86 protein-coding genes, 6 tRNA genes, 6 rRNA genes, 1 pseudogene and 2 riboswitches (2 of these 101 only partly in view) are annotated in these 115,343 nt (G+C 54.6%); of the genes and pseudogenes, 71 read left to right on the top strand and 28 right to left on the bottom strand.

Features of this window, described 5'->3' with window-relative positions:
* Positions 1-612, top strand: the 3' portion of a protein-coding gene (gene pldB, locus AC6I8A_RS01025; protein WP_497817892.1) for a lysophospholipase L2. 381 nt of this gene lie to the left of the window's left edge; only the last 612 of its 993 coding nucleotides appear in the window; its start codon lies beyond the left edge, outside the window; the stop codon is at positions 610-612.
* A 37-nt stretch (positions 613-649) separates the two neighbouring features.
* Positions 650-1,450 carry a sugar/pyridoxal phosphate phosphatase YigL gene (gene yigL / locus AC6I8A_RS01030; RefSeq protein WP_256698054.1) on the top strand — a complete coding sequence of 267 codons (801 nt, stop codon included), beginning with the start codon at positions 650-652 and terminating at the stop codon, positions 1,448-1,450.
* 33 nt (positions 1,451-1,483) lie between these two features.
* Here yigL and glpT read toward each other — a convergent pair whose 3' ends face one another.
* Positions 1,484-2,824, bottom strand: coding sequence for a glycerol-3-phosphate transporter (gene glpT, locus AC6I8A_RS01035; RefSeq protein ID WP_293795744.1), 1,341 nt, complete (start codon positions 2,822-2,824; stop codon positions 1,484-1,486).
* A gap of 339 nt (positions 2,825-3,163) precedes the next feature.
* Between glpT and AC6I8A_RS01040 the strand changes: the two genes are divergently transcribed.
* Positions 3,164-4,033: a carboxylate/amino acid/amine transporter gene (locus AC6I8A_RS01040; RefSeq protein WP_256698057.1), complete on the top strand. Its 870-nt coding sequence runs from the start codon at positions 3,164-3,166 to the stop codon at positions 4,031-4,033.
* 133 nt (positions 4,034-4,166) lie between these two features.
* On the opposite strand, the gene AC6I8A_RS01045 is transcribed toward AC6I8A_RS01040, so the two are convergent.
* The gene (locus AC6I8A_RS01045) at positions 4,167-4,646 is read right to left on the bottom strand and encodes a YehS family protein (protein WP_154194529.1); all 480 of its coding nucleotides are present in this window, start codon (positions 4,644-4,646) and stop codon (positions 4,167-4,169) included.
* Positions 4,647-4,739: 93 nt separating this feature from the next.
* Positions 4,740-5,672, bottom strand: coding sequence for an HTH-type transcriptional regulator MetR (gene metR, locus AC6I8A_RS01050; RefSeq protein ID WP_008105792.1), 933 nt, complete (start codon positions 5,670-5,672; stop codon positions 4,740-4,742).
* 135 nt (positions 5,673-5,807) lie between these two features.
* Here metR and metE point away from each other — a divergent pair, with 135 nt between their 5' ends.
* Positions 5,808-8,078 (top strand): 5-methyltetrahydropteroyltriglutamate--homocysteine S-methyltransferase, encoded by a 2,271-nt coding sequence (gene metE / locus AC6I8A_RS01055; protein WP_479486462.1) that lies wholly within the window; start codon positions 5,808-5,810, stop codon positions 8,076-8,078.
* Positions 8,079-8,119: 41 nt separating this feature from the next.
* On the opposite strand, the gene AC6I8A_RS01060 is transcribed toward metE, so the two are convergent.
* Positions 8,120-8,956, bottom strand: a complete 837-nt coding sequence (locus AC6I8A_RS01060) for a dienelactone hydrolase family protein (RefSeq protein WP_479490290.1) — start codon at positions 8,954-8,956, stop codon at positions 8,120-8,122.
* Positions 8,957-9,258: 302 nt separating this feature from the next.
* On the opposite strand from AC6I8A_RS01060, the gene udp reads away from it, so the two are divergent.
* The 10 genes from udp (at position 9,259) to tatD (ending at position 18,550) form a co-directional block, all read left to right on the top strand.
* Positions 9,259-10,020: a uridine phosphorylase gene (gene udp, locus AC6I8A_RS01065; protein WP_008105797.1), complete on the top strand. Its 762-nt coding sequence runs from the start codon at positions 9,259-9,261 to the stop codon at positions 10,018-10,020.
* Positions 10,021-10,119: 99 nt separating this feature from the next.
* A complete protein-coding gene (locus tag AC6I8A_RS01070) occupies positions 10,120-11,391 on the top strand; it encodes a tetratricopeptide repeat protein (protein ID WP_265301708.1) in 1,272 nt (423 codons plus the stop codon).
* 68 nt (positions 11,392-11,459) lie between these two features.
* A complete protein-coding gene (gene rmuC / locus AC6I8A_RS01075; RefSeq protein WP_497817893.1) occupies positions 11,460-12,971 on the top strand; it encodes a DNA recombination protein RmuC in 1,512 nt (503 codons plus the stop codon).
* A gap of 75 nt (positions 12,972-13,046) precedes the next feature.
* On the top strand, positions 13,047-13,805 hold the full coding sequence (gene ubiE / locus AC6I8A_RS01080) for a bifunctional demethylmenaquinone methyltransferase/2-methoxy-6-polyprenyl-1,4-benzoquinol methylase UbiE (protein ID WP_008105805.1): 759 nt from the start codon (positions 13,047-13,049) through the stop codon (positions 13,803-13,805).
* Between the two features lie 6 nt (positions 13,806-13,811).
* Positions 13,812-14,417, top strand: coding sequence for a ubiquinone biosynthesis protein UbiJ (ubiJ, locus tag AC6I8A_RS01085; protein ID WP_497817894.1), 606 nt, complete (start codon positions 13,812-13,814; stop codon positions 14,415-14,417).
* Entirely contained in the window at positions 14,414-16,051 is a 1,638-nt protein-coding gene (gene ubiB / locus AC6I8A_RS01090) for a ubiquinone biosynthesis regulatory protein kinase UbiB (RefSeq protein WP_265301714.1), read from the top strand. The genes ubiJ and ubiB overlap by 4 nt, the downstream gene beginning before the upstream one ends.
* A gap of 110 nt (positions 16,052-16,161) precedes the next feature.
* On the top strand, positions 16,162-16,416 hold the full coding sequence (gene tatA, locus AC6I8A_RS01095) for a Sec-independent protein translocase subunit TatA (protein ID WP_008105810.1): 255 nt from the start codon (positions 16,162-16,164) through the stop codon (positions 16,414-16,416).
* 2 nt (positions 16,417-16,418) lie between these two features.
* Positions 16,419-16,946, top strand: a complete 528-nt coding sequence (gene tatB / locus AC6I8A_RS01100; protein ID WP_256698070.1) for a Sec-independent protein translocase protein TatB — start codon at positions 16,419-16,421, stop codon at positions 16,944-16,946.
* Between the two features lie 2 nt (positions 16,947-16,948).
* A complete protein-coding gene (gene tatC, locus AC6I8A_RS01105) occupies positions 16,949-17,707 on the top strand; it encodes a Sec-independent protein translocase subunit TatC (protein WP_008105814.1) in 759 nt (252 codons plus the stop codon).
* A 60-nt stretch (positions 17,708-17,767) separates the two neighbouring features.
* Positions 17,768-18,550 carry a 3'-5' ssDNA/RNA exonuclease TatD gene (gene tatD / locus AC6I8A_RS01110; RefSeq protein WP_256698072.1) on the top strand — a complete coding sequence of 261 codons (783 nt, stop codon included), beginning with the start codon at positions 17,768-17,770 and terminating at the stop codon, positions 18,548-18,550.
* Here tatD and rfaH read toward each other — a convergent pair.
* Positions 18,547-19,035, bottom strand: a complete 489-nt coding sequence (rfaH, locus tag AC6I8A_RS01115) for a transcription/translation regulatory transformer protein RfaH (RefSeq protein ID WP_008105818.1) — start codon at positions 19,033-19,035, stop codon at positions 18,547-18,549. The genes tatD and rfaH overlap by 4 nt on opposite strands.
* Positions 19,036-19,244: 209 nt before the next feature.
* Between rfaH and pepE the strand changes: the two genes are divergently transcribed.
* The 3 genes from pepE to fre all read left to right on the top strand — a co-directional run bounded on the left by pepE (position 19,245) and on the right by fre (position 22,275).
* Positions 19,245-19,976, top strand: coding sequence for a dipeptidase PepE (pepE, locus tag AC6I8A_RS01120; RefSeq protein ID WP_497817895.1), 732 nt, complete (start codon positions 19,245-19,247; stop codon positions 19,974-19,976).
* 73 nt (positions 19,977-20,049) lie between these two features.
* Complete coding sequence (ubiD, locus tag AC6I8A_RS01125; protein WP_265301722.1) at positions 20,050-21,534, top strand: 4-hydroxy-3-polyprenylbenzoate decarboxylase; 1,485 nt, start codon at positions 20,050-20,052, stop codon at positions 21,532-21,534.
* Positions 21,535-21,573: 39 nt separating this feature from the next.
* On the top strand, positions 21,574-22,275 hold the full coding sequence (gene fre, locus AC6I8A_RS01130) for an NAD(P)H-flavin reductase (RefSeq protein ID WP_256698075.1): 702 nt from the start codon (positions 21,574-21,576) through the stop codon (positions 22,273-22,275).
* A gap of 55 nt (positions 22,276-22,330) precedes the next feature.
* Here the strand turns inward: fre and fadA are convergent, their stop codons facing one another.
* A complete protein-coding gene (gene fadA / locus AC6I8A_RS01135; protein ID WP_256698076.1) occupies positions 22,331-23,494 on the bottom strand; it encodes an acetyl-CoA C-acyltransferase FadA in 1,164 nt (387 codons plus the stop codon).
* Positions 23,495-23,504: 10 nt separating this feature from the next.
* Positions 23,505-25,688: a fatty acid oxidation complex subunit alpha FadB gene (gene fadB / locus AC6I8A_RS01140; protein ID WP_256698077.1), complete on the bottom strand. Its 2,184-nt coding sequence runs from the start codon at positions 25,686-25,688 to the stop codon at positions 23,505-23,507.
* 186 nt (positions 25,689-25,874) lie between these two features.
* Here fadB and pepQ point away from each other — a divergent pair, with 186 nt between their 5' ends.
* From pepQ to birA, 10 genes are all read left to right on the top strand, one after another.
* Entirely contained in the window at positions 25,875-27,206 is a 1,332-nt protein-coding gene (gene pepQ / locus AC6I8A_RS01145; protein ID WP_436332538.1) for a Xaa-Pro dipeptidase, read from the top strand.
* A complete protein-coding gene (locus AC6I8A_RS01150) occupies positions 27,206-27,823 on the top strand; it encodes an IMPACT family protein (RefSeq protein WP_154194511.1) in 618 nt (205 codons plus the stop codon). Before pepQ ends, AC6I8A_RS01150 begins: the two co-directional genes overlap by 1 nt.
* A 27-nt stretch (positions 27,824-27,850) precedes the next feature.
* On the top strand, positions 27,851-29,302 hold the full coding sequence (trkH, locus tag AC6I8A_RS01155; RefSeq protein WP_256698079.1) for a Trk system potassium transporter TrkH: 1,452 nt from the start codon (positions 27,851-27,853) through the stop codon (positions 29,300-29,302).
* Positions 29,303-29,319: 17 nt separating this feature from the next.
* Entirely contained in the window at positions 29,320-29,856 is a 537-nt protein-coding gene (gene hemG, locus AC6I8A_RS01160) for a menaquinone-dependent protoporphyrinogen IX dehydrogenase (RefSeq protein WP_293795768.1), read from the top strand.
* Between the two features lie 409 nt (positions 29,857-30,265).
* Positions 30,266-31,805 (top strand): 16S ribosomal RNA (locus tag AC6I8A_RS01165).
* An 88-nt stretch (positions 31,806-31,893) separates the two neighbouring features.
* Positions 31,894-31,968: transfer RNA gene (locus AC6I8A_RS01170), tRNA-Glu, on the top strand.
* Between the two features lie 213 nt (positions 31,969-32,181).
* A 23S ribosomal RNA gene (locus tag AC6I8A_RS01175) occupies positions 32,182-35,087 on the top strand.
* A 107-nt stretch (positions 35,088-35,194) separates the two neighbouring features.
* Positions 35,195-35,310 (top strand): 5S ribosomal RNA (gene rrf / locus AC6I8A_RS01180).
* Together the 16S, 23S and 5S rRNA genes with 1 tRNA gene alongside form the textbook arrangement of a ribosomal RNA operon.
* 149 nt (positions 35,311-35,459) lie before the next feature.
* Positions 35,460-36,497 carry a UDP-N-acetylmuramate dehydrogenase gene (murB, locus tag AC6I8A_RS01185; protein ID WP_436333545.1) on the top strand — a complete coding sequence of 346 codons (1,038 nt, stop codon included), beginning with the start codon at positions 35,460-35,462 and terminating at the stop codon, positions 36,495-36,497.
* A complete protein-coding gene (gene birA, locus AC6I8A_RS01190) occupies positions 36,494-37,456 on the top strand; it encodes a bifunctional biotin--[acetyl-CoA-carboxylase] ligase/biotin operon repressor BirA (RefSeq protein WP_436333544.1) in 963 nt (320 codons plus the stop codon). The genes murB and birA overlap by 4 nt, the downstream gene beginning before the upstream one ends.
* A gap of 59 nt (positions 37,457-37,515) precedes the next feature.
* Here the strand turns inward: birA and coaA are convergent, their stop codons facing one another.
* A complete protein-coding gene (gene coaA, locus AC6I8A_RS01195) occupies positions 37,516-38,466 on the bottom strand; it encodes a type I pantothenate kinase (protein ID WP_436333546.1) in 951 nt (316 codons plus the stop codon).
* Between the two features lie 202 nt (positions 38,467-38,668).
* On the bottom strand, positions 38,669-39,262 hold the full coding sequence (locus AC6I8A_RS01200; RefSeq protein WP_497817896.1) for a GNAT family N-acetyltransferase: 594 nt from the start codon (positions 39,260-39,262) through the stop codon (positions 38,669-38,671).
* A 328-nt stretch (positions 39,263-39,590) separates the two neighbouring features.
* Between AC6I8A_RS01200 and AC6I8A_RS01205 the strand changes: the two genes are divergently transcribed.
* The 13 genes from AC6I8A_RS01205 (at position 39,591) to rpoC (ending at position 53,780) form a co-directional block, all read left to right on the top strand.
* A tRNA-Thr gene (locus tag AC6I8A_RS01205) sits at positions 39,591-39,666 on the top strand.
* Between the two features lie 7 nt (positions 39,667-39,673).
* Positions 39,674-39,758 (top strand) — tRNA-Tyr (locus AC6I8A_RS01210).
* A 192-nt stretch (positions 39,759-39,950) separates the two neighbouring features.
* Positions 39,951-40,025, top strand: a tRNA-Gly gene (locus AC6I8A_RS01215).
* Between the two features lie 5 nt (positions 40,026-40,030).
* Positions 40,031-40,106: transfer RNA gene (locus AC6I8A_RS01220), tRNA-Thr, on the top strand.
* A gap of 107 nt (positions 40,107-40,213) precedes the next feature.
* Positions 40,214-41,398 carry an elongation factor Tu gene (tuf, locus tag AC6I8A_RS01225; RefSeq protein WP_256697630.1) on the top strand — a complete coding sequence of 395 codons (1,185 nt, stop codon included), beginning with the start codon at positions 40,214-40,216 and terminating at the stop codon, positions 41,396-41,398.
* A gap of 227 nt (positions 41,399-41,625) precedes the next feature.
* Entirely contained in the window at positions 41,626-42,009 is a 384-nt protein-coding gene (gene secE / locus AC6I8A_RS01230) for a preprotein translocase subunit SecE (protein WP_008108388.1), read from the top strand.
* 1 nt (position 42,010) lies between these two features.
* Complete coding sequence (nusG, locus tag AC6I8A_RS01235) at positions 42,011-42,556, top strand: transcription termination/antitermination protein NusG (RefSeq protein ID WP_008108391.1); 546 nt, start codon at positions 42,011-42,013, stop codon at positions 42,554-42,556.
* Between the two features lie 149 nt (positions 42,557-42,705).
* Entirely contained in the window at positions 42,706-43,134 is a 429-nt protein-coding gene (rplK, locus tag AC6I8A_RS01240; protein ID WP_008108393.1) for a 50S ribosomal protein L11, read from the top strand.
* Positions 43,135-43,137: 3 nt separating this feature from the next.
* On the top strand, positions 43,138-43,842 hold the full coding sequence (rplA, locus tag AC6I8A_RS01245) for a 50S ribosomal protein L1 (RefSeq protein WP_008108395.1): 705 nt from the start codon (positions 43,138-43,140) through the stop codon (positions 43,840-43,842).
* 348 nt (positions 43,843-44,190) lie between these two features.
* Entirely contained in the window at positions 44,191-44,688 is a 498-nt protein-coding gene (gene rplJ / locus AC6I8A_RS01250; RefSeq protein ID WP_007886294.1) for a 50S ribosomal protein L10, read from the top strand.
* Between the two features lie 66 nt (positions 44,689-44,754).
* Positions 44,755-45,117: a 50S ribosomal protein L7/L12 gene (gene rplL, locus AC6I8A_RS01255; protein WP_256698085.1), complete on the top strand. Its 363-nt coding sequence runs from the start codon at positions 44,755-44,757 to the stop codon at positions 45,115-45,117.
* Positions 45,118-45,449: 332 nt separating this feature from the next.
* A complete protein-coding gene (gene rpoB, locus AC6I8A_RS01260) occupies positions 45,450-49,478 on the top strand; it encodes a DNA-directed RNA polymerase subunit beta (protein WP_256698086.1) in 4,029 nt (1,342 codons plus the stop codon).
* Positions 49,479-49,556: 78 nt separating this feature from the next.
* On the top strand, positions 49,557-53,780 hold the full coding sequence (gene rpoC, locus AC6I8A_RS01265; protein ID WP_008108402.1) for a DNA-directed RNA polymerase subunit beta': 4,224 nt from the start codon (positions 49,557-49,559) through the stop codon (positions 53,778-53,780).
* Between the two features lie 66 nt (positions 53,781-53,846).
* On the opposite strand, the gene AC6I8A_RS01270 is transcribed toward rpoC, so the two are convergent.
* The gene (locus AC6I8A_RS01270) at positions 53,847-54,035 is read right to left on the bottom strand and encodes a DUF1127 domain-containing protein (RefSeq protein WP_008108404.1); all 189 of its coding nucleotides are present in this window, start codon (positions 54,033-54,035) and stop codon (positions 53,847-53,849) included.
* Between the two features lie 175 nt (positions 54,036-54,210).
* Here AC6I8A_RS01270 and AC6I8A_RS01275 point away from each other — a divergent pair, with 175 nt between their 5' ends.
* A complete protein-coding gene (locus AC6I8A_RS01275; RefSeq protein WP_256698087.1) occupies positions 54,211-55,665 on the top strand; it encodes an aminotransferase-like domain-containing protein in 1,455 nt (484 codons plus the stop codon).
* 153 nt (positions 55,666-55,818) lie between these two features.
* Here the strand turns inward: AC6I8A_RS01275 and thiE are convergent, their stop codons facing one another.
* The 3 genes from thiE to rsd all read right to left on the bottom strand — a co-directional run bounded on the left by thiE (position 55,819) and on the right by rsd (position 59,211).
* A complete protein-coding gene (gene thiE, locus AC6I8A_RS01280; protein ID WP_436333453.1) occupies positions 55,819-56,466 on the bottom strand; it encodes a thiamine phosphate synthase in 648 nt (215 codons plus the stop codon).
* A complete protein-coding gene (gene thiC / locus AC6I8A_RS01285) occupies positions 56,463-58,385 on the bottom strand; it encodes a phosphomethylpyrimidine synthase ThiC (RefSeq protein WP_497817897.1) in 1,923 nt (640 codons plus the stop codon). Before thiC ends, thiE begins: the two co-directional genes overlap by 4 nt.
* A gap of 90 nt (positions 58,386-58,475) precedes the next feature.
* Positions 58,476-58,576: riboswitch (TPP riboswitch) on the bottom strand.
* Positions 58,577-58,704: 128 nt separating this feature from the next.
* Positions 58,705-59,211 (bottom strand): sigma D regulator, encoded by a 507-nt coding sequence (rsd, locus tag AC6I8A_RS01290; protein WP_497817898.1) that lies wholly within the window; start codon positions 59,209-59,211, stop codon positions 58,705-58,707.
* A gap of 88 nt (positions 59,212-59,299) precedes the next feature.
* Here rsd and nudC point away from each other — a divergent pair, with 88 nt between their 5' ends.
* The 6 genes from nudC (at position 59,300) to AC6I8A_RS01320 (ending at position 63,699) form a co-directional block, all read left to right on the top strand.
* Positions 59,300-60,073: an NAD(+) diphosphatase gene (gene nudC / locus AC6I8A_RS01295; protein ID WP_265303463.1), complete on the top strand. Its 774-nt coding sequence runs from the start codon at positions 59,300-59,302 to the stop codon at positions 60,071-60,073.
* A 39-nt stretch (positions 60,074-60,112) separates the two neighbouring features.
* A complete protein-coding gene (gene hemE, locus AC6I8A_RS01300) occupies positions 60,113-61,180 on the top strand; it encodes a uroporphyrinogen decarboxylase (protein ID WP_265303464.1) in 1,068 nt (355 codons plus the stop codon).
* 2 nt (positions 61,181-61,182) lie between these two features.
* Positions 61,183-61,851, top strand: a complete 669-nt coding sequence (nfi, locus tag AC6I8A_RS01305; protein WP_008108420.1) for a deoxyribonuclease V — start codon at positions 61,183-61,185, stop codon at positions 61,849-61,851.
* Positions 61,852-61,913: 62 nt separating this feature from the next.
* Complete coding sequence (locus tag AC6I8A_RS01310; RefSeq protein WP_256698092.1) at positions 61,914-62,504, top strand: YjaG family protein; 591 nt, start codon at positions 61,914-61,916, stop codon at positions 62,502-62,504.
* 188 nt (positions 62,505-62,692) lie between these two features.
* Entirely contained in the window at positions 62,693-62,965 is a 273-nt protein-coding gene (hupA, locus tag AC6I8A_RS01315; protein ID WP_007886275.1) for a nucleoid-associated protein HU-alpha, read from the top strand.
* 68 nt (positions 62,966-63,033) lie between these two features.
* The gene (locus AC6I8A_RS01320) at positions 63,034-63,699 is read left to right on the top strand and encodes a DUF1481 domain-containing protein (protein WP_497817899.1); all 666 of its coding nucleotides are present in this window, start codon (positions 63,034-63,036) and stop codon (positions 63,697-63,699) included.
* 44 nt (positions 63,700-63,743) lie between these two features.
* Here AC6I8A_RS01320 and purD read toward each other — a convergent pair whose 3' ends face one another.
* Positions 63,744-65,024 (bottom strand): phosphoribosylamine--glycine ligase, encoded by a 1,281-nt coding sequence (gene purD, locus AC6I8A_RS01325; RefSeq protein WP_497817900.1) that lies wholly within the window; start codon positions 65,022-65,024, stop codon positions 63,744-63,746.
* Positions 65,025-65,042: 18 nt separating this feature from the next.
* Positions 65,043-66,632 (bottom strand): bifunctional phosphoribosylaminoimidazolecarboxamide formyltransferase/IMP cyclohydrolase, encoded by a 1,590-nt coding sequence (purH, locus tag AC6I8A_RS01330; protein WP_061720555.1) that lies wholly within the window; start codon positions 66,630-66,632, stop codon positions 65,043-65,045.
* Positions 66,633-67,262: 630 nt separating this feature from the next.
* On the opposite strand from purH, the gene AC6I8A_RS01335 reads away from it, so the two are divergent.
* The 8 genes from AC6I8A_RS01335 (at position 67,263) to aceK (ending at position 78,468) form a co-directional block, all read left to right on the top strand.
* Positions 67,263-68,802: ribosomal RNA gene (locus AC6I8A_RS01335) — 16S ribosomal RNA — on the top strand.
* Between the two features lie 88 nt (positions 68,803-68,890).
* Positions 68,891-68,965 (top strand) — tRNA-Glu (locus AC6I8A_RS01340).
* A gap of 213 nt (positions 68,966-69,178) precedes the next feature.
* A 23S ribosomal RNA gene (locus tag AC6I8A_RS01345) occupies positions 69,179-72,083 on the top strand.
* A gap of 106 nt (positions 72,084-72,189) precedes the next feature.
* Positions 72,190-72,305, top strand: a 5S ribosomal RNA gene (gene rrf, locus AC6I8A_RS01350).
* Positions 72,306-72,571: 266 nt separating this feature from the next.
* A complete protein-coding gene (metA, locus tag AC6I8A_RS01355) occupies positions 72,572-73,501 on the top strand; it encodes a homoserine O-acetyltransferase MetA (RefSeq protein ID WP_101763126.1) in 930 nt (309 codons plus the stop codon).
* A gap of 265 nt (positions 73,502-73,766) precedes the next feature.
* Positions 73,767-75,365 carry a malate synthase A gene (gene aceB / locus AC6I8A_RS01360; RefSeq protein WP_497817901.1) on the top strand — a complete coding sequence of 533 codons (1,599 nt, stop codon included), beginning with the start codon at positions 73,767-73,769 and terminating at the stop codon, positions 75,363-75,365.
* A 16-nt stretch (positions 75,366-75,381) separates the two neighbouring features.
* Positions 75,382-76,683, top strand: a complete 1,302-nt coding sequence (aceA, locus tag AC6I8A_RS01365; RefSeq protein ID WP_265300563.1) for an isocitrate lyase — start codon at positions 75,382-75,384, stop codon at positions 76,681-76,683.
* A gap of 51 nt (positions 76,684-76,734) precedes the next feature.
* The gene (gene aceK, locus AC6I8A_RS01370) at positions 76,735-78,468 is read left to right on the top strand and encodes a bifunctional isocitrate dehydrogenase kinase/phosphatase (RefSeq protein ID WP_479490275.1); all 1,734 of its coding nucleotides are present in this window, start codon (positions 76,735-76,737) and stop codon (positions 78,466-78,468) included.
* Here the strand turns inward: aceK and iclR are convergent.
* Positions 78,465-79,298: a glyoxylate bypass operon transcriptional repressor IclR gene (gene iclR / locus AC6I8A_RS01375; RefSeq protein ID WP_008109838.1), complete on the bottom strand. Its 834-nt coding sequence runs from the start codon at positions 79,296-79,298 to the stop codon at positions 78,465-78,467. The two genes, aceK and iclR, sit on opposite strands and share 4 nt — an antisense overlap.
* 197 nt (positions 79,299-79,495) lie before the next feature.
* On the opposite strand from iclR, the gene metH reads away from it, so the two are divergent.
* Complete coding sequence (gene metH, locus AC6I8A_RS01380; protein WP_497817902.1) at positions 79,496-83,179, top strand: methionine synthase; 3,684 nt, start codon at positions 79,496-79,498, stop codon at positions 83,177-83,179.
* A gap of 691 nt (positions 83,180-83,870) precedes the next feature.
* Here metH and AC6I8A_RS01385 read toward each other — a convergent pair.
* The 5 genes from AC6I8A_RS01385 to pgi form a co-directional block, all read right to left on the bottom strand.
* Positions 83,871-85,961, bottom strand: a complete 2,091-nt coding sequence (locus AC6I8A_RS01385; protein WP_154154801.1) for a YjbH domain-containing protein — start codon at positions 85,959-85,961, stop codon at positions 83,871-83,873.
* Positions 85,961-86,698, bottom strand: coding sequence for a capsule biosynthesis GfcC family protein (locus AC6I8A_RS01390; protein ID WP_497817903.1), 738 nt, complete (start codon positions 86,696-86,698; stop codon positions 85,961-85,963). Before AC6I8A_RS01390 ends, AC6I8A_RS01385 begins: the two co-directional genes overlap by 1 nt.
* A complete protein-coding gene (locus AC6I8A_RS01395) occupies positions 86,695-87,342 on the bottom strand; it encodes a YjbF family lipoprotein (protein WP_497817904.1) in 648 nt (215 codons plus the stop codon). The genes AC6I8A_RS01390 and AC6I8A_RS01395 overlap by 4 nt, the downstream gene beginning before the upstream one ends.
* Positions 87,343-87,415: 73 nt before the next feature.
* Positions 87,416-87,664 (bottom strand): exopolysaccharide production protein YjbE, encoded by a 249-nt coding sequence (gene yjbE / locus AC6I8A_RS01400; RefSeq protein WP_008109848.1) that lies wholly within the window; start codon positions 87,662-87,664, stop codon positions 87,416-87,418.
* 523 nt (positions 87,665-88,187) lie between these two features.
* Complete coding sequence (pgi, locus tag AC6I8A_RS01405; RefSeq protein ID WP_008109851.1) at positions 88,188-89,834, bottom strand: glucose-6-phosphate isomerase; 1,647 nt, start codon at positions 89,832-89,834, stop codon at positions 88,188-88,190.
* A gap of 89 nt (positions 89,835-89,923) precedes the next feature.
* Here pgi and AC6I8A_RS01410 point away from each other — a divergent pair, with 89 nt between their 5' ends.
* The 4 genes and pseudogenes from AC6I8A_RS01410 (at position 89,924) to panS (ending at position 93,553) form a co-directional block, all read left to right on the top strand.
* A complete protein-coding gene (locus AC6I8A_RS01410; RefSeq protein ID WP_265300584.1) occupies positions 89,924-90,058 on the top strand; it encodes a hypothetical protein in 135 nt (44 codons plus the stop codon).
* Between the two features lie 149 nt (positions 90,059-90,207).
* Positions 90,208-90,402: riboswitch (Lysine riboswitch) on the top strand.
* Between the two features lie 112 nt (positions 90,403-90,514).
* Positions 90,515-91,870 (top strand): lysine-sensitive aspartokinase 3, encoded by a 1,356-nt coding sequence (lysC, locus tag AC6I8A_RS01415; protein WP_176973482.1) that lies wholly within the window; start codon positions 90,515-90,517, stop codon positions 91,868-91,870.
* 302 nt (positions 91,871-92,172) lie between these two features.
* Positions 92,173-92,352, top strand: a pseudogene (locus AC6I8A_RS01420) (aquaporin); the annotation flags it as partial.
* Positions 92,353-92,629: 277 nt separating this feature from the next.
* Entirely contained in the window at positions 92,630-93,553 is a 924-nt protein-coding gene (gene panS / locus AC6I8A_RS01425) for a ketopantoate/pantoate/pantothenate transporter PanS (protein ID WP_497817905.1), read from the top strand.
* Between the two features lie 63 nt (positions 93,554-93,616).
* Here the strand turns inward: panS and AC6I8A_RS01430 are convergent, their stop codons facing one another.
* Positions 93,617-94,210: a YhgN family NAAT transporter gene (locus AC6I8A_RS01430; protein ID WP_008109858.1), complete on the bottom strand. Its 594-nt coding sequence runs from the start codon at positions 94,208-94,210 to the stop codon at positions 93,617-93,619.
* A 196-nt stretch (positions 94,211-94,406) separates the two neighbouring features.
* Here AC6I8A_RS01430 and asd point away from each other — a divergent pair, with 196 nt between their 5' ends.
* The 7 genes from asd to AC6I8A_RS01465 all read left to right on the top strand — a co-directional run bounded on the left by asd (position 94,407) and on the right by AC6I8A_RS01465 (position 106,803).
* Positions 94,407-95,516, top strand: a complete 1,110-nt coding sequence (asd, locus tag AC6I8A_RS01435; RefSeq protein WP_008109860.1) for an aspartate-semialdehyde dehydrogenase — start codon at positions 94,407-94,409, stop codon at positions 95,514-95,516.
* 357 nt (positions 95,517-95,873) lie between these two features.
* Entirely contained in the window at positions 95,874-98,060 is a 2,187-nt protein-coding gene (glgB, locus tag AC6I8A_RS01440; protein ID WP_497817906.1) for a 1,4-alpha-glucan branching enzyme, read from the top strand.
* Positions 98,060-100,039, top strand: coding sequence for a glycogen debranching protein GlgX (gene glgX / locus AC6I8A_RS01445; protein WP_479486481.1), 1,980 nt, complete (start codon positions 98,060-98,062; stop codon positions 100,037-100,039). The genes glgB and glgX overlap by 1 nt, the downstream gene beginning before the upstream one ends.
* Positions 100,040-100,049: 10 nt before the next feature.
* Positions 100,050-101,342: a glucose-1-phosphate adenylyltransferase gene (gene glgC, locus AC6I8A_RS01450; RefSeq protein WP_256698117.1), complete on the top strand. Its 1,293-nt coding sequence runs from the start codon at positions 100,050-100,052 to the stop codon at positions 101,340-101,342.
* A 63-nt stretch (positions 101,343-101,405) separates the two neighbouring features.
* On the top strand, positions 101,406-102,839 hold the full coding sequence (gene glgA, locus AC6I8A_RS01455) for a glycogen synthase GlgA (protein WP_256698118.1): 1,434 nt from the start codon (positions 101,406-101,408) through the stop codon (positions 102,837-102,839).
* A 21-nt stretch (positions 102,840-102,860) separates the two neighbouring features.
* Positions 102,861-105,308 carry a glycogen phosphorylase gene (gene glgP / locus AC6I8A_RS01460; protein ID WP_265300592.1) on the top strand — a complete coding sequence of 816 codons (2,448 nt, stop codon included), beginning with the start codon at positions 102,861-102,863 and terminating at the stop codon, positions 105,306-105,308.
* A 131-nt stretch (positions 105,309-105,439) separates the two neighbouring features.
* Positions 105,440-106,803, top strand: a protein-coding gene (locus tag AC6I8A_RS01465; protein WP_497817907.1) for an IS3 family transposase whose coding sequence is annotated in 2 segments (ribosomal slippage) — positions 105,440-105,935 and positions 105,935-106,803 — 1,365 coding nt in all. Because the reading frame shifts where the segments join, the coding sequence is not laid out codon by codon here.
* Positions 106,804-106,856: 53 nt separating this feature from the next.
* Here AC6I8A_RS01465 and AC6I8A_RS01470 read toward each other — a convergent pair.
* The gene (locus AC6I8A_RS01470) at positions 106,857-107,414 is read right to left on the bottom strand and encodes a DcrB family lipoprotein (protein ID WP_497817908.1); all 558 of its coding nucleotides are present in this window, start codon (positions 107,412-107,414) and stop codon (positions 106,857-106,859) included.
* A 239-nt stretch (positions 107,415-107,653) separates the two neighbouring features.
* Positions 107,654-108,319, bottom strand: coding sequence for a 7-cyano-7-deazaguanine/7-aminomethyl-7-deazaguanine transporter (locus tag AC6I8A_RS01475; protein WP_008109874.1), 666 nt, complete (start codon positions 108,317-108,319; stop codon positions 107,654-107,656).
* 193 nt (positions 108,320-108,512) lie between these two features.
* Here AC6I8A_RS01475 and tusA point away from each other — a divergent pair, with 193 nt between their 5' ends.
* Positions 108,513-108,758: a sulfurtransferase TusA gene (gene tusA, locus AC6I8A_RS01480; RefSeq protein ID WP_036649974.1), complete on the top strand. Its 246-nt coding sequence runs from the start codon at positions 108,513-108,515 to the stop codon at positions 108,756-108,758.
* Here tusA and AC6I8A_RS01485 read toward each other — a convergent pair.
* Together AC6I8A_RS01485 and AC6I8A_RS01490 are read right to left on the bottom strand one after the other, a co-directional pair.
* Positions 108,755-111,031, bottom strand: a complete 2,277-nt coding sequence (locus AC6I8A_RS01485; protein WP_497817909.1) for a zinc/cadmium/mercury/lead-transporting ATPase — start codon at positions 111,029-111,031, stop codon at positions 108,755-108,757. The two genes, tusA and AC6I8A_RS01485, sit on opposite strands and share 4 nt — an antisense overlap.
* A gap of 92 nt (positions 111,032-111,123) precedes the next feature.
* Positions 111,124-111,753 (bottom strand): lysoplasmalogenase, encoded by a 630-nt coding sequence (locus tag AC6I8A_RS01490; RefSeq protein ID WP_256698123.1) that lies wholly within the window; start codon positions 111,751-111,753, stop codon positions 111,124-111,126.
* Between the two features lie 164 nt (positions 111,754-111,917).
* Between AC6I8A_RS01490 and AC6I8A_RS01495 the strand changes: the two genes are divergently transcribed.
* Complete coding sequence (locus tag AC6I8A_RS01495) at positions 111,918-112,274, top strand: DUF2500 domain-containing protein (RefSeq protein WP_293791933.1); 357 nt, start codon at positions 111,918-111,920, stop codon at positions 112,272-112,274.
* Positions 112,275-112,343: 69 nt separating this feature from the next.
* Here the strand turns inward: AC6I8A_RS01495 and AC6I8A_RS01500 are convergent, their stop codons facing one another.
* Both AC6I8A_RS01500 and rsmD read right to left on the bottom strand, forming a co-directional pair.
* Complete coding sequence (locus AC6I8A_RS01500; protein WP_256698125.1) at positions 112,344-112,613, bottom strand: DUF1145 family protein; 270 nt, start codon at positions 112,611-112,613, stop codon at positions 112,344-112,346.
* On the bottom strand, positions 112,603-113,199 hold the full coding sequence (gene rsmD, locus AC6I8A_RS01505) for a 16S rRNA (guanine(966)-N(2))-methyltransferase (protein ID WP_256698126.1): 597 nt from the start codon (positions 113,197-113,199) through the stop codon (positions 112,603-112,605). Before rsmD ends, AC6I8A_RS01500 begins: the two co-directional genes overlap by 11 nt.
* A 232-nt stretch (positions 113,200-113,431) precedes the next feature.
* Between rsmD and ftsY the strand changes: the two genes are divergently transcribed.
* Positions 113,432-114,877, top strand: coding sequence for a signal recognition particle-docking protein FtsY (gene ftsY, locus AC6I8A_RS01510; RefSeq protein ID WP_256698127.1), 1,446 nt, complete (start codon positions 113,432-113,434; stop codon positions 114,875-114,877).
* A 5-nt stretch (positions 114,878-114,882) separates the two neighbouring features.
* A protein-coding gene (gene ftsE, locus AC6I8A_RS01515; RefSeq protein ID WP_008109888.1) for a cell division ATP-binding protein FtsE crosses the window boundary here: on the top strand, positions 114,883-115,343 show its 5' portion. Its footprint extends 208 nt past the window's final position; the window shows 461 of its 669 coding nt (coding positions 1-461); its start codon is at positions 114,883-114,885; the stop codon falls past the right edge of the window.

Below are 115,343 nucleotides of genomic sequence, written 5' to 3' on the forward strand. Positions count from 1 at the left end.
AACCATTATCAACAGCGCTACGTGCTGGCTCACTCGATGGGCGGCGCGATTTTAGCGCTGTTTCTGGCGCGTCAACCGCAGGCGTTTCATGCTGCGGTATTCTCCGCGCCGATGTTTGGCATTGTGCTGCCGCTACCGGACTGGATGGCGCACCGCATTCTGGACTGGACCGAAAAACTGCCCGCGCTGCGTGAGGGCTACGCATTGGGCACCGGGCGCTGGCGCGCCAATCCGTTTGGCATCAACCGCCTGACGCACAGCCGTGAACGCTATCGCCGCAACCTGCGTTTTTACGCCGACGATCCGGCGCTTCGCGTTGGTGGTCCCACTTATCACTGGGTGCGCGAAGGCGTGCAGGCCGGGCGCGACATCTTCAATCAGGTGGCGAACATCACCACGCCGACCTTGCTGCTGCAAGCCAGTGAAGATGATGTGGTGGATAACCGCTCACAAAATCTCTTTTGTACGGCGATGGCCGAAGCAGGACATCCCTGCGCGGGCAACGCGCCGTATGTGATCAAAGGAGCGCGTCATGAGATCCTGTTTGAAACAGACGCGATGCGTGCCGAAGCGTTAAACGCGGTGGTCGATTTCTTTGAACGCCACGCTTAATCAATTTTACTTTCCGATATCAACACCCGAGGTTTACATGTATCACATCGTCGCATCCGACCTGGATGGCACGCTGCTCTCTCCGGATCACCGCCTGACGCCGTTCGCTCGCACTACGCTGCAGGAACTGGTGGCGCGAGACATCCACTTTGTTTTTGCCACCGGCCGTCACTATATCGACGTCGGACAGATGCGCGATAAGCTCGGTATTCCGGCTTACATGATCACGTCTAATGGTGCGCGCGTGCACAACGCCGAGGGTGAGCTGGTGTTCAGCCACAACCTCGACGCCGACATCGCCAGCGATTTGTATGGCCTGCAATATCATGACGAGCACATCCTGACGCACGTTTATCGCGACGATGAGTGGTTCATGAGCCGTCATCGCCCAGATGAGCAGGACTATTTCCGCGAATCGGTATTTAACTATCAGGTTTACCAGCCGGGCATGCTGCCGACCGACGGCATCAGCAAAGTGTTCTTCACCTGCGAAGATCCGGAGCGCCTGGTTCCAATGGAGCAGGCGATTGAAGCGCGCTGGGGCGATCGCGTGAATGTCAGCTTCTCGTTGCCAACGTGCCTGGAAGTGATGGCGGGCGGCGTTTCCAAAGGTCACGCGCTGGAAGCGGTAGCGAAGCAGCTCGGCCACTCGCTGAAAGCGTGCATAGCCTTCGGCGACGGCATGAATGATGTGGAGATGCTCAGCATGTCAGGCAAAGGCTGCATCATGCGTAATGCACAGCAGCGCCTGAAAGATACCTTGCCGACGCTGGACGTGATTGGCAGCAACGCGGATGACGCCGTACCGCACACGCTGCGTAAATTGTTCCTCGCCTAAAAAAATGGGCCGGTTATCACCGGCCCGTTCTGGTTATTCCAGCTGTTTCTTGTGCTTATGTTCACTGACCATGGTGAGCAGCAGCAGAATTACCGCCAGCACCGATCCGCCAATCATCACAATAAATCCGCCGTCCCAGCCGAAGTAATCCACGGTATAACCGACAATGGCACTGGCCGCTACCGATCCGCCGAGATAGCCAAACAGCCCGGTAAAGCCCGCTGCCGTTCCGGCCGCTTTTTTCGGCGCCAGCTCCAGCGCGTGCAAGCCAATCAACATCACCGGACCGTAAATCAGGAAGCCGATCACAATCATGCACAGCATGTCGATGCCTGGATTGCCTGGCGGGTTCAGCCAGTACACCACGGTGGCGATGGTCACCAGCGTCATAAAGAACACGCCGGTTGCGCCACGGTTGCCGCGGAACACTTTGTCCGACATCCAGCCGCACAGCAGCGTGCCGGGAATACCGGCATATTCATAGAAGAAGTAGGCCCACGAGGATTTATCCAGTGTGAAGTGCTTCACCTCTTTCAGGTAGGTCGGCGACCAGTCGAGAATGCCGTAACGCAGCAGGTACACAAACACGTTCGCCAGTGCGATGTACCACAGCAGCTTATTGGGCAGAATGTACTGCATGAAAATCTGCTTCGCCGTCAGCTCCTGCTCGTGCTCCTCGTTGTAATCCGGCGGATAATCATTCTTCCACGCTTCAATTGGCGGCAAACCGCAGGATTGCGGCGTGTCGCGCATCAAGGCAAAGGCGATAATGGCGATGAGAATGGCGCCAAACGCCGGCATATACAGCGCGGCTTTCCAGTCGTTAAACCACGCCATGCCAAGCAGGAACAGCAGCGGAGGAATACCGCCACCGACGTTATGCGCGCAGTTCCACACCGATACGATTCCGCCGCGCTCTTTCTGCGACCACCAGTGCACCATGGTACGCCCGCACGGCGGCCAGCCCATGCCCTGGAACCAACCGCACAGGAACAGCAGCACAAACATCACCATGATGCTGGAGGTGGCCCACGGCACGAACCCCATCACCAGCATCACCGCCGCAGCGAGAATTAATCCGGCGGGCAAAAATACGCGTGGATTCGAGCGGTCCGATACCGAACCCATAATGAATTTTGAGAATCCGTAAGCGATGGAAATGCCCGAGAGCGCAAAGCCGAGATCGCCGCGCGAAAAACCTTGTTCCACCAGATAAGGCATCGCCAGCGCAAAGTTCTTACGCACCAAATAGTAGGCGGCATAGCCAAAAAATATTCCCAGGAAAATTTGCCAGCGCAGGCGACGATAGAGTGGATCGACACGATCATCGGCCACTTGCGGGCGATGCGGTGCAGGTTTGAAGATACTCAACATGAGTGTGGCCCTCCAGGGCGCAATATAGTTATGGATTCCCAGCAGGTTGGGGCAAAAGCAACAGACGTTAAAAATGGAAAAGCGAAGTTTCCATTTCGCGCAAAGGATAGTGATGGTCACGCGCGGTTACTGTGACATGTGACACATATGTTACAGTTTTATGACATTAGAGAGCGATAAAAACCAGGAAATGTTGTATTTCGCGCATTTTTATCCAGGCGAATAGGCGATCAGTTAAAACTAATTGTCGTCATTTTGTACAATCGTAAACCAGATAGTTCACGCCAATCGCGACAGTTTGTTTACACTAACGCCACTGTTCATTTTGAGATCGTTACCGTGCCGTTACTGATCGTTACCACCATTCTGTGGGCTTTTTCCTTCAGTTTAATCGGGGAATACCTCGCAGGTCAGGTGGATTCCTGGTTCTCTGTGTTAATGCGTCTGGCGCTCGCCGCCATCGTCTTCTTGCCGTTCCTGCGCTGGCGCGGATATCGTGCTTCCACCATCCTGCTGTATATGCTGGTGGGCATGCTGCAGCTCGGCATCATGTACCTGCTGAGCTTTGAAGCCTATCTCTATCTGAGCGTGACCGAATTCCTGCTGTTCACTGTGATGACGCCGCTGTACGTCACGCTGATCTACGATTTGCTCAGCCGACGTCCGCTGCGTATCGGCTATGCTTTCAGCGCATTGCTGGCGGTCATTGGTGCGGCGATTATTCGTTACGACAAAGTCAGCGATCATTTCTGGTTCGGCTTGCTGCTGGTGCAGGCGGCAAATATCTGCTTCGCCATCGGCATGGTGGGCTACAAGCGTCTGCAGGAAACCCGTCCGATGCCGCAGCACACCGCGTTTTCGTGGTTCTATCTGGGCGCAGTGATCATCGCGGTAATCGCGTGGAGCTTGTGGGGCAATCCGAACAAACTGCCCACCACCTCGCTGCAGTGGGGCATTCTGGTGTGGCTGGGCGTGGCGGCTTCAGGATTGGGCTACTTCATGTGGAACTACGGTGCGACGCAGGTGGATGCTGGCACGTTGGGTATTATGAACAACATGCATGTGCCTGCTGGCTTGCTGGTGAATCTGGCGATCTGGCAGGAGAAACCGCATTGGCCAAGTTTTATCGCCGGTGCCGCCGTGATTTTTGCATCCCTGTACGTACATAAACGCTGGGTGCTCGGCAAGACCACCAAAAGCCACGCCTAGGCCGAAAGGGAGGGGATAGCGCGGCAGAGAAGCAAAGCATCCGAGCCATGGATGGCGAGGCTGATCCACAGGGAAGTGGTTACTCTTTGCGATCTGCCGCGCTATCCCTGACCCGGCTCGAACAAAGAAGCGATTACGCTTTCTTAGCCGGACCGGGACGATGAATCATCGTCAAACCTTTCAGGAAATTACGCAGAATCTGGTCACCGCATTCGCGGAAATTCTTATGGTCTGGATTGCGGAAAATCGCGCCAACCTCAGCCTGTGAAATCTTAAAGTTCGCTTTCAGCAGCACATCCGGGATATCGGTGGTCTTCAGCTCAAACGCGATACGCAATTTCTTCATGAAAATGTTGTTATTCATGCGGCGCTCAATCGAAGGCGCGGGCGCATCTTCACTCTTACCGCGACGGTAAAAAATCAGACCGTTGAGGAAATAACCCATCAACACATCCGGCAGCTTACGAAACGCAGCATCGTCATCCTTCTTCATCCACGCCTGCACGTCTTCCAGCGGCACTTCACTCCCCGCTAAGGCAAAAATCTCCACCACTTTGCTATCGCTCAAATCAAGCATATAGCGCACGCTGCGCAGAACATCGTTACTCATCATGGTGAAACTCTCTTGGTCGCGGGTTGAGGCGGCGCATTATAGAGCAGGCGGGACAGGGATAACAGCGCGGGCGACCTTCGCCGCCCAACAACATCAGGATGAGAGGGTTTGCAGTGAGCCGGGACGCGCGGCATCGCGCACGAAGGGCAGATGTTCACAGGCGTGCTGACGGGCAAACCGCACAAAGGCTTCCATCACCGGCTGACGCTGCTCGCCTTCGCGTACGGCGGCATACAGGCGGCTCCACAGGCCATCACCCAAAGTCTTGGTCACCACCAAACCTTGCTGCTCAAAATTCTCGACCACCCAATGTGGCAGCGCGGCGATGCCCATGCGTGCCGACACCATTTGAATCAGTAACAGCGTATTGTCCACGCTCTTCAAAGCCGGGCTTACGCCCGCAGGCTGCAGGAAATGGCGCCACACATCTAAACGCTGACGCTGAACCGGATAGATCATCAATACCTCATCGGCCATATCTTCCGGGGAAATATGCTCAAGCTGCGCCAATGGATGATCCGGTGCCATCACCAAACGCACTTCAAAATCGAACATCGGTGAATAGAACAATCCGCTGCGCGGCAGAATATCGGAGGTCAACACCACATCCAACTCGCCCTGCTGCAATGCGGGTTGCGGATCAAAGGTCACACCGGATTTGAAATCCATCACTACCTGCGGCCAGCTCTGGCGGAAATTATTCAGCGCAGGCGTCAGCCACTGAATACAGCTGTGACACTCAATGGCGATACGCAACGTGGCCTGATGCGGCTCATGACACGCCTGCAAAGCCTGTTGAATCTGCGGCAAAACCTGCTCGGCCAACTGCAGCAAAATCTCTCCCTGCGGCGTAAAACGCAGCGGCTGGCTTTTGCGCACAAACAGACGAAAGCCCAGCCGCTGCTCCAGATCGCTGAACTGGTGAGACAACGCCGATTGCGTCTGATGAAGCTGTGAGGCGGCGGCGGCTAACGAGCCGGTGTTCCGTAACGCCTGCAGCGTCCGCAGGTGTTTGAGTTCGATCATGAGAATCCTTCACATCGAGATTGAACAAATTGCGCTTGAGGAACATACAGTACCCGCAGATTATGGCGGTGTAAACATCTGGACGGCTAAACATCTCTGCACCCTACTCAGTTAAGAATATCTGGAGAACAGAAAATGACCATTCTGAACCACACTCTCGGTTTCCCTCGCGTTGGATTGCGTCGTGAATTGAAAAAAGCACAGGAAAGCTACTGGGCAGGTAAAAGCTCACAGGAAGAGCTGCTGGCGGTGGGGCGCGAACTGCGCGCCCGTCACTGGCAACAGCAGAAAGAGGCGGGAGTCGATCTGTTGCCGGTCGGTGATTTTGCCTGGTACGATCACGTGCTGACAACCAGCCTGCTGCTGGGTAACGTGCCCGCACGCCACCAGAACAAAGATGGATCCGTTGATCTCGACACGCTGTTCCGTCTTGGTCGTGGCCGCGCACCAAGCGGTACACCGGCGGCAGCGGCGGAAATGACTAAATGGTTCAACACCAACTATCACTATATGGTGCCGGAATTCACGCAAGGCCAGCAGTTCAAACTGACCTGGACCCAACTGCTGGATGAAGTCGACGAAGCGCTGGCGCTCGGCCACAAGATTAAACCGGTGCTACTCGGCCCGGTTACCTATCTGTGGCTGGGTAAAGTGAAAGGTGTGCCTTTCGATCGCCTGTCATTGCTCAAAGACATTCTTCCGGTTTACCAACAGGTGCTGGCGGAACTGAAAAAACGCGGCATCGAATGGGTACAAATCGACGAACCTGCACTGGCGCTGGAATTGCCGCAGGCGTGGCGCGATGCATACAAACCGGCTTACGACGCGCTGCAGGGTGAAAGCAAACTGCTGCTCACCACCTATTTCGACAGCATCGGCCAGAACCTCGACGTGATCAAAGCGCTGCCGGTGCAAGGCTTGCACGTTGACCTGGTGCACGGCAAAGACGATATCCAGCAGCTTAATGGGCAGATCCCGGCAGATTGGCTGCTTTCTGTCGGCGTGATCAACGGCCGTAACGTGTGGCGCGCGGATCTCAGCAGCTGGTTTGAACGTCTGCAGCCGCTGGTGGGCCAGCGTCAACAATTGTGGATCGGATCATCTTGTTCGCTGCTGCACAGCCCAATCGATCTCAGCGTGGAAACGCGCCTCGATGAAGAGGTGAAAAGCTGGTTCGCCTTTGCCCTGCAGAAGTGTGCGGAGCTTGCACTGCTGAGTCAGGCGCTGAACAACAACGATGCCACTTCGCTGGTGGAGTGGAGCGCACCGATTCGTGCGCGTGCCAACTCCACGCGCGTGCATAATGCCGCAGTCGGCGAGCGTCTGGCGAAAATCCAGGCCAAAGATGTTGAACGTACCAGTAACTACACAGAACGTGCCAAAGCGCAGCGTAACCGCTTCAACCTGCCAGCATGGCCGACCACCACCATCGGTTCATTCCCGCAAACTACCGAAATTCGCGGCCTACGTCTCGACTTTAAAAAAGGCAACATTGATGGCGGTAACTACCGTACCGGCATCGCCGAACACATCAAACAGGCGATTGTTGAGCAGGAACGTTTGGGCCTCGATGTGCTGGTGCACGGAGAAGCAGAACGTAACGACATGGTGGAATACTTCGGCGAGAACCTCGACGGCTTCGTGTTCACCCAAAACGGCTGGGTTCAGAGCTACGGTTCACGCTGCGTTAAACCCCCGATCATCATCGGCGACGTGAGCCGTCCACAAGCCATCACCGTTGAGTGGGCGAAGTACGCGCAGTCGCTGACCGACAAGCCGGTGAAAGGCATGCTGACCGGTCCGGTAACGATTCTCTGCTGGTCATTCCCGCGTGAAGATGTGAGCCGTGAAACCATCGCCAAACAGATTGCGCTGGCGCTGCGTGATGAAGTGGAAGATCTGGAAAAAGCCGGGATCGGCATTATTCAGATCGATGAACCGGCACTGCGCGAAGGTCTGCCGCTGCATCAGTCCGATTGGGCCGCGTATTTGACCTGGGCGGTGGATGCATTCCGTCTCAATGCCGCCGTGGCGCAGGATGACACCCAGATTCACACCCACATGTGTTATTGCGAGTTCAATGACATTATGGATTCGATTGCCGCGCTGGATGCGGACGTCATCACCATCGAAACCTCACGTTCCGATATGGATCTGCTGGATACCTTCAAGGAGTTCGACTATCCCAACGAAATCGGTCCGGGCGTGTATGACATTCACTCACCGAACGTGCCGAGCGTGGAGTGGATGGAAGAGTTGCTGCGCAAAGCGGCGCAGAGCATTCCGGAAGCGCGTTTGTGGGTGAATCCAGATTGTGGCCTGAAAACCCGGGGCTGGACGGAAACCCGTCAGGCATTGGCGAATATGGTCAAAGCGGCGCAAAACCTGCGGGGTGAAACGGCTTAGTCGCGGTAAATGAGATGGGGGCGCAGAGGCGCCCCTTTTTATTAGGCGTTCGGCGCCACGCCATGCTGCGCGAACCACGCCAGCATGCGTTGCCAGCCATCTTTGGCGGAATCGGCGTGATAGCTGGCACGATAATCCGCGTTGAAAGCATGTCCGGCATCCGGATACACCACGATCTCTGCCTTGGCATTGGCGGCGTGCAGCGCCTGACGCATCTTATCAATGCTTTCCAGTGGGATGCTCTCATCCTGACCACCGTAAAGACCCAGCACCGGCGCATTTAAATCGACCGCAACATCAATCGGATGCTTCTGCTGCTTCAACGTCTTTTCACCGTCTAAGCGGCCATACCACGCCACCGCTGCGCGGACCTGGGGATTGTGCGCGGCAAACAGCCAGCTAATGCGTCCGCCCCAGCAGAAACCGGTAATCGCCAGACGACGGATATCACCATCGTGGCGCGTGGCCCAGTTGGCCACATGATCGAGATCGGACAACACCTGCGAATCTGGAACTTTGCTCACTAGCTCTTTGAACAGCGTGGGAATATCGTTGTAATCGTTGGGATCGCCTTCACGAAAATAGAGTTCGGGCGCGATCGCCAGATAACCTTCCAGCGCCAGACGGCGGCAGACATCGCGGATATGCTCGTGCACGCCGAAAATCTCCTGCACCACCAACACCACCGGCAAGGTGCCTTGATACTCTTTTGGTCGGGCATAATAAGCAGGCAGATTTTCGCCCTGGCTTGGAACCGAGGTCTCGCCAGCATGAATGGCGTCGCTGCTGGTAATAATGGTGCTGCTTGCGGTGGGCTGAACGGCCGGTGCAAAGCCGCCGGGTGCCGTTTTTTGTGCCATATTGTCTTCGGTTTTCATTGTTCTCTCCGTGCTAGCAAATGCGCAATCACGTAACTATAGCCTGGCGAAGTAAAGCAAGGCTGGCGTAAGGTGCAGAGGGATTTTTTTCACGTGTGCTGCTTCTCTATTAACATTGCCACCAACACTTACGCAGCACCGCTTGTAGCAATTCAGAATTGCACAGCGCTAATGCGTGATGTAAGTCACATAATGTTTTTCTTATAATGTAATTTTCATTATCGATGGTGAATTGAGTCACATATTTATGCCTCCTGCTGACGTAGAGTGGCGCGTACATCCCCAATTATCAGGAGTCTGTTATGGCCCAGTCTGACGTTTTCCACCTTGGCATCACCAAAGCTGATTTGAAAGGAGCCACGTTGGCCATCGTGCCTGGCGATCCTGAGCGCGTGAAGAAAATCGCCGCGCTGATGGACAATCCACAGCATCTGGCTTCACACCGTGAATTCACTACCTATCTGGCCGAAGTGGATGGCAAACCGGTTGTGGTGTGCTCCACCGGTATCGGCGGACCTTCAACGTCGATTGCGGTTGAAGAGCTGGCCCAGCTTGGCGTGCGCACTTTCCTGCGCGTTGGCACTACCGGCGCTATCCAGCCGCATATTAATGTGGGCGATGTGCTGGTCACCACCGCATCGGTGCGTCTCGACGGCGCCAGCCTGCACTTTGCGCCGATGGAATTCCCGGCCGTAGCTGATTTCACCTGCACCACCGCGCTGGTGGCAGCCGCAGAGGCGTGCGGTGCGAAAACCCACATCGGTATTACCGCCTCATCTGACACCTTCTATCCTGGTCAGGAACGGTACGATACCTTCTCCGGCCGCGTGGTGAATCGCTTCCAGGGTTCAATGGAAGAGTGGCAGCAAATGGGCGTCCTTAACTATGAGATGGAATCCGCTACACTGTTAACCATGTGCGCCAGTCAGGGACTGCGTGCCGGCATGGTGGCGGGCGTCATCGTGAACCGTACGCAAAAAGAGATCCCGGATGCCGCAACCATGAAACAGACCGAAAGTGATGCGGTGAAAATTGTGGTTGAAGCCGCGCGTCGCTTAATTTAGTGCGCCAGTCAGGGATGAATTCGAGACCAGGCTTATAAGGATTTCAGCTATTTCCTGATTAGAATGCGCGCAATTTCAGCAGCTACTGAGAAATTTCTTATGCGCAAAATGGTTTCTGTCTCACGTCCCAATTTCATGAATAATCCCGCTACTGCACAATCACGCGTTGAAGGTGCAGCAGCGAGATTTCGCCAGGCGATGGCGGCGAATAACTATCCTCTTGCGCGTCAGTGCTGTGAAGAAGTGCTGCGCGTCTTACCCAATCATATGCAGGTGCTGAGCGACTACGCGTTAACCCTGATGCGTGTGGGCGAGCACAAAAAATCCTATAAAATTTACCAGAAGATCTATCAAGCTCCGGCCGCGCAACGCGCGCAGGCGTCGGAAACATGGCTGGATGGATTAACGGAAGTGTGTGGCTGGCTGAATAAAGAGGATGAGGTGGCGCGTTACGGCCTCGAATCACTGCAGAATTCCGATGTGACCTTCAGCAAAGGGGCGAAAGTGGCATTCCCTTCTGACGTGCCGCCACCGATCAACCGCAACAATCTCGCAGAAAATATCATCTCCTTTAGCCTGTATGGCGGCCAGCCACGCTACTGCGAAACCTTGATTAAAAACATCGAAGTAGCGCGCGAGTTCTATCCCGACTGGATTTGCCGCATCTATCTTGACGACAGCGTGCCGCAACACGTCTGGCAGCGCCTGAAGCAGCCAAACACCCAGTTAGTGGATATGTCGCATGAGAAAACCATTTTCCCAACGCTGTGGCGTTTCCTGGTGATGGATGATGCCAGCGTCAAACGCTACATCGTGCGTGACGCGGATTCCTTGCTCTCCGAGCGCGAAGTGGTGGCGGTAGAAGCCTGGCTGGATTCGCCTTACTGGTTCCATCATATGCGTGATTACTTCTCGCATACCGAGTTGCTGCTGGCGGGCATGTGGGGCGGCTGCCACGGCGTGTTCCACAATGTTGAACAGCAGATGCGTGACTTTATCGCGCAATATGAAGGCAGCGAACGCTTCACCGATCAGTACTTCCTCAAAGTGGCGCTGTGGCCAACGGTCCGCGAAAGCATATTGAATCATGACGATATCTTCCGCTTCCACCATGCACAACCGTGGCCGGCGCATCAGCCGATTCGCTGGCAAACCGACAGTTTCCACGTCGGCAGCAACGCCGGTTTTGCCAGCATGGCAGGCCAGGTCGAAAATGCTGATAACGGTTGGCAGCAGGTTGAGATCACCTACGACGGGAAAAGCTGGACTTATCCGGCCAAAATCCACGGCGAAACCGAATGGGTGTTGCCGATGCCCTTCTTCCTGATTGATGCGTGGAAAGCGGGCGATCTGACAGTGAAAGCGCTTTAACATTCTTCTGGACATTCATACAGTACACCTCTACCTTTTCCCTCAGCGAGACGATCCGCGGGGGGATTATGGATCAGCAACTTATCATTAGCGGCGCGCTGGCGCTGGCCGGTTTGGGCATTGGCTGGATCATTGCTCAACTGCGCGCCGGCCATCAGTACGCCAGCTTCACTACCGAGCGACGCCTGCTGGAAGAGGCGCAGCAGCGTCAACAGCTGCAGCTCGAACAGTTACAGCAGCAAATCCAGCAACGCGAACAGGAGATGCGCCAGCTACACGGCGCGCTCAGCGGTGCGCAGGAACGTTTGCAACAGCTTGATTACTGGCGCGGCGAAAGTGAACAGCTCAGTCGTGAGCTGCGCAATCAGCTGGAAGTGAACAGCGCGCAGGAAGCCGAACTGCGTGAAGTGACCATTCGTCTTGAAGAGACACGCTACGGTGCAGAAGAGAAACAGCGCCTGCTGACCAACAGCGAACAGCGCCTTAGCGCGCAGTTTGAAAATCTCGCCAACCGCATCTTTGAAAACAGCGGACGGCGCGTCGATGAACAGAACCGTCAAAGTCTGAATAGCCTGATTGGCCCACTGCGTGAACAGCTGGACGGTTTCCGTCGTCAAGTGACTGATAGCTTTGGCGTGGAAGCGCGTGAGCGTCACACGCTGACCCACGAAATTCGCCAGTTGCAGCAACTCAACGCGCAGATGGCGCAGGAAGCGGTCAATCTTACTAAAGCGCTGAAAGGCGACAACAAAATTCAGGGCAATTGGGGCGAAGTGGTGTTGGCCCGCGTGCTGGAAGCCTCTGGCTTGCGTGAAGGCTATGAATACCAAACGCAGGTCAGCGTGCAGCTGGAACAGCAGGGCAGGATGCAACCGGATGTGATCGTGCGTTTGCCGCAGGGCAAAGATGTGGTGATTGACGCTAAAATGACGCTGGTTGCCTACGAGCGCTACTTCAACGCCGACGATGAAGCCACGCGTGAGCAGGCGATTCAGGAGCACGTTAGCGCCATGCGCGGACACATTCGCCTGCTGAGCCGTAAAGATTACCAACAATTGCCCGGTTTACGCTCTCTGGATTATGTGTTGATGTTTATCCCGGTGGAACCGGCGTTTCTGTTGGCGATCGATCGTCAGCCCGAGCTGATCAGCGAAGCGTTACAGCAGAACATCATGCTGGTCAGTCCCACCACATTGCTGGTGGCGCTGCGTACTATCAACAATCTCTGGCGTTATGAGCATCAAAGCCGCAACGCACAGCGCATCGCCGACCGGGCCACGCGGCTGTACGACAAAATGCGGCTGTTTGTCGATGACATGAGCGGCATCGGCCACAATCTCGACAAAGCGCAGCAAAGCTATCATCAGGCGATGAAAAAGCTGTCTGAAGGGCGCGGCAACCTGATCGCGCAAAGTGAAGCTTTCCGTTCGCTTGGCGTGGAGATCAAACGTCCAATTAATCCGCAACTGGTTGAACAAGCGCAGCCGGAAGAGGCGGATGAAGATTGGGCAGACGATCGCACCGAGGATGAAAACGTTGCAGAACCAACAACAGACTCGCTGCGCCGCATCAACGAATAGCACGGTGGTCGCGTGCTCGTGTAGCGCGACTCTGATACACTTCGGCAAGAATTGTTTGTGGAACAGGTAAAACCGATGGCAGATGAATCACAGCAGGAAACTACCCATTTTGGCTTCCAGACCGTCGCGAAAAGCGAAAAGGCCGATAAAGTCGCGGACGTGTTTCACTCCGTTGCGGCAAAATATGACCTGATGAACGATTTGATGTCGTTTGGCATCCATCGTGTCTGGAAGCGTTTTACCATTGACAGCAGCGGCGTGCGCCGTGGTCAACGCGTGTTGGATCTGGCGGGTGGTACCGGCGATCTAACGGCAAAATTCTCACGTCTGGTGGGCGAGACCGGCCAGGTTGTGCTGGCAGACATCAACAGCTCGATGCTGAAAATGGGCCGCGAAAAGCTGCGTAATCTCGGCGTATCGGGCAACGTTAGCTATGTGCAGGCCAACGCCGAAGCGCTGCCATTCCCGGATAACTATTTCGATTGCATCACCATCTCCTTCGGCTTGCGTAACGTGACCGAAAAAGAGAAAGCGCTGGCGTCGATGTTCCGCGTGCTGAAACCGGGTGGACGTCTGCTGGTGCTGGAGTTTTCGAAGCCGCTGCTGGAGCCGCTCAGCAAAGCTTATGATACCTATTCATTCCACATACTGCCGCGTATTGGCCAGCTAGTGGCGCAAGACGCTGAAAGCTATCGCTATCTGGCGGAGTCGATTCGTATGCATCCCGATCAGGAAACCCTGAAAGCGATGATGAACGACGCGGGCTTTGAAAATACCACCTACTTCAACATGACGGGCGGTATCGTCGCGCTGCATCGCGGATTTAAATTCTAATCCATCATGACTTTAACTCCTCTCATCACCGGCGGTCTTGAGACCGCCCTGAACCGTGCTCTCTATCGCGATCGCAGCCTGAAAGCCGCACGCCAGCGTCTGGCGGGCAAAGTATTGATGCTGCGTCTGCAAGAGCTCGATTTTCCTTTGGTACTGGTGTTTAGCGAATCGCAACTCGATGTGCTGAGTGATTGGCAGGACAACAGCGACTGCACGGTGAGTTTGCGTGTCAGTACCTTGCCGAAACTGCGCGATCGCCAGCAGCTCACCAGCTTGATTCGTAGCGGTGAACTGGAGGTGGACGGCGATTTGCAGGTGGTACAGCAATTCTCCGCGCTGATGGATCTTGCCGAGCTGGATCCGGCGGAATACCTCGCGCCGTGGATGGGCGATATCGCCGCGCAAGGTGTAAGTCAGGCCGCGCAGCAGGCGCTGAAATTCGTGCAGCAGCAGTTTACCCGCCGCCAGGATTATCTTGGCCAGGTGCTGACGGAAGAGTGGCGTGTCGCGCCGGGCGCACTGGAGCTGGCATGGTTTTGCGAGGAAGTGGAAGCGATGGAACGTTCGCTCAATGCGTTTGAAACGCGTTTAGCACAGCTGGAGGCGAAATGACGTTGGGAGAAATTCGGCGCTTATACTTCATCATCAAGATCTTTCTGACTTACGGCCTTGATGAACTGATTCCCCGCATGCGCTTCACACTGCTTTTACGCTTGTGGCGGCGCTGTATTTTCTGGATCCCTAACCAACATAAAGACGCTTCCGCCGGCGTGCGCATCCGTTTAGCGATGGAGCAGTTGGGTCCGGTATGGATCAAATTCGGTCAAATGCTCTCTACGCGTCGCGATTTGTTCCCACCCGCGATTGCCGATGAACTGGCGGTGCTGCAGGACCGCGTTGCGCCATTTGATGGCGTGAAAGCCAAAGAACAGATTGAAAAGTCGATTGGCGGCCCGGTGGAAACCTGGTTTGAAGACTTCGATATCAAACCGTTGGCGTCGGCGTCTATCGCGCAGGTGCATACCGCCACGCTGAAATCCAATGGCCGCGCGGTAGTGATCAAAGTGATTCGTCCCGACATCCTGCCGGTGATCAGAGCCGATATGCGACTGATTTACCGTCTGGCGCGTTGGGTGCCGCGTTTGCTGCCGGATGGACGTCGTCTGCGTCCGGTGGAAGTGGTGCGTGATTACGAAAAGACCTTAATCGATGAGCTGAATCTGCTGCGTGAAGCGGCGAACGCCATCCAGCTGCGTCGTAACTTTGACCAGAGCCGCATGCTGTATGTGCCGGAAGTGTTCTCGGATTATTGCAGCGAGTCGATGATGGTGATGGAGCGCATTTACGGCATTCCGATCTCGGATATCGCCACGCTGGAGCAGCATGGCGTCAATATGAAACTGCTGGCCGAGCGCGGTGTGCAAGTGTTCTTCACCCAGGTATTCCGCGACAGCTTCTTCCATGCCGATATGCATCCCGGCAATATCTTCGTCAGCTACGATCACCCGGAAGATCCGCAATACATCGGCATCGACTGCGGTATCGTCGGTTCGCTGAATAAAGAAGATAAGCGCTATCTGGCCGAGAACTTCATCGCCTTCTTCAACCGCGATTACCGCAAAGTGGCCGAGCTGCATGTGGATTCTGGCTGGGTGCCGCCCGATACCAACGTTGAAGACTTTGAGTTTGCCATTCGCACCGTGTGTGAGCCGATTTTCGAAAAGCCGCTGGCTGAAATTTCGTTTGGTCACGTGCTGCTGAACCTGTTCAACACCGCGCGTCGCTTCAATATGGAGGTGCAGCCGCAATTGGTGCTGCTGCAGAAGACGCTGCTGTATATTGAAGGGATTGGTCGCCAACTCTATCCGCAGCTCGACCTGTGGAAAACCGCCAAGCCGTTCCTCGAAGATTGGATCAAAGATCAGATTGGTATCCCGGCGATTATGCGGGCGGTGAAAGAGAAAGCACCGTACTGGGCGGAAAAACTGCCGGAGTTGCCGGAGCTATTTTACGACAGCATGCGCCAGCACAAATTATTGAAGCACAGTGTCGATAAACTCGTCACCGATTTAAACGTACAGCGAACACGCAATCATCAGGCGCGCTATCTGTTTGGTGTAGGCGCTACACTGTTATTAAGTGGCACCGCCGTGCTGTTAAGTCGACCGGATTGGGATTTCTTCCCGGCGCTATTAATGGCCACTGGCATCGTCACCTGGCTTATTGGCTGGCGCAAGACAAACTGATTGTCTGCCTGGTACAAATCGCGTAATGTCGCAAGCTAAAGCCCGAAATCATACGGGCTTTCTGTGCGTTACAGTCAACAGTTTTTCACAGAATATTAGAGGCATATCTCATGGGCGGTATCAGTATTTGGCAATTGTTAATCATTGCCGTCATTGTTGTTCTTCTGTTCGGTACCAACAAGCTTCGCAACCTGGGTTCGGATTTAGGATCTTCCATTCGCGGCTTCAAAAAAGCCATGGGCGATGAAGACGATAAAAAGGATCAACCGAAAGAGCAGGACGCTGACTTCAACGCCAAAACTCTGGCAGACAAACAGCAAACCACGGCGACTAAAGACGACGCCCGGAACGACAAGCAGGTATAACTGTGTTCGACATTGGTTTTAGTGAACTGGTATTGGTGTTCGTGATCGGGCTGATTGTGCTTGGCCCGCAACGATTACCGGTTGCGGTGAAAACCGTCGTCGGCTGGATCAGAGCCATTCGCTCGCTGGCCGCGAATGTACAAAACGAACTGGCGCAAGAGCTGAAACTGCAGGAATTGCAGGACAGCCTGAAAAAGGTGGAAGAAGCGGGCCGTGGCACGCTATCACCTGAGCTGAAAGAGTCGATGGAAGAACTGCGTAAAACCGCCGACTCGATGAAGCGTTCGGTGCAGCAGAGTATCGATGTCGAAAAAGAGGAAGATGAAGCCAACACCATTCATCAGACTCAGCCAGCAGCAGCGCAGCCCGGCACTTCACCTGCGGTCACGCCTGCCTCAGCGGAACATCAAACCAGTGCACCCGCACAGGCTCCGCAGCCAGACAACATCGCTTCAGAAGCAGAAACCCATCCCGTCGCCAGTGCTCCTGAAAGCACCGCGAAGATTTCTCTCGTAAAAGATGAACGATAAACATGGCCGTTGAAGATACCCAACCGCTCATTAGCCATTTGATTGAGCTGCGCAAGCGTTTGTTGAATTGCATCATCGCTGTTTTAGTCATCTTTTTGTGTCTGGTCTATTTCGCGAATGATATCTACCATCTGGTCGCGGCACCGCTGATTAGCCAGATGCCAGCCGGTGCGAGCATGATCGCCACCGACGTGGCATCGCCGTTCTTCACGCCGATCAAACTCACCATTATTGTTTCGGTGTTTCTGGCCGTGCCGGTGATTTTGTATCAGGTGTGGGCGTTTGTGGCGCCTGCGCTGTATCGCCACGAGCGCAAACTGGTGATGCCGTTGCTGTTCTCCAGTACGCTGCTGTTTTACGTCGGCGTGGCGTTTGCCTATTTCATCGTGTTCCCGCTGGCGTTTGGCTTTTTCGCCAAAACCGCGCCGCAAGGTGTGACCATCGCAACGGATATCACCAACTACCTCGACTTCGTCATGACGATTTTCATGGCGTTTGGCGTGGCGTTTGAGGTGCCGATTGCGATTGTGCTGCTGTGCTGGACCGGCATTACGTCACCCGAAGATTTGAAGAAGAAACGTCCTTATATGTTGGTTGGCGCGTTCGTGGTTGGGATGTTGCTCACACCGCCGGATGTTTTCTCGCAAACTTTGCTCGCTATTCCGATGTACTGCCTGTTTGAAGTCGGCGTATTCTTCTCCCGCTACTATGTGGGTAAAGGACGTCAGTCTTCGGATGAGGAACACAACACCGAATCCTGATGTCTTCGGTAAGATGCATCTAAACCGCCCCGTTGGGCGGTTTTTTATTGGGGAGAAAACATGTTTGATATCGGTGTAAACCTGACCAGCACGCAATTCGCAAAAGATCGCGATCAGGTGGTAAAACGTGCGCGCGAAGCAGGCGTCACCGGCCTGTTAATTACCGGCACCAATGCATTAGAGAGCCAGCAAGCGCGCCAACTGGCTACGCAACATGCAGGATATTGCTGGTCAACCGCTGGCGTCCATCCTCACCATGCCAGTGAATGGTCGGCGGAAACCGCGAATACCTTACGTCGCCTGGCGGAAAGCGAGCAGGTGGTCGCAATTGGCGAATGTGGCCTGGATTTCAATCGCAATCTCTCGGCCCACGATCAGCAGGAATACGCTTTCGATGCGCAGCTGGCGTTGGCCGCTGAGCTGCAATTGCCGGTGTTTCTGCATTGCCGAGAGGCGCACGATCGTTTTGTCGCGGTGCTTGAGCCATGGCTGCCCAAATTGGTAGGCGCTGTCGTTCACTGCTTTACCGGTACGCGTGATGAACTGCAAGCGTGTCTGGCGCTGGGATTGTCGGTGGGCATTACCGGCTGGGTGTGCGATGAGCGTCGCGGTATGGAACTGCGTGAATTGCTGCCGCTGATTCCGGCTGAGCGCCTGTTACTGGAAACCGACGCACCGTATTTACTGCCGCGCGATATGCATCCACGTCCCACTTCACGCCGCAATGAGCCGTGCTTCCTGCCGCATATTGTGCAGCAGGTGGCGAACTGGCGTGGCGAAGAAGCAGAAGCGCTAGGCGCGCAGGTAAATCTCAACGCGCGTCAGCTGTTCAAACTCGCTTAGAGTTTGCGGAACTGCTTGTTATCCACGCTGCGCATCACCTGTTTGTTCAGCATGTTGAGCAGCAGAACGGAGCGCGTTTCACCATCCGGCTCGGCAAAAATGGCGCGCAGCCCTTCGAAAGTGCCATCGGTGATGATCACTTCATCACCGCTCTGCGGGGTTTCCGGATCCAATACGATCTGCGGTGCATCAGTTTGCAGCGCTTCGATCACATCGTGCGATACGGTGGCCGGCATGGTGCCAAAGCGCACGAAGTGGCTGACGCCGCGCGTGCTGCTGATGGTGGTGGTGTGAATCGCTTCGGGATCGAACTCGATAAACAGATAGTTAGGGAACAGCGGCTCACTCACGGTGGTGCGTTTACCGCGCACAATCTTCTCCAGAGCGATCATTGGGCTGAGGCAATTCACCTCTTGCCGCTCAAGATGCTCTTTCGCGCGCAACAGTTGTCCACGTTTGCAATAGAGTAAGTACCAGGATTCCATAATCGCTCCCAAATAATGGACGCTAAGAATATCAAATCAGTTGTCAGAGTTATAGCGCATCGGCGGGTGGAAACCGGGTGCTGAAAACAATTTCACTACGATTTATCCGATTGATGCGGCTTATTTACGCTTTCTTGTAAGAAAATTGACGGCTGACGACCATCTGTATCAGACTCCATCCCCATCTTTCGATTGAAAAGGAGTGGCTGATGGAACTGTTCCTGTTAAGTAACGGCAAAGTGGCTGACGATGCGCCGCTGTTAGGTTACGCCCACCCGCAGCTGCACGCGATGATCGCCCAGCGCGGTATCACCTCGGCGGTGCTGGTGCCGTACGCGATTATTCGTGGCGATCATGCGCAGCGCGCGCAGGATTTATCTGCGTCGTTAGGCATTGAGGTGCGCACCGCGCACGAGTTTGCCTCGCCCGTTGCGGCGATTGAACACGCTGAGCTGATTCTGGTGAGCGGCGGAAATACCTGGTTCCTCAACCAAATGCTGCATGAGCACGGCTTGATCGTCGCCATCCAACGCGCGGTGCGAGAGCGTGGTGTGCCGTACGTTGGCTGGAGCGCCGGTTGCAATGTGGCAACGCCTTCCATTCGCACCACCAATGACATGCCGGTGCGCAGCAGCGTAGTGTTGCCCGCGCTTGGGCTGTTCCCGGTGCAGATCAATCCGCATTACCTTGATGCGCACGTCAGCGGCCACATGGGCGAAACGCGTGACGAACGTCTGGCCGAGTTCTGTGCCGTTAATCCGCATGAATCGGTGATTGCGCTGCGCGAAGCCAGCTTCCTGCACGTGAGCGAGAATCGCCTGCGTTACTACAGCGCTCGCGGCGAAGACTTCAAAGTGTTCCGCCACGGCGAGCCGATTGCTGCGTATCACGATGTATTGGCGATTCAGTCGCTGGTGCCGTTTTCCTGTCAGCCTGCCTGACGCAAAACCTCAACATGTCAGCGTGAAACGCCCCTATAATGGCGCTTCACTCTGGCCGGAAAGCTAAAGCCGCATGAAATATCAGGATTTACGAGACTTCCTCGCATTGCTGGAACAGCGTGGCGAGTTAAAGCGCATCACTCAGGAGATCGATCCTGAGTTAGAGATGACTGAAATTGCCGATCGTACGCTGCGCGCCGGCGGCCCGGCGCTGCTGTTCGAAAACCCGAAAGGCTACGACATGCCGGTGCTGTGTAATCTGTTTGGCACACCAAAGCGCGTGGCGATGGGCATGGGCCAGGAAGAGGTCAGTGCGCTGCGTGAAGTCGGCAAGCTGCTGGCGTTCCTGAAAGAGCCGGAACCGCCAAAAGGCTTCCGCGATCTGTTCGATAAGATGCCGCAATTCAAGCAAGTGCTGAACATGCCGACTAAGCGCCTGCGCAATGCGCCGTGCCAGGAAGAGATTTTCAGCGGCGATGAAGTCGATCTGTCGCGCATTCCGGTGATGAAATGCTGGCCGGGCGATGCTGCGCCGCTGATTACGTGGGGATTAACCGTCACGCGCGGCCCGCATAAAGAGCGACAAAATCTGGGTATCTATCGCCAGCAGGTGATCGGCAAGAACCGCGTGATTATGCGCTGGCTGTCGCATCGCGGCGGCGCGCTGGATTTCCAGGAGTGGTGTAAAGCACATCCGGGCGAACGTTTCCCGGTGTCGGTGGCGTTGGGCGCCGATCCAGCTACCATTCTCGGCGCGGTGACGCCGGTGCCAGATACCTTGTCCGAATATGCCTTTGCCGGTTTACTGCGCGGTAACAAAACCGAAGTGGTGAAGTGTATTTCGAACGAACTCGAAGTGCCGGCCAGCGCGGAAATCGTGCTGGAAGGTTATATCGAGCCGGGCGATGTCGCGCCGGAAGGTCCGTACGGCGACCACACAGGCTACTACAATGAAGTAGACAGCTTCCCGGTGTTTACCGTGACGCACGTAACGCAACGTCGCAACCCGATTTATCATTCAACCTACACCGGACGTCCACCGGATGAACCGGCGGTGCTGGGCGTGGCGCTCAATGAAGTGCTGGTGCCGATTCTGATTAAGCAGTTTCCGGAGATTGTAGATTTCTATCTGCCGCCGGAAGGCTGTTCTTATCGCCTCGCGGTCGTGACGATCAAGAAACAGTACGCGGGTCACGCCAAGCGTGTGATGTTCGGCGTGTGGTCGTTCCTGCGTCAGTTCATGTATACCAAGTTCGTGATTGTGTGTGATGACGACGTCAACGCGCGCGACTGGAATGATGTGATTTGGGCGATTACCACGCGTATGGATCCGGCGCGTGATACCGTGCTGGTTGAGAACACGCCGATCGATTATCTCGACTTCGCCTCGCCAGTTTCCGGCTTAGGCTCGAAGATGGGAATGGATGCGACCAATAAGTGGCCGGGCGAAACCACGCGCGAGTGGGGCACGCCGATTGTGAAAGATCCGGCGGTGACCGCGCGCATTGACGCCATTTGGGATGAGTTAGCTATCTTTGCCGAGCCGCCGCAGCGCTAACGGCGGCAGACCAATTAGATCCGAAGAAAAAGGGAACGCATGACAACGTTAAGCTGCAAAGTGACTTCGGTTGAAGCGATTACGGACACGGTTTACCGCGTTCGTTTAATTCCGGCGGCGGATTTTAACTTCCGCGCAGGACAGTATTTGATGGTGGTGATGGATGAGCGCGATAAGCGCCCGTTTTCCCTGGCTTCTACGCCAATGGAAAAGGACATCATTGAGCTGCACATCGGCGCATCGGATCTCAATCTCTACGCGATGGCGGTGATGGACCGCATCAAGAACGATCGCCAGATAACCGTCGATATGCCGCACGGCGATGCCTGGCTGCGTGAAGATAGCGATCGTCCGATCATTCTGATTGCGGGCGGCACCGGCTTCTCCTATGCGCGCTCTATTCTGCTGACCGCGCTGGCACAGAAACCCGATCGCGAGATTGCGATTTACTGGGGCGGCCGTGAGCTGATGCATCTGTACGATCTGGATGAGCTGAATGCGCTGGCGGTGAAGCATCCGAACCTGAAAGTGATCCCGGTAGTGGAACAACCGGCAGATGACTGGACCGGGCGCAGCGGCACGGTGCTGACGGCGGTGATGCAGGATTTCGCATCGCTCAGCGAGCACGATATCTATATTGCCGGTCGTTTTGAGATGGCGAAGATCGCGCGTGAGCGTTTCTGTGCTGAGCGCGGCGCGCTGGAAGCGCAGATGTTCGGCGATGCGTTTGCGTTTATCTGATGGCCGCCATAAAAAACCCGCCCGAAAGGGCGGGAACACGTGCAACATTAACGTATTAAACCCGTTCGAACACTGTGGCGATGCCCTGGCCTAAGCCAATGCACATGGTCGCCAGACCAAATTGCGCATCGCGACGCTCCATCAGATTCAGCAGCGTGGTACTGATACGCGCGCCGGAACATCCCAGCGGATGACCGAGCGCAATCGCGCCGCCATTCAAATTCACTTTCTCATCCAGCTGTTCCAGCAAGCCCATATCCTTGATGCACGGCAGCGCCTGTGCAGCAAAAGCCTCGTTGAACTCGAACAGGTCGATATCCTGCACGCTCAATCCGGCACGCTTGAGCGCCAGCTTGCTGGCGGGAACCGGACCGTAACCCATAATCGACGGATCGCAGCCGACCACCGCCATGCTGCGAATACGCGCGCGCGGCGTCAGACCGAGTTCGCGTGCGCGGCTTTCGCTCATGATCAACATTGCCGCTGCGCCGTCGGAGAGCGCGGAGGAGCTGCCTGCGGTCACGGTGCCGTTGACTGGATCGAACGCCGGGCGCAGCGCAGCCAATCCTTCGAGGCTGGTCTCTTCACGAATCACTTCGTCGCTCTCGAAACGTTTCAACACGCCGTTGGCGTCGTGGCCGTAGGTCGCCACAATCTCACGCTTGAAGTCGCCGCGCTGGGTTGCCGCCCAGGCGCGCTGGTGTGAACGCAATGCGAAAGCATCCTGCTGCTCACGCGTGATGTGATGCATGCGCGCCAGCATCTCGGCGGTTAACCCCATCATGCCTGCCGCTTTCGCCACCGTGCGACCCAGGCCCGGATGGAAATCCACACCGTGGCTCATTGGCACGTGGCCCATATGTTCGACGCCGCCAATCAGGCAGCTGTGTGCATCGCCAACCATAATGGCGCGCGCCGCGTCGTGCAGCGCCTGCATCGACGAACCGCACAGGCGGTTGACAGTGCTGGCAGGCACGCGATGCGGGATCTCGGCCAGCAGCGCGGCGTTACGTGCAATGTTGAAGCCTTGCTCCAGCGTCTGCTGCACGCAGCCCCAGATAATGTCGTCCAGCGTGGCGGGATCGACCGCCGGATTGCGGCTCAGCAGCTCGCGCATCAAATGCGCCGAGAGATCTTCTGCGCGCACCTGGCGAAACGCACCGCCTTTGGAGCGTCCCATCGGCGTGCGGACCGCATCAACAATGACTACTTTTTCCATTTTCATTACCTCAGGCACTTTGCAGCGCCGCTTCGTCAATCGGTTGCACCGCGGGATACCAGCTCTGGTGCTGATGGGCTTTTTGCAACAGCAGCTCCGGCAGCGCGTAAAGCGGGCCGAGCGCGGTATAACGTTTGGCCTGATCGACCACGTTGCTGTTGCCCAGCGTATCCATGTAGCGGAACGCGCCGCCACGGAACGGCGGGAAGCCTAAACCGTACACCAGCGCCATATCGGCTTCGGCCGGTGAAGCGATGATCTTCTCTTCGAGGCAGCGCACCACTTCGTTGAGCATCGGCAGCATCATGCGGTTGGCGATCTCGTCATCGCTGAACACGCGCGTCGGCTGGCAAATCGGTTCCAGCAATGCATCGACAGCCGCATCGGCCTTCTTCTGCGCCTTGCCTTTTTTATCCAGCTCCCAGCGGTAAAAGCCCTGACCGTTTTTCTGGCCGTAACGTTTGGCTTCGAACAGCACGTCGATCGCGTCGCGATAATCTTTCTGCATGCGAGACGGGAAGCCTTGCGCCATCACTTGCTGAGCGTGGTGCGCGGTATCAATGCCGACCACATCCAGCAGCCACGCTGGGCCCATCGGCCAGCCGAACTGTTTTTCCATTACGTTATCGACCTGACGGAAATCCGCGCCGTCGCGCAGCAGCAGGCTGAAAGCGGCGAAGTAGGGGAACAGCACGCGATTCACAAAGAAGCCGGGACAGTCATTCACCACAATCGGCGTCTTGCCCATTTTGCTCGCCCAGGCCACCACTTTGCTGAGAGTCGCTTCTGAAGTTTTCTCACCGCGAATCACTTCGACCAGCGGCATACGCGGCACCGGATTGAAGAAGTGCATGCCGCAGAAGTTTTCCGGACGTTTTAAGGCTTGCGCCAGTTGGCTAATCGGAATGGTTGAAGTGTTGGAGGCGAGAATGGCGTCCTCACGCAGATGCTGTTCGGTTTCTGCCAGCACTTTGGCTTTGATCTGCGGATTTTCCACTACCGCTTCCACCACTACGTCGGTGCGTTCGAATCCGGCGTAATCCAGCGTCGGCTGAATGGTGGTAAGTACGCTGGCCAGTTTGGCGCCGTCAATTTTGCCGCGCTCCAGCTGTTTGTTCAGCAGCTTGCTGGCTTCGGTCATACCCAGCGTTAACGCCTGCGGATTGATATCTTTCATCATCACCGGCACGCCTTTCCATGCCGATTGATAAGCAATGCCGCCGCCCATAATCCCTGCGCCCAACACTGCAGCTTGCTGCGGCGCACCGGCCGCGCTGCTGTGCTTCTTCGCCAGGCCTTTGACGTACTGATCGTTCAGGAAGATACCGACCAGCGCACGCGCCACATCGCTCTGCGCCAGCGGCACAAACGCGGCGGTTTCCAGCTTCAGCGCATCATCACGTCCGAGGCTGGCGGCGGCTTCAATGGTTTTCACGGCAGTAATCGGTGCCGGATAGTGTTTGCCTGCGGTTTGCAGCACCATGCTTTTGGCGATGGTGAAGCTCATGGCGGCTTCAATCGGGCTGAGTTTCAGCGGTGCCAGCTTCGGCGCGCGACGTGCTTGCCAGTTGCCTTGCACAATGGCGTCCTGCAAAACGGTGAGTGCGGCGGCACGTAGTTTGTCGCTGCTGACCACCGCATCCACCAAACCGAGTTTCAGGGCGCTGTTGCCATCAACATCTTTACCGGCGGCGATGATTTCCATCGCGCTGTCGGCACCGAGCAGGCGCGGCAAACGCACGCTGCCGCCAAAGCCCGGCATGATGCCCAGTTTGGTTTCCGGCAGGCCGATGCGTGCGGTGGGTGTGGCAACGCGGAAGTCGGTCGCCAGTATGCATTCACAGCCGCCGCCCAGCGCATAGCCATCAATGGCGGCCACGGTTGGCACCGGCAAATCCTCTAAGCGATTGAAGATGCTGTTGGCAAACGCCAGCCACTGACTCAGCTTCTCTTCTGGCGCATCAAACAGCGACAGAAATTCTGTGATGTCAGCACCGACGATAAATGCCGGTTTGGCCGACGAGAGCAGCAGACCGCGCAGCGCAGGTTGCTGTTCCAACACGCTTAATGCCTCGCCCAATGAGGCAACGGTTTTGGTATCGAGTTTGTTCACCGAACCGGGCGCATCGAAAACCAGCTCGGCGATGCCGTCGTCAAGCCAGTGAACTGAAAGGGTATCGCCTTGGTAGAGCATGTCCGTCTCCTGAAACCGCGAAAGTTGATCTGGTCATACCAGATGAGTTGGAGTGTGAGTCTGATGTTAATTATTTGCAAACGAGAGTTTGCTTATTTGATACAACGATCACAGCGTGTGCAGCACGGCATCGCTTACACGGCTGTGCTACACTGCGGCCACTTTCGCGACATTGGAGACAAGTCCATGGATTCACTGAAAACCCTGTATCACGCGCACATCAATACGCTGCAGCAGCGAGCGCAGCAGGTGCTGGCTCGCTTTAAGCTTGATGCCATGCTGATTCATTCCGGCGAGCTGCTGACCGTTTTTCTCGACGATCACGACTATCCGTTTAAGGTGAATCCCCAGTTCAAAGCGTGGGTGCCGGTGACGCAGGTGCCAAACTGCTGGTTATGGATTGATGGCGTGAATAAACCCAAGCTGTGGTTCTATTCGCCGGTTGATTACTGGCACAACGTTGAGCCGCTGCCAAACAGCTTCTGGACCAACGATGTGGACGTGATTGGCCTGAAGAGTGCCGATGAGATCGCGCAGTTGCTGCCTGCACAGCGTGAAAACGTGGCCTATATCGGTCCGGTGCCATCACGTGCTTCACAGCTCGGTATTAACAGCGAGCAGGTGAACCCGAAAGGTGTGATCGATTTCCTGCATTATCATCGCAGTATCAAAACTGAGTACGAACTGGCGTGTATGCGTGAAGCGCAGAAGCTGGCGGTGGCGGGTCATCGCGCGGCCAAAGAGGCGTTCTTCTCGGGTATGAGCGAGTTCGATATCAATATCGCCTATCTGACCGCAACCGGCCATCGCGACACCGATGTGCCTTACGGCAACATTATCGCGCTGAATGAACATGCCGCAGTACTGCACTACACCAAACTGGATCATCAACCGCCGGCCAAACGCCACAGCTTCCTGATTGACGCCGGTGCGGAGTATCTCGGTTACGCCGCTGACCTGACGCGCAGCTATGCGGCGCAGAGCAAATCGCGCTATGCCGAAATGGTTGCGGCGATGGACAAGGAAGAGCTGGCGCTGATCGCTACCTTGAAAGCTGGCGTGCGCTATACCGATTATCATCTGCAGATGCATCAGCGCATTGCGCGTCTGCTGCTGAAGTTCGAACTGGTGAAAGGCCTGACCGAAGAGACGCTGGTGGCGGAAGATTTAACCGGTCCGTTTATGCCGCACGGCCTTGGACATCCGCTCGGCCTGCAGGTGCACGACGTGGCTGGCTTTATGCAGGACGACAACGGCACGCATCTGGCGGCACCGTCGCAATATCCGTACCTGCGTTGTACGCGCGTGCTGGAACCTGGCATGGTGCTGACTATCGAACCAGGCTTCTATATTATCGATTCGCTGCTGGCGAAGCTACGCGGCGGCAAGTTCAATCAATACTTTGACTGGGCGGCAATCGATGCTCTCAAACCGTACGGCGGTATTCGTATCGAGGATAACGTGGTGGTTCACACCAATCGCATTGAAAATATGACGCGCGATCTGCACCTTGCCTGATGGATGCTTACGATATTCCCGCTGAGGCCGTGAGTCTCAGCGAGGAAACCATCAAGAAAAGCCGCTTCATTACCTTGCTGGCGCACACGGCGGGCGTGGAAGCGGCGCGCGCGTTTGTGCAGCAGGTGAAGCAGGAACATCCCACTGCGCGGCATCACTGCTGGGCGTGGGTAGCAGGCGCGCCGGATGATTCGCAGCAGTTGGGTTTCTCCGATGATGGCGAACCATCCGGCACCGCCGGCAAACCGATGTTGGCTCAGTTGATGGGCAGCGGCGTCGGAGAGATCACCGCAGTGGTGGTGCGTTACTATGGCGGCATCATGCTGGGCACCGGCGGACTGGTAAAAGCATATGGCGGCGGTGTGCAGCAAGGGCTGAAGCAACTGGCGCGTCAGCGTAAAGTGCCGATGGAATCTTTTACCCTGCAATGTGAGTACGCCCAACTGAGTGACATCGAGCGCCTGCTGCAACGTTTTGACGGCATTATAGAAGAGAGCCATTATCAGGATCGTATTGCGCTGCGTTTAGCGTTGCCGCATGCGCAGATTGATGGCTTTCGCCAAAACCTCTCTGATTACAGCCGGGGCGCGCTGACGCTCATCCCGCTGACAAACTAAAAGCTTCTGTTTAAAGGAAACGGCTGAATGCATTTTCGCGCCATTACCCGCATCGTGGGCCTGCTGGTGATTCTGTTCTCGGTGACCATGATTTTACCGGGCCTCGTCGCCTTGATTTACCGTGATGGTGCCGGGCGCGCGTTCAGTCAGACCTTTATGATGGCAATCGTCATCGGTTCGCTGCTGTGGTGGCCTAACCGCAAGCAGAAAAGCGAACTTAAGCCGCGCGAAGGCTTCCTCATCGTGGTGCTGTTCTGGACCGTGCTGGGCAGCGTCGGTGCGATGCCGTTTATCTTCGCCGAGCAGCCGCATCTTTCAATCACCGATGCGTTCTTTGAATCCTTCTCTGGCCTGACTACCACCGGCGCCACCACGCTGGTGGGGCTGGATACGCTGCCGAAAGCGATTCTGTTCTATCGGCAGATGCTGCAGTGGCTCGGCGGCATGGGGATCATTGTGCTGGCGGTGGCGATTTTGCCCATTCTGGGCGTGGGTGGCATGCAGCTTTATCGCGCTGAAATGCCGGGGCCGCTAAAAGATAATAAGATGCGCCCGCGTATTGCGGAAACAGCGAAAACGCTGTGGCTGATCTACGTGTTGCTCACCGTGGCGTGCGCGGTGGCGCTGTGGCTGGCGGGCATGCCGATGTTTGATGCTATCGGCCATAGCTTCTCGACTATCGCGATTGGCGGGTTCTCAACCCATGATGCCAGCATCGGCTACTTTAATAGCCCAACCATCAATACCATTGTCGCGGTATTTCTGCTGATCTCGGGTTGTAATTACGGTCTGCACTTCTCTTTATTAAGCGGTCGCAACCTGAAAGTGTATTGGCGCGATCCCGAATTTCGCATGTTTATTGGCGTACAACTGACCTTAGTGCTGATCTGTACCATCGTGCTGTGGTTCCACAATGTGTACGCCAGCGGCTGGCAAACGCTGAATCAAGCGTTTTTCCAGGTGGTTTCGATGGCGACCACGGCCGGTTTCACCACCGACAGCATTGCACGCTGGCCGCTGTTCCTACCGGTGCTGCTGCTGTGTTCGGCCTTTATCGGCGGCATGGCGGGTTCTACGGGCGGCGGATTGAAGGTGATCCGCATTCTGCTGCTGTTCAAACAGGGTTCGCGTGAGCTGAAGCGTTTGGTGCACCCGAATGCGGTTTACACCATCAAACTGGGTAACCGCGCGTTGCCAGAACGTATCCTCGAAGCGGTGTGGGGTTTCTTCTCAGCTTATGCGCTGGTGTTCCTGCTCAGTATGCTGGCCATCATCGCCACCGGCGTGGATGACTTCTCTGCTTTTGCTGCCGTGGCCGCGACTCTGAATAACCTCGGGCCCGGTTTGGGTGTCGTGGCAGACAACTTCACTTCAATGAATGATGTCGCGAAGTGGATTTTGATTTTGACCATGCTGTTTGGACGCCTTGAAGTGTTCACGCTGCTGGTGCTGTTCACGCCGACCTTCTGGCGCGAATAATAAAATAGGATTGAGTAATGAAAGCGTTGATTCTGTATTCCAGCCGCGATGGGCAAACCCGTGACATTGCCGCGCGCATTGCGCAGACGTTAGTGCCGCATCAACTGTGTGACGTGATCGATCTACTGGAGGCAAACCAGATTGATTGGTTGCAGTACGATCGCGTGCTGATTGGTGCTTCGATCCGCTACGGTCATTTCAATCCGGCGTTGCTTAAGTTTGTTACGCAGCACAGAGCACAGTTGCAGCAGCGCGTAAGCGGCTTCTTTAGTGTTAACCTCACAGCGCGTAAAGCCGATAAGTGCACGCCAGAGACCAATGCGTATACGCGCAAGTTCCTGGAGCAGTCACCGTGGCAACCCGATTGCTGTGCGGTTTTCGCTGGCGCGTTGCGTTATCCGCGTTATCGCTGGTTTGATCGCGTCATGATTCAATTCATTATGCGTATGACCGGCGGCGAAACAGATGCATCGAAAGAAGTGGAATACACTGATTGGAATAAAGTGGCGCTTTTTGCCCAGGATTTTGCGCAGTTACCAGGCAAATCGTTGTGAAATACAGCGTTGTGGCGAAATTTAGGTCGAACAGTAATTTATTTGCAATAAACCCTTGTCAGCTCCGAATAACTCCCTATAATGCGCCACCACTGAGACGGCAAAGCGGCAACGCAGACGGCTCAGCAGGGAGTGAAGAAATTCATCCCGCCGGATGAAAACGCTGAAAAAAGTGTTTGACTCCGAAGGAGAGTAGCGTAGTATACGCCACCTCGCGACAGACGGTTCAGCCGCTGCTCGCAACGCTCTTTAACAATTTATCAGACAATCTGTGTGGGCACTCGCAGGATTGATATCAGCGTCTCCGGACGCAACAAAATATCAAAGCCTCACGAGTGAACACATAATGAAATTCATTATGACGTTTTACAGATGAGCACCGCTGAACTTGTTTCAGCAAATCAAACTTAAATTGAAGAGTTTGATCATGGCTCAGATTGAACGCTGGCGGCAGGCCTAACACATGCAAGTCGAACGGTAGCACAGAGAGCTTGCTCTCGGGTGACGAGTGGCGGACGGGTGAGTAATGTCTGGGAAACTGCCCGATGGAGGGGGATAACTACTGGAAACGGTAGCTAATACCGCATAACGTCGCAAGACCAAAGTGGGGGACCTTCGGGCCTCACACCATCGGATGTGCCCAGATGGGATTAGCTAGTAGGTGGGGTAATGGCTCACCTAGGCGACGATCCCTAGCTGGTCTGAGAGGATGACCAGCCACACTGGAACTGAGACACGGTCCAGACTCCTACGGGAGGCAGCAGTGGGGAATATTGCACAATGGGCGCAAGCCTGATGCAGCCATGCCGCGTGTATGAAGAAGGCCTTCGGGTTGTAAAGTACTTTCAGCGGGGAGGAAGGCGGTGAAGTTAATAGCTTCACCGATTGACGTTACCCGCAGAAGAAGCACCGGCTAACTCCGTGCCAGCAGCCGCGGTAATACGGAGGGTGCAAGCGTTAATCGGAATTACTGGGCGTAAAGCGCACGCAGGCGGTCTGTCAAGTCGGATGTGAAATCCCCGGGCTTAACCTGGGAACTGCATTCGAAACTGGCAGGCTAGAGTCTTGTAGAGGGGGGTAGAATTCCAGGTGTAGCGGTGAAATGCGTAGAGATCTGGAGGAATACCGGTGGCGAAGGCGGCCCCCTGGACAAAGACTGACGCTCAGGTGCGAAAGCGTGGGGAGCAAACAGGATTAGATACCCTGGTAGTCCACGCCGTAAACGATGTCGACTTGGAGGTTGTTCCCTTGAGGAGTGGCTTCCGGAGCTAACGCGTTAAGTCGACCGCCTGGGGAGTACGGCCGCAAGGTTAAAACTCAAATGAATTGACGGGGGCCCGCACAAGCGGTGGAGCATGTGGTTTAATTCGATGCAACGCGAAGAACCTTACCTACTCTTGACATCCAGAGAACTTAGCAGAGATGCTTTGGTGCCTTCGGGAACTCTGAGACAGGTGCTGCATGGCTGTCGTCAGCTCGTGTTGTGAAATGTTGGGTTAAGTCCCGCAACGAGCGCAACCCTTATCCTTTGTTGCCAGCGGTCCGGCCGGGAACTCAAAGGAGACTGCCAGTGATAAACTGGAGGAAGGTGGGGATGACGTCAAGTCATCATGGCCCTTACGAGTAGGGCTACACACGTGCTACAATGGCGCATACAAAGAGAAGCGACCTCGCGAGAGCAAGCGGACCTCATAAAGTGCGTCGTAGTCCGGATCGGAGTCTGCAACTCGACTCCGTGAAGTCGGAATCGCTAGTAATCGTAGATCAGAATGCTACGGTGAATACGTTCCCGGGCCTTGTACACACCGCCCGTCACACCATGGGAGTGGGTTGCAAAAGAAGTAGGTAGCTTAACCTTCGGGAGGGCGCTTACCACTTTGTGATTCATGACTGGGGTGAAGTCGTAACAAGGTAACCGTAGGGGAACCTGCGGTTGGATCACCTCCTTACCTGAAGATACCTTCCCGCGCAGTGCTCACACAGATTGTCTGATAAAAAGTAATGAGCAAGACGGCTGCGAAGTCGTGACACTATCGTGTCCCCTTCGTCTAGCGGTTAGGACTCCGCCCTTTCACGGCGGCAACAGGGGTTCGAATCCCCTAGGGGACGCCACTTGCTTGGTGACAGGTGAAAGGTGTCTCCACGAAGTATCTCAAAACTGACTTAACCGTCATGTTTGAGATATTGCTCTTTAACAATCCGGAACAAGCTGAAAATTGAAACGACGTGTTGGTTCATTTCTCCGTAATAAGAAATGAATAACAACATGTTCGAGTCTCTCAATGCCTGCAGTCCGCAGCGTTGCAAAACGCCTGTGGGTTGTGAGGTTAAGCGACTAAGCGTACACGGTGGATGCCCTGGCAGTCAGAGGCGATGAAGGACGTGCTAATCTGCGTAAAGCGTCGGTAAGGTGATATGAACCGCTACAGCCGACGATGTCCGAATGGGGAAACCCGGTGCACTCAGTGCATCATCGCAACATGAATACATAGTGTTGCGAGGCGAACCTGGGGAACTGAAACATCTAAGTACCCAGAGGAAAAGAAATCAACCGAGATTCCCCCAGTAGCGGCGAGCGAACGGGGAACAGCCCAGAACCTGAATCAGTTTGTGCGTTAGTGGAAGCGTCTGGAAAGTCGCGCGATACCGGGTGACAGCCCCGTACACGAAAGTGCACATTCTGTGAGTTCGAAGAGTAGGGCGGGACACGTGGTATCCTGTCTGAATATGGGGGGACCATCCTCCAAGGCTAAATACTCCTGACTGACCGATAGTGAACCAGTACCGTGAGGGAAAGGCGAAAAGAACCCCGGCGAGGGGAGTGAAACAGAACCTGAAACCGTGTACGTACAAGCAGTGGGAGCCTCTTTAATGGGGTGACTGCGTACCTTTTGTATAATGGGTCAGCGACTTATATTCTGTAGCAAGGTTAACCGTATAGGGGAGCCGCAGGGAAACCGAGTCTTAACTGGGCGTTAAGTTGCAGGGTATAGACCCGAAACCCGGTGATCTAGCCATGGGCAGGTTGAAGGTTGGGTAACACTAACTGGAGGACCGAACCGACTAATGTTGAAAAATTAGCGGATGACTTGTGGCTGGGGGTGAAAGGCCAATCAAACCGGGAGATAGCTGGTTCTCCCCGAAAGCTATTTAGGTAGCGCCTCGTGAACTCATCTTCGGGGGTAGAGCACTGTTTCGGCTAGGGGGCCATCCCGGCTTACCAACCCGATGCAAACTGCGAATACCGAAGAATGTTATCACGGGAGACACACGGCGGGTGCTAACGTCCGTCGTGAAGAGGGAAACAACCCAGACCGCCAGCTAAGGTCCCAAAGTCATGGTTAAGTGGGAAACGATGTGGGAAGGCACAGACAGCCAGGATGTTGGCTTAGAAGCAGCCATCATTTAAAGAAAGCGTAATAGCTCACTGGTCGAGTCGGCCTGCGCGGAAGATGTAACGGGGCTAAACCATGCACCGAAGCTGCGGCAGCGACACTATGTGTTGTTGGGTAGGGGAGCGTTCTGTAAGCCGTTGAAGGTGGCCTGTGAGGGTTGCTGGAGGTATCAGAAGTGCGAATGCTGACATAAGTAACGATAAAGCGGGTGAAAAGCCCGCTCGCCGGAAGACCAAGGGTTCCTGTTCAACGTTAATCGGAGCAGGGTGAGTCGACCCCTAAGGCGAGGCTGAAAAGCGTAGTCGATGGGAAGCAGGTTAATATTCCTGCACTTGGTGTTACTGCGAAGGGGGGACGGAGAAGGCTAGGTTATCCGGGCGACGGTTGTCCCGGTTTAAGCGTGTAGGCTGATATCTTTGGTAAATCCGGGATATCTTAAGGCTGAGGCGTGACGACGAGCCACTACGGTGGTGAAGTAACTGATGCCCTGCTTCCAGGAAAAGCCTCTAAGCTCCAGGTAACACGAAATCGTACCCCAAACCGACACAGGTGGTCAGGTAGAGAATACCAAGGCGCTTGAGAGAACTCGGGTGAAGGAACTAGGCAAAATGGTGCCGTAACTTCGGGAGAAGGCACGCTGGCGCGTAGGTGAAGGGACTTGCTCCCGGAGCTGAAGCCAGTCGAAGATACCAGCTGGCTGCAACTGTTTATTAAAAACACAGCACTGTGCAAACACGAAAGTGGACGTATACGGTGTGACGCCTGCCCGGTGCCGGAAGGTTAATTGATGGGGTTATCCGCAAGGAGAAGCTCTTGATCGAAGCCCCGGTAAACGGCGGCCGTAACTATAACGGTCCTAAGGTAGCGAAATTCCTTGTCGGGTAAGTTCCGACCTGCACGAATGGCGTAATGATGGCCAGGCTGTCTCCACCCGAGACTCAGTGAAATTGAAATCGCTGTGAAGATGCAGTGTACCCGCGGCAAGACGGAAAGACCCCGTGAACCTTTACTATAGCTTGACACTGAACATTGAGCCTTGATGTGTAGGATAGGTGGGAGGCTTTGAAGCGTGGACGCCAGTCTGCGTGGAGCCAACCTTGAAATACCACCCTTTAATGTTTGATGTTCTAACGTAGGCCCGTGATCCGGGCTGCGGACAGTGTCTGGTGGGTAGTTTGACTGGGGCGGTCTCCTCCCAAAGAGTAACGGAGGAGCACGAAGGTTGGCTAATCCTGGTCGGACATCAGGAGGTTAGTGCAATGGCATAAGCCAGCTTGACTGCGAGAGTGACGGCTCGAGCAGGTGCGAAAGCAGGTCATAGTGATCCGGTGGTTCTGAATGGAAGGGCCATCGCTCAACGGATAAAAGGTACTCCGGGGATAACAGGCTGATACCGCCCAAGAGTTCATATCGACGGCGGTGTTTGGCACCTCGATGTCGGCTCATCACATCCTGGGGCTGAAGTAGGTCCCAAGGGTACGGCTGTTCGCCGTTTAAAGTGGTACGCGAGCTGGGTTTAGAACGTCGTGAGACAGTTCGGTCCCTATCTGCCGTGGGCGCTGGAGAATTGAGGGGGGTTGCTCCTAGTACGAGAGGACCGGAGTGAACGCACCACTGGTGTTCGGGTTGTCATGCCAATGGCACTGCCCGGTAGCTAAGTGCGGAAAAGATAAGTGCTGAAAGCATCTAAGCACGAAACTTGCCCCGAGATGAGTTCTCCCTGACTCCTTGAGAGTCCTGAAGGGACGTTGAAGACTACGACGTTGATAGGCCGGATGTGTAAGCGCAGCGATGCGTTGAGCTAACCGGTACTAATGACCCGTGAGGCTTAACCTTACAACGCCAGAGGCGTTTTGGTCTGAGAGACCGGAGATTTTCAGCTTGTTTTACGGATTAAAGATTCAGCGGAAGCGGATGTTATTCGTTTTTGCGCAAAGAATTTGCCTGGCGGCTTTAGCGCGGTGGTCCCACCTGACCCCATGCCGAACTCAGAAGTGAAACGCCGTAGCGCCGATGGTAGTGTGGGGTCTCCCCATGCGAGAGTAGGGAACTGCCAGGCATCAAATTAAGTGAAGAAGCCCCGAACGAAAGTTCGGGGCCTTTTTACGTCGGCACATCAGTAATATCCCATCAGAAATACGAAAACATCAAACTAGCAACCTGCCGATCAGGTAAACTACGGCCAGATTAATCAGTAAAGGCCGTGAAATGTCCAGCCCCAATACATCCCTAGAAGCTTTCAACACCCTTGGTCTTGCGATCAATGCCCAAACGCTGACCATCGCTGAAACTCCTGACGCTATTACCCTTGCCTGGAAAAACAGTCAGCAATTAAATCTGCCCTTTATTGTATTAGGCGAAGGGAGCAACGTACTCTTTCTGGAAGATTTCAGCGGCTCTGTGGTCGTTAATGCGATTAAAGGCATAACTATCGAAGAGCATGACGAAGCATGGCATTTACATGTTGGTGCTGGCGAAAATTGGCATGCTTTAGTTGAACAGACGCTAAAGAAAGGCATTACAGGACTGGAAAACCTGGCGCTAATTCCCGGCATGGCAGGCTCAGCACCGATTCAAAATATCGGTGCATATGGTGTCGAATTTAAAGATATCTGTCACTACGTTGACGTTTTACATCTTCCAACGCAAAAGATTATTCGTTTGTGCCGGGAAGAGTGCCAGTTTGGCTACCGCGATAGTGTTTTCAAACATGCAATGAAGAATGACTATGTCATTGTTGCAGTGGGATTACGCCTGGCAAAACAGTGGAAACCTGTTCTGACTTATGGTGATCTAACTAAATTAAACCCAGCAACAGTCTGTGCGTGGGATGTATTCATTGCTGTTTGCCATATGCGTCAAAGCAAACTGCCTGACCCAAAAATTACAGGCAATGTGGGGAGTTTCTTCAAGAATCCGCTCATCACCGCTGAGCATGCAACTGCGCTAGTTAAGCAGTGGCCATCCATTCCTCATTATCCTCAGGTCAGCGGTGAAATGAAATTAGCAGCTGGCTGGTTGATCGACCAATGCGGCCTTAAAGGCTTTCGTGTTGGCGGTGCCGCAGTTCACCGACAACAGGCTTTGGTACTGATTAATGAAGATCATGCCACTCCACAGGATATTGTCGATTTGGCGCATCAGGTCAGAAATAGAGTCGGTCAAAAATTTGATGTTTGGCTGGAGCCAGAAGTGCGCTTTATCGGTGCTCGAGGCGAGCGTAACGCCGTTGAGGTAATTTCATGAAAGATAATAGCGTGCCGTTAAAGTTGGTGGCATTGGTGGCTGATGGTGAATTTCACTCTGGTGAACAACTGGGCGAAGCACTTGGCATGAGCCGTGCAGCGATCAATAAACATATACAGACCCTGAAAAGCTGGGGTCTGGATGTCTATACGGTGACGGGTAAAGGCTACAGCTTACCGGAACCTATCCAGTTACTGGATGAAGAAGTCATTCTATCTCACCTGCATCAACCTAATCTGGCGGTGATTCCTGTTATCGATTCTACCAATCAGTATTTGCTGGATCGGATGGATAAATTGCCGTCTGGCTATGCGTGCATTGCCGAATATCAGCAAGCAGGGCGCGGACGTCGCGGCCGTAAGTGGTTTTCTCCATTTGGCTCCAACCTGTATATGTCCATGTATTGGCGCCTGGAGCAGGGGCCAGCCGCGGCGATGGGCCTGAGTCTGGTGATTGGTATCATCATGGCAGAGGTGATTCAATCATTAGGTGCGCCGAATGTCCGGGTTAAGTGGCCAAATGACCTCTATCTTAACGATCGTAAACTTGCCGGTATTTTAGTTGAGTTAACCGGTAAAACAGGAGATGCCGCTCAGATCGTTATAGGTGCGGGCGTCAATTTGCTGATGCGTTCAGAAGGTACGGCAGAAATTAATCAGGGTTGGATTAATCTTCAGGAAGCTGGTGTTGGTATTGATCGCAACGAGTTAGCTGCAAAGTTGATCAATAGCCTGCGTGAAGCGTTACCCATTTTTGAGCGCGATGGTTTGGCTCCTTTTGTCTCCCGCTGGGAACTCCTTGATAACTTCATTAATCGCCCAGTAAAGCTACTTATTGGGGATCGTGAGGTATATGGCATTGCGCGTGGTATTGATAAGCAGGGCGGTTTATTACTGGAGCAGGACGGAGTCATTAAATCCTGGGTCGGGGGCGAGATTTCACTGCGCCCAGACAATTAATTCATACCAACTAAAAAATAAAATGCCCACACTCTTTTATGGGCATTTCATTAAAAAAACTATTTTCTCAAACGTACACTTTGCACAGCATGATCAGCCGACTTAGTCATAATAAGGCTGGCCCGCTCACGTGTAGGCAGGATATTTTCCTTTAAATTAAGCCAGTTAATCTCTTTCCAAAGCCCGCGCGCAATATTGAGTGCATCTTCTTCTGGTAATTGCGAATAGTGATGGAAATAAGAGTCAGGATCGCTAAATGCACCCTCACGGAATTTCAAAAATCGATTTACATACCAATTCTCGAGTAATGACTCTGGTGCATCGACGTAAATTGAAAAATCGACGAAGTCAGACACAAATACGTGATGAGGATCGTGAGGATAGTCCATACCGCTTTGCAGCACATTCAATCCTTCAAGAATAAGAATATCAGGCTGTTGTACAACCTTATCGCCATCCGGAATGACATCGTAAATCAGATGAGAATAAACCGGCGCTGTCACCTGACTGGCACCTGATTTTAAATCAGAGACGAAGTTAACGAGGCGATGCATATCGTAGGATTGTGGGAACCCTTTTTTCTTCATCAGACCGCGCTCTTTGAGCACGGAATTAGGATGCAAAAAACCATCAGTAGTGATCAGTTCTACTTTACGGTGTTCTGGCCAGCGGCTAAGCAGCGCCTGAAGCACACGAGCGGTTGTGCTTTTTCCTACCGCAACGCTGCCGGCAATACTGATGATATAAGGGATTTTCTGCCCATTAGTGCCAAGGAATTGCTCAAGCACTGCCTGACGACGCAGATTAGAACTGATATAGAAATTAAGCAGACGCGAAAGCGGCAGATAAATCTCGGCCACTTCTTCTAATGAAAGGTCTTCATTGATACCACGCAGACGCTCAATTTCACCTTCAGCCAACGTCATTGGTACTGAATCGCGCAGTGCTGCCCATTGCTGGCGATTAAACTGCAAATAGGGCGTAGTAAGAGATGTCGTTTTTTTACTCATAAGCATGCATTTGAGTGCAAATTCTGATTCATCAACACCTTGCTGCATTAGGCATACAACGATGTATCAAACTCAATTGCACGTCACAGGGGTAATTAACGAGAACAATGGGCAGGAGGGTAACACCAGTGTGACTTTAAAAAGAAGTAAAATGATAAACAGGAGCACGCTTTCGCAAGCGTGCCCGCATTTTTCTTGTCGGTCAGTAGCTTGTCACTACATTTTCTGCTGGGCGGGCGCGCAGACGTTTATAGTAAATCGCGCCGGGATGAGGATGCCCATCCGCGCATAATGCATAGTCGGGCAATTCCCCTAAATAGTGATAGCCGTGCGAACGGTAAAAATTCTCTGCTACAGAACCCGCAATGACATCCAAATAAAGCAGACCACGTTGATAGCTTTCTGCCTTGTGCTCAAGCGTTTGTATTAATCTGCGCCCGATCCCTTCTCGTTGAGCGCTGGAATGCACGAGCAGCTGTAAAACCTCCGCGCGATTTTGTCCATCTGGGCGCTGACAAATGTTGAGCTGTACGCTTCCCACCACAACCGAGTCGATGATTGCGATCCATAACAGTAGCTCATGGTGTGCCATTTGGTTGCGCAAGCTATGAAAATAACGCTCGGCATCCTGATACTTTTGCATCTTTTGCATCTTTTGCATCTTTTGCATCTTTTGCATCTTTTGCGAATGTTGGAATGCCGAAGTCATATTGTTTTTTACCGCGTCTATCATCAGGGCAGCCAAAGCCTCGCGATAACGGGGTAATGTTTCTGCAGTAATCTGAACAATATTCATACGACACACTCCATTTAATGACCCGATTTAATAGATAGGCAAAATGCGGGCCAGCCGAAAAAATGGCTGTGGAGGAGGTTTTCACAAAAAAAGTCTAAAATTTGCACAGGAGAAAGGCAGTGCGCTTCAAATATGTGCATTGGCAATGATGTTGATACAGAGAAAATCAATCGACAGAGTGATGTAAAAATGGACATGTTTTGGATGATTTTACTGCATGAGATAGCTAATTTGAGATGATTTGCACAAATAGTAAGCGATAGAGCAATTTTGGCGATTTTTTTGTTGCATCCTTCTTCGGGTCTTCCTAGAATGCGCTCCACTTGATGCCGGCTTAGCTCAGTTGGTAGAGCAACTGACTTGTAATCAGTAGGTCACCAGTTCGATTCCGGTAGCCGGCACCATCAAGTAGGTGGGATTCCCGAGCGGCCAAAGGGAGCAGACTGTAAATCTGCCGTCACAGACTTCGAAGGTTCGAATCCTTCTCCCACCACCATCTCAACCTCCTGGTTGGGCATCAGATAAAGTCTTTATCTGATGGGTGAGTTCTTCATCTCTCACCTTCGAATTTCAGATTGCGCATTAGCGTAATCAAAGTTGGTCAGAAACTCTGACCGGCTCGAATAATAGAAGGTCTTCTTTTATTATTCATAAGCTACAGAAAGAACAGGTAGCCGAGTTCCAGGATGCGGGCATCGTATAATGGCTATTACCTCAGCCTTCCAAGCTGATGATGCGGGTTCGATTCCCGCTGCCCGCTCCAGATGTGCTGATATGGCTCAGTTGGTAGAGCGCACCCTTGGTAAGGGTGAGGTCCCCAGTTCGACTCTGGGTATCAGCACCACTTCCTTTATCTCTCTCCTGATTCTCTCTCTGTAAACCAAACAGTCAGGCCTTGCCTGGTTGATATGACGATATCTTCGATATATCCGTGTCTTAGAGGGACTAGCGATGGCTAAAGAGCAATTTCAGCGTAACAAACTGCACGTAAACGTCGGCACCATCGGTCACGTTGACCATGGTAAAACCACTCTGACTGCAGCAATCACCACCGTTCTGGCTAAAACCTACGGCGGTAAGGCAAGCAAATTCGACGAGATCGATAAAGCGCCAGAAGAGAAAGCACGTGGCATCACCATCAACACCTCTCACGTTGAATATGAAACCCCGACTCGCCACTATGCGCACGTTGACTGCCCAGGCCACGCCGACTATGTGAAAAACATGATCACCGGTGCTGCGCAGATGGACGGCGCGATCCTGGTTGTTGCTGCGACTGATGGCCCTATGCCACAGACTCGTGAGCACATCCTGCTGGGTCGTCAGGTTGGCGTTCCTTACATCATCGTGTTCCTGAACAAGTGCGACATGGTTGATGATGAAGAGCTGCTGGAACTGGTTGAGATGGAAGTACGTGACCTGCTGTCAGCATATGACTTCCCAGGCGACGACACTCCAATCGTTCGTGGTTCTGCTCTGAAAGCGCTGGAAGGCGAAGCTGAGTGGGAAGCTAAAATCATTGAGCTGGCTGAGCATCTGGATACTTATATCCCAGAGCCAGTTCGTGCAATCGACATGCCGTTCCTGCTGCCAATCGAAGACGTATTCTCAATCTCTGGCCGTGGTACTGTTGTTACCGGTCGTGTTGAGCGCGGTATCGTTAAAGTGGGCGACGAAGTTGAAGTTGTTGGCCTTAAAGATACAGTGAAATCAACCTGTACTGGCGTTGAAATGTTCCGCAAACTGCTGGACCAGGGTCAGGCAGGCGAGAACTGTGGTGTTCTGCTGCGTGGTATCAAGCGTGAAGACATCGAGCGTGGCCAGGTTCTGGCTAAGCCGGGTTCAATCAAGCCACACACCCAGTTCACTTCAGAAGTTTACGTTCTGTCTAAAGATGAAGGCGGCCGTCATACTCCGTTCTTCAAAGGCTACCGTCCTCAGTTCTACTTCCGTACTACTGACGTGACCGGTGACGTTCAGCTGCCAGAAGGCGTTGAGATGGTAATGCCAGGCGACAACGTAAAAATGACCGTAACTTTGATCAAGCCAATCGCTATGGATCAGGGTCTGCGTTTCGCAATCCGTGAAGGCGGCCGTACTGTTGGTGCGGGTGTTGTTGCTGAAATTATCGCTTAATTGCGATAACATTTGACGCAATGCACAAGGAAAGGGCATCATTTGATGCCCTTTTTGCACGCTGTTACATAGAACCTGGCTCATCAGTGATTTTCAATCATAATCATTGTTGAGACAGGCTCTGTTTCACGGCGTTGGATACCGAGTTACGCTCAAAAGCTCATTCGGTTTGGATGCCTCGCTCTGCGGGGCAGAATAGTTTCTGAATTATTGTGGCAGGTTGGTTTATGAGTGCGAATACCGAAGCTCAAGGAAGCGGGCGCGGCCTTGAAGCGATGAAATGGGTAGTTGTGATCGCATTGCTCCTGGTAGCAATTGTCGGCAACTATATTTATCGCGATGTAACTCTGCCGCTGCGTGCGCTGGCTGTAGTAGTGCTGATTGCTGCAGCAGGCGGCATCGCACTGCTGACAATCAAAGGCAAAGCGACTGTGGCATTTGCCCGTGAAGCAAGAACCGAAATGCGTAAGGTCATTTGGCCAACTCGCCAGGAAACATTGCACACCACGTTAATCGTTGCCGCGGTAACTGCCGTGATGTCACTGATTTTGTGGGGGCTGGATGGTATTCTGGTCCGTCTGGTATCGTTTATCACTGGCCTGAGGTTCTGAGATGTCTGAAGCTCCAAAAAAACGCTGGTACGTCGTTCAGGCGTTCTCCGGTTTTGAAGCTCGCGTAGCTAAATCGCTGCACGAGCATATCAAACTGCACAACATGGAAGAGCTTTTTGGCGAAGTCATGGTGCCGACTGAAGAAGTCGTCGAGATCCGTGGTGGCCAACGTCGCAAAAGCGAACGTAAATTCTTTCCTGGCTACGTATTGGTCCAGATGGTAATGAATGACGCCAGCTGGCACTTGGTACGCAGTGTACCGCGTGTGATGGGCTTTATCGGCGGAACGTCCGATCGTCCTGCGCCAATCAGTGATAAAGAAGTTGATGCGATTATGAACCGCCTGCAGCAGGTTGGTGATAAGCCGCGTCCAAAAACGCTATTCGAGCCAGGGGAAATGGTGCGCGTCAGCGACGGTCCGTTTGCCGATTTCAACGGTGTGGTCGAAGAAGTGGACTACGAGAAGAGCCGCTTGAAAGTTTCTGTTTCCATCTTTGGCCGTGCAACGCCAGTGGAACTCGACTTCGCTCAGGTGGAAAAAGCTTAACCCTTTTGTTCACTTTTTAGCTCTTGCAGAAGGCGCGAAATTTACCTATAATTTCGCGCCTTTTGTTTTTATGCGCTGCTATTAGCGTGTAAATCGTTATCACGGGGAGCCTGTTTTTTCAGGCGCTAAAACCCAATTGAGGAAATATCATGGCCAAGAAAGTACAAGCCTACGTCAAGCTGCAGGTTGCAGCTGGTATGGCTAACCCAAGCCCACCTGTTGGTCCAGCTCTGGGTCAGCAGGGTGTTAACATCATGGAATTCTGCAAAGCGTTCAACGCTAAGACAGAATCACTGGAGAAAGGCCTGCCTACTCCAGTTGTTATCACTGTATACAGCGACCGTTCCTTCACTTTCGTTACCAAAACGCCTCCGGCTGCCGTTCTGCTGAAAAAAGCAGCGGGCATCAAGTCTGGTTCTGGTAAGCCGAACAAAGATAAAGTCGGTAAAGTGACTCGTGCTCAGGTACGTGAAATCGCAGAAACTAAAGCTGCGGACATGACTGGTTCTGACGTAGAAGCGATGACTCGCTCTATTGAAGGTACTGCTCGTTCCATGGGCCTGGTAGTAGAGGATTAAGAAATGGCTAAGCTGACCAAGCGCATGAGCGTAATTCGCGACAAAGTTGACGCGACCAAGCAGTACGACATCACCGAAGCTGTTGCTCTGTTGAAAGAACTGGCTACCGCTAAGTTTGTTGAAAGCGTTGACGTTGCTGTTAACCTCGGCATCGATGCACGTAAATCTGATCAGAACGTGCGCGGCGCGACCGTTCTGCCACACGGTACTGGTCGTTCAGTACGTGTTGCCGTCTTCACCCAAGGTGCAAACGCTGAAGCTGCTAAAGCAGCTGGCGCAGAGCTGGTTGGTATGGAAGACCTGGCTGAGCAGATCAAAAAAGGCGAAATGAACTTTGACGTTGTTATTGCATCTCCAGATGCAATGCGCGTTGTTGGCCAGTTGGGCCAGGTTCTGGGCCCACGCGGTCTGATGCCAAATCCGAAAGTTGGTACTGTAACCCCTAACGTTGCTGAAGCAGTTAAAAATGCTAAAGCAGGTCAGGTTCGTTATCGTAACGACAAAAACGGCATCATCCACACCACCATCGGTAAAGTGGATTTTGACACTGACAAATTGAAAGAAAACCTGGAATCCCTGTTGGTTGCGCTGAAAAAAGCTAAACCATCTCAGGCGAAAGGCGTGTACATCAAGAAAGTCAGCATCTCTACCACCATGGGCGCCGGCGTTGCCGTTGACCAGGCTGGTCTGAGCGCATCAGCAAACTAATTGCTGCTTGTAACGGGCGAAAAATTCATCTAGAATCTTACGCCCGTTGTTCTGGTTGTTAATGCAATTCAGAACCCAGATTCAAAGTGAGTGAATGACAAAGTCTAAAGGCTTAGTTATTCAATCGCTTAGGTTGGAGCCAGGCCTTATCCTGGCCTCCGTCCGAGACCGCAGGAGCAGAATATTTTCGGATATCTTGCTTAATACCCTGCGTAGACGGTGACAGAACCAAAAAGAATTTTTTCTTCGCTGGATTCTGCTCACCGTGTAATAGCGCTTATCGCCTTCGGGTGAATGAGTGAAGTGAGTTCCGGGAAATTATTCCCGGCCAATCCAGGAGCAAAGCTAATGGCATTAAATCTTCAAGGCAAACAAGCGATTGTTGCTGAAGTTAGCGAAGTAGCCAAAGGCGCGCTTTCAGCGGTTGTTGCGGATTCCCGCGGCGTAACCGTTGATAAAATGACCGAACTGCGTAAAGCAGGTCGTGAAGCTGGCGTTTACATGCGTGTTGTTCGTAACACCCTGCTGCGCCGCGTCGTTGAAGGTACTCCTTTCGAGTGCCTGAAAGACACGTTTGTTGGTCCGACCCTGATTGCATACTCTTTGGAACACCCGGGCGCTGCTGCTCGTCTGTTCAAAGATTTCGCTAAAGCGAATGCAAAATTTGAGGTCAAAGCTGCAGCCTTTGAAGGTGAGCTGATCACGGCGGCCAATATTGACCGTCTGGCAACTCTGCCGACTTACGAAGAAGCACTGGCACGTCTGATGTCGACCATGAAAGAAGCCGCTGCTGGCAAACTGGTCCGCACTCTGGCTGCTGTGCGCGATGCAAAAGAAGCGGCTTAAGGCCAAATTCTTTTCCTTCGTGCTTGCTAACGTATAAACTTTTTCTGATTTTTAGGAACAATCGATATGTCTATCACTAAAGACCAAATTCTGGAAGCTGTTGCCGCTATGTCCGTAATGGAAGTAGTTGAGCTGGTTTCTGCTATGGAAGAAAAATTCGGCGTTTCTGCTGCTGCTGCTGTAGCTGTTGCTGCTGGCCCAGCTGAAGCTGTTGAAGAGAAAACTGAATTCGACGTAATTCTGAAAGCTGCTGGCGCTAACAAAGTCGCAGTAATCAAAGCGGTTCGTACTGCAACCGGCCTGGGCTTGAAAGAAGCTAAAGACCTGGTTGAAGCTACTGGCGCAATCAAAGAAGGCATCAGCAAAGATGACGCAGCTGCTCTGGAAGCACTGCTGAAAGAAGCTGGCGCTGACGTTGAAGTTAAGTAAGACAACCTTCGGGTTGCAGCCTGAGTTACATTAGGCTGATGGCTGGTGACTGTTTAGGTCACCAGCCTTTTTGCGCTACAGGGGAGTGATGGCGTTTCGCACTGTTTGTCCGTCATTCCTCTTCAATATCTTTTTCTATCGACGCCTTAATATATCGCTCTCCTGCAAAGGTTCCCTGCCTAAGCAACGGCGATGAAATGATTTAAGAGTGATAGAAAGATGTATTGCATGGGGTGCTGCGCATCGCATGAAAAACAAAAAATAGTGTTGCATGAACTGTCCTTTTCAGGACGGACAGCGTGGTTCGACATGTCAGCTAGCTGAGGAACCCCATGGTTTACTCCTATACCGAGAAAAAACGTATTCGTAAGGATTTTGGTAAACGTCCACAAGTTTTGGACATACCTTATCTCCTTTCTATCCAGCTTGACTCGTTCCAGAAGTTTATCGAGCAAGATCCAGAAGGCCAGTACGGTCTGGAAGCAGCCTTCCGCTCCGTATTCCCAATCTCAAGCTACAGCGGCAACTCTGAGTTGCAGTATGTAAGCTACCGTTTGGGTGAGCCTGTCTTTGACGTAACTGAATGTCAGATCCGTGGCGTGACCTATTCGGCACCGCTGCGTGTGAAACTGCGTCTGGTGATCTACGAGCGCGAAGCGCCGGAAGGCACCGTAAAAGACATTAAAGAACAAGAAGTCTACATGGGTGAGATTCCACTCATGACGGACAACGGTACCTTTGTTATCAATGGTACTGAGCGTGTTATCGTTTCTCAGCTGCACCGTAGTCCTGGCGTGTTCTTCGACAGCGATAAGGGTAAAACGCACTCTTCCGGTAAAGTGCTGTATAACGCACGTATCATCCCTTACCGCGGTTCATGGCTCGACTTCGAGTTTGACCCGAAAGACAACCTCTTCGTCCGTATTGACCGTCGTCGTAAGCTGCCGGCCAGTATCATTCTGCGCGCGTTAAACTTCACCTCAGAACAAATCCTGGATCTGTTCTTTGACAAAGTCGTTTACGAAATCCGCGATAACAAACTGCAGATGGAACTGGTGCCTGAGCGCCTGCGTGGTGAAACCGCCTCCTTCGATATCGAAGCAAACGGCACGGTCTACGTTGAGAAAGGTCGTCGCATCACTGCGCGCCACATCCGTCAGCTGGAAAAAGACAACATTCAGCACATCGAAGTGCCAGTTGAATACATTGCTGGCAAAGTGGTTGCTAAAGACTACGTCGATCTGAACACCGGCGAGCTGATCGTTCCAGCGAACATGGAATTGTCACTGGATCTGCTGGCGAAGCTGAGCCAGTCAGGCCACAAGCGCATTGAAACGCTGTTCACCAACGACCTGGATCACGGTGCGTACATCTCCGAGACCCTGCGTGTTGACCCAACCAACGATCGCTTAAGCGCGCTGGTTGAGATCTACCGCATGATGCGTCCTGGTGAGCCACCAACGCGTGAAGCCGCTGAAAACCTGTTCGAGAACCTGTTCTTCTCTGAAGATCGTTACGATCTTTCTGCGGTTGGCCGCATGAAGTTCAACCGTTCTCTGCTGCGTGAAGAGATCGAAGGTTCAGGTATCCTGAGCAAAGACGACATCATCGAAGTGATGAAAAAGCTTATCGGTATCCGTAACGGTATCGGTGAAGTGGATGATATCGATCACCTCGGTAACCGTCGTATTCGTTCTGTTGGCGAAATGGCAGAAAACCAGTTCCGTGTTGGCCTGGTTCGTGTTGAGCGTGCAGTTAAAGAGCGTCTGTCTTTGGGCGACCTCGATACGCTGATGCCTCAGGACATGATCAACGCTAAGCCGATTTCGGCGGCGGTGAAAGAGTTCTTCGGTTCAAGCCAGCTGTCCCAGTTTATGGATCAGAACAACCCGTTGTCTGAGATTACGCACAAACGTCGTATCTCTGCTCTGGGCCCAGGCGGTCTGACCCGTGAGCGCGCCGGTTTCGAAGTACGTGACGTACACCCAACCCACTACGGTCGTGTATGTCCTATTGAAACCCCGGAAGGCCCGAACATCGGTCTGATTAACTCACTCTCTGTTTACGCGCAGACTAACGAATACGGTTTCCTAGAAACCCCGTATCGTCGCGTTGTTGACGGAAAAGTGAGTGATGAAATTCATTACCTCTCTGCAATTGAAGAGGGTAACTACGTTATCGCTCAGGCGAACACCAACCTCGCAGAAGATGGCAGCTTTGTTGACGATCTCGTCACCTGCCGTAGCAAGGGTGAGTCAAGCCTGTTCAGCCGCGATCAGGTTGACTACATGGACGTTTCCACCCAACAGGTGGTTTCTGTCGGTGCGTCACTGATTCCGTTCCTGGAACACGATGATGCTAACCGCGCCTTGATGGGTGCGAACATGCAACGTCAGGCGGTTCCAACTCTGCGTGCTGATAAGCCGCTGGTTGGTACCGGTATGGAACGTGCAGTAGCGGTTGACTCCGGTGTAACTGCCGTCGCGAAACGTGGTGGTACCGTTCAGTACGTTGATGCTTCTCGTATCGTTATCAAAGTTAACGAAGAAGAGATGTATCCGGGCGAAGCGGGTATCGACATCTACAACCTGACCAAGTACACCCGTTCTAACCAGAACACCTGCATCAACCAGATGCCGTGTGTCAATCTGGGTGAGCCGATTGAGCGTGGCGACGTGCTGGCAGATGGCCCGTCTACCGATCTCGGTGAACTGGCGCTGGGTCAGAACATGCGCGTGGCGTTCATGCCATGGAACGGTTACAACTTCGAAGACTCCATCCTCGTATCCGAGCGTGTGGTTCAGGAAGACCGTTTCACCACTATTCACATCCAGGAACTGGCATGTGTGTCTCGCGACACCAAGCTGGGGCCAGAAGAGATCACCGCTGATATCCCGAACGTGGGTGAAGCTGCGCTTTCTAAACTGGATGAATCCGGCATCGTGTATATCGGTGCGGAAGTGACCGGTGGCGACATTCTGGTTGGTAAGGTAACGCCGAAAGGTGAAACCCAGCTGACGCCAGAAGAGAAACTGCTGCGTGCGATCTTCGGTGAAAAAGCCTCTGACGTGAAAGATTCGTCACTGCGCGTTCCGAACGGCGTATCCGGTACGGTTATCGACGTGCAGGTCTTTACCCGCGATGGCGTGGAAAAAGACAAGCGCGCGCTGGAAATCGAAGAGATGCAGCTGAAGCAGGTTAAGAAAGACCTGTCTGAAGAACTGCAAATCTTTGAAGCGGGCCTGTTCGGCCGTATCCAGGCAGTACTGATCTCGGGTGGTGTTGAAGCTGAGAAGCTGGACAAACTGCCACGTGAGCGCTGGTTGGAGCTGGGCCTGACTGACGAAGAGAAGCAGAATTCTCTGGAGCAGCTGGCTGAGCAGTACGACGAGCTGAAGCACGAGTTTGAGAAGAAACTTGAAGCGAAGCGTCGCAAGATCACTCAAGGCGATGATCTGGCACCAGGCGTGCTGAAAATCGTTAAGGTGTATCTGGCCGTTAAACGTCAGATCCAGCCTGGTGACAAGATGGCAGGTCGTCACGGTAACAAGGGTGTTATCTCTAAGATCAACCCTATCGAAGACATGCCTTACGATGAGAACGGTACGCCGGTCGATATCGTACTGAACCCGCTGGGCGTACCATCGCGTATGAACATCGGTCAGATCCTGGAAACTCACCTGGGTATGGCGGCGAAAGGCATTGGTGAAAAAATCAATGCGATGCTGAAGAAGCAGGAAGAAGTCTCCAAACTGCGTGAGTTCATCCAGCGTGCTTACGATCTGGGCACTGATGTGCGTCAGAAAGTTGACCTGAACACCTTTACAGACGACGAAGTACTGCGTCTGGCAGAAAACCTGAAGAAGGGTATGCCAATCGCGACTCCGGTGTTTGACGGTGCGAAAGAGAGCGAAATCAAAGAGCTGTTGCAGCTCGGCGGCTTGCCTTCTTCCGGTCAGATCACCCTGTTCGACGGCCGTACCGGTGAGCAGTTTGAGCGTCAGGTAACCGTAGGTTACATGTACATGCTGAAACTGAACCACCTGGTCGACGACAAGATGCACGCACGTTCTACCGGTTCTTACAGCTTGGTTACTCAGCAGCCGCTGGGTGGTAAAGCGCAGTTCGGTGGACAGCGCTTCGGTGAGATGGAAGTGTGGGCACTGGAAGCATACGGTGCCGCGTATACCCTGCAGGAAATGCTTACTGTTAAATCTGATGACGTTAACGGCCGTACGAAGATGTATAAAAACATCGTCGACGGTAACCATCAGATGGAACCGGGCATGCCGGAATCCTTCAACGTACTGTTGAAAGAGATTCGCTCGCTGGGTATCAACATCGAGCTGGAAGACGAGTAAGTACTCGCAAGTACTGGTTACGGGACGTGCACTTCGGGTGCGCGTCCCTGAGAGTTCCACTCCGACGGGAGCTAATCCGTGAAAGACTTACTTAAGTTTCTGAAAGCGCAAACTAAGACCGAAGAGTTTGATGCGATCAAAATTGCTCTGGCCTCGCCAGACATGATCCGTTCATGGTCTTTTGGTGAAGTTAAAAAGCCGGAAACCATTAACTACCGTACCTTCAAGCCTGAGCGTGACGGTCTTTTCTGTGCCCGTATTTTCGGACCGGTAAAAGACTACGAATGCCTGTGCGGTAAGTACAAGCGTTTAAAACATCGCGGCGTGATCTGTGAGAAGTGTGGCGTTGAAGTTACACAGACCAAAGTACGTCGTGAGCGCATGGGCCACATTGAGCTGGCTTCTCCAACTGCGCACATTTGGTTCCTGAAATCACTGCCTTCGCGTATCGGCTTGCTGCTGGATATGCCACTGCGTGATATCGAGCGCGTGCTGTACTTCGAATCTTATGTGGTTATCGAAGGCGGCATGACCAACCTGGAAAAACGTCAGATTCTGACGGAAGAGCAGTACCTTGACGCGCTGGAAGAGTTCGGTGACGAATTCGACGCGAAGATGGGTGCGGAAGCTATCCAGGCGCTGCTGAAAAATATGGATCTGGAGCAAGAGTGCGAGCAGCTGCGTGAAGAGCTGAACGAAACCAACTCCGAGACCAAACGTAAAAAGCTGACCAAGCGTATTAAGCTGCTGGAAGCGTTCGTTCAGTCTGGTAACAAGCCAGAGTGGATGATCCTGACCGTTCTGCCGGTTCTGCCGCCAGATCTGCGTCCGCTGGTACCGCTGGATGGTGGTCGTTTCGCTACGTCGGATCTGAACGATCTGTATCGTCGCGTGATCAACCGTAACAACCGTCTGAAACGCCTGCTGGATCTGGCTGCGCCAGATATCATCGTACGTAACGAAAAACGTATGCTGCAGGAAGCGGTTGATGCACTGCTGGATAACGGCCGTCGCGGTCGCGCCATCACTGGCTCGAACAAGCGTCCGCTGAAATCTCTGGCAGACATGATCAAAGGTAAACAGGGTCGTTTCCGTCAGAACCTGTTGGGTAAACGTGTTGACTACTCTGGTCGTTCAGTTATCACCGTTGGTCCATACCTGCGTCTGCATCAGTGCGGTCTGCCGAAGAAAATGGCTCTTGAGCTGTTCAAACCGTTCATTTACGGCAAGCTAGAACTGCGTGGCCTGGCCACCACCATCAAAGCCGCGAAGAAAATGGTTGAGCGCGAAGAAGCTGTCGTTTGGGATATCCTGGACGAAGTGATCCGCGAACACCCGGTACTGCTGAACCGTGCACCAACTCTGCACCGTTTGGGTATCCAGGCGTTTGAACCGGTTCTGATCGAAGGTAAAGCGATCCAGCTGCACCCGCTGGTTTGTGCGGCATATAACGCCGACTTCGATGGTGACCAGATGGCTGTTCACGTACCGCTGACGCTGGAAGCCCAGCTGGAAGCGCGTGCGCTGATGATGTCGACCAACAACATTCTGTCACCCGCGAACGGCGAGCCAATCATCGTTCCTTCACAGGACGTTGTTCTGGGTCTGTACTACATGACCCGCGACAAAGTGAACGCCAAAGGCGAAGGCATGGTGCTGACTGGCCCGAAAGAAGCTGAGCGTGTTTACCGCGCTGGCCTGGCCGAGCTGCATGCACGCGTTAAAGTGCGTATCACTGAATACACAAAGAACGAGCAGGAAGAGTTCGTTGCGAAAACCAGCATTATCGACACCACCATTGGTCGTGCGATTCTGTGGATGATCGTTCCGAAAGGCCTGCCTTACTCCATCGTCAACCAGGCGCTGGGTAAGAAAGCAATTTCCAAGATGCTGAACACCTGTTACCGCATCCTGGGCCTGAAGCCGACCGTTATCTTTGCTGACCAAACCATGTACACCGGTTTTGCTTACGCAGCCCGTTCAGGTGCCTCTGTAGGTATCGACGACATGGTGATTCCAGCAAAGAAAGCGGAAATCGTAGCCGAAGCGGAAGCGGAAGTTGCTGAGATTCAGGAACAGTTCCAGTCTGGTCTGGTAACTGCTGGCGAACGTTACAACAAAGTTATCGATATTTGGGCCGCCGCTAACGAACGCGTTTCCAAAGCGATGATGGATAACCTGCAAACTGAAACCGTGATCAACCGTCATGGCGAAGAAGAGCAGCAGGTATCGTTCAACAGCATCTACATGATGGCCGACTCCGGTGCGCGTGGTTCTGCTGCACAGATTCGTCAGCTGGCCGGTATGCGTGGTCTGATGGCTAAGCCAGATGGCTCAATCATCGAAACGCCGATCACCGCGAACTTCCGTGAAGGTCTGAACGTACTCCAGTACTTCATCTCCACGCACGGTGCGCGTAAAGGCCTTGCGGATACCGCACTGAAAACTGCTAACTCCGGTTATCTGACGCGTCGTCTGGTAGACGTAGCGCAGGATCTGGTTGTTACCGAAGATGACTGCGGCACGTTCGAAGGCATCATGATGACTCCGGTCATCGAAGGTGGCGACGTTAAAGAGCCGCTGCGTGAGCGTGTACTGGGTCGTGTAACGGCTGAAGACGTTCTGAAGCCGGGCACTGCAGACATCCTGATCCCGCGTAACACCCTGATCGATGAGCACTGGTGTGATGTGATCGAACTGAATTCAGTCGATGCGATCAAAGTGCGCTCGGTTGTTGGCTGTGAAACCGACTTCGGTGTGTGCGCACACTGCTACGGTCGCGATCTGGCACGTGGTCACATCATCAACAAAGGTGAGGCCATCGGTGTTATCGCAGCACAGTCCATCGGTGAGCCGGGTACTCAGCTGACGATGCGTACGTTCCACATCGGTGGTGCGGCATCTCGTGCGGCTGCTGAATCCAGCATCCAGGTGAAGAACAAAGGTACTATTAAGCTTACCAACGCGAAGTCTGTAACCAACTCCTCAGGAAAACTGGTTATCGTTTCACGTAACGTTGAGCTGAAGATGATCGACGAGTTCGGTCGTACCAAAGAGAGCTATAAAGTGCCTTACGGTGCGGTTATGGCTAAAGGTGATGGCGAGCAGGTTGCAGCGGGCGAGACCGTAGCAAACTGGGATCCGCATACCATGCCGGTAATCACCGAAGTGGGCGGTTTCATTCGCTTCACTGACATGATCGACGGTCAGACCATTACGCGTCAGACTGACGATTTAACCGGTCTGTCATCGCTGGTGGTTCTGGATTCTGCAGAACGTACTGCGGGCGGTAAAGATCTGCGTCCTGCGCTGAAAATTGTTGATGCCAACGGAAATGATGTTCTGATTCCAGGTACCGACATGCCAGCACAGTACTTCCTGCCGGGCAAAGCGATTGTTCAGCTGGAAGATGGCGTTAAGATCAGTGCCGGTGACACGCTGTCGCGTGTTCCGCAAGAATCTGGCGGTACCAAGGATATTACCGGTGGTCTGCCGCGCGTTGCTGACTTGTTCGAAGCGCGTCGTCCGAAAGAGCCAGCAATCCTGGCGGAGATCAGCGGTATCATCTCCTTCGGTAAAGAGACCAAAGGTAAGCGTCGTCTGGTAATCACGCCGGTTGATGGTAGCGATCCGTATGAAGAGATGATTCCAAAATGGCGTCAGCTTAACGTATTCGAAGGTGAGCGCGTAGAACGTGGTGACGTCGTATCTGACGGCCCAGAGTCTCCGCACGACATCCTGCGTCTGCGTGGCGTCCATGCTGTTACCCGTTACATCACCAACGAAGTGCAGGAAGTTTACCGTCTGCAAGGCGTTAAGATTAACGATAAACACATCGAAGTCATCGTTCGTCAGATGCTGCGTAAAGCAACTATCTCGAGCGTGGGAAGCACCGACTTCCTGGAAGGTGAGCAGGCTGAATACTCTCGCATCAAGATCTCTAACCGTGAACTTGAAGCGAATGGCAAAATCGGCGCGACATTCATGCGCGATCTGCTGGGTATCACCAAAGCGTCACTGGCAACCGAATCGTTCATCTCTGCAGCATCGTTCCAGGAGACCACACGTGTCCTGACCGAAGCAGCAGTTGCAGGTAAGCGCGATGAACTGCGCGGCCTGAAAGAGAACGTAATCGTGGGTCGTCTGATCCCAGCCGGTACCGGTTATGCTTATCACCAGGATCGTATGCGTCGCCGCTCTGCGGGCGAAGCACCGGTTGCACCGCAGGTTACTGCGGATGAAGCCTCTGCTAGCCTGGCTGAATTGCTGAACGCCGGTCTGGGCGGAAGCGACGACGAGTAATTCGTCTGCTAAAGCTGACCAATAAAAAACCCTGCCTCGGCAGGGTTTTTTTTCGTCTTGATTTTGTCAGAACTTACGGCAGACATCTTCGCGTGTCAGTCCGATATCCCGCAGCTGATTGTCACTCAGTTTTGACAGGATGCGATGCGTTTCCCGCCGTGCTTTCCAGTGTTTAACCATACGTACTGCGCCACGGAAGATATCCAGTAAAGTGACATCAAAAGGTTTAGCCGCGCGGTTTTGATCGAATTCCATAATCCTTGCCCTCAGTAGGTTGCCTGAGATGCATTGTCCAATTCCTACGTATTATGATACAGACGCAAAAATCACTTATCTTTAACATACAGATTGCGCTGTGATGAATCTGAATGGTAATAATAAGGGCTATCTGTACTGGTTTGTCATGATCTAAGGCTTAGTGAGGCATACGATGACGCGCTACCAACATTTGGCATGTTTGCTTTCGGATCGAATTGAGCAAGGGCTGTATCGCAGCGGCGAGCGCTTGCCATCGGTGCGCACGCTTAGCCTGGAACACGGCGTGAGTATCAGTACCGTTCAGCAGGCATATCATCTGCTGGAAGAGAAACAGCTGATCGTGCCGCAGCCTCGATCCGGGTATTTCGTTGCAACGCGCAAAGCGACGCCGCCGATGCCCGCCATAACCCGACCGGCACAGCGCCCGGTGGAAATCACACAGTGGGAATCTGTGCTGGAGCTGCTCAGCAGCAGGACTAACAGCGATGTATTGCAACTCGGCAGCGGTATTCCCGATCTCACTCAGCCCACGTTGAAACCGCTGTGGAAAATTCAGAGCCGCATGGCGCAGAGGCAGGAAATTGATCAGCTCAACTATGACAGTTTGTTGGGCGTCGCGGCATTGCGCGAACAGGTTGCGCGTCTGACGATTGACAGCGGTTGTCAGCTCACGGCAGAAGATATCGTGATTACCACCGGCTGCCATGAAGCGTTGTCGATTTCGATTCGTGCAATATGCCAGGCCGGCGACATCATTGCGGTGGAATCGCCGACTTTCCACGGCACCATGCAAACCCTGCGCGGCTTCGGCATTCGCGCTATTGAAATTCCTACCGATTCGGTCACAGGCATCAGCCTGGAAGCGCTGGAACTGGCGTTCGAGCAGTGGCCGATCAAAGCGGTGGTGGTAGTGCCAAACTGCAATAATCCGCTGGGCTTCATCATGCCGGAATCTCGCAAACGTGCGCTGGTTACGCTGGCGCAGCGTTTCGATGCCGCGATTATTGAAGACGATGTGTATGGTGAGCTGGCGTGGGAATATCCGCGTCCGGTTACCATCAAGTCGTTGGACCACGATGGCCGCGTGTTGCTGTGCAGTTCGTTCTCCAAAACGCTGGCGCCGGGATTGCGGGTCGGTTGGGTGGCGCCGGGGCGCTATCGCGATCGCGTGCTGCATATGAAATACATCAGCACCGGATCGACGGCCACACAGCCGCAGCATGCGGTCGCCGAATTTATTCGCCTTGGTCATTATCTGCCGCACTTGCGGCGCATGCGTCAGGTGTATCAACGCAACTACGAAACTTTCAGCTGTTGGGTGCGCCACTACTTCCCGTGCGGGATTTGTGTGTCGCGTCCGCAGGGCAGTTTCCTGATGTGGATTGAATTGCCAGAGGCGTTTGACGCGGTCAGGCTCAATACCGAATTGCGTGAGCTGAACATGCAGGTTGCGGTGGGCTCGTTGTTTTCGGCCTCGGGCAAGTATCGCAACTGCTTGCGCCTGAATTATGGTTTGCCAATGAATGAGCATACGGAACAGGCGATAGCCCAACTCGGTGCAGCAGTAGAACGTGCCATGCTGGCTTGTAGTGTGGAAACCGTACATACTTCCTCCCTGACTATGTGAAGAAAGGCAGGGCTGGGAGAGGTTAAGACCAGCCCTGGCCCGCTGCAAGCGACAGCGGGCAGGCACACTTTAGCTTTATCAGGAAAGGGCGCTAGCCATCACATCACGCTGCTGCGCGACAGATTCCAGCGTTTCATCCTCACTTACCACGCATTACATTACTTTTGCAGGTTCGATTCCATTTTCCACCAGTGACAGCAACTGCTGCGTTGCTGCGCGCCAGTCTACGGCCTGGGTAATCGCACTCACCACCGCAATACTGCCCACGCCGGTAGCCAGCACTTCAGGCACGCGCGCCAGTGAAATACCGCCAATCGCCACGGTTGGCACATCCTGTAAACGCGACAGATGGCGTTTCAATTCCACCACGCCCTGCGGCGCAGATGGCATGTCTTTGGTTTGCGTAGGATAGATGTGGCCAAGCGCAATGTAAGAAGGGCGCAGCGCCAGCGCTCGATCCAGCTCGGCATCGTCATGCGTCGATAAACCCAGGCGCAATCCCGCCTCACGAATGGCCGCCAGATCGGCGACATCGAGATCTTCCTGGCCAAGGTGCACGCCATAAGCATGATATTTAATGGCTAAGCGCCAGTAATCATTGATAAACAGGCGTGCCCGATACTGTTTGCCAAGCGCAATCGCCTCGCGCACGGCATCTTCCACCTCATGATCTTCACAATCTTTGATGCGCAGCTGAATGGTGCGCACACCGGCTTCCAGCAAGCGCGCGATCCATTCCACGCTATCAACAACCGGATACAGCCCCAGTTTTGGGGCCGTGGCAGGAAAGGCGTCGGTCATACATTTTCCTCTTTAAGGGTATCGGCAGCGTGATAAAGCTCGCCGCCACGATTGCGGAAGGCATCCGACATTTGCGCCATTCCCACCTCAATCGGCTGAGCTTCAGCCTGCTGGCGGGCGGCAAACTCGCGCACTTCCTGAGTAATTTTCATTGAGCAGAATTTCGGGCCGCACATCGAGCAGAAGTGCGCCACTTTGCCTGATTCCTGCGGCAGAGTTTCATCGTGATAGGCGCGTGCGGTGTGCGGATCGAGCGCCAGATTGAACTGATCTTCCCAGCGAAATTCAAAACGCGCTTTCGACATCGCATTGTCGCGGATCTGCGCGCCCGGATGACCTTTCGCCAGATCCGCTGCGTGCGCGGCGATCTTGTAGGTGATCAGCCCTTGCTTCACATCCTCTTTATTCGGCAAACCGAGGTGCTCTTTCGGCGTCACGTAGCACAGCATTGCGCAGCCGAACCAGCCGATCATGGCCGCACCGATGCCAGAAGTGAAATGGTCATAGCCGGGCGCGATATCGGTGGTGAGCGGGCCAAGCGTGTAAAACGGCGCTTCGTGACAATGCTCAAGCTGTTCAGTCATATTGCGACGAATCATCTGCATAGGCACATGGCCCGGACCTTCAATCATCACCTGCACATCGTATTCCCAGGCGATTTTGGTCAGTTCGCCCAGCGTATGCAGTTCGGCAAATTGTGCCTCATCGTTGGCATCCTGAATCGAGCCGGGACGCAGGCCGTCGCCAAGCGACAGTGCCACATCGTAGGCGGCACAAATTTCACAAATCTCGCGGAAGTGCAGATAGAGGAAGCTTTCGGTGTGATGCGACAGGCACCATTTCGCCATAATCGAGCCGCCGCGCGACACAATGCCGGTCAGCCGGTTGGCCGTCATCGGCACATAGCGTAGCAATACGCCAGCGTGAATGGTGAAGTAGTCAACGCCTTGTTCCGCCTGCTCCAGCAGCGTGTCGCGGAAAATCGCCCAGTTGAGATCTTCTGCAATGCCGTTCACTTTTTCCAGCGCCTGATAAATCGGCACTGTACCAATCGGCACCGGGCTGTTTCGCAAAATCCACTCGCGCGTTTCATGGATGTAGCGGCCGGTTGAGAGATCCATCACGGTGTCTGCGCCCCAGCGCGTCGACCACACCAGCTTCTCCACTTCTTCTTCAATCGATGAACTCACCGCCGAGTTACCAATATTGGCATTTACCTTCACCAGGAAGTTGCGGCCGATGATCATCGGTTCGGATTCGGGATGGTTGATGTTAGAAGGAATGATGGCGCGGCCGCTGGCGACTTCCTGGCGAACAAATTCAGCGGTGATATTTTCCGGCAGATTAGCGCCAAAGCTGTGGCCCGGATGCTGCTGTAGCAGCACTTCACCGCGAATACGCTCGCGGCCCATGTTTTCACGCAGCGCAATAAACTCCATCTCCGGCGTGATGATGCCCTGTCGCGCATAGTGCAGTTGGGTAACCCGGCGACCCGCTTTGGCGCGGCGCGGTTGTGGCAGATGCTCAAAACGCAGGTGATCCAAGCCTTCATCCGCCAGACGTTGCTGCGTGTAGTTGGAACTTAGCTGGTGGATAGTTTCACTGTCCTCACGTTCTTCGATCCAGTTAGCGCGCAGCCTGGCGAGTCCCTGATGCACATCAATAGTGGCTTGAGGATCGCCATAAGCACCGGCGGTGTCATATACCGGCACCGCTTCATTCGGCTCATATTGCGGATGTTCTTTGCTACCGCCGATGTGTGTCGGGCTGAGCTGTATCTCACGCATCGGCACGCGAATATCCGCCCGGCTGCCGGTGATCCAGATACGTTTGGAGTTGGGGAAAGCGGTTCCTTGCAGGGAATCGATAAATTCTTGCGCCTGAGCGCGCTGTTCACGACGAGTTGTTTTAGCAGACATAGCAAGTTTCCGGTAAAGGTTGGAAGTTGCTTGTCCAGAGTTCGGAAGGAGTAACAGCGACGATGCTGGGCGCCAGCTTGCAACGTGCTGATGATGTCTACTCTTGTTCCCTTCGCAGGTACTAACCTGATCAGGTTCCGCGGATCCCGAATTAACGGTCTCAGCCCCGGAGGGCACTCCGACAAGGTTGTGTTTTACGATATAAGCTACTTTTATCGCAAAATTTGACTCTTGATTGTCGTTAAAGAAGACAATAAAAAAGCCCATTTAGCATAAGAGGGCTTTTCTTGAATAACAAGTTTTTTACAACTTCAGGATGTTAAGCCGGGCGGGCGATGACGCTGTCATTAGCCACCGGCGGGCGCGCCAGCAGGTGATCCCAGGCGAGCTGCACCAGCTTATCTTCCAGCGTAAAGCGCGATTCCAGCACTTCACCGACTTCGGAGAGCGCGGTTTGAAAATCCACGCAATTATCATCGTTAATCGCTTGCTGCAGATGGGTGTCGTAAAGCTGCATGATGCGATCGGTATTCGCCTCAAGTGCCGGATAAATCTGCGCGGCCACGATTAATGGGCTATCACCCTGCATCTCACTAATGATGTGTTCATACACACTGAAATGGCCGGTAGACAGGTAATCTACCAGGTTGTGACAAAACGCATCCAGCGCCTGTTCATCCAGCGCAGTTAACGCATCTTTTTGTGGCTTCATGCCAATAAGCTCGTAGTAAGTGACGAGCAGCTGTCGACGGGCGCGCAGCCATGAATCCACCAATTCATTTCTGCCACCGACACGCTCTGTCAGGTTCTCTAACTGGTTAAGCATATGGGGCTCCAGGTAGGTTATAGTTGTTTATTACACACTTAATATTAGGATTTCAGCGTGCGATTTGACGCTAAGGACAACGATTAAGATGCAACGTGAGATCTCAAGCTTAGACGCTGGTTGGTGGGTTGTCAGCCATGAGCAAAAACTTTGGATGCCGCAGGGTGAATTGCCGCATGGCTTAGCCAGCGATTTTGGCCTGAACGGCAGCAACGGCATGTTGATTGGCGAGTGGCAGGGCGAGAATGTCTGGCTGGTACGCGAGTCGCGCCCGGACAGCATGGGCTCGGTGCGCCAACTGATTGATGAGGATGTCGGCCTGTTCCAAATCGTCGGGCGTGGCGTGCAGCTGGCGGAGTTTTACCGTTCGCATCGCTGGTGCGGCTATTGCGGCCATGAGATGCACATCAGCAAACGCGAATTTGCCTGCTTGTGCAATCATTGCCGCGAGCGCTATTACCCGCAAATTGCGCCGTGCATCATCGTGGCCATCCGTCGTGGCGATGAGATCCTGCTTGCCAATCATGCGCGTCATCGCAACAACATCTATACCGTGCTGGCAGGGTTCGTCGAAGTGGGCGAAACCTTAGAACAAGCGGTAGCGCGGGAAGTGATGGAGGAGAGTAACGTGCGGGTGAAAAACGTGCGTTACGTGACCTCGCAGCCGTGGCCGTTCCCGCATTCCCTGATGATGGCGTATATGGCGGAATATGATGGTGGCGATCTGCAACACGACGGCAAAGAGCTGCTGGATGCCGGTTGGTATCGCTATGACAATCTGCCGCTGTTACCGCCGCCCGGCACGGTGGCGCGTCGCCTGATTGAAGATACTGTTGCCCTGTGTCGCGCCAGCGCGGCGTGAAAATGCTACACTGCCGGCCTTAGCATGAGAGAGCCCATTATGAGTGAACTGAAGAACGATCGTTATCTGCGCGCCCTGTTACGTCAGCCGGTAGATGTCACGCCGGTATGGATGATGCGACAAGCTGGGCGCTATTTGCCGGAGTACAAAGCCACGCGCGCTGAAGCCGGTGATTTTATGTCGCTGTGTAAGAATGCTGAGCTGGCGTGTGAAGTCACGCTGCAACCGCTGCGTCGCTATGCGCTGGATGCGGCAATCCTCTTCAGCGATATCCTCACCATTCCGGATGCGATGGGACTTGGGCTCTACTTTGAGACCGGCGAAGGCCCGCGTTTCTCCAACCCGATCACCTGTCGTGCGGATGTCGACAAACTGCCGGTGCCGGATCCAGAGCATGAACTCGGTTATGTTATGAACGCGGTGCGTACCATTCGTCACAACCTGAAAGGCGAAGTGCCGCTGATCGGTTTCTCCGGCAGCCCGTGGACGCTGGCAACCTACATGGTTGAAGGCGGCAGCAGCAAAGCCTTCACAAAAATCAAAAAGATGATGTACGCCGAGCCGCAAACCCTGCACAAATTGCTGGATAAGCTGGCGGACAGCGTGATTCTTTATCTCAATGCGCAGATCAAAGCTGGCGCGCAGTCGATCATGGTGTTCGATACATGGGGCGGCGTGCTGACCGGACGCGACTATCGCGAATTCTCGCTCTATTACATGCATAAAATCGTCGATAGCGTGCTGCACGAGAACGAAGGTCGTCGCGTACCTATTACGCTGTTCACCAAAGGTGGCGGCCAATGGCTGGAAGCGATAGCCGCGACCGGCTGTGATGCGCTGGGGCTCGACTGGACCACCGATATCGCCGATGCGCGTCGTCGCGTAGGTGACAAAGTGGCGCTGCAGGGCAACATGGATCCTTCCATGCTGTATGCACCGCCTGCGCGCATCGAGCAGGAAGTAGCCGGGATTCTTGAAGGTTTTGGCGCGGGCGAAGGCCACGTGTTTAACCTGGGCCACGGCATCCATCCAGACGTACCGCCTGAGCATGCCGGTGCGTTTGTAGAAGCGGTGCATCGTCTGTCACGTCCTTATCATCAGGGCTGATGGTGGATTTAGCCGCACTACGCCAGGAACAGTTGCAACGCGCTGCTGATGTGGTGCGGCAGGATGATTTCGACGTGCTGCCGCCGCGTTTTATTGGTGGCGCCGACGTAGGTTTTGAACAGGGCGGTGAGATCACACGCGCTGCTCTGGTCATCCTCGAGTATCCATCCTTAACGCTGGTGGAACATCGCATTGCACGCGTGGCCACTACCATGCCGTATATTCCGGGCTTCTTATCCTTCCGCGAAATGCCGGCACTGCTGGAAGCCTGGCAGCAACTCTCCCACATGCCCGATCTGCTGTTTGTTGATGGTCACGGTATTTCCCATCCGCGTCGGCTTGGCGTGGCGGCGCATTTCGGATCGCTGGTGGATGTGCCTACCATTGGCGTAGCGAAGAAGCGTCTATGCGGGCGTTTTGCTGAGCTGGACGCTGAGCCAGGCAGCCGTCAGCCGCTGCTCGACAAAGGTGAGCAGATTGGCTGGGTATGGCGCAGTAAAGCGCGCTGTAATCCGCTGTTTATCTCGACCGGCCATCGGGTCAGCATGGATAGCGCCTTGCATTGGGTGGAAGCCTGTACCGCAGGCTATCGTTTGCCGGAACCGACGCGTTGGGCGGATGCTGTCGCCTCTGGACGCCCGGCCTTTCTGCGCTGGCAAAATACGCCTTAACGCTGTTTGTGCCCGGCTTTTGCGGTACACTGCCGCCAGCTAACCTATTGAGAGTAAGTTTGATGTTACAGAATCCCGTCCATTTGCGTCTGGCGAAGCTTGAAAGCTGGCAGCATATGACTTTCATGGCCTGCCTGTGCGAGCGTATGTTCCCCAACTATTGGGCTTTCTGTCAGCAGACCGAATTCGCCGATCCGCAACTCTATCGCCGCATCCTCGATCTAATCTGGGAAAGCCTGACGGTCAAAGATGCCAAAATCAATTTCGACGGTCAGCTGGAGAAATTTGAAGCGGCGATCCCTGATGGTGACGATTTCGAGGTTTACGGTGTGCATCCGGCGATTGATGCCTGCGTGGCATTAAGTGAACTGCTGCATGCACAACTCAGCGGCGAAACGCTGGAGCACGCCATTGAAGTCAGCCGTACATCGATCACCACCGTGGCGATTCTGGAAATGACGCAGGCCGGTCGCGAAATGACCGACGAAGAGCTGCGTGGAAATCAGGCGGTAATCGATGAATGGGACCTGCAGTGGGAGATTTTCCGCCTGCTGTCAGAGTGCGAAGAGCGCGACCTCGAATTGATTAAAGGCCTGCGTGCAGACCTGCGCGAAGCGGGAATCAGTAACATCGGTATACTTTTTCAGCAATAAGGCAAGAAAACGTGACTTCAGGCCCGAATTACCGCGCCTGGAGGCTTCACATCGGCCCCCTGTCTGGTCTACATTTGGGGGGCTGAAAATTGTGGCTATCGGTGCGTGCCGGCTGAACAAGGCCTGAGAAGGGCTTTTCCCTCGCACTCGTTGCTTAGCAAGCGATAAATACACTTTAAGGATAACTTATGAACAAGACTCAACTGATTGATGTGATCGCAGAGAAAGCTGACCTGTCTAAAACCCAGGCTAAGACTGCGCTGGAATCTACCCTGGCTGCGATCACTGAGTCTCTGAAAGAAGGTGATGCTGTACAACTGGTTGGTTTTGGTACTTTTAAAGTGAACCACCGCGCTGAGCGTACCGGTCGCAACCCGCAGACTGGCAAAGAGATCAAAATTGCAGCGGCTAACGTGCCAGCGTTCGTTTCAGGCAAAGCTCTGAAAGACGCTGTTAAGTAAGTTTCCGCATTGCGGTTTAGCTTTAAAAGAGGGGGCGTTAGCGCCCCTTTTTGTTGCCGGGACCTGCCATGCTGAATTCAATTCCTCAGCGCGTGTGCGCCCTGTTATTCGGTGCGCTACTTACGGGCTGTAGCTCCACTCCTGATCTTCCTGCCTTTACGGCGAGCGGCTATCTGGCCGACCGCGGCACCGTGCGCATCTGGCGCAAGAATAGCGACCATCAAGTGGTTCATCTGCGAACGGTCTTCACGCCCTTTAATGGCGATGCTATGGAAACCACTGATTACAACTGGCAGCAGCAGAAGCTGATTAGCGTCGAACGACGCGTCGCGGGTGCACAGCCGGATGATGTCACCTTACGCTTCGATCATCAGGGCAATCTCAATTTCATGCAGCGCCAGCTGGCGGGACGACGTGAAGCAGTCAGCGCTGATAGCGTTGAGCTGTATCGCTTCGATGCGCAGCGCATGCTGGATCAGAGCAATGCGTTGCTTGCAGGCCGCGTATTGCTGCGTCAGGGCCATTGGCTGGGCGGCAATCAGGTACGAGAGTGCGATGACAGGCTGGTGAATGCGGCCTTTGATCGCGACACGCTGTATACGCTAAGTCGCCAGCAGCAGAGCCAGTCTGCGCCGTTGATGGTGTCGTGGCTGGAAGCGCCGGAAGGTGTGCAACTGCTACGTGCTACGCCGGATGACGAATGCAGCTGGCAGCCAAAAGAGAGTGATTTCTAGCAGGCAGATAAGTGAAGGGGCACATGCTGTGCCCCTTTGCGTACTTATTTGCGGTTAATGGCGCGATAACCGATATCACGGCGGCAGAAGCTGCCATCCCACGAAATATGCTGCGCCAGCGCATAAGCGTTCTTCTGCGCAGCGGCTACATCGTCGCCCAGCGCGGTCACGCACAGTACGCGGCCACCGTTAGTCACCACCAGATCGTCTTTCATGGTGGTACCAGCGTGGAACACTTTGCCGTCCGGCACTTCTTCGAGCGGCAGACCATGAATCTGATCGCCTGTGTTGTAATCGCCCGGATAACCACCCGCCGCTAGCACCACGCCGAGAGAGGGACGCGGATCCCACTGCGAGGTTTGCTGATCCAGTTTGCCATCGGTCGCCGCCAGACACAGCTCAACCAGATCCGACTGCAGACGCAGCATGATTGGCTGAGTTTCCGGATCGCCGAAGCGGCAGTTAAACTCGATCACTTTAGGCTGACCGGCTTTATCGATCATTAAACCGGCATACAGAAAACCGGTATAGATGTTGCCTTCAGCTTTCATACCGTTAACGGTTGGCCAGATGATCTGATCCATTACGCGCTGGTGGATCTCATCGGTCACCACTGGCGCCGGAGAATACGCGCCCATGCCGCCGGTGTTTGGACCGGTATCGCCATCGCCGACACGCTTGTGATCCTGGCTGGTGGCCATCGGCAGCACATTATTGCCGTCGACCATCACGATAAAGCTGGCTTCTTCGCCATCAAGGAACTCTTCAATCACAATGCGGTGACCCGCATCGCCGAACGCATTGCCAGCCAGCATATCCTGCACAGCGGCTTCGGCTTCCGCCAGTTCCATCGCCACGATCACGCCTTTACCGGCGGCGAGACCGTCAGCTTTAATGACGATCGGTGCGCCTTTCTCACGCAGATAGGCCAGCGCAGGCTCCACTTCGGTGAAGTTCTGGTACTCGGCGGTTGGGATCTGCTGACGTGCCAGGAAATCTTTGGTGAACGCCTTTGAGCCTTCCAGCTGGGCGGCGGCTTGCGTTGGGCCAAAGATCTTCAGACCTGCAGCACGGAACGCATCAACCACACCCATCACCAGCGGCGCTTCCGGGCCAACGATGGTCAGATCGATTTTTTCCTGCTGCGCAAAAGCCAGCAGCGCGGCAACGTCGGTGGCGCTGATTGCCACGTTTTGCAAAGCCGGCTCAAGCGCGGTGCCCGCATTGCCCGGCGCGACAAACACTGTTTCGGCCAGTGACGATTGTGCCGCTTTCCATGCCAGCGCGTGCTCACGTCCGCCATTACCAATCACTAAAATTTTCATCTGTACTGCTCCCAACAATTAATGGCGGAAATGACGCATGTCAGTAAAGATCATCGCGATGCCGTGCTCATCAGCGGCGGCAATCACTTCATCATCACGGATTGAACCGCCTGGCTGAATCACGCAGCTGATGCCGACAGCCGCTGCGGCGTCGATACCGTCGCGGAACGGGAAGAATGCATCAGACGCCATTGCGGAGCCTTTCACTTCCAGACCTTCATCACCCGCTTTGATGCCGGCAATTTTGGCCGAGTAAACGCGGCTCATCTGGCCGGCGCCAATGCCGATGGTCATATTGTCACGTGCGTAGACGATGGCATTGGATTTAACGAACTTCGCCACTTTCCAGCAGAACAGCGCATCACGCAGTTCCTGCTCAGTTGGCTGACGCTTGCTGACGACGCGCAGCTGGCTGGCATCGACCATGCCCAGATCGCGATCCTGAACCAGCACGCCGCCGTTGACGCGTTTGAAATCCAGCGCCGCAACACGACCTTGCCACTGACCACACACCAGAACGCGCACGTTCTGCTTGGCCGCAGTCACTTTCAGCGCTGCTTCGCTGGCGGATGGCGCGATGATCACTTCAACAAACTGACGGCTGATGATCGCCTGTGCGGTGGCTTCGTCCAGCTCGCGGTTGAAAGCGATGATGCCGCCGAAAGCAGAAGTCGGGTCAGTTTTGTAGGCACGCTCGTAAGCGTCAAGGATCGAACCGCCAACCGCCACGCCGCATGGGTTAGCGTGTTTGACGATCACGCAAGCAGCTTCGTCGAACTCTTTCACGCACTCGAGTGCGGCATCGGTATCGGCGATGTTGTTGTAAGAGAGCGCTTTGCCCTGAACCTGCTGCGCGGTGGCAACAGAAGCTTCAGCAACATTCTCTTCTATATAGAAGGCAGCATCCTGATGGCTGTTCTCGCCGTAACGCATATCCTGCTTCTTGATGAAGTTGAGGTTAAGCGTGCGCGGGAAGCGGCCGGCCGGCTCTTTGCTGTCGCTGTGATAAGCCGGCACCAGGCTACCGAAGTAGTTGGCAATCATGCTGTCATAAGCGGCAGTGTGTTCGAAGGCTTTGATGGCCAGATCGAAACGCGTTTCTAGCGTGAGCGAATTTTCGTTGGCATCCAGCTCAGCAATGATCGCCTCGTAATCGCTGCTCTTGACCACGATCGCCACGTCTTTATGGTTCTTCGCCGCTGAGCGAACCATGGTCGGGCCACCGATATCGATGTTCTCAACCGCATCAGCTAATGAGCAATCAGGTTTGGCAACGGTTTGTGCGAAGGGATACAGGTTGACGACCACCATGTCGATTGGGTTGATGGCGTGTTCAGCCATGATCGCATCATCCTGACCACGACGACCCAAAATGCCGCCATGCACTTTCGGGTGCAGCGTTTTGACGCGTCCATCCATCATTTCCGGAAAACCGGTGTAGTCAGAAACTTCGGTGACGGGCAGGCCCGCATCTGCCAGCAGACGTGCGGTACCGCCTGTGGAGAGCAGCTCAACACCACGACTGGAGAGTGCCTGAGCAAATTCGAGGATACCGGCTTTGTCAGAGACACTGAGTAGAGCGCGGCGTACAGGACGACGTTGTTGCATGGTGGTTTTATCCCTTGGCTTTGTTTCGCGTAAAAAAGAGCGTTACATCAAGCTTAGTGTCTCTCTTCTATATAGAAGGAAACGCTTGCCTCATGTAACGCCCCAAAAGGGGCATCCTTGACGTCGCCGGGCATTGTAGCGAAAACGTTTGCGTGATGCTCGCCTAAATTCATTTGTGCGGCAGAGTGTGGATAACACTGTGTGTAACTGCGTATAAGGCTGGGTTTTGCTGTGGAATGCAGCGAACGGTTGTTTTTATTGAATTTAGCGGTTGCGCGCTGATAACAACTCCCTATAATGCGCATCCATCAACACGGCACAACGGTTTACGAAATGCGGTGTTGGTGAGGAAGATTCGATAAGAACTTCCGCCGGATGAAAACGCTGAAAAAAGTGTTTGACTCCGAAGGAGAGTAGCGTAGTATACGCCACCTCGCGACAGACGGTTCAGCCGCTGTTCGCAACGCTCTTTAACAATTTATCAGACAATCTGTGTGGGCACTCGCAGGATTGATATCAGCGTCTCCGGACGCAACAAAATATCAAAGCCTCACGAGTGAACACATAATGAAATTCATTATGACGTTTTACAGATGAGCACCGCTGAACTTGTTTCAGCAAATCAAACTTAAATTGAAGAGTTTGATCATGGCTCAGATTGAACGCTGGCGGCAGGCCTAACACATGCAAGTCGAACGGTAGCACAGAGAGCTTGCTCTCGGGTGACGAGTGGCGGACGGGTGAGTAATGTCTGGGAAACTGCCCGATGGAGGGGGATAACTACTGGAAACGGTAGCTAATACCGCATAACGTCGCAAGACCAAAGTGGGGGACCTTCGGGCCTCACACCATCGGATGTGCCCAGATGGGATTAGCTAGTAGGTGGGGTAATGGCTCACCTAGGCGACGATCCCTAGCTGGTCTGAGAGGATGACCAGCCACACTGGAACTGAGACACGGTCCAGACTCCTACGGGAGGCAGCAGTGGGGAATATTGCACAATGGGCGCAAGCCTGATGCAGCCATGCCGCGTGTATGAAGAAGGCCTTCGGGTTGTAAAGTACTTTCAGCGGGGAGGAAGGCGGTGGAGTTAATAGCTTCACCGATTGACGTTACCCGCAGAAGAAGCACCGGCTAACTCCGTGCCAGCAGCCGCGGTAATACGGAGGGTGCAAGCGTTAATCGGAATTACTGGGCGTAAAGCGCACGCAGGCGGTCTGTCAAGTCGGATGTGAAATCCCCGGGCTTAACCTGGGAACTGCATTCGAAACTGGCAGGCTAGAGTCTTGTAGAGGGGGGTAGAATTCCAGGTGTAGCGGTGAAATGCGTAGAGATCTGGAGGAATACCGGTGGCGAAGGCGGCCCCCTGGACAAAGACTGACGCTCAGGTGCGAAAGCGTGGGGAGCAAACAGGATTAGATACCCTGGTAGTCCACGCCGTAAACGATGTCGACTTGGAGGTTGCTCCCTTGAGGAGTGGCTTCCGGAGCTAACGCGTTAAGTCGACCGCCTGGGGAGTACGGCCGCAAGGTTAAAACTCAAATGAATTGACGGGGGCCCGCACAAGCGGTGGAGCATGTGGTTTAATTCGATGCAACGCGAAGAACCTTACCTACTCTTGACATCCAGAGAACTTAGCAGAGATGCTTTGGTGCCTTCGGGAACTCTGAGACAGGTGCTGCATGGCTGTCGTCAGCTCGTGTTGTGAAATGTTGGGTTAAGTCCCGCAACGAGCGCAACCCTTATCCTTTGTTGCCAGCGGTTCGGCCGGGAACTCAAAGGAGACTGCCAGTGATAAACTGGAGGAAGGTGGGGATGACGTCAAGTCATCATGGCCCTTACGAGTAGGGCTACACACGTGCTACAATGGCGCATACAAAGAGAAGCGACCTCGCGAGAGCAAGCGGACCTCATAAAGTGCGTCGTAGTCCGGATCGGAGTCTGCAACTCGACTCCGTGAAGTCGGAATCGCTAGTAATCGTAGATCAGAATGCTACGGTGAATACGTTCCCGGGCCTTGTACACACCGCCCGTCACACCATGGGAGTGGGTTGCAAAAGAAGTAGGTAGCTTAACCTTCGGGAGGGCGCTTACCACTTTGTGATTCATGACTGGGGTGAAGTCGTAACAAGGTAACCGTAGGGGAACCTGCGGTTGGATCACCTCCTTACCTGAAGATACCTTCCCGCGCAGTGCTCACACAGATTGTCTGATAAAAAGTAATGAGCAAGACGGCTGCGAAGTCGTGACACTATCGTGTCCCCTTCGTCTAGCGGTTAGGACTCCGCCCTTTCACGGCGGCAACAGGGGTTCGAATCCCCTAGGGGACGCCACTTGCTTGGTGACAGGTGAAAGGTGTCTCCACGAAGTATCTCAAAACTGACTTAACCGTCATGTTTGAGATATTGCTCTTTAACAATCCGGAACAAGCTGAAAATTGAAACGACGTGTTGGTTCATTTCTCCGTAATAAGAAATGAATAACAACATGTTCGAGTCTCTCAATGCCTGCAGTCCGCAGCGTTGCAAAACGCCTGTGGGTTGTGAGGTTAAGCGACTAAGCGTACACGGTGGATGCCCTGGCAGTCAGAGGCGATGAAGGACGTGCTAATCTGCGTAAAGCGTCGGTAAGGTGATATGAACCGCTACAGCCGACGATGTCCGAATGGGGAAACCCGGTGCACTCAGTGCATCATCGCAACATGAATACATAGTGTTGCGAGGCGAACCTGGGGAACTGAAACATCTAAGTACCCAGAGGAAAAGAAATCAACCGAGATTCCCCCAGTAGCGGCGAGCGAACGGGGAACAGCCCAGAACCTGAATCAGTTTGTGCGTTAGTGGAAGCGTCTGGAAAGTCGCGCGATACCGGGTGACAGCCCCGTACACGAAAGTGCACATTCTGTGAGTTCGAAGAGTAGGGCGGGACACGTGGTATCCTGTCTGAATATGGGGGGACCATCCTCCAAGGCTAAATACTCCTGACTGACCGATAGTGAACCAGTACCGTGAGGGAAAGGCGAAAAGAACCCCGGCGAGGGGAGTGAAACAGAACCTGAAACCGTGTACGTACAAGCAGTGGGAGCCTCTTTATGGGGTGACTGCGTACCTTTTGTATAATGGGTCAGCGACTTATATTCTGTAGCAAGGTTAACCGTATAGGGGAGCCGCAGGGAAACCGAGTCTTAACTGGGCGTTAAGTTGCAGGGTATAGACCCGAAACCCGGTGATCTAGCCATGGGCAGGTTGAAGGTTGGGTAACACTAACTGGAGGACCGAACCGACTAATGTTGAAAAATTAGCGGATGACTTGTGGCTGGGGGTGAAAGGCCAATCAAACCGGGAGATAGCTGGTTCTCCCCGAAAGCTATTTAGGTAGCGCCTCGTGAACTCATCTTCGGGGGTAGAGCACTGTTTCGGCTAGGGGGCCATCCCGGCTTACCAACCCGATGCAAACTGCGAATACCGAAGAATGTTATCACGGGAGACACACGGCGGGTGCTAACGTCCGTCGTGAAGAGGGAAACAACCCAGACCGCCAGCTAAGGTCCCAAAGTCATGGTTAAGTGGGAAACGATGTGGGAAGGCACAGACAGCCAGGATGTTGGCTTAGAAGCAGCCATCATTTAAAGAAAGCGTAATAGCTCACTGGTCGAGTCGGCCTGCGCGGAAGATGTAACGGGGCTAAACCATGCACCGAAGCTGCGGCAGCGACACTATGTGTTGTTGGGTAGGGGAGCGTTCTGTAAGCCGTTGAAGGTGGCCTGTGAGGGTTGCTGGAGGTATCAGAAGTGCGAATGCTGACATAAGTAACGATAAAGCGGGTGAAAAGCCCGCTCGCCGGAAGACCAAGGGTTCCTGTTCAACGTTAATCGGAGCAGGGTGAGTCGACCCCTAAGGCGAGGCTGAAAAGCGTAGTCGATGGGAAGCAGGTTAATATTCCTGCACTTGGTGTTACTGCGAAGGGGGGACGGAGAAGGCTAGGTTATCCGGGCGACGGTTGTCCCGGTTTAAGCGTGTAGGCTGATATCTTTGGTAAATCCGGGATATCTTAAGGCTGAGGCGTGACGACGAGCCACCACGGTGGTGAAGTAACTGATGCCCTGCTTCCAGGAAAAGCCTCTAAGCTCCAGGTAACACGAAATCGTACCCCAAACCGACACAGGTGGTCAGGTAGAGAATACCAAGGCGCTTGAGAGAACTCGGGTGAAGGAACTAGGCAAAATGGTGCCGTAACTTCGGGAGAAGGCACGCTGGCGCGTAGGTGAAGGGACTTGCTCCCGGAGCTGAAGCCAGTCGAAGATACCAGCTGGCTGCAACTGTTTATTAAAAACACAGCACTGTGCAAACACGAAAGTGGACGTATACGGTGTGACGCCTGCCCGGTGCCGGAAGGTTAATTGATGGGGTTATCCGCAAGGAGAAGCTCTTGATCGAAGCCCCGGTAAACGGCGGCCGTAACTATAACGGTCCTAAGGTAGCGAAATTCCTTGTCGGGTAAGTTCCGACCTGCACGAATGGCGTAATGATGGCCAGGCTGTCTCCACCCGAGACTCAGTGAAATTGAAATCGCTGTGAAGATGCAGTGTACCCGCGGCAAGACGGAAAGACCCCGTGAACCTTTACTATAGCTTGACACTGAACATTGAGCCTTGATGTGTAGGATAGGTGGGAGGCTTTGAAGCGTGGACGCCAGTCTGCGTGGAGCCAACCTTGAAATACCACCCTTTAATGTTTGATGTTCTAACGTAGGCCCGTGATCCGGGCTGCGGACAGTGTCTGGTGGGTAGTTTGACTGGGGCGGTCTCCTCCCAAAGAGTAACGGAGGAGCACGAAGGTTGGCTAATCCTGGTCGGACATCAGGAGGTTAGTGCAATGGCATAAGCCAGCTTGACTGCGAGAGTGACGGCTCGAGCAGGTGCGAAAGCAGGTCATAGTGATCCGGTGGTTCTGAATGGAAGGGCCATCGCTCAACGGATAAAAGGTACTCCGGGGATAACAGGCTGATACCGCCCAAGAGTTCATATCGACGGCGGTGTTTGGCACCTCGATGTCGGCTCATCACATCCTGGGGCTGAAGTAGGTCCCAAGGGTACGGCTGTTCGCCGTTTAAAGTGGTACGCGAGCTGGGTTTAGAACGTCGTGAGACAGTTCGGTCCCTATCTGCCGTGGGCGCTGGAGAATTGAGGGGGGTTGCTCCTAGTACGAGAGGACCGGAGTGAACGCACCACTGGTGTTCGGGTTGTCATGCCAATGGCACTGCCCGGTAGCTAAGTGCGGAAAAGATAAGTGCTGAAAGCATCTAAGCACGAAACTTGCCCCGAGATGAGTTCTCCCTGACTCCTTGAGAGTCCTGAAGGGACGTTGAAGACTACGACGTTGATAGGCCGGATGTGTAAGCGCAGCGATGCGTTGAGCTAACCGGTACTAATGACCCGTGAGGCTTAACCTTACAACGCCAGAGGCGTTTTGGTCTGAGAGACCGGTATTTTCAGCTTGTTTTACGGATTAAAGATTTAGCGGAAGCGGATGTTATTCGTTTTTGCGCAAAGAATTTGCCTGGCGGCTTTAGCGCGGTGGTCCCACCTGACCCCATGCCGAACTCAGAAGTGAAACGCCGTAGCGCCGATGGTAGTGTGGGGTCTCCCCATGCGAGAGTAGGGAACTGCCAGGCATCAATTAAGTGAAGAAGCCCCGAACGAAAGTTCGGGGCTTTTTTACGTCTGAAATTTAGAAAAACACTTCAGATTTAGTACCATCCTGAAGCTAAAATTCGCCACATGACATACTCATCTCCCTAACGACTTTCCCAAATCCCACCTAAAGCTGAAACATTTTCATAAACCGCATGAAGACTCGACATTCTCGACATAACACGCTAATGTCGGGCATCTGGATGTCTAAACGTTTATACGGTTATCAGTAAGAGGTGAGCAGGTTATGCCAATCAGGATTCCCGACGAATTACCGGCAGTGAATTTTTTGCGTGATGAAAATGTCTTTGTCATGACGTCGTCGCGCGCCAGTGTTCAGGAGATCCGTCCGCTAAAAGTGCTGATTCTTAACCTGATGCCAAAGAAGATTGAGACAGAAAACCAGTTCCTGCGCCTGCTCTCAAACTCACCGTTGCAGATTGATGTGCAGCTGCTGCGCATTGATAGCCGCGAGTCACGCAATACGCCGACAGAGCATCTGAACAACTTCTACTGCAACTTTGAAGACATCCAAAACGATAATTTCGATGGACTGATTGTGACCGGCGCGCCGCTGGGATTGGTCGATTTCAATGATGTCGCGTATTGGCCACAGATCCAGCGCGTGCTGCACTGGGCGAATGAGCACGTCACCTCCACGCTCTTTGTCTGTTGGGCGGTTCAGGCGGCACTCAACATTCTGTATGGCATTCCTAAGCAGACGCGGCAGAACAAATTGTCCGGTGTTTATGAGCACCAAATCCTGCATCCACATGCTTTACTGACGCGTGGCTTTGATGACAACTTCCTGGCCCCGCATTCACGCTATGCCGATTTCCCAAGCCAGCTGATCCGCGATTACACCGATCTCGAGTTGTTTGCCGAATCGGAATCAACCGGCGCGTATCTAATGGCAAGCAAAGATAAGCGCCTGGCGTTTGTCACCGGCCACCCTGAGTACGACGCTTTGACGCTTTCAGGTGAATATCATCGCGATTACGATGCGGGCCTACAGCCGGACGTGCCGTTCAACTATTTCCCACACGACAATCCAGAATTGCCGCCGCGCGCCACCTGGCGTAGCCACGGCAATCTGCTGTTTTCCAACTGGCTGAACTACTACGTTTATCAGATCACGCCGTTCGATCTGCGTCGAATGAACCCAACGCTCGAATAACTCCAACATCTGATTTGATCCTGCCGCGCTAGCCGAAAGCTATCGCGGCTTTTTTTTGCCTTCTGTTCAGGGGTGGAAGTAGTTGCCTTTAATTCGAGAAATTAAATTACATAAATATCAATCTGATAAATCACTATAAATATAAAAATGGAAATAGTTTTTGAAAATAAAATAAAAATCATTATGCTCTGATCTTGCAGGTTATAAAACACCCTACATCCGGATCCGATCGTTAAACGATGGATCAACCCAGGAGGCAGCCCGCATGACAGACTCGGTTATCAGCAATACGCTAACCTTCAGCCAGCCCTTTACCCACGCGGAAAAGCAGCTGCTTACCCCAGAAGCGATCGACTTTGTACACGCATTAGTAGTGCGTTTCGCACCAGAGCGCGAACGCCTGCTGAAGGCACGCCAGCAACGCCAGAAGCGTTACGATCAAGGTGAGTTACCGGGATTTGATTCGGAAACCACTTCCATTCATGAAAATGCGTGGCAGGTTCGTCCTATTCCGCAACTGTTACAAGATCGCCGCGTGGAGATCACCGGGCCGCCGGATCGCAAAATGGTGATCAACGCACTCAATGCGAACGTCAACGTCTTCATGGCCGATTTTGAAGATTCATTGGCGCCAACCTGGCAGAAGCTGGTTGATGGACAATTAACCTTGCGCGATGCGGTCAATGGCACGCTGAGCTTCACCAGTGAAACCGGCAAGATCTACCAGCTGCGTGCCAATCCGGCGCTGCTGATGTGTCGGGTACGGGGTCTGCATCTGAATGAAAAGCATGTGGAGTGGCGCGATCGGGCCATTCCCGGCGGATTGTTCGACTTTGCGCTCTACTTTTTCCACAACGTTGAAGCGCTGCTGGAGAAGGGCCACGCGCCATGGTTCTATCTGCCGAAAACCGAGCATGCCGCTGAAGTGGCGTGGTGGCGTGAGATCTTCCGCTTCAGTGAAGATCGCTTCGATCTGCCGCGCGGCACCATCAAAGCCACGGTATTGATCGAAACGCTGCCGGCGGTATTCCAGATGGATGAGATCCTGTGGGAACTGCGCGATCACGTGGTGGGCTTGAACTGTGGCCGTTGGGATTACATCTTCAGCTACATCAAAACGCTGGGCCAGCATCCCGATCGTATCCTGCCGGATCGCCAGCAAATCAGCATGGATCAGCCATTCCTTGATGCTTATTCACGCCTGCTGATCAGAACCTGTCATCGCCGTGGTGCGCTGGCAATGGGCGGTATGTCGGCGCTGATTCCGAGCAAAGACGCGGAGCGCAATTTATGGGTGACGCAGAAGGTGCAGGAAGATAAAGCGCGCGAAGCGGGCAACGGTCACGACGGAACCTGGGTGGCGCATCCCGGCCTGGCAGATATCGCGATGGAGGAGTTTGACCGCCGATTGGGCGATCAACCTAATCAACTGCACATCACACGTGAGCAGGATGCACCAATCACCGCCGAGCGTCTGCTGGCGCCGTGTCGCGGTAAGCGTACCGAAGCGGGCATGCGCGCCAACATCCGCGTGGCGCTGCAATATCTGGAAGCCTGGATCAGCGGCAACGGCTGCGTACCGGTTGACGGATTGATGGAAGATGCCGCCACCGCTGAAATCGCTCGTACCTCCATCTGGCAATGGATTCATCACAAACAAATTCTCAGCGATGGCCAACCGGTGACGGTGGCGCTGTTTGAACGGCTACTGGCGGAAGAGCTGGCTGCCTTGCAGCAAACCGTTGGCGCAGAGCGTTTCCAGAATGGACGCTTCGACGATGCCGCCGCGCTGATGGCGCAAATCACCACCGATGACGAACTGGTTTCCTTCCTCACTCTGCCGGGCTACCGCCTGCTGCCTTGAACCTGGAGATATGACGATGAATCGTACGCAACAGATCAAACAACTGGAATCGAGCTGGAATGATGCGCGCTGGCAGGGAATCACGCGTCCGTACAGTGCGGAGGATGTGGTCAATCTGCGCGGCTCGGTCAATCCCGCCTGTACGCTGGCGGAGCGCGGTGCCACCAAACTCTGGTCGCTGCTGAATGGTGAATCGAGCAAAGGCTACATCAACAGCCTCGGCGCGTTGACCGGCGGACAAGCGGTGCAGCAGGCGAAAGCCGGCATAGAGGCGATTTACCTCTCCGGCTGGCAGGTGGCGGCAGATGCTAACCTGGCCGGGCAGATGTATCCCGACCAATCGCTGTATCCGGTGAATTCGGTGCCAAATGTGGTGGAGCGGATTAATCAGAGCTTCCAGCGAGCCGATCAAATTCAGTGGGCCAGCGGTGTATCGCCAGAAGATAATGATTTTATTGATTACTTCCTGCCGATTGTCGCCGATGCGGAAGCGGGCTTTGGCGGCGTGCTCAATGCGTTCGAGCTGATGAAATCGATGATTCAGGCCGGTGCCGGCGCGGTGCATTTTGAAGACCAACTGGCGGCGGTGAAGAAGTGCGGCCACATGGGTGGCAAGGTATTAGTCCCGACGCAGGAAGCAATTCAGAAACTGGTGGCGGCGCGTCTGGCCGCAGACGTAATGAACGTCCCGACAGTATTGCTAGCGCGCACCGATGCGGATGCCGCCGATCTGATCACCTCAGACTGCGACCCGCGCGATGCGGCGTTTATCACCGGCGAGCGCACCTTAGAAGGCTTCTTCCGCACCCATGCCGGGATTGAACAGGCGATCAGCCGCGGGCTGGCATATGCGCCTTATGCCGACGTGCTGTGGTGCGAAACCTCGACGCCAGATCTGGAGATGGCGCAGCGCTTTGCCGACGCGATCCACGCACAGCATCCCGGCAAACTGCTGGCCTACAACTGTTCGCCCTCGTTCAACTGGAAGAAGAACCTCGACGATCGCACCATCGCGCGTTTCCAGCAGGCGCTGAGCGAAATGGGCTATCGCTTCCAGTTCATTACGCTGGCCGGAATTCACAGCATGTGGTTCAACATGTTCGATCTGGCGCACGCCTATGCGCAGGGCGAAGGCATGCGTCATTATGTGGAAAAAGTGCAGCAGCCAGAGTTTGCGGCGCGCGATAAGGGCTACACCTTCTCGTCGCATCAGCAGGAAGTCGGCACCGGCTATTTTGATCGCGTCACCAATGTCATTCAGGGCGGACAATCCTCAGTGACCGCGTTGACCGGTTCCACCGAAGCCGCGCAATTCTAAAGCCGTCGTAGGGTCGCCATTCATGGCGACCATTTCCCCGGAGCGTTGCCGATGACACCGAGAGAATCGCTGATCGCCCACACCATCCTGCAAGGTTTTGACGCGCAGTATGGCCGCTTTCTGGATATCACCGCCGGCGCGCAACAGCGCTTCGAGCAGGCTGACTGGCACGCGGTGCAGCAGGCCATGAAAGCGCGTATCCACCTCTACGATCACCACGTTGGCCTCGTCACCAACCAGCTGCGCATTCTCAATGACACGTCGGATTGGGACGACGCGTTCTGGCTGCGGGTGAAAAGCCATTATGAAACCTTGCTGCCCGGCTATCCGCGCCATGAAATCGCCGAAAGCTTCTTCAACTCGGTCTATTGTCGGCTGCAGGGCCACAGTCATCTGTCGCCCGAACGCCTGTTTATCTTGCCGTCACAGCCGTATGCGCCTGCGCCGGTTGCCCAGCGTCCGTTGTCACGTCTTTATCGCCCGCAACACAATTGGCAGGAAACATTGCGTCAGGTGCTGAATGACATTCCGCTGCGCTTAACGTGGCAGGATCAAACGCGCGATATCGGCTGGATTGTGCGCCATCTGCACGAGCAGTTTGGTGCCGCGCAACTGGCGACGGCAACGCTGGATGTCGCCAGCGAGCTGTTTTACCGCAACAAAACCGCATGGATCGTGGCGCGCCTGCAGCTGAGCGATGGCATGGTGCCCTGTTTGCTGCCGATTCAGCGCGATGATGCAGGACGATTGTGGATCGACACCTGTCTCACCGATAGCGATGATGCCAGCATCGTGTTTGGCTTCGCCCGCGCCTATTTCATGGTGTACGCGCCGGTGCCCGCCGCGCTGGTGGCGTGGCTGCAACCGATTCTGCCGGGAAAAACCGTGGCTGAACGCTACATGGCGATTGGTTGCCAGAAGCACGGCAAAACCGAGTGTTATCGTGAATATCTGCACTATCTGGCGCACAGTCAGGAAGATTTTACCGTCGCGCCCGGCATTCGCGGCATGGTGATGATGGTGTTCACGCTGCCGGGTTTTGATCGGGTATTTAAGGTGATCAAAGACCGCTTCGCCCCGCAAAAAGAGGTCACCGATGCGCAGGTGCGCGACTGCTATCGCATGGTTAAGGAGCATGATCGCGTCGGTCGCATGGCGGATACCCAGGAATTTGAACACTTTGCGTTACCGCGCGCGCGTATTCCGGCTGAACTGATGGCGGAGTTTGAGCGCGATATCCCGGAAAAAATCGAGCTGCGCGACGACGTGGTGATCATCCGCCATTTGTGGCTGGAACGTCGCATGGAGCCGCTCAATCTGTGGCTGTCCCAGGCTTCGCCGGAACAGCGCCAGCATGCGATTGGCGAATACGGTGATGCGATTCGTCAGCTGGCGGCGGCGAACATTTTCCCCGGCGATATGCTATACAAAAACTTTGGCATGACGCGTCACGGCCGCGTGGTGTTTTACGATTACGACGAAATCCGCCCGATGACCGAGCTGGTGTTCCGCGATGTGCCGCAGGCGCGTTATGAAGAAGATGAGCTGCAGGCCGAGCCGTGGTACAGCGTTGGGCCGGATGATGTGTTCCCGGAAACTTTCCGCTATGCGCTGTGCAGCGAACCGTCGACCGGCAAACTGCTGCAGGCGCTGCATCCACAACTGTTTGATCCCAACTGGTGGCGCGCGCTGCAAACGCGCATCCGCGAAGGGCATATTGAAGAGGTGATTGCGTGGCGCGCCAGCCAGCGTTTCAGCGCGCGCTATGCTTCGGTGGCCGCTTAGCGGCCAGAGTAGGTTTGGGTCACCTGTTTGGCGGCGCGGATCACCAGCGCACCGAGCTCGGTGATGCGGTCGTCAGTCATGCGCGCAATCGGGCCGGAGATCGAGATGGCGGCGAAGGGTTCGCCATGTTCGTCATAAATCGGCGCCGCAACGCAGCGCAGACCCAACGCGTGCTCTTCATCATCGTGTGAAAAGCCCATCTTACGAATCAGCGCCAGATTTTCCTTCAGGCTGTGCGGCGACATCAGCGTTTTCGGCGTGTAATGATGCAATCCCTTTTGATGCAGCAGCGCGGTAACTTGCTCATCGCTGAGATGCGCCAGAAACGCTTTACCCGCGCCGGATGCATGCATCGGCAGCTTGCCACCAATCGGCGCGGACATGCGCATCAGCTGCGTACACTGCACCTGATCGATGATCACCGCCTGATAATCGCTGAGATCCAGCACCGCCAGATTCACCGTCTCACCGGCATCTTCCATCAGCTTGCGCAGCAGCGGATGGACAATCGCCAGCAGATTACGGCTCTGCAGGAAGCTGCTGCCCACCACAAAGGCGTGCGAACCAATGGTCCATAAACCTAAATCGCCCACCTGATGCACAAAACCTTGCTGCTGCATGGTGGAGAGCAGGCGATGAGTGGTGGAGTTGGGTAAACCGGCCTGTTGCGCCAGTTCGGTCAGCGCCACGCTGCCGTGGGATTCGGCAATCAGCTCCAGCAGGCGCAGGCCGCGCGTCAGAGATTGTACTTGCCCGCCGACAGGCGCGCTGGTGGGTGTCGTTGTAGCACGGGGTTTCTTGCCGCGTTTAACGGGCGCAGGGGTTGCCATAACGTCTCCAATTCGCATCAATGCTGGAAACCATTTTCGTTTTTAACTGCATTAATGCAAACGCTGACTTTCTGGTCAGACCTGTAAGGCTTAATAGCTGAAAATGTCTCATCTGAGCTGACTTTTGATCACCTGCAAGTTGTGCCAGTATGTCTGGCTGGCATATTAGCCAACGCAATGACGTGGACGGGGCGAGAGTGAGCAACAAAACAGAAATGCTGCAGCAGCAGCTGGCACAACGCATTATGATTCTGGATGGTGGCATGGGCACCATGATCCAGAGTTATAAACTGAGTGAGCAGGATTTCCGTGGCAGCCGCTTTGCCGACTGGCCATCTGATTTGAAGGGCAACAACGATCTGTTGGTGCTGACCAAACCGGACGTCATCCGCGAAATCCACGATGCCTACCTCGCCGCCGGCGCGGATATTCTGGAAACCAACACCTTCAACGCCACCACCATTGCGATGGCCGATTACGCGATGGAAGCGCTGTCGGCGGAGATCAACTTCGAAGCCGCCAAGCTGGCGCGCGCCAGCGCCGATGAATGGACGGCGAAAACGCCGCATCGTCCGCGCTATGTGGCGGGCGTATTGGGCCCGACTAACCGCACCTGTTCGATCTCGCCGGACGTCAACGATCCCGCTTATCGAAACGTAACCTTTAATCAGCTGGTGGAAGCCTACCGTGAATCCACACAGGCGCTGATTGCTGGTGGTTCCGACCTCATCATGATCGAAACGGTGTTCGATACACTGAACGCCAAAGCGGCGATCTACGCAGTGCAGGCCGAGATGGAAGCGATGGGCGTGAAGCTGCCGCTGATGATCTCCGGCACCATCACCGATGCGTCCGGTCGTACGCTTTCCGGCCAAACCACTGAAGGCTTCTATAACTCGCTGCGTCACGCCGAACCGCTGTCGTTCGGCCTCAACTGTGCGCTGGGCCCGGATGAACTGCGCCAGTATGTGGCGGAGCTGTCGCGTATTGCTGAAGGCTACGTCACCGCGCACCCGAACGCCGGCTTGCCCAACGCCTTTGGTGAATACGATCTCGATGCGGCGATTATGGCCGAGCAAATTGGCGAATGGGCGCGCGCCGGTTTCCTCAATATTATCGGCGGCTGCTGCGGCACCACGCCAGAACACATCGCGGCGATGGCGGCAGCGGTAGACGGCGTTGCGCCGCGCCAGTTGCCAAAGATTCCGGTTGCCTGCCGCTTAGCCGGGCTTGAACCGCTGAATATTCAGGCTGATTCGCTGTTCGTCAACGTCGGCGAACGTACCAACGTCACCGGCTCAGCCAAGTTCAAGCGCCTGATTAAAGAAGAGAAATATAACGAAGCGCTGGATGTGGCGCGCCAGCAGGTGGAGAGCGGCGCGCAAATCATCGATATCAACATGGATGAAGGCATGCTGGATGCGGAAGCGGCGATGGTGCGCTTCCTCAATCTGATCGCGGGCGAACCCGATATCGCACGCGTGCCGATCATGATCGACTCCTCGAAATGGGAAGTGATCGAGAAAGGCCTGCAGTGCATTCAGGGCAAAGGCATCGTCAACTCCATCTCGATGAAAGAGGGCGTTGAACCCTTCATCGAGCACGCGCGCAAAGTACGTCGTTATGGCGCCGCGATGGTGGTGATGGCGTTTGATGAAGTGGGCCAGGCGGATACGCGTGCACGCAAAATCGAGATCTGTCGTCGCGCCTACAAGATCCTGACCGAAGAGGTCGGTTTCCCGCCTGAAGACATCATTTTCGATCCGAATATTTTTGCCGTGGCGACCGGCATTGAAGAACACAATAACTACGCGATGGATTTCATCGGCGCTTGTGAAGACATCAAGCGCGAACTGCCGCACACGATGATCTCCGGCGGCGTCTCCAACGTGTCGTTCTCGTTCCGTGGTAACGAACCGGTGCGCGAAGCCATTCACGCGGTGTTCCTCTATTACGCCATTCGCAACGGCATGGACATGGGCATCGTCAACGCCGGTCAGCTGGCGATTTATGACGATCTGCCTGCCGAGTTGCGCGACGCGGTGGAAGACGTGGTGCTGAACCGCCGTGACGACGGCACCGAGCGCTTGTTGGAGCTGGCGGAGAAGTATCGCGGCAGCAAAAGCGATGGCGAGCAGGAGAAACAGCAAGCCGAATGGCGCAGCTGGGACGTGGTTAAGCGTCTGGAATATTCGCTGGTTAAAGGCATCACCGAATTCATTGAGCTGGATACTGAAGAGGCGCGTCAGGGCTATGAACGTCCGATTCAGGTAATCGAAGGGCCGCTGATGTCCGGCATGAACGTGGTCGGCGATCTGTTCGGCGAGGGCAAAATGTTCCTGCCGCAGGTAGTGAAATCGGCGCGCGTGATGAAGCAAGCGGTGGCGTACCTCGAACCTTATATCGAGGCGAGTAAAGAAGCCGGACGAAGTAACGGCAAGATCGTACTGGCGACGGTGAAAGGCGACGTGCATGACATCGGCAAAAACATCGTTGGTGTGGTGCTGCAATGTAACAACTACGAAATTATCGACCTCGGCGTCATGGTGCCGAGCGACAAAATCCTCAAAACCGCGATCGCTGAGAACGCCGATATCATCGGGCTTTCCGGCCTGATCACGCCGTCGCTGGATGAAATGGTCAACGTGGCGAAAGAGATGGAGCGTCAGGGCTTCACCATCCCGCTGTTGATTGGTGGCGCGACCACCTCTAAAGCGCATACCGCCGTGAAGATCGAACAGAACTACAGCGGCCCAACTGTCTACGTGCAGAACGCCTCGCGTACCGTGGGCGTGGTGTCATCGCTGCTCTCCGAGACGCTGAAAGAGGATTTCGTGGCGCGCACGCGTAAAGAGTACGACACGGTGCGCATTCAGCATGGGCGTAAAAAGCCGCGCACCCCGCCGGTAAGCCTGCAAACCGCGCGCGATAATGATTACGCCATCGACTGGGAAAGCTATACGCCGCCAGTGGCGCATCGTCTCGGCGTGAGCCCGGTCGAAGCCAGCATTGAAACGCTGCGTAATTACATCGACTGGACGCCGTTCTTTATGACCTGGTCATTGGCCGGCAAGTATCCGCGCATTCTGGAAGATGAAGTGGTGGGCGAAGAGGCCAAACGCCTGTTTGCCGACGCCAACGCCATGCTCGATATGCTGAGTGAGACTGGCACGCTCAATCCACGCGGCGTGGTGGGGATTTTCCCAGCTAACCGTGTCGGCGATGACATTGAAATCTACAGCAATGAGAACCGCAATCAGGTGCTGTGCGTGAGCCATCACTTGCGTCAGCAGACCGAAAAAACCGACTTCGCCAACTACTGTTTAGCCGATTTTGTTGCACCGAAATCCAGCGGCAAAGCTGATTATCTCGGCGCGTTTGCTGTTACAGCCGGGATTGAGGAAGATGCGCTGGCCGAGGCATACGACAAGCAGCACGATGATTACAACAAAATCATGGTGAAAGCGGTGTCAGATCGTCTGGCCGAAGCCTTTGCCGAGTATCTGCACGAGCGCGTGCGTAAGGTGATTTGGGGCTTTGCCGCCCATGAAAATCTCAGCAACGAAGAGCTGATTCGCGAGAATTATCAGGGCATTCGTCCCGCGCCGGGTTATCCGGCTTGTCCGGAACACACCGAGAAAGCGCCGATTTGGCAATTGCTGGATGTGGAAAAACACACCGGCATGAAGCTGACCGAATCGTTCGCCATGTGGCCAGGCGCGGCGGTTTCCGGCTGGTACTTCAGCCATCCCGACAGCAAATACTTCGCCGTGGCGCAGATTCAACGCGATCAGGTAGAAGATTACGCAGCGCGTAAAGGCATGAGCGTCACCGAAGTCGAACGCTGGCTGGCGCCGAACCTGGGTTACGACGCGGATTAACGCATCTCGTAGGGTCGCCATTCATGGCGACCTTCTATATGTATGCACAAATTAAAAAGGTCGCCATAAATGGCTTAATGCTTGTCAGTTAAGCCAGCGGCGAGTGCGCAGGCCGGAGTCACTTTTGGTCCGGCGGTCCTCGCGCCGCTAGCGCGGTACCTTCACTTCGCTCGTCTGCCTGACGGACCGGCGGAGACGGGACGTCCTGCCCCGGCTCCGCCTTTCGCCCGCGTCCTGCGGGCTCTCCTGGCTTCCTTGCTTCGTTCAGCGCTGCGGATTGCCTGCCCAAAAGCGGCCCCGGCCTGCTTAAACTTCAGTGCGAATTGTTGAAAGGGGCACATTTACCACAGGCGCTGGCGCGTCTGCTGCGGCAAAAGGGCTATCCGCAGCGCTGAGGCTTTTACGTTGGGCCATGAGCCTCACGCATGGATGCGTGAGGCAGTTCGGGGCCGGCCAGGACGGCCGATCCCCGGACGGTCCGTTGGCACAACGTGGAAGCCGAAGGCACCGCGCTAGCGGCGCGAGGACGGCCCGTGACGCAGCAGATGTGTCAGCGCCCGCTAACTACTTAAAGCAAAATGCTTTATTAACTGACAAGCATGACGCCATTCATGGCGACCTTCTTACATGCAAGCACAAATTAAAAAGGTCGGCATTAATGCCGACCTTACGATTAATTCAAATGAATCAATTAATTAAACCGCGCATCCCGATCTGACGTCAGGTCATATAGCTGATATTTACGGCCCAACATCTGACCGCCATCACGCGTCAACGGCACCCAGTTCACCTGTGCACGGCCACGCGTTGGTGTCACGGTAAACAGGTCCATTGGCACCGAAATGTAGAAGCCTTTGGTGAAGGTACCTTCGCCATACTGTTCGGCAGAGACGTTAGTTTTAGTGGCATAGAAACCAACCATCACGCCGCTGTCAAAGCGCTTCGACACATCCAGCGTCACGCCTTTATCCTTCGCCAGATACTGCCCGACGCTGGCCTTCACCAACACATCCTGCATAAACCATGGGCGCCAATACGCCGTCAGATTTCCGGTTGGCGCTTTGTAATCGGTGAACTGCATCATGTTGTCCCAATCACGCTGCTTCACGTAGTTGGCATCAACACCGAATGCCCAGTTGCTATCAATCGGACGATACAGCACTTCGCCGCCGACGCCGCCGTACATGGTTTCCAGATAACCGCCGTAAACCTGGCCGTAGAAACCGTTGCCCAGCGCATGCATGTAGTTGGCTTGCAGGTCGTTAACGTAAACGTTGTTCTCAACGTAATCACGAATGTGCGTGCGCACGCGCGGCAGTGTGGAATCCGCTGGAGCGCCGTTGTAGTTGAACTTGTCGTAGTTATTGGCGATGTTGCCAAACAGACTGCCGCCGACCAACAGGTGATCGGTAAGCCAGTAATCGGCATTGGCCATTACGCCAACCTGATACATGTAGAAGCTTTCTGGTCCACCAACCGACTGATTGAGCACTGGCGACAGGCTGTAGTTCAGGCGATCTTTGCGGATAAAGAAACCTTGCTCGGTGGTGCCGGGATCCACCGGATCTTCACGCGTCTGCTGCAGCGGCTGTTCATGGCCCAGCGGATAACCCGTCAGCTCGTTGTGCAGGCTGGCAACGTTGGTGCGCGTGCTGACCTGCGGCATATTAAAGCGCGACTCGGTGACGTCGATGGTATCGATGCCAGCCGGCAGGTTGTTCATGATGATGCGATTGGCGCGATCGACACCTTCGCGCGTGTCGCGATATTTGGTCTGCTCGCCAGAGACATACAGCGTGCTGCCTTTGGTCTGAATATGTGGGCCATTCAGTCCCGCGTTGTACTTCAGATCGGTCAACTGGTTCGCCACCACCGTTGGCTGCAACAGGTCGCCCTGTGGCTGCGGGTTGTAGGCTGGCTTCTCGCTATCGATGTGCGACTGATGCAGATCGTTGAAGTTGGTGCGTAGAGTAAAGCCGAACATAAAGGTGTTGCCGCGCTCGTAGCTGGCGTTGATGTCCGCCCAGTCGGTGATGCGATAAATCGCACCGACGTTAACCTTGCTACGTTGCTCCAGGCGACCGGCGAAATCATCCTGATAATCGTTACCTTCGTACTCCAGCTTGAGGCGCAACGGCTGCCACGGCGTTTGGTATTCCACGCCGCCAAACAGCGCTGCCGGGCCGTGGAACATCTGTGAACCGTTGATGGTGCCGGTTTCGCCGCCGCCACTGCGGCTGCAATAGCTGTCGCTGTAGGAGCAAAATGGATTTTTAAGGGTGCCGCTGTTGCCGAGATAACCCCAGCCAATACCGAGACTGAAATCGAATGGCCCCCACGCTTTGCTGGCCACCAAATATTCGCTGTCGAACAAGCCGGTGCCGCCTAAGTCGCGCGAGCCAACCGCCACTTCCGGCAACCAATAGCTCTCCTGCCATAAACGTAGCTTCACATCGAAGGCTTTATCTTTATAGCTTTGGTTGCCGCTAAAGCCTTCCACCGCGCTGTAACGGCGGGTACGCACATCGGTATAACGCACGGTGGTTTCCAGCCACGGGAACAGCTGCAGTGAGGCGGAATAGTAGCGATATTGATCGTTATCGCGGAAGTTGACGCTAAATTCGCCCTCTTTCGCCATCCGCGCGGTCGGCGTCTGCATCAGACCAACGCCACCAAAATCTGATTGCGAAGGGCCGACCGGTTCAGGCCAGGTTTCCGCATGTACCTGGCAAGCGGCGGAAACAGAAGCAGCCAACAGGCTGAGAAGTAATTGTTTTTTCATCAGTCTGGTATCCGGTGAGTCAGAACGGAAAGCATGCGCGCATTTAAATCGCTTTGGCCCCATGGCAAGCTCCATGAGGTGAAACCGAGCCAGATGATGCTGCCGGGTTCCACTTCGATATGGCGATGATTCCAGTACGCGACCGGCACTTGCTGAGTGCTGCCGGACGGTGCAATCACCGTGGCATAGCTACGTTCCGCGCCGGAAAGGCGATCGTGGCCGTCGAGGTAATCACGCACTTCACGGCCCGGCTGCCAGCTCTCTTTACCCGGATTGCTCAACGCCCCCAGTACCAACACCTGCGTCGGCGGCGCCAGCGCGTAGAGATCATAGCTGCCTTGCAGCGTGCGGTTATCCTGTGGACGCAGGCGCACGGCGTCGGGATCGAGCGAGGTGAACTGGCGGCCCGTTACCTGCATCGCGCCAAGCTGGTGGATAACCGAGCCGATAGTTGCGGCCAGAGACTCGCCGCTGTCGGCTTGCCAGGCACGCAGATCGGCCAGCAGCTGTTTCTGCTGCTGCTGTGCTACCGCAGTCGCGCCACGCTCGGCAATCACGGTGCCCGGCCACCAACTGCGCAGTTCAGGATGGGTGAGTAACTGGCTGAGATTCTGTGCATCGTTGATTTGCAGAGTGTTTTTTCCCTGCAGGTCGTGTACGGTGACGTGCGCCGCCGCCAGCGCGTGGCCTGCCGTGAGCAGCGTTAACGCTGCCAGCATTGGAGTTATTTTTTTCATGATTTCGCCGGCTTCAGAATAGTGGTTTCAACTGGGAAGGCATCGGCGGCCAGCATCTGATTGGCCTGCAGCACCGTGCCATCGCGGTTATCGATCCAGAAGGTGTTCTGCCACTCCGCGCCCACGCTCTCCATGCGCACGGTTTCATGCCAGACGCGGCATGGCACGCGTTCACCGGCGATATCCAGCACCGTATCGTCACCGCGATCTAAACGTGAGACGGCAGTGGCGGCACGCACTTTGTCTTGCTCGCGCCACTGCACCACGCGCGTCCAGCTGGCACCGTTTTGCAGATGCAGCGCATCGGCGAGCGGATCCTGCGCCAGGTTACTGACGTCAGTGAGATTGCTCGGTAACCCCAGGGTTTTGATCAGGCGGCCATGCTGCATCACCAGCATCGCTTTATCCTGGGTGATCCACTTCTGTTGGCCGTTTTCGTTGTAACCGAGCACCACGAAAATGCGCGGACCTTGATTGATGCGGGCATAGAGGCTGGCGTAGGGCAGGTTAGCAACCTGTTCGTCGCTGACCGTGACATCATCCGGGCCGTTCACGGCCAGCATCACGGTTTGTTCAAGGCCTTTTTGCGTTTGTGTGCAGGCCTGCAACAACAGGCAAAGAAGTAGCAAAGAGAGTCGGCGCACTGTGTATCCCTGTCTAAATAAGCCAAGCAAAAAATAACCACACGGGTGTGTGGTTATGCTTAAAGGTGTTACATCAACGAGTGGTGCTCGTTGTGGTGGTTGTTGTTGTACCGGTATTTGCACCGTCACCGCCGCCAGAAGCAGCAATGCCGAGACCCACTAACGCACCGAGCGCGCCGATACCCACAGCGGTTGACGCGCCAGTTGAGATTGCTCCCGCCTGTGCGCCTGCTGCAGCACCAGCTTCTTCCGGCGCGGCAATCGCAGCGGAAGAAACGGCAACATAAAGTAAGGCTGCACCGGCAACCATCAGTTTTTTCATAACAACGTTTCCTGCATTTATATGAATCAATGAATGTAGGATTTACCCAGATTTCGGGCGCGTTCAGTATAGGGCAACAAATTACCAGAGTTCAGCATGAGTAAAAGAGGGCAGAAACCAGGGATGTTTCTGGTGATAAATAAGGCGAATTGGCGTTAGCTGCTTTTTTTAAATGCCTTTTTTTGGACTAGTAGAACAACTGCATACCTGGTGATTTCCCGGCAGAATTTTTCACTTTTGCACTAAATATTGGTACGGAATGGGAATAATCGGAATTTGCTCATGAGGGTTAAATAAAAATCATATATCTATCAGAAGGATAAATTATTAAAGGTGTTAAATTAGGTCCATTTTAAAGCGGAGTAATCTGCAGTAGATTGAAGTGAATTACGAATTTCCTTACGCCATTTTAAGAATTTTCTAACCCTATTTAATGCAGTAAAAACAATATTGCGAGTGAGGCGGCCTGGTTGACATAAAAAAAGGCGGCAATTACGCCGCCTTCTGCAAATTAGCCGGGAAATTAACGCCAGGATTTATAGCGATTAATTAAGCCATTGGTGGAGCTATCGTGGCTGCTAATTTCAGCGTCATTTTCCAGCTCTGGCAGAATACGGTTTGCCAGCTGTTTACCCAACTCAACGCCCCATTGGTCAAAGGTGAAGATGTTGAGAATCGCGCCCTGCGTGAAGATCTTGTGCTCATACAGCGCAATTAGTGAACCGAGGCTGAATGGGGTGATTTCACGCAGCAGGATGGAGTTGGTTGGACGGTTACCCTCAAACACCTTGAACGGCACGATGTGCGCGACAGATTCGGCAGATTTACCGGCATCGGTAAACTCTTTCTCTACCACGTCGCGTGACTTACCAAACGCCAGCGCTTCGGTCTGCGCGAAGAAGTTCGACAGCAGCTTCGGATGGTGATCGGTCAGCACGTTGTGGCTCAGCGCCGGTGCGATGAAGTCGCATGGAATCAGTTTGGTGCCCTGATGAATCAACTGGTAGAACGCGTGCTGGCCGTTGGTGCCTGGCTCGCCCCAGATGATTGGGCCAGTCTGGTAATCCACTGGATTGCCTTCACGGTCAACGTATTTACCGTTGGATTCCATGTTGCCTTGCTGGAAGTAAGCAGCAAAGCGATGCATGTACTGGTCGTACGGCAGAATCGCTTCGGTTTCGGCACCAAAGAAGTTGTTGTACCAGATACCGATCAGCGCCAGTAACACCGGCAGGTTCTGCTCGGCAGGCGTATTAGCGAAGTGCTTATCCATCGCGTGTGCGCCGCTCAGCAGCTGCTCGAAGTTCTCAAAGCCGATGGAGAGAATGATCGACAAACCGATAGCTGACCACAGTGAATAGCGGCCGCCAACCCAATCCCAGAACTCGAACATGTTGTCGGTATCGATACCGAATTCACCTACCGCTTTACCGTTGGTCGACAGCGCAGCGAAGTGCTTCGCCACGTGCTGCTGATCGCCGGCGGTTTTCAGGAACCAGTCACGCGCGCTGTGGGCGTTGGTCATGGTCTCTTGGGTGGTGAAGGTTTTTGATGCCACCAGGAACAGCGTGGTTTCCGGGCTGAGATCTTTCAGCGTTTCGGCGATGTGCGTGCCATCGACGTTAGAAACAAAGTGCATGTTGAGGTGGTTTTTGTACGGACGCAGCGCTTCGGTCACCATGAATGGGCCGAGGTCTGAACCGCCGATACCGATGTTCACCACGTCGGTGATGGCTTTACCGGTATAACCTTTCCAGTCACCGCTGATGATGCGCTCGGAGAAGCCTTTCATCTTCGCCAGCACCGCGTTGACTTCCGGCATCACATCTTTGCCGTCCACCACAATTGGCGTGTTGCTGCGGTTACGCAGCGCAACGTGCAGTACTGCGCGCTCTTCGGTGCGGTTGATCTTCTCGCCAGAGAACATCGATTTGATGGCGCCTGCCAGATCGGTCTCTTTAGCCAGCGCCTGTAATTTTTCGAGGGTTTCCTCGGTGATGCGGTTTTTTGAGAAATCCACCAGCATCTGGTCATCGAAAGTGGCAGAGAATTTCGCAAAACGATCGGCATCTTGCGCAAACAGGTCGGCGATTTGCACCGATTTCATCTGTTCAAAATGCTGCTGCAGCGCTTTCCAGGCAGCGGTTTGTGTCGGATTGATATTTTTCATGGCAACACTCTAGTTGAAATAAGAACCGTCATTCCATCCGGGGCATCCTGCTGGCCCGGCATCCATAACACTCTTGCACGGGGAAGAGTATGACCACAGTTACCAATGAAGGGAAAAAATTTGTGACCGTGGCCGCACTGTTTCAGGTAAATCCGGCAGCGATTGTCGGTGCTGCGCCAGGAGAATTCCCTGTGCCGTATCAGAAAAAAGCCGCTTTTGTCTGATTCGGACACTACTTTAGGCCGCGGTTGACGGGCACGTTTGTTCAACGATGCGTTTACCGAAGTGTAAAAGTGAGAAATCCTCAAAGTGCAGGGATGGACAGGGGGGAAAATAATCAGTAATTTATGCGCGCTACTTACACCTCCGGGTGTAAGCCAGAAGAGGCGCGTCGCCCAGGCAGTGTGTTTGAGGATCCGTATCCGCAGAGAACACATCAGGGGGTGTGACGCCGAGGTGGGGCAACACGCGGGGTGTTGCACTGTCGGCTGCAGGGGCTGAATCCTCTGGGTTGTCACCAGAATCGTCCACAGTCGGACGGTTCGCAAGGTGAAGCGCTTTTGGTGACTTGTCTACTACTGATCTTGTCTGCCCAATTCTGCTCTTCTCTTGTGCCTAGGCTGCTACTATGTCTTCCGCCCCAAAACGGAAGAAAGATAACCTGACACGGGGTTCGTAATATGTCCCAAACTCTTATCGTGGCTAAATTTGGCGGCACCAGCGTTGCCGATTTTGATGCTATGAACCGCAGTGCAGATGTTGTGCTGTCGGATGCCAATACGCGTTTAGTGGTGCTCTCAGCCTCCGCTGGCGTCACCAATCTGCTGGTTGCCCTTGCTGAAGGTCAGGAACAAGCGCAGCGCGCTTACCTGCTGGATGAAATCCGCCGCATTCAATACGCCATCATCGATCGTCTGCAATCGCCGGATGTGATCCGCGATGAGATTGATCGCATGCTGGAAAACATCACCATGCTGTCTGAAGCCACTTCGCTGGCGACCTCACATGCGCTGACCGATGAGCTGGTGAGCCACGGTGAGTTGATGTCGACGCTGCTGTTCGTGGAGATTCTGCGTGAGCGTCAGGTCAACAGTGAATGGTTTGACGTGCGTAAAGTGATGCGCACCAGCGATCGTTTTGGTCGCGCAGAACCGGAAGTGGCGACGCTGAAAGAGCTGGCCGCAACACAACTGCAGCCGCGCATTGCGGAAGCGCTAGTGGTAACGCAGGGCTTTATCGGTAGTGAAATCAAAGGCCGCACTACCACGCTCGGTCGTGGCGGCAGCGATTATACCGCTGCGCTGCTGGGCGAAGCGCTGCAGGCCGCACGTATTGATATCTGGACTGATGTGGCCGGTATCTACACCACCGATCCACGCGTGGTGTCCACCGCTAAACGCATCGAAGAAATTACCTTCGAAGAAGCAGCGGAAATGGCGATCTTTGGTGCCAAAGTGCTGCATCCAGCAACGTTGCTGCCCGCCGTACGCAGCGATATCCCGGTATTTGTCGGTTCGAGCAAAGATCCGGCCGCAGGCGGTACGCGCGTCTGCAACGAAACCAAAAATCCACCGCTGTTCCGTGCGCTGGCGCTGCGTCGCAAGCAGACGTTGGTAACGCTGCACAGCCTGAACATGCTGCATGCACATGGCTTCCTTGCCGAGGTGTTTAACATCCTGGCGCGCCACAGTATCTCTGTCGATCTGGTGACCACCTCCGAAGTGAGCGTGGCGCTGACGCTGGACAGCACCGGTTCAACCACCACCGGCGACAGCTTGCTGACCCAGGCGCTGTTGACCGAACTCTCTTCACTGTGCCGTGTGGAAGTGGAAGAGAACCTGGCGCTGGTGGCGATCATCGGCAACAACCTGTCAAAAGCCTGTGGCGTGGGTAAAGAAGTATTCGGCGCACTAGAGCCGTTTAACCTACGTATGATTTGTTACGGTGCCAGCAGTTATAACCTTTGCTTCCTGGTTCCAACGCCAGATGCGGAAGAAGTGGTACGCGCGCTGCATAAGAATCTTTTTGGTTCTTAAGGCAAATTTTTAGCAGAATGAATCAAGCCGGACATTGTCCGGCTTTTTTATTGATTAAATTTGTTAAGCAATATTTTAAGCCCAGCGGCAGCCGCTCTTTCGATCCCGACATTTCTGATGATCCCCATTATAGCTCGCGAGAATCGTCTTTTTTTCGCTGGAATTGCCTAAAAATCACACTAATCTCACATTCAGCGGTAGCGCTTTAATCGCCGAAAACGATAATCCCGCCGCGAAAACATTAAATTATTTGAGGGAATAGATATGAAGAGATTAGCGGCTGAAAACTCGGCACCTTTGTACTGGTTTTAAGCGGTTGTGGTAGTGCGGTTTTGGCTGCGGCTTTTCCAGAATTAGCTATTGGTTTTGCCGGTGTCGCGCTGGCGTTTGGTTTGACGGTGTTGGTGATGGCATTTGCCGTCGGCCATATTTCAGGCGGCCATTTAACCCGGCGCGCAGCACCGCTGTGGCGATCTTCCAGGGGGTTAGGCGTTGGAACAGCTGTGGATGTTCTGGTTGTTACCGATTATCGGTGCCGCGATTGGTGGTGCGATCTACCGCTTTGTACTGGAAAAAGCAGAGTAACTTCGCCGTATTTCTGCGGATCGGCAGCAGCCGATCCGCATTTTCCCCCGCAAGCGACTTCCCGCCTTACGTCAAGATAATGAAATGTTATGATCCCGCGTCCGTCGCTGTGGTCGTTCCCTGCGCGACATTTCATCTGTGGCAATATAAAAAAATTCCTAAGGAAGTCTGGTTATGCTCGGCAAACTTACCCGCCTGTTCCCGCTCTGGGCCGTGCTGCTCTCGGTCGCTGCTTATTATTCTCCCACCACCTTTCTCGGCATTGGGCCGTGGGTGACCTATCTGCTGATGCTGATCATGTTTGGCATGGGCGTGACGCTAAATATCGATGATTTCAAACGCGTGCTGGTGCGTCCGGCGCCGGTGATCGCCGGTACTTTCCTGCATTATCTGGTGATGCCGCTGGCCGCGTGGGGCCTGGCAAAGCTATTCCAGATGCCACCTGATCTGGCAGCAGGGATGATTCTGGTCGGCAGCGTGGCGAGCGGTACCGCTTCTAACGTGATGATTTATCTGGCGAAGGGCGATGTTGCGCTGTCGGTGACCATCTCATCCGTGTCGGCGCTGGTGGGGGTTTTCGCCACGCCGCTGCTGACTCGCTTCTACGTTGATACGCACATTCAGGTGGATGTGGTGGGCATGCTGCTCAGCATCGTGAAAATCGTGGTGATTCCGATTAGCCTCGGCCTGATTATCCATCACTCCATGAACAGCGTGGTGCGCCGCGTTGAGCCGTATCTGCCGGCGTTTTCGATGGTGTGTATTCTGCTGATCATCAGTGCGGTGGTGGCAGGCAGCCAGAGCTTTATCGGTTCTGTCGGCTTGATGGTGATTGTGGCGGTGATCCTGCACAACGCGATTGGTCTGCTGGGCGGTTATTGGGGTGGCAAGCTGTTTGGCTTCGATGAATCGACCTGCCGCACGCTGGCGCTGGAAGTCGGCATGCAGAACTCAGGTTTGGCGGCGACGCTGGGCAAACTTTACTTCTCGCCGTTGGCTGCACTGCCGGGCGCGCTGTTCTCGGTGTGGCACAACCTGTCAGGTTCGCTGCTGGCCGGTTACTGGTCGGGTAAACCGATCGATAAGAAGCAGAAGTAATTGCGGTTTCAATAAACAGCGGTCGCCATGAATGGCGACCCTGCAAAACGCACCTCTCTGCTGTTACAACTTCAGATACGTGCGAATCCCATCCAGAAACATCTGCGTCGCCAGCATAATCAAAATCAATCCCATCAGGCGCTCCAGCGCGTTAACGCCTTTGTCGCCCAGCAGGCGTAAAAACAGCCCTGACATCAGCAAAATCACCACCGTCACGCCCCACGCGATCAGCAGCGCACCGACCAGATGCGTCATTTGATTAGGATATTGATGCGACAACAGCATCAGCGTCGCCAGCAGCGACGGACCGGCCACCAGCGGGATCGCCAGCGGCACGAGGAACGGCTCTTCACCGGCCGGTAAGCCGCTGGAGCTGCTCTCCTCGGAAGGGAATATCATGCGAATGGCGATCAGGAACAGAATGATGCCGCCGGAGATCGACACGGTTTCGGTGCGCAGATTAAGAAACGCCAGAATGCGTTCACCGGCGAATAAAAACAGCAGCATCAGAATCAGCGCGATCAGCATTTCGCGCATCAGCACCACGCGGCGGCGTTTGGGTTCCAGATGCTTCAGTACCGACATGAAAATCGGCAGGTTGCCCAGCGGGTCCATAATCAACAACAGCAATATGGTCGCGGATATCATTTCAGTCATGTTGGGTTAGCCATTATTAGTTGTACTGCTGAAAAAGTTAACGCAATCGAATTAATTCACTTGCCAGAAGTGCTGCATTTTGTAGAGTTGACGGTCATAGGTAAACCTGATTATTACGCAGACTGGCACGATTATCTGGCCAGTCTTTTCCTCGCACCACACGGCCTCTTTCGAGAGCACCCGAGACGGACAGAAAATGAAGAATGTAGGTTTTATTGGTTGGCGTGGCATGGTCGGCTCAGTGCTGATGTCGCGCATGAGCGAAGAACGTGATTTTGATGTTATCAATCCGGTCTTCTTCTCCACGTCACAGCTTGGTCAGGCGGCACCAACATTCGGCGGTAAGTCGACCGGTGCGCTACAGGATGCTTTTGATATCGAGGCGCTGAAGGCGCTGGATATTATTATCACCTGCCAGGGCGGTGATTACACCAGTGAAGTCTATCCGAAGCTGCGCGAAAGCGGCTGGCAGGGTTACTGGATTGATGCGGCTTCCACGCTGCGCATGAAAGATGACGCCATCATCATTCTCGATCCGGTTAACCATAATGTGATTCGTCAGGGCCTCGACAACGGCATCAAAACCTTTGTTGGCGGTAACTGCACCGTCAGCCTGATGCTGATGTCACTGGGCGGTCTGTTTGCGAACGATCTGGTTGAGTGGGCGTCGGTTGCCACGTATCAGGCGGCATCGGGCGGCGGCGCGCGTCATATGCGTGAACTGCTGACGCAGATGGGCATGCTGCACGATCACGTGGCGAAATCACTGCAGGATCCGGCGTCAGCGATTCTGGATATCGAACGCAGCGTGACCGATTTCACCCGTTCTGGCACCTTGCCAACCGACAACTTCGGCGTACCGCTGGCGGGCAGCCTGATTCCGTGGATCGACAAGCAGCTGGATAACGGCCAAAGCCGCGAAGAGTGGAAAGGCCAGGCGGAAACCAACAAAATTCTGCGCACCAGCAATGTGATTCCGGTTGATGGCCTGTGCGTACGCGTTGGCGCGCTGCGCTGCCACAGCCAGGCATTCACTCTGAAGCTGAAAAAAGACCTGCCGCTGAGCGAAATCGAACAGCTGCTGGCTTCACATAACGAGTGGGTGAAAGTGGTGCCAAACGATCGCGAAATCACCATGCGCGAACTGACACCCGCCGCCGTCACCGGTACCTTGACCACGCCAGTGGGTCGCCTGCGCAAACTGAATATGGGACCGGAATACCTTTCCGCCTTCACCGTAGGCGATCAGTTACTGTGGGGCGCGGCTGAACCGCTGCGTCGCATGCTGCGTCTGCTGATCGACTAAGCGCAGCGGCAAACCAGACAGGCCGGGGTTTCCCGGCCTTTTTTTAGTAATCCAGGCTGCAAAAAGTTATGCAAATTGTGCCTGACAAGTGATCCGCTTCCCCTTTTTGCTTACCCGATAAGTATTTTTCACGATCCTCCCTGGTTTCTGCTGTCCCCAAGCTATGATTTAACAGAGATGTGCCGGTTGTTAACTGTTTTTGTTTTTTCGAACTGAATGGTTGTTGTACACGGTGAAGATCTTTCCCACGGACGGTTGTGTCCTCGCGGTGTACCTATGGCTCAATGAAAAGCAGCGCACCCGAGGCGATAATCCTGCCGACTCGGGTCGCCTGCGCAAAATCATAGGAAGAAAGTCATGTCAGAGCTTCCCGATCGCCAGGCGATCAATGCCCTTTTTGCCGGGAATTATGCCGATCCCTTTTCACTACTGGGAATGCACCAAACTGCCCAAGGCCTTGAAGTGCGTGCGCTGCTGCCCGATGCCTCCGATGTTTGGGTGATTGAAACCAATACTGGACGCAAATGCGCCCAGCTTACCTGCCTCGACTCACGCGGTTTCTTCTGTGGCGTGATTCCGCGCCGAAAAAACCGGTTTGGCTATCAGCTGGCGGTGAACTGGCACGGCCAGCAAAACCTGATTGATGATGCCTATCGCTTCGGCCCGCTGCTGGAGGAGATGGATGCCTGGTTATTGGGTGAAGGCACGCATCTACGTCCTTACGAAACCCTCGGCGCGCACGGTACCACCATTGACGGCGTACACGGCACGCGCTTCGCCGTTTGGGCACCTAACGCGCGTCGCGTATCGGTGGTGGGCGAGTTCAACTTCTGGGATGGCCGACGCCATCCGATGCGTTTTCGCCGTGAACTCGGCGTTTGGGAACTGTTCATACCGGGCGCGGTGAACGGCCAGCTGTATAAGTTTGAAATCGTCGATAATTCCGGCCAGATGCGCATCAAAGCCGATCCCTTCGCCTTTGAAGCGCAAATGCGTCCACAAACCGCCTCGATGATCTGCGGGCTGCCGCCGAAAACCGAGATGCAGCCACGGCGCAAAGCCGCCAATGGATTTGACCAGCCGATTTCGATTTATGAAGTGCATCTCGGTTCATGGCGACGTCACACCGACAACAATTTCTGGCTCAGCTACAAAGAGCTGGCGGAGCAGCTCATCCCTTACGTCAAAGAGATGGGATTCACCCATATCGAACTGATGCCGATTAACGAACATCCGTTTGACGGCAGCTGGGGCTATCAGCCGCTCGGCATGTATGCGCCGACGCGCCGTTTTGGCACGCGCGATGAGTTCCGCCATTTCATTGCCGCCGCGCATGATGCCGACATTAATGTGCTGCTCGATTGGGTGCCCGGCCACTTCCCAAGTGATGATTTCGGCCTGGCGAAGTTCGATGGCACCGAACTCTACGAACACAGCGATCCGCGCGAAGGTTTTCATCAGGACTGGAATACGCTGATCTACAATTTTGGTCGCCGTGAAGTCAGCAATTATCTCTCCGGCAACGCCTTGTACTGGATGGAGCGCTTTGGCATTGATGGGCTGCGCGTCGATGCGGTGGCGTCAATGATCTACCGCGATTACAGCCGCGCCGAAGGCGAATGGGTGCCAAACCACTTTGGTGGGCGCGAAAACCTCGAAGCGATTTCGTTCCTGCGTCATACCAACCGCATTCTGGGCCGCGCTGCGCCCGGCAGCGTCACGGTAGCCGAAGAGTCCACCGATTATCCTGGCGTTACGCGTCCTTCGGAAGATGGCGGCCTCGGCTTCTGGTTTAAATGGAATCTGGGCTGGATGCACGACACGCTGGATTACATGAAACTCGATCCGGTACATCGTCGCTACCATCATCAGCTGATGACCTTCGGCATGCTCTACAACTACACCGAAAACTTTGTGCTGCCGCTGTCGCACGACGAAGTGGTGCACGGCAAACGTTCGATCCTCGATCGTATGCCCGGCGATGCCTGGCAGAAGTTCGCCAACCTGCGCGCCTATTACGGCTGGATGTGGGGCTTCCCCGGCAAGAAGCTGCAATTTATGGGCAATGAATTTGCTCAGGGACGCGAGTGGAACCACGACACGAGCCTCGACTGGCATCTGCTGGAAGGCGAGGATAACTGGCACAACGGCGTGCATCGTCTGGTGCGCGATCTCAACCACACTTATCGCCATTTCGCGCCGCTGCATCAGCTCGATTTTGATGGGCAAGGTTTTGAGTGGCTGGTGGTCGATGACCATGAGAATTCGGTGTTCGTGTTTGTGCGCCGCGATCGCGAGGGCAATGAGATCATCGTGGTCAGCAACTTTACGCCGGTAGCGCGTCCGCACTATCGCTTTGGCGTCAATCAGCGTGGCGGCTGGCGCGAGATCATGAATACCGACCAGCACGATTATCACGGCAGCGACACGCGCAATCATGGTGTGGTGCACACCGATGAGATTGAAAGCCACGGTCGGCCGCAGTCGCTGAGTTTGACCTTACCGCCGTTGGCAACGCTTTGGCTGGTGCGGGAGAGCGACTGATGCTGGAGCAGGGGCAGCCGGAACCCTTAGGTGCGCACTATGATGGGCATGGCGTTAATTTCACGCTGTTCTCCCAGCATGCTGAACGCGTTGAACTCTGCCTGTTCGACGCGCACGGTGCTGAGCGCCGTTACGCGCTGCCCGCGCACAGCGGTGATATCTGGCACGGCTATTTCCCCGCGCTGAAGCCCGGCCAGCGCTATGGCTATCGCGTACACGGTCCGTGGGCACCGCAGCAGGGACATCGCTTTAATCCCGCCAAGCTTTTGGTCGATCCCTGTGCCAAAGCAGTAACGGATGAAGTGGTGGACGACGCGCGTTTCAACGGCGGTGAACGTGAACCGGATGGTGCCGACAACGCTGCCATCGCGCCGAAATCGCTGGTGATTGCCGAAGATTTTGACTGGGAAGGCGATTGCGCGCCGTGCACGCCGTGGGGCAAAACGGTGATCTACGAAGCGCATGTGCGCGGCTTAACGCAGCAGCATCCGGAAATTCCGGAAAGGCTGCGCGGCACTTATGCGGCGCTGGGTCATCCTGCTATGGTGAAGTACCTGCGCCATCTCGGCATCACCGCGCTTGAGCTGTTGCCGATTGCTCAATTCACCAGCGAGCCGCGCTTGCGCCGCTTAGGGTTGAGTAATTACTGGGGTTATAACCCGTTTGCCTTGTGGGCGGTGGATGCGCGTTACGCCTCGGGCGAAAACGGTTTAACGCCGTTGCAGGAGTTTCAGCAGGCGGTCAAAGCGCTGCACGCGGCGGGCATCGAAGTGATTCTCGATGTGGTGTTCAACCACACCGCCGAGCTGGAAGAGATCGGGCCAACGATTTCGCTGCGCGGCGTGGATAACGCCAGCTATTACTGGCTGGATGGCAACGGCGAATACCAAAACTGGACCGGCTGCGGCAACACGCTGAACCTCAGCCATCCGCAGGTGATGGCGTGGGCGCTGGAAGCACTGCGCTACTGGGTGCGCGTTTGCCATGTTGATGGTTTCCGCTTTGACCTCGCCAGCGTGTTGGGGCGCACGCCGGAATTTCATCAGGATGCGCCGCTGTTTGCCGCCATCAAAGCCTGTCCGTTGCTCTCTAAGGTGAAGCTGATTGCCGAGCCGTGGGACATCGGTCCCGGCGGTTATCAGGTCGGCAACTTTCCGCCGGACTTCGCCGAGTGGAACGACCATTTTCGCGATGCGGCACGCCGTTACTGGCTGCAGGGTCAACTGAATAATGGCGATTTCGCCCGCCGTTTTGCCGCATCCAGCGACGTTTTCCAGCGTGAGGCGCGTCTGCCGCACGCCAGCATCAATCTGATTACCGCTCACGACGGTTTCACGCTGCGTGATGTGGTGAGCTTCAACAACAAACACAATCAGGCCAACGGCGAAGACAATCGCGACGGCAGCAGCAGTAACTTCAGCCATAACCACGGCAAAGAGGGATTGCAGGTCAACTTCGATATTGTCGAACGGCGGCGGCGTAGCGTCCATGGCTTGCTGACCACGCTGCTGCTGGCGCAGGGCACGCCGATGCTGCTGGCGGGTGACGAACGCGGTCACAGCCAGCACGGTAACAACAACGCCTATTGCCAGGACAATCCGCTGACCTGGTTGAACTGGCAACAGGATGATTTTGGCCTGGTCGACTTCACTGCTGCGTTAATCCGCCTGCGCCAGCGCATTCCCGCGTTGACGCAGGATCGCTGGTGGCAGGAGGGCGATGGCAGCGTGCAGTGGTGCAATGCCAGCGGCACACCACTGGAAGCCGAGCAGTGGGAACAGGGGACGCACAGAATGCAGATCCTGCTCTCCGGCCGCTGGTTAATAACAATAAATGCCACGGAATCGGTGAGTGATATCGCCTTACCAGACGGAGAGTGGCGTGCCATTCCTCCTTTCGCCGGGGAAGATAACCCCATCCTGACAACTGTCTGGCACGGTCCCGCACACGGTGTGTGTGTGTTCCTAAAGCAATCATAAGGAGTCAGACATGGTGAAATTAGATAGAACAGATCATCTGATGCTGGCGCGCCAGCTCCCTACACAAACGGTTGCCCTGATCCTTGCTGGCGGGCGCGGTACGCGCCTGAAAGATCTCACCGCGAAACGCGCCAAACCTGCCGTGCACTTCGGTGGCAAGTTCCGCATCATCGACTTTGCGCTGTCCAACTGCATCAACTCGGGCATTCGGCGCATCGGCGTGATCACCCAATATCAGTCACATACGCTGGTGCAGCACATCCAGCGCGGCTGGTCGCTGTTCAACGAAGAGATGAACGAGTTTGTCGATCTGCTGCCGGCACAGCAGCGTGCCGCTACCGAACACTGGTATCGCGGCACGGCCGATGCGGTGACGCAGAACCTCGACATTATTCGCCGCTACAACGCGCAGTACATCGTGATACTCGCCGGGGATCACATCTACAAAATGGATTACTCGCGCATGTTGCTCGACCATGTCGATCGCGGCGCGAAATGCACCATCGCCTGCTTACCGGTGCCGTTGGCCGAAGCCACGGCGTTTGGGGTGATGGCGGTGGATGCCGAAAACAACGTGGTCGATTTTGTCGAAAAACCGCCGAAGCCGCCGTCAATGCCGGGTGATGACAGCCGCGCGCTGGCCAGCATGGGCATTTACGTGTTCAACGCCGATTACCTGTATCAACTGCTGGAAGAGGACCTGCAAGTGGCCGATTCCAGCCACGATTTCGGCAAAGATCTGCTGCCGAAAATCGTCGCCAGCGGCGAGGCGTATGCGCACTCCTTCACGCTCTCCTGCGTGCAGGTGGATGAAAACGCCGAGCCGTACTGGCGCGACGTCGGGACGCTGGAAGCGTACTGGCGCGCCAATCTCGATTTGGCGTCGGTTACGCCCGAGCTGGATATGTACGACCACAGCTGGCCGATACGTACCCACATGGAACCGCTGCCGCCGGCGAAATTTGTGCAGGATCGATCCGGCAGCCACGGCATGACAATGAATTCGTTGGTGTCGGGCGGCTGCATCATCTCCGGTTCGGTGGTGGTGAATTCGGTGCTGTTCCCGCGCATTCGCATCAACTCGTTTTGCAACATTGATTCCGCAGTGCTGCTGCCTGATGTGGTGGTTGGCCGATCGTGTCGTCTGCGTCGCTGCGTGATCGATCGCGCCTGCGAGCTGCCAGAAGGCATGGTCATTGGCGAAAACCCCGACGAAGACAGCCGTCGTTTTTACCGTTCTGAAGAGGGCATCGTACTGGTGACGCGCGCCATGCTGGCCAAATTGGCCGGAGGCGGTCAGTAAGTGACGAAAGATTATAGAGAAAATTGCCGCGTGGAACGTGTGCGATAACAATAGGGGTTCAGGATGCAGGTTTTACATGTCTGTTCAGAGCTTTTCCCGCTGTTGAAAACCGGCGGACTGGCTGATGTCGTCGGTGCATTACCACAGGCGCAAATAGCCGATGGTACGGATGCGCGGGTGTTGATTCCCGCCTATCCGGATCTGCGTAAAGGAATTCCTGATACTGAGGTCCTGGCGGAGTTGCAAACGTTTGCCGGACCGGTACGCTTACTTTTTGGACAATTTAACGGCGTTGGTATTTATTTAATCGATGCGCCGGGATTGTATGAACGTCCCGGCAGCCCGTATCACGATACCTCGCAGTTTGCTTACGTGGATAACTATCTGCGTTTTGCGCTGCTGGGCTGGATGGGCGCCGAGATTGCCAGCGGGTTAGATACGGATTGGCAGCCGGATATCGTGCACGCGCATGACTGGCATGCAGGCTTAACCTGCGCCTATATCGCCGCGCGCGGCCGTCCGGCAAAAACGGTGTTCACCGTGCATAATCTGGCGTATCAAGGGCTGTTTTCTGCGCGTCATCTGGATGAGATCCAGATCCCGCGCGCCTTCTTCGACATGCATGGACTGGAGTTCTTCGGGCAAATTTCTTACCTCAAGGCGGGCCTGTTTTATGCCGATCATATAACGGCGGTCAGCCCGACTTACGCGCTGGAGATCACCCGACCGGAATTTGGTTACGGCATGGAAGCGCTACTCGAGCAGCGACTGCGTGAAGGACGACTGAGCGGGATTTTGAACGGCGTCGATCCGGGCATTTGGGACCCGGCGCACGATCTGCTGCTCACCGCGCGCTACGACAGCGAAACGCTGGAGAGCAAAGCGGAGAACAAGCGCCAGCTGCAAATTGCCATGGGCCTGAAGGTGGATGATAAGGCGCCGGTGTTCTGCGTTATCAGCCGTCTGACCAAACAGAAAGGGCTGGATCTGGTGCTGGAAGCACTGCCGGGCTTGCTGGCGCAGGGCGGACAGCTGGTGCTGCTCGGTCAGGGTGATGCCGAGCTGCAGCAAGGTTTCCTGGCGGCGGCGGCCGAACATCCGGGCCGCGTTGGCGTGCAGATTGGCTATCACGAAGCCTTCTCGCACCGCATTGTCGGCGGCGCGGATGTGATTATGGTGCCGAGCCGTTTTGAGCCGTGCGGCTTAACCCAGCTGTACGGTTTGAAATATGGCACGCTGCCGCTGGTGCGTCGCACCGGTGGACTGGCGGATACGGTGCAAGACAGCTCGCTTGAGAACCTGGCGGATGGTGTTGCCAGCGGTTTCACCTTTGAAGACAGTAATGCCTGGTCGCTGCTGCGGGCGATTCGGCGCGCATTTGTTCTGTGGTCTCGTCCTGCACTCTGGCGCTACGTTCAGCGGCAGGCGATGGGGATGGATTTTAGTTGGCAGGTGGCAGCACAAGCCTACCGCGATCTTTATCAACGTTTGCTGTAATGAGAGATTGGGATACTTGATATGAATGCACCTTTCACCTATGCCTCACCCACGCTGACGGTTGATGCGCTGAAGCACTCAATCGCCTATAAGCTGATGTTTACTATTGGTAAAGATCCATCGATTGCGAATAAGCATGAGTGGCTTAACGCCGCGCTGCTGGCGGTGCGTGATCGCATGGTGGAACGCTGGTTGCGCTCCAGCCGCGCGCAGCTCTCGCAGGATGTGCGACAGGTTTATTATCTGTCGATGGAGTTCCTGATGGGGCGCACGCTCGGCAATGCGTTGCTGGCGATGGGCATTTATGAGGATCTCAATCAGGCGCTGGAGGAGATGGGCCTCGATCTCAGCGAGCTGATGGAAGAGGAGAACGATCCCGGCCTCGGCAACGGCGGTTTGGGTCGTTTAGCGGCCTGTTTCCTCGATTCGCTCGCCACGCTCGGTTTACCGGGGCGCGGTTACGGCATCCGTTACGATTACGGCATGTTTAAGCAGAATATCGTTGACGGGCAGCAGCGCGAATCGCCGGATTACTGGCTGGAGTACGGCAATCCGTGGGAGTTTCAGCGCTTTAACACGCGCTACAAAGTGCGCTTCGGTGGCCGTCTGCAACACGAAGGCGCGCGAGTGCGCTGGGTGGAAACCGAGGAGATCGTGGCGATGGCCTACGATCAAATCATTCCCGGTTTTGATACCGATGCCACCAACACGCTGCGTCTGTGGGGCGCGCAGGCCAGTAATGAAATCAACCTCGGTAAGTTTAATCAGGGCGATTACTTCGCTGCGGTAGAAGACAAAAACCACTCGGAAAACGTGTCACGCGTGCTCTATCCCGATGACTCTACCTATTCAGGCCGCGAACTGCGTCTGCGTCAGGAGTATTTCCTCGTCTCCTCGACGGTGCAGGATATTCTCAACCGTCATTGGCAGATGCATGAAACCTGGGACAATCTGCCGGACAAAATCGCCATCCACCTGAATGATACGCATCCGGTGTTGGCGATCCCGGAACTGATGCGAATACTGATCGACGAGCAGAAATTCAGCTGGGACGATGCCTTTGAAGTGACCTGTCAGGTGTTCTCCTACACTAACCACACGCTGATGACCGAAGCGCTGGAAACCTGGCCGGTGGATATGATCGGCAAGATCCTGCCGCGTCATCTCAGCATCATCTTTGAAATCAACGACTACTTCCTGAAAACCATCCAGGAATACTATCCGGATGATTGGGAGCTGTTAGCGCGCATCTCGATCATCGACGAAAACGATGGCCGCCGCATTCGTATGGCATGGCTGGCGGTGGTGGTGAGCCACAAGGTTAACGGTGTATCGGAGCTGCACTCCAACTTGATGGTGCAATCGCTGTTCGCTGACTTCGCGCGTCTGTTCCCTGGCCGTTTCTGCAATAAAACCAACGGCGTGACGCCACGTCGCTGGCTGGCGCTGGCCAATCCGGCGCTCTCCGACGTGCTGGATGAGGCGATTGGCCGCAACTGGCGTACCGATCTTGGCCAGCTTAATGAACTGACCACGCAGGTCGATTATCCGGCCTTTATCGAACAGATCGCCGACGCCAAGTTCGCCAACAAGAAACGCCTGGCGGATTGGGTGGCGAAGAACATGGATATCGTGCTTGATCCCCATGCGCTGTTCGATGTACAGATCAAGCGCATCCACGAGTACAAACGTCAGCTGCTGAACGTGCTGCACGTGATTACGCGCTACAACCGCATCAAGGCCGATCCCAACGCCGAATGGGTGCCGCGCGTCAACATCTTCGCCGGCAAAGCGGCATCGGCCTATTACGTGGCGAAGCACATCATTCACCTGATCAACGATGTCGCCAATGTGATCAACAACGATCCGCAGGTGAAGAACAAGCTGAAGGTGGTGTTCATTCCAAACTATGGCGTGAGCCTGGCGCAGATCATTATTCCGGCGGCGGATCTCTCCGAGCAGATTTCAACGGCGGGAACTGAAGCCTCAGGCACCAGTAACATGAAGTTTGCGCTGAACGGCGCGTTAACCATCGGCACACTGGATGGCGCAAACGTTGAGATGCTGGAGCATGTCGGCAAGGAGAATATCTTTATCTTCGGCAACACCACGCCGCAGGTCGAGAAGCTGCGCACCGACGGCTACAACCCTCGTAAGTATTACGAGGACGATCCCGAGCTGCATCAAGCGCTGACGCAAATCGCCAGCGGCGTGTTCAGCCCGCAGGAGCCAGGTCGTTACCGTAATCTGTTTGATGCACTGGTGAACTTCGGCGATCACTATCAGCTGCTGGCGGATTACCGTAGCTATGTGGATACGCAGGACAAGGTGGACAAGCTTTATCGTCAGCCGGACAAGTGGCAGCGCAGCGCAGCGCTGAATATCGCCAATATGGGTTATTTCTCGTCGGACCGCACCATTCAGGAGTATGCGGATGAGATCTGGCACATTTCGCCAGTGAGATTGTAAGGCGAGGGTTGCAAACCAGGTCGCCATGAATGGCGACCCTACGAAAACCGCATTGAGCCATTTGTAGGGTCGCCATTCATGAACTGCACCCCAAATGTTGGACCATAATCTGACATTGAAGGTGCAGCTCTATGACAACAAAATATCCCATCGAATTTAAACTCTCGGCCATTCACTATTTTCTTAGCGGCCATGCCGGTATTGATGGAACGGCTAAGCACTTCAGCATTGCCCCTACTAACCTCCGCCGCTGGGTTGCGCGCTATCAGCATCACGGTGAGCAGGCTTTGCTTCCCCGCGGGCACCGGCGTTATTCTTCTGACTTCAGGGTCCAGGTGGCGCATTATGCTCTGGCTCATACCGGTGAGTCATACGCTGCGGTTGCGGCGCGTTTTAATATCAGCTCACACAAAACGGTTGAATCCTGGGTCCGCCAGTACAGCCTTAAAGGTCACTATGCTTTCCCGCCCGAAAACAGCACGCGGAGAACACCAATGTCAGGCAAAGAAAAATCACCAAAACCAGTCGGGTCAATGACGCCGGAAGAGCTGCTTAAGGAGCTCGAATACCTGCGTGCCGAAAACGACTATCTGAAGGTCATGCAGGAGATTATCCTGGAAAAAAAGCGCCGGGAGCGGGAGAAAAAGCCGCAGCCGTGACGCTGCTGCGCACGCGGCATCGCCTGCCGGTGCTGCTGAGCGTATCGCGGCTGCCAAAAAGCACTTTTTTTTATCAGCTTGCCCGCCAGCAGGCAGCGGATAAGTACGCAGAGGTGAAGGCGCTTATCGTCAGGCTGTCAGAGGAGCATCGCAGTGTTTATGGCTACCGGCGCATGGGCTGCCTGCTCAGGCAGCACGGCTGGGCGCTGAGCGGGAAAACCGTGCTGAAGCTGATGTCGGCGCTGGGTCTGCAGTCGCCGGTAAGAAAGAAGAGATACCGGTCCTGTCGCGGGCCCGAGGGGCGGACAGCCGGCAACGTGCTGCAGCGCAACTTCCGGGCACAGGCACCGAACGAGAAGTGGGTAACGGACGTAACGGAGTTCAGCGTTGCGGGTGAAAAATGCTACCTGTCCCCGGTTCTGGACCTGTATAACGGCGAAATCGTGGGCTGGGAAACGGCGCGTAAGCCGCTGATGCCGATGATAAACGGTATGCTGAGCAGAGCCTTACAGCATCTGACGGGCGAGCAGCGTCCGCTTCTTCACAGCGATCAGGGCTGGCAGTATCAGATGCCGGAGTATCAGCGGCGCCTGGCGGAAAACGGGATAAAACAGAGCATGTCGCGCAGAGGAAACTGCCTGGACAACGCGGTGATGGAAAACTTCTTCGGTCATCTGAAGTCGGAAATGTTTTACCTGAAGAAATACCGTGACGTAGAGGAGCTGGAGAAGGACATCGGAGACTATATCCACTTCTGGAATACTAAGCGGATAAAAATGGGGCTGGGTGGGCTGAGTCCGGTAGCGTACAGGACTCAGCATTACGCAGCGCTTTAACTAAACGGTCCAGGTTATGGGGTTCAGTTCATTCATGGCGACCGTTCCAAAGCTTATTTCAATGTGATGCTTTTGACGATGTTATCTGCATCGCTTTGCGCCTGCTGTTGGTTATCAGCTGGCAAGGTAATCTGCAGCGTCAGCAGTTTTCCGTCCACTTTTGCCAGAATCACCGAAGACCATGAGGTCTGATTGTTGGCAGAAATCACCGTATCCAGCTGTTGTGCCGGCTGGTCTTTCAGCGTTACCGCTTTGTTAGACACCACCTGCAACTGTGGATCGCGACCGCGCTGCTGCTGTTCCAGACGCTGTGCCAGCGCATCAAGCGCTTCGTTGGTGGGATCGCCCGCAATCACGATAATCGCGCGCTGACCGGTTTCGTCGGCATAGACGTGCATGTTGGTGGATTCAGAGCCGAGCTTGCCGCTCTTGTCAGACATGCCCGCAGGCAGTGAGAAGCTCAGTTTGCCGTCCATCAGGTTAACCGTCTGGGACGACTGGCTGGCGTTCGCACCGTTGCTGTTCGCTGCCGCATCATCTTTCTTCTGGTCACATGCCGCCAGGCCGATAACCAACAGGCCAATACCCACATATTTCACTACGTTACGCATTCTTTTCCCTTTTACATGATTCCAGTCGTTTAGGTTTATAGCCTAAATAATTCAAGCGGCAGAAAGGCGGTAAGCGCGTGAACCCATGAGCTTACATGAGTAAGTGATTGGGTGAACGCGTGCAACCAACGCATCTGCCGTTTGAAGTATGACGGCTATAAAAACGGAATCGGCGGTTAAAAGCAACCGCCGGTATGTCAGGAAATCTTAGCGTAATGCGGCATTTGGTGTATGTGCAATTAGCCGAAATTGATCTGCTGCTGCGCGGAACGTTCCGCTAAGCGCTTCAGCATGGCATTCAGCAGTACGCCGTAAGCTGGGAGGAAGAAGATCATGCAGATCAGCACCTTGAAGCTGTAATCCACCAGTGCAATTTCGACCCAGTGCGCCGCCATAAACGGGTCTGGACTCTTGTAGAAGGCGATGAAAAAGAAGGCCAGCGTATCGCTGATATTACCGAGGAACATCGCTGCCGCTGGGGCAATCCACCACTGCGATAAACGGCGCAAACGGTTAAAAACGTGGACGTCGAGAATCTGTCCCAGCGCATAAGCCATAAAGCTGGCGCAGGCGATGCGTGCAACAAACAGATTCACCTCTTCCAGTGATGCCCAACCTTGCCATTCGCCCTGATAGAACACGCAGGAAACGATGTAGGAGATCACCAGCGCAGGAATCATCACCGCCAGAATAATGCGACGAGCCAGCGGCGCGCCAAAGATGCGCACGGTCAGATCGGTAGCGAGGAAAATAAACGGAAAGCTAAACGCGCCCCATGTTGTGTGGAAGCCGAAGATGGAAACCGGCAGCTGTACCAAATAGTTACTGGACGTGATCACCAGCAGATGGAAAAGCGAAAGCCAAAACAGCGCATGCATGCGCTGACGTGCAGAGAAGTTGATCATTGTAAGCCTTTTTAGTGATGGGGTGAGGGAACCCAGGTTCGTGCGTTGGCACGATGGTAAATAAAAAATCGGCGGCATCTTAACGCGTTGCGCAATTTATGCAATGGTTAATTTTAACGCAATCGTTATCGCCTTGCGTTGGCTCATTCGCGCGCTAGAATGTGCGCCCATCACTAACAACTGACAGAGAATCATGAGCGATCCCTTTTCTGCGCCAGACCATCAGCTTGATGCCCTTGGCCTGCGCTGCCCGGAGCCGGTAATGATGGTGCGTAAAACCGTGCGCAGCATGCAGGCCGGTGAAACCTTGCTGATCATTGCTGACGATCCCGCTACTACGCGCGATATTCCTGGTTTCTGCCGCTTTATGGAGCATGAGTTGCTGGCACAGCAGACCGAAAGCCTGCCGTACCAGTTTCTGATTAAAAAAGGCGCCTAACGCTGACGCAGCAAGCGCAGCGCGTTGGCTGTCACCAGTGCGGTGGCACCGGAATCCGCTAAGACCGCCAGCCACAAACCGGTGAAGCCGAGCAGCGTGGTGACCAGAAAAATCGCCTTCAATCCCAACGCCAGCGCCACGTTTTGACGAATGATGGCGCGCGTGCGCCGTGCCAGCACAAGGGTGCGCGGCAGAATCGCCAGCTGATTTTGCGTTAATGCCACATCCGCGGCTTCCAGCGCCACATCGGTGCCGCTGCCCATCGCAATGCCAATGGTGGCGGCTTTCATGGCGGGCGCATCGTTAATGCCATCGCCGACCATCGCCAATGCCTGCTGCGCGCCTAACGTCCTCACCGCCTCAACTTTATCAGCGGGCAGCAAACCCGCGCGATAATCGATGTTGAGTTCAGCCGCAATGGCGGCGGCCGCGCGTGGATTGTCGCCGGTGAGCATCACGCTATTCACGCCAAGCTTCTGCAACTCAGCCAGCGCGCGGATCGCTTCGCTGCGCAACTGGTCCTGCAACGCTAACGCGCCCAGCACCTGCTGCTCCTGCAACAGCAGCACCACGGTTTGGCCCTGCGCTTCCAATTCAGCAATCTGCTGTTGCTGTGCGTCGTCGAGATGGCTGACTTCGCGCGGCGTGAGCAGTTGATAGGTTACGCCAGCGATCGCGGCACGAATGCCGCTGCCGGCCAGGGTTTGCTGCTGTGCCGCTTGCGGAATGGTGAGCGCGCGACGCTCGGCTTCGCTGACAATCGCCCGCGCCAGCGGATGGGTGGAACCTTGTTCAACGGCGGCGGCGATACTTAGGAGATTGTCTTCCGCCATCGCGCCAAAAGGCTGGATGTGGCTGATCTGCGGTTTACCGGCGGTCAGCGTGCCGGTTTTATCGAACGCCATCATACTCACGCGACTGAGACGCTCCAGCGCCGCGCCGCCTTTGATCAGCGCGCCCTGACGCGCGGCAGCGGCCAGGCCCGAGGTGATGGCGGCAGGCGTCGAGATCACCAGCGCACACGGGCAACCAATCAGCAGCAGCGTCAACCCTTTATAAATCCACGGCAACCACTCCCCAAAGCCCAGCAGCGGCGGCAGCACCATCACCAGCAGCGCCAGCAGCATAATAGCGGGCGTATAAATGCGGCTGAAGCGATCGATAAAACGCTCAACCGGCGCACGATGGATTTCGGCTTCCTCAATCAGTTGCAGAATGCGGTCAATGGCACTTTGGCCCGGCTGGGAAATGACTTTCAACGTCACCAGACGATCAAGGCTGGTGGCGCCGGCCATGATCTGTTCGCCTGGCTCACGCGCTACCGGCAGCGATTCGCCGGTCAGCGCGCTTTCATCAAAGCTGGCGCTGGCGTGCAACAGTTCGCCATCGGCCGGTAAACGTGCGCCAGCCGCCACTTCAATCACATCGCCGGGTTGTAATACCTCTAAGCGGACGTTTTCCCGCTGCGTGTCGTTGATGCGCGTGGCGGTATCCGGGCGCAGCGCCATCAGCGCGGTGACACCACGGCGTGCACGTGCGGCGGCGTAAGCTTCCAGGCGTTCACCCAGTTGAAACAGCAGCAACACCATCGCGGCTTCAGCATGCGCGCCAATCACCAGTGCGCCAGCGGCGGCGATGGTCATCAGCATCTCAATGCTGAACGGCGAACCGCTGCGCAGCAGTTTCCAGGCACTGCGGGCAATCGGCGCTAAACCAACCAAGGTGGTGGCAATAAACAGGCGATCGCCCCAAAGCGGCGAAAACTGGCTCAGCAGCCAGCTGGCGAGCATTAGTCCGCCAAGCAGCAGCAAACCGGCATTTTCCTGCCAGCGGCTTTCAGGTTGAGGAGGCGATGGGGAATCGCTGGCGCTCAGCGTGTAGCCAGCATTTTTCACCACCTGTTCGATGGTGGCGCGGATATCGTGGTCGGCATCAACCACCAGTTTTTCACTGGCAAAAATCACGCGGGCTTGTTGTACCTGCGGCACGCGTTGCACGGCGGTTTCAATTTTACGCGCGCAGCTGGGGCAATCCATGCCAGCAATCTGCCAGCGGAATTGATGTGAGGTGAGCGCGGGCCTGTCGCTTTCGGCGTCGCTTTCGCCGCCGGGCGATCCGCTGTCGCTGTCACAGCAGCCGCAATCGCTGTCTGGTGTAACGGGCTGCGCCGCGGAGATTTTCATTGTTACGGGTTTTATGCTGCGAATTGAGCACAGCGGCTGCGGCTGACGGTGAGATTTGCCACAGCGGCAAGGGTGAGCATGTTGATGCATATAACCTCCGAAATCAGGGGCGGGCTGATGCCCGCGCCCTAATGCTACACTCTGGAGTGGACTCCAGAGTCAAGCGGAAGGTGAGGTTATCTTCAGTAGAGCCACAGTGAACGCACAATCATGAAGTGACCGGCGAAGTAGCAGGCGGCGACGATGGCGCTATCGGCGCTGAAACGTCGGCGATAATGCGAGATAAACCAGACAATATTGGCTAACAGCAGTAACGCGGCACCCACCAGCAGCGAGAAGCTGAAGTCAGTTGGACGGAAGAAGTAGTTCTCCGCCGCCATCCAGTTCATCACCAGCGTCATGCCGATCAAGGTGCATATCGGCCAGCGTAGATCTTCCAGCTTGGTCCACAGAATCCCGATAACAATCACACCAATAATCAGGAAGGTGAGAGGAATCGGCCAGAAGAAACTCATGGTCATGTGCGCAGCAAAACTGATGGTGTACAGCAGATGCGACAGGAAGAACGCGCCCAGCGCATAGAGCATCTGCTGACGCGGCAACAGCATTAACGCGTCACCCACCAGCGTGGCGACCAGACCGGCCAGAATCAAATAATCGGTGGTGTTGAAGGTTGGAGCTTGCCACGCCCAGGCAACGAGCAACAGCAAGGTGACAGGTTTAAATAGCCAGCGTTGCCATTGCGGACCGCGGTATGAAGCATCGACGTAGAGCCAGCCGGAAAAAAGTACGGCAAGGAAAGACCAAAGCATTTTTTCTCCCTTTTCTGGACGAAATGTCCGCCAGTTTGATGAATTTTCCCAAAATCACCTTCTCAGTGTAAGTTACCGCCGCCGAATGTGACAATCAGCCGACTCTGGTTGTATGCTTTGTCGTCTTTACCCGTTCCGAATTAACGCAAAGCACGAGATAAATCATGAGCAAACCACCGCTAATCTTTTTCATCGTACTGGCCATTATTGCCGTTTTGGCGACCCGTCAGTTTATTAAACAGCGCCGCGAAACGGCGGTGAACGATGCCTCGCCGGTGCGCTCGCTAAGCGTGGAAGTGAAAACCAAACGCGAATTTCCGTCACCCAATCGCCGTTCACGTCAGCGTGAAGAGATTGTGGCGGAAGAGATGAAGTATGAAGCCTGGTTCCATCCGCTGAACGGTGCCAGCGATATTAAAGTGACGGTGAACGCGAACGAGTATCACCAGATCGATAAGGGCGCGAAGGGCGAGTTGAAGATGAAGGGCACGCGTTTTGTAAGTTTTACCCCGGCCCCGTAGGGTCGCCATTTATGGCGACCTGGCCACAAACCGCACAATCATGGCGACCTGGCCACAAACCGCACGAAACTACATCTTCGGATAATGCTTTTTCTGCCACGCCAACAGTTCAAACACGCCAAAGAAGAAGATCTTCGCCTGGGTTACGCCGCTCAGTTTCGGGGCGTCTTTCGACTGGGTCGCGCGCAGCAACACCAGTTGCAGGCCGTGCATAATCACCATAAAGAACAGCGCCACGTGCACGAAATAGCGCAGCGGCGTCGGGAAAGGGTGCACCAGATTGAGCAGTAAAAAGGCCCAGACGCATATCATCAGCAAACGTCCCACATTAAGCCACATCGTGCGTCTCCTGTTGACGTTGATAAAGGCGATAAGCCACCTGACCGGCAATCTTTTCGCGATACAAATCCCAATTCGCGGGTGCTACGGGCGTGCCGTTTTCCACTTCGCTCTCGACATAAATCAGCGCTTCAGCCGCTAACCAGCCATTTTTCTCCAGCAGCGTCAACGTTTCCTGTAACAACCCTTTACGGAACGGCGGATCGACAAACACCACATCAAACGGCTCGCCCGGCTGGCTCAGCCACTGCAGCGTATTGGTTTGCACCACCTTGGCCTGCGAGGCGCGCAGCGTTTGCAGGTTCTGTGACAGCTGTTGCGCCACAGCACGCTCCAGCTCCAACAGCGTGGCTGAAGCCGCATAACGAGACAGCGCTTCCAGCCCTAACGCGCCGCTGCCGGCGAAACAATCGAGGCAGCGCGCTTCCTGAATATCCGGTGCCAGCCAGTTGAACAGGGTTTCACGTACGCGATCGGTGGTGGGGCGCAAACCTGCGCTATCCGGCACCGGTAATTTACGGCCGCGCCACTGACCGCCAATGATGCGGATCTGGCCAGCGCTGCTGCTACGGGGGGCTTTACTCATTTTGCTCACAACTCGTCATAATTTGTTGCGTAGTTTAACGGGCGTAGCGGGCAGAAGAAACGTTAAAAAAGGGTGCTGTGGTGCGCTGGCTGGAAAGTGTTAGACTACTGAGTTGGTATAGTGCGCGTAATTACCTGATTTTTACGCCGCTCACCCGCTTAAAATTGAATATTTTATCCCCTGGGAACAAGCGTGCTACCGGGAATAAGCCATCGAGGAGTAGGGTCACACAATGGCAAAAGAGAAAAAACGCGGCTTTTTTTCCTGGTTAGGCTTTGGCAAAGAAGAAGAGACGCAACAACCTGCTGAAGAGCAGCAGCAAACCACCGAGGTGGTCGCTGAGCCTGCCGTTGAAGAGAGTGCGCTCGATCGTGCCGAAGCGCAGGCTGTCGAAACCGTCGCCGTCACCGAACAGGTGGCGGAACAGCAGCAGGTTGAAGCGGAACTGATTGAAGCGCCGGTTATCGAGCCGCAGGAACCTGAACCGGTTACCGCCATCGTTGAAGACGTGCTGCCGGAAGAGATAACGCAGCCGGATGTGGCACCAATCGAAGAAGAGCCGCAGCGGGAAGAGCTGGCGCTTGATGAGCCAGAACGGGATGAAGAAGCGCCTTTAACCGATGAAGAACTGGAAGCGCTGGCGTTAGCGGAAACCTATGCGGAAGATGCCGAGCTAGCCGAAGCTACGCAGGATACCGTGAGCGATCTGCCGCTGGCCGCTGCGCCGATAATTGCGCAGGAGCAGGAACGTCCTACCAAAGAGGGCTTTTTCGCCCGTCTGAAACGCAGCCTGGTCAAAACCCGTGAAAACCTCGGTTCGGGCTTTATCAGCCTGTTCCGTGGTAAGAAAATCGATGATGATCTGTTTGAAGAGCTGGAAGAGCAGCTGCTGATTGCCGACGTTGGCGTTGAAACCACGCGCCGCATCATCACCAATCTGACACAACAGGCCAACCGCAAGCAGCTGCGCGATGCGGAAGCGCTGTATGGCCTGCTGAAAGCTGAAATGTCCGGTATTTTGGAAAAAGTGGATCAGCCGCTGGAAGTGGGTGGCAAAACGCCCTTCGTCATCCTGATGGTGGGCGTCAACGGCGTGGGTAAAACCACCACCATCGGTAAGCTGGCGCGTCAGTATCAGGCGCAGGGCAAATCGGTAATGCTGGCCGCGGGTGATACCTTCCGTGCCGCGGCCGTTGAGCAGCTGCAGGTTTGGGGCCAGCGCAACAACATTCCTGTGGTGGCGCAGCATACCGGCGCCGATTCTGCCTCAGTGATTTTTGACGCCATCCAGGCCGCCAAGTCGCGCAATGTGGATGTGCTGATCGCCGATACCGCCGGTCGCCTGCAGAACAAATCGCACCTGATGGAAGAGCTGAAGAAAATTACCCGCGTGATGAAGAAGCTGGATGAAGATGCGCCGCATGAAGTGATGCTGACGCTCGACGCCAGCACCGGGCAAAACGCCATCAGCCAGGCCAAACTGTTCCATGAAGCGGTGGGCCTGACCGGCATCACCCTGACGAAACTGGATGGCACCGCCAAAGGCGGCGTGATCTTCTCGGTTGCCGATCAGTTCGGCATTCCGATTCGTTATATCGGTGTTGGGGAAGGCATCGAGGATTTACGGCCGTTTAAGGCCGCAGACTTTATTGAGGCACTGTTTGCCCGAGAGGAATGATTGGGATGATTCGCTTTGAAGAGGTCAGTAAAGCTTACCTGGGAGGACGTCAGGCGCTGCAGGGAGTGGATTTCCATCTGCGTCCCGGCGAAATGGCGTTCCTGACCGGCCATTCCGGTGCGGGGAAAAGTACCTTACTGAAGCTGATTTGTGGCATTGAGCGCCCGAGCGCCGGGCAGATCTGGTTTAGCGGCCACGATATTTCGCGTCTGCGTCACAGCGAAGTGCCTTTCCTGCGACGTCAGATCGGCATGATTTTCCAGGATCACCATTTGTTGATGGATCGTTCGGTCTACGACAACGTGGCGATTCCGCTGATCATTTCCGGGGCCAGCGGCGAAGATATTCGTCGTCGTGTGTCGGCAGCACTGGATAAAGTCGGCCTGCTCGACAAAGCGAAAAGCTATCCGATTCAGCTCTCTGGCGGTGAACAACAGCGTGTCGGCATTGCCCGCGCGGTGGTGAA

The sequence above is a fragment of the Pantoea sp. X-Soil-ISGK-275 genome (genome assembly GCF_059730795.1).

Excerpts from the sequence above, each read along its gene's own strand:
- yigL (WP_256698054.1), top strand. The coding sequence starts at position 650 with ATGTATCACATCGTCGCATCCGACCTGGATGGCACGCTGCTCTCTCCG.
- glpT (WP_293795744.1), bottom strand. The coding sequence starts at position 2,824 with ATGTTGAGTATCTTCAAACCTGCACCGCATCGCCCGCAAGTGGCCGAT.
- AC6I8A_RS01045 (WP_154194529.1), bottom strand. The coding sequence starts at position 4,646 with ATGATGAGTAACGATGTTCTGCGCAGCGTGCGCTATATGCTTGATTTG.
- metR (WP_008105792.1), bottom strand. The coding sequence starts at position 5,672 with ATGATCGAACTCAAACACCTGCGGACGCTGCAGGCGTTACGGAACACC.
- metE (WP_479486462.1), top strand. The coding sequence starts at position 5,808 with ATGACCATTCTGAACCACACTCTCGGTTTCCCTCGCGTTGGATTGCGT.
- AC6I8A_RS01060 (WP_479490290.1), bottom strand. The coding sequence starts at position 8,956 with ATGAAAACCGAAGACAATATGGCACAAAAAACGGCACCCGGCGGCTTT.
- udp (WP_008105797.1), top strand. The coding sequence starts at position 9,259 with ATGGCCCAGTCTGACGTTTTCCACCTTGGCATCACCAAAGCTGATTTG.
- AC6I8A_RS01070 (WP_265301708.1), top strand. The coding sequence starts at position 10,120 with ATGCGCAAAATGGTTTCTGTCTCACGTCCCAATTTCATGAATAATCCC.
- rmuC (WP_497817893.1), top strand. The coding sequence starts at position 11,460 with ATGGATCAGCAACTTATCATTAGCGGCGCGCTGGCGCTGGCCGGTTTG.
- ubiE (WP_008105805.1), top strand. The coding sequence starts at position 13,047 with ATGGCAGATGAATCACAGCAGGAAACTACCCATTTTGGCTTCCAGACC.
- ubiJ (WP_497817894.1), top strand. The coding sequence starts at position 13,812 with ATGACTTTAACTCCTCTCATCACCGGCGGTCTTGAGACCGCCCTGAAC.
- ubiB (WP_265301714.1), top strand. The coding sequence starts at position 14,414 with ATGACGTTGGGAGAAATTCGGCGCTTATACTTCATCATCAAGATCTTT.
- tatA (WP_008105810.1), top strand. The coding sequence starts at position 16,162 with ATGGGCGGTATCAGTATTTGGCAATTGTTAATCATTGCCGTCATTGTT.
- tatC (WP_008105814.1), top strand. The coding sequence starts at position 16,949 with ATGGCCGTTGAAGATACCCAACCGCTCATTAGCCATTTGATTGAGCTG.
- tatD (WP_256698072.1), top strand. The coding sequence starts at position 17,768 with ATGTTTGATATCGGTGTAAACCTGACCAGCACGCAATTCGCAAAAGAT.
- rfaH (WP_008105818.1), bottom strand. The coding sequence starts at position 19,035 with ATGGAATCCTGGTACTTACTCTATTGCAAACGTGGACAACTGTTGCGC.
- pepE (WP_497817895.1), top strand. The coding sequence starts at position 19,245 with ATGGAACTGTTCCTGTTAAGTAACGGCAAAGTGGCTGACGATGCGCCG.
- ubiD (WP_265301722.1), top strand. The coding sequence starts at position 20,050 with ATGAAATATCAGGATTTACGAGACTTCCTCGCATTGCTGGAACAGCGT.
- fre (WP_256698075.1), top strand. The coding sequence starts at position 21,574 with ATGACAACGTTAAGCTGCAAAGTGACTTCGGTTGAAGCGATTACGGAC.
- fadA (WP_256698076.1), bottom strand. The coding sequence starts at position 23,494 with ATGGAAAAAGTAGTCATTGTTGATGCGGTCCGCACGCCGATGGGACGC.
- fadB (WP_256698077.1), bottom strand. The coding sequence starts at position 25,688 with ATGCTCTACCAAGGCGATACCCTTTCAGTTCACTGGCTTGACGACGGC.
- pepQ (WP_436332538.1), top strand. The coding sequence starts at position 25,875 with ATGGATTCACTGAAAACCCTGTATCACGCGCACATCAATACGCTGCAG.
- AC6I8A_RS01150 (WP_154194511.1), top strand. The coding sequence starts at position 27,206 with ATGGATGCTTACGATATTCCCGCTGAGGCCGTGAGTCTCAGCGAGGAA.
- trkH (WP_256698079.1), top strand. The coding sequence starts at position 27,851 with ATGCATTTTCGCGCCATTACCCGCATCGTGGGCCTGCTGGTGATTCTG.
- hemG (WP_293795768.1), top strand. The coding sequence starts at position 29,320 with ATGAAAGCGTTGATTCTGTATTCCAGCCGCGATGGGCAAACCCGTGAC.
- murB (WP_436333545.1), top strand. The coding sequence starts at position 35,460 with ATGTCCAGCCCCAATACATCCCTAGAAGCTTTCAACACCCTTGGTCTT.
- birA (WP_436333544.1), top strand. The coding sequence starts at position 36,494 with ATGAAAGATAATAGCGTGCCGTTAAAGTTGGTGGCATTGGTGGCTGAT.
- coaA (WP_436333546.1), bottom strand. The coding sequence starts at position 38,466 with ATGAGTAAAAAAACGACATCTCTTACTACGCCCTATTTGCAGTTTAAT.
- AC6I8A_RS01200 (WP_497817896.1), bottom strand. The coding sequence starts at position 39,262 with ATGAATATTGTTCAGATTACTGCAGAAACATTACCCCGTTATCGCGAG.
- tuf (WP_256697630.1), top strand. The coding sequence starts at position 40,214 with ATGGCTAAAGAGCAATTTCAGCGTAACAAACTGCACGTAAACGTCGGC.
- secE (WP_008108388.1), top strand. The coding sequence starts at position 41,626 with ATGAGTGCGAATACCGAAGCTCAAGGAAGCGGGCGCGGCCTTGAAGCG.
- nusG (WP_008108391.1), top strand. The coding sequence starts at position 42,011 with ATGTCTGAAGCTCCAAAAAAACGCTGGTACGTCGTTCAGGCGTTCTCC.
- rplK (WP_008108393.1), top strand. The coding sequence starts at position 42,706 with ATGGCCAAGAAAGTACAAGCCTACGTCAAGCTGCAGGTTGCAGCTGGT.
- rplA (WP_008108395.1), top strand. The coding sequence starts at position 43,138 with ATGGCTAAGCTGACCAAGCGCATGAGCGTAATTCGCGACAAAGTTGAC.
- rplJ (WP_007886294.1), top strand. The coding sequence starts at position 44,191 with ATGGCATTAAATCTTCAAGGCAAACAAGCGATTGTTGCTGAAGTTAGC.
- rplL (WP_256698085.1), top strand. The coding sequence starts at position 44,755 with ATGTCTATCACTAAAGACCAAATTCTGGAAGCTGTTGCCGCTATGTCC.
- rpoB (WP_256698086.1), top strand. The coding sequence starts at position 45,450 with ATGGTTTACTCCTATACCGAGAAAAAACGTATTCGTAAGGATTTTGGT.
- AC6I8A_RS01270 (WP_008108404.1), bottom strand. The coding sequence starts at position 54,035 with ATGGAATTCGATCAAAACCGCGCGGCTAAACCTTTTGATGTCACTTTA.
- AC6I8A_RS01275 (WP_256698087.1), top strand. The coding sequence starts at position 54,211 with ATGACGCGCTACCAACATTTGGCATGTTTGCTTTCGGATCGAATTGAG.
- thiE (WP_436333453.1), bottom strand. The coding sequence starts at position 56,466 with ATGACCGACGCCTTTCCTGCCACGGCCCCAAAACTGGGGCTGTATCCG.
- thiC (WP_497817897.1), bottom strand. The coding sequence starts at position 58,385 with ATGTCTGCTAAAACAACTCGTCGTGAACAGCGCGCTCAGGCGCAAGAA.
- rsd (WP_497817898.1), bottom strand. The coding sequence starts at position 59,211 with ATGCTTAACCAGTTAGAGAACCTGACAGAGCGTGTCGGTGGCAGAAAT.
- nudC (WP_265303463.1), top strand. The coding sequence starts at position 59,300 with ATGCAACGTGAGATCTCAAGCTTAGACGCTGGTTGGTGGGTTGTCAGC.
- hemE (WP_265303464.1), top strand. The coding sequence starts at position 60,113 with ATGAGTGAACTGAAGAACGATCGTTATCTGCGCGCCCTGTTACGTCAG.
- AC6I8A_RS01310 (WP_256698092.1), top strand. The coding sequence starts at position 61,914 with ATGTTACAGAATCCCGTCCATTTGCGTCTGGCGAAGCTTGAAAGCTGG.
- hupA (WP_007886275.1), top strand. The coding sequence starts at position 62,693 with ATGAACAAGACTCAACTGATTGATGTGATCGCAGAGAAAGCTGACCTG.
- AC6I8A_RS01320 (WP_497817899.1), top strand. The coding sequence starts at position 63,034 with ATGCTGAATTCAATTCCTCAGCGCGTGTGCGCCCTGTTATTCGGTGCG.
- purD (WP_497817900.1), bottom strand. The coding sequence starts at position 65,024 with ATGAAAATTTTAGTGATTGGTAATGGCGGACGTGAGCACGCGCTGGCA.
- purH (WP_061720555.1), bottom strand. The coding sequence starts at position 66,632 with ATGCAACAACGTCGTCCTGTACGCCGCGCTCTACTCAGTGTCTCTGAC.
- metA (WP_101763126.1), top strand. The coding sequence starts at position 72,572 with ATGCCAATCAGGATTCCCGACGAATTACCGGCAGTGAATTTTTTGCGT.
- aceB (WP_497817901.1), top strand. The coding sequence starts at position 73,767 with ATGACAGACTCGGTTATCAGCAATACGCTAACCTTCAGCCAGCCCTTT.
- aceA (WP_265300563.1), top strand. The coding sequence starts at position 75,382 with ATGAATCGTACGCAACAGATCAAACAACTGGAATCGAGCTGGAATGAT.
- aceK (WP_479490275.1), top strand. The coding sequence starts at position 76,735 with ATGACACCGAGAGAATCGCTGATCGCCCACACCATCCTGCAAGGTTTT.
- iclR (WP_008109838.1), bottom strand. The coding sequence starts at position 79,298 with ATGGCAACCCCTGCGCCCGTTAAACGCGGCAAGAAACCCCGTGCTACA.
- AC6I8A_RS01385 (WP_154154801.1), bottom strand. The coding sequence starts at position 85,961 with ATGAAAAAACAATTACTTCTCAGCCTGTTGGCTGCTTCTGTTTCCGCC.
- AC6I8A_RS01390 (WP_497817903.1), bottom strand. The coding sequence starts at position 86,698 with ATGAAAAAAATAACTCCAATGCTGGCAGCGTTAACGCTGCTCACGGCA.
- yjbE (WP_008109848.1), bottom strand. The coding sequence starts at position 87,664 with ATGAAAAAACTGATGGTTGCCGGTGCAGCCTTACTTTATGTTGCCGTT.
- pgi (WP_008109851.1), bottom strand. The coding sequence starts at position 89,834 with ATGAAAAATATCAATCCGACACAAACCGCTGCCTGGAAAGCGCTGCAG.
- AC6I8A_RS01410 (WP_265300584.1), top strand. The coding sequence starts at position 89,924 with ATGACCACAGTTACCAATGAAGGGAAAAAATTTGTGACCGTGGCCGCA.
- lysC (WP_176973482.1), top strand. The coding sequence starts at position 90,515 with ATGTCCCAAACTCTTATCGTGGCTAAATTTGGCGGCACCAGCGTTGCC.
- panS (WP_497817905.1), top strand. The coding sequence starts at position 92,630 with ATGCTCGGCAAACTTACCCGCCTGTTCCCGCTCTGGGCCGTGCTGCTC.
- AC6I8A_RS01430 (WP_008109858.1), bottom strand. The coding sequence starts at position 94,210 with ATGACTGAAATGATATCCGCGACCATATTGCTGTTGTTGATTATGGAC.
- asd (WP_008109860.1), top strand. The coding sequence starts at position 94,407 with ATGAAGAATGTAGGTTTTATTGGTTGGCGTGGCATGGTCGGCTCAGTG.
- glgB (WP_497817906.1), top strand. The coding sequence starts at position 95,874 with ATGTCAGAGCTTCCCGATCGCCAGGCGATCAATGCCCTTTTTGCCGGG.
- glgX (WP_479486481.1), top strand. The coding sequence starts at position 98,060 with ATGCTGGAGCAGGGGCAGCCGGAACCCTTAGGTGCGCACTATGATGGG.
- glgC (WP_256698117.1), top strand. The coding sequence starts at position 100,050 with ATGGTGAAATTAGATAGAACAGATCATCTGATGCTGGCGCGCCAGCTC.
- glgA (WP_256698118.1), top strand. The coding sequence starts at position 101,406 with ATGCAGGTTTTACATGTCTGTTCAGAGCTTTTCCCGCTGTTGAAAACC.
- glgP (WP_265300592.1), top strand. The coding sequence starts at position 102,861 with ATGAATGCACCTTTCACCTATGCCTCACCCACGCTGACGGTTGATGCG.
- AC6I8A_RS01470 (WP_497817908.1), bottom strand. The coding sequence starts at position 107,414 with ATGCGTAACGTAGTGAAATATGTGGGTATTGGCCTGTTGGTTATCGGC.
- AC6I8A_RS01475 (WP_008109874.1), bottom strand. The coding sequence starts at position 108,319 with ATGATCAACTTCTCTGCACGTCAGCGCATGCATGCGCTGTTTTGGCTT.
- tusA (WP_036649974.1), top strand. The coding sequence starts at position 108,513 with ATGAGCGATCCCTTTTCTGCGCCAGACCATCAGCTTGATGCCCTTGGC.
- AC6I8A_RS01485 (WP_497817909.1), bottom strand. The coding sequence starts at position 111,031 with ATGCATCAACATGCTCACCCTTGCCGCTGTGGCAAATCTCACCGTCAG.
- AC6I8A_RS01490 (WP_256698123.1), bottom strand. The coding sequence starts at position 111,753 with ATGCTTTGGTCTTTCCTTGCCGTACTTTTTTCCGGCTGGCTCTACGTC.
- AC6I8A_RS01495 (WP_293791933.1), top strand. The coding sequence starts at position 111,918 with ATGAGCAAACCACCGCTAATCTTTTTCATCGTACTGGCCATTATTGCC.
- AC6I8A_RS01500 (WP_256698125.1), bottom strand. The coding sequence starts at position 112,613 with ATGTGGCTTAATGTGGGACGTTTGCTGATGATATGCGTCTGGGCCTTT.
- rsmD (WP_256698126.1), bottom strand. The coding sequence starts at position 113,199 with ATGAGTAAAGCCCCCCGTAGCAGCAGCGCTGGCCAGATCCGCATCATT.
- ftsY (WP_256698127.1), top strand. The coding sequence starts at position 113,432 with ATGGCAAAAGAGAAAAAACGCGGCTTTTTTTCCTGGTTAGGCTTTGGC.